Source organism: Ensifer sp. ENS03, assembly GCF_014852035.1.
GTDB classification, from domain to species: Bacteria; Pseudomonadota; Alphaproteobacteria; order Rhizobiales; family Rhizobiaceae; genus Ensifer; species Ensifer adhaerens.
In genome coordinates this window covers 1-115343 of sequence record NZ_JACVAV010000012.1, presented here as the reverse complement: position 1 = coordinate 115343, position 115343 = coordinate 1, and the positions used below count along the sequence as shown (strand labels likewise).

Sequence of the window (115343 nt, the reverse complement as noted above, 5' to 3'; positions counted from 1 at the left end):
CCGAGGTGACGTCAACACCTATGCCCTTTTCGCCGAACTGTTCTCGCGCCTTGCGAAACGTAGCGGGCGTGCTGGCGTGATCGTACCGACAGGTATCGCAACTGATTCCTCAACGTCGCTTTTCTTTGGTGGTCTTGTCGCTGAGCGACGTCTGGCCCAACTCATAGACTTTGAGAACCGCGAGGCCATTTTCCCAAGCGTCCACCGCAGCTACAAATTCTGCGTCCTCAGCTTGGGGCAGGCGGAGGCCGCCATGTTCGCTTCCTTTCTTACCAATACGGCCCAGCTTGCCCAGAACGAGCGCCGCTTCACGCTGACGCCGGAAGAGATTGGCCGCATAAATCCGAACACCAAGACCGCGCCCATTTTCCGCTCCCGTGCCGATGCGGAACTGACAGCAAAGCTTTATGGCCGCGCACCCATATTGATAGAAGACGTTTCCCAAGAGACGAAGCAGGCAAAGAGTCCGTGGGGTTTCACCTATCAAACAAAGATGTTTGATATGGCGGATGCTAGTCATTTGTTTCTGAAAACACCAAACATCAGCCTTGCCGAAGGCGGGGACGATGTCAGTTCGGTACTTTTCCCGCTCTATGAAGCCAAGATGATCCACCAATTCGATCATCGCTGGGCTACTTACGGCGTAGGAGCGAGTGGCGATGAGGAGGGCGCTCGCGATTGCACGCTTTCCGAAAAGCAAAATCCAGATTTCGAGCCGTCACCTCGTTATTGGGTGCCCGAACACGAGGTTATCTTGCGCGCTGCTCGCGTACCATCCGCACTCAAGAGCGCTGTGCGGAAGGGTGATGCTAATGCTGCGCTCAAAGCGATCGTCACCTGGATCGCCGGAGCTGTTCCCGCCCTTGAAGGTCGACCAGCGCGTGAAGCCGACATTTTCCGGCTTCTCGGTCGGGCACAGGACTGGCGCGTCGCGCTAAAGGCGTCGCCCGAACGCTCCCTCCTGGATCCCAAAACGTTCGCCGCCGGTGCGGAAATGCAACGCGAGACGCCGCTGACGGAAACAGATCTCGCTCTCATCGCCGAAGGGCCGAAGGATGTACTGTCTCTTGCCGAATTGCTGATTGCAGCAAAACAACCCCGTTGGCTCATGGGATGGCGGGACATCTGCCGAGCGACAGACGAGCGGACGGTAATCGCCAGCGTGTTTCCGAAAGTGGCCGTAGGACATACTATCCGCGTTATGTATTTGGATGTCTCCGCAAGTCTTGCTGCGGCGTTCATTGGGAATTTGTCTTCCTTAACTCTGGACTATATTGGCAGACAAACAGTTGGCGGAACTCATCTAACAGTCGAGACATTGAAGCAGCTTCCTATCCTTCCGCCCTCTATGTTCACAGATTCCGATCTCCGCTTCATACGTCCGCGTGTTCTAGAGTTAACTTACACAAGCCACGCCATGAAACCTTGGGCCGAGGACCTGGGGTATTCGGGCCGGCCTTTTACCTGGGATGATGATCGCCGCGCGCGATTGCGTGCTGAGTTGGATGTCTTCTTCGCTCGAAAGTATGGTCTGACTGAAGAAGATCTGCGATACGTCCTCGATCCTGCCATGGTCAAAGGCCGAGACTATCCGTCAGAAACCTTCCGCGTTCTGAAGGAGAAGGAAACTCGCCAGTTTCACGAATACCGCACCGAGCGTTTGGTGCTCGATGCGTGGGAGCGGGCCAACGCGCCGCTTGCCGGAGGACCTCCAGGCACAATCGTATTGCCGCCTCTCTCGGACCTCCCGGATGGCGCATGGACTTGGCCGGCAAGCGTCGACCCACGCAACCGTCTCCGTCACGCGGCGCAATATGTGCTTTGGCAGATGGACTCGCCGACGGACGGCTCACATCCGCGGTTCGTGATCGCCAGCCTTGCAGAACCTGCGCTGCTCACTCCACTGCTCGCGGCCGACGACCAGACCCAATGGATCAGGCTTGTCGGGCCCGACGCACAACCGACAAAAGACGCATTCAGGCTGAATCCGGCTGTCAATGCCGCGTGGCGGTCGATGTTCGAAACGCTGCTGACATCGGGCCAGTTGGAAGAACGCGCTGACGGAGCATGGATGCGGGGCCAGCATTTCAGCTCGGCGGGATTGCAGGCCACTTCTAGCGATGCCCAGCGCACCGCCTTTGTAATCCGCGCAGTACGAAGCATGGACATCGGCAGGCTCACCGCCACTGTCGCACCAGAAGACAACGTGATCTGGGCGAGGTTTGGTCATGGCTAATCAGACTGACCTTTTCGCCCCGGTGGTCCACTCACCGAAGGCGCCAGGAGGCCGATCCGGACCTCGGCTTTGGATTCGTCGTCTGGCGATATTCAAGGATAGCCAAACCATCATCCGCAATGTTCCGCTGAAGCCCGGTCTGAACATCATCTGGACGCCAGATATGTCGAGCAGCGGCCGCCGTGCATTGGCGCACGGAAGCGGCAAGACAAGTTTCTGCCGCCTGCTCCGGGCCTGTCTGGGCGAGCCAGGCTATGCAGCTGATACCCAGAGATCGCGTCTCATGTCGCGGCTTCCGAATGGCCTTTTCGCAGCCGAGATTATTGTCGACGGCGTGTGTTGGGTTGCTGTTCGTCCCTTGGGACTTCCAGGCGGTGACTTCGTCGTCCAATTGGATACCATCGAGGCTGCGATCGCTCAGGGACGTCGCGGCGCAGATCACACGGCTATCGATCCTGTGATCGCTGCAAGCTTTTTCTCAACGATCGCGGAAGCAACGCCACCGGAAGTCAGCGGCGAGCAGGTCTGGGACGTGCTTCGGGCCTGGCTGACGCGCGATCAGGAATGCCGTCTGGCCGATATCCTCGCGTGGCGCTCATCGCAGACGCACACCCGCTCACGTGCGCAAGTGTTGGGCGAAACGGCAAAGCTGACCATGGTGCGCCTCGCTTTACGTGCTCTCGATGCTGAAGAGCGCGCCGCATCGACACGTGAGCGAGAGCTCGTGGCTGCCGTCGAAGAAGAGCGTCGCCGCCATGTCTATCGGCAGCAGCGTTATGCCGATGGCCTCAAGGCCGCGAGGTTGGCATTGGGCGCCGGTGACGAAGTGGACTTCGACGACACGATCGACCAGAAGGGGTTGGTTTCAATGGCGGAAGCGGCTTTGGCCGACGCGATGCGAATTGCTTTGCCGAAGCCGCCAGATGTCGGCGCGATCTTCGCACGCCAAAAGGCACTTAGCGCTGACCATGAGGCGCTAACAGCGAGACGTCAGCAGTTGGAAAACGAAGCACGTTTCAAGCAGGGCGAAGCTCAGCGCTACCGATCAGAAGCAAGCCTGGGCGAGATCGATATTACCCAGGGACGGATCAGGGTATGCCCCGTGTGTCGGGTCAACATAGATGAAATCAAGGCAAACGGGTGCGGGATCTCGCTCGAACCTTGTGACCTGGCTGCATTGAGAGCCGCAATCGCAAACAAACAGAAGAAGGCCGCGGACCTGGATATTGAGGCGAATCGTGTAGAGCAGGAGGTCAAACGGGTCGCGGCGCAGATTGAGCAACTCGGATCGCAACGGCTGGTGCTCGACGTGGAGATCAGAGCTGCCGATGAAGCTACTCGTGCCGCGCAGGCGGTAACGAGAGAGGCCCAGGATCACGTCTATCGAGCGCGGCGCACGCTTGATGACGTGCGATCACTTCGCGAAAGTGGGGCAGCCAAACCTACGGCGTCGGCGACCACTGCGCTGGAGGCGGTTCGTGCACAGCTAGACGCGGGACGCTCACGGGCGCGGGCAGCCATTGGAATCCTGGAAGAAAGGTTTCAAGGAATCATGGCCGCTTGGCTTCCCGAGGGGGTGACGGGAACCATCAAATTAGACGGTCACGGTTTGAAGGTTGACGCTGAGCTCTCTGGGCGAGGTGAGGTTTCCACGGCTGCCTTGGACTCTCTAAAGATCGTCGCGTTCGACCTTGCCGCCTTGCATATGGCCATCGAAGAGAAGGCCGATCTGCCAGCCTTCCTTGTCCACGACAGCCCACGCGAAGCCGATCTGGATGGTCAACTCTACGCTGGCCTGTTCAAGCTCGTGCATAAGTGGGAGGAGGACGCAGGAACACCGTGCTTCCAATACATCGTAACTACCACAACAGCCCCGCCAACCGCATTGCAGGGGGAGCATTATGTAAGGCTCCAAATGAGCTCGACTCCCGCGGATCAGCGGCTTTTCGCTATGGATATCTGAGCCCGCAATGATGACGATCGAATCGCCCCAGTCCTTTGTAGTTCGCGAAGAATGCCAGAAGGCTGCGTCCCAGAATGGATTTAGACGCATCTTGGGAGAGGAAATAGGTTGGGCGGCCTTCGGTTCGACCACGGCGCATGGGGCGATATATCTCGCTGCTTGTGGACCGCAGGGGCCGTGGTTCCTCGCGCTCGACCATCCTGGCGTCGTCCAGGAATTGAACCTGCCCGCAACCGACGTTTCCGGCCCTGGCCGCGCTTGCTTCGCCTTCGACGTACTGGGCGCACTCTATCGGGTGCTGCATCGCGTCTACGAATTGGGCGTCAGCCTGCCCGACGCGCCGCTCAAAGAGTTCGAGCTTCGTGCTGCAAACCTACCGCGGACGACAGAAGCCGAACGGCTGGCCATACAGAGGATCGGGCAGGATATTTTTCGCGATCGCCTGATGGATTACTGGCAGGGGCGCTGTCCCCTAACCGGCATCTCCGACGCGGCCCTACTACGTGCCTCGCATATCATCCCTTGGGCGGAGTGTGAGAATGACGCCAACCGGCTCGATGTGCATAACGGCCTCCTCCTTTCGGCGCTGTGGGACGCCGCATTTGACCGCGCACTCGTGACCTTCGACGACCAAGGCAGACCGGAGTTCTCGCCTAATCTCAGCGAACAAGCGCGCGCCGAACTCCGCTGGAGTTCTCACATTCCGCTCACGGATGAGCATCGCCGGCGACTTGTCCACCATCGCGAAAGAGCAAGATCTCAATCTTAGCATGGTTGCAACCGCAGATGCCGACGTTCAATGCAAGCTGCTTTGTGAGAGGCGCAGATTGAGCGTTCCGTTCAAAAACAGCGGGGACACGCTTCGGCTGACGTGACGCGCGAATATCAGCGGCGGCGCATCCGCTTCCGCATCAACCCCGAAGACGTCTGGGCTTCAAACGCCCCTCCCCTTTTCCGAGCGTGAAATGGTCAGGTCAAGATTGCGGGCTGGGGTGTTCAGCCGAGCGCTTCAATTGAAATCGGGAAGAGAAAGCCACACCCAATCTGCCCTGGTGTGGGTTTTACTTTACCGTTTCAAACCGAAAATTGTCATATGTCCGTTGGGTTTAGACGCTAAACGGCGTACGATTTTCCGCTAACGATTTCAGCGAGCCACTTCTTGCCAGGCCATTGCAATATCGAACACCAACGGCAACTTAGGCACTTTGCGAGCAGCGATAATCGATGAGCGTTAATTCTGGAACTCGGGCGTGACAGTGCGATTCAAACCGCAACGTCGGCCGCCGCTTCCGGCGCAATTTACCCCAAGGTACCCGGACTTTAAAAGCTCCCTCCCCTTGCTCGGCCTGAAGTCGTTAGGTGAAAGTTCGGCGTCGTATTTACCGCTGAGCACTTCAATTGAAATCACAAAGCAAAAGCCACACATTTTGCCCCACGTACCCTCCCCTGCGACCGCCCTTGGCCATCTTAGGCAACGATTAACCATATGAATTAACGTCTTAAATTTTATAAACGGAAGTCAAATTGCCTCATGCTTCCGTCATCCGGACGTTGTTTTTCGCGGCACATCACTATCGATAGGTATCAGGTTTGGATAGTGATAGCTCCGAGGACGCAAAGACTCGGGTCCCCGGATCAGCACGGGGAGAATCACCTGCTAGATAGAATGGACTGACCGAAGGGGCGGGTCCAGTGTGAGCGCTATCCGCCTCGCATATTCTCAAGATTCTCCTTCCAAAGAGTTACGACGTCTTGCGACCTCGTTTGGAGCTGCCGGTTAGCACGATTTCGTCCACAGGAGCCCGCTGGAGCGCTTTCGATATCGTTTATGATGAGATGACCACACTCAATTCCATTTTGCGTCTGACGGCCTCCTATTTTTACCCTAAAACACGCTTGCAACTTACCTGTTTCTCACGCACTTTCTCATCCTCAATCAAGCGGCGGTTCGAAGGCGCGATGGCGAAGCAACAAACAGCTAATGTCCAACCTCAGCAGCGACTAATCGGTTACGCCCGCGTGTCGGCGGATGACCAGGCCAACGATACCCAGCTGGACGAGTTGCGGGGCGCCGGCTGCGATCGGATCTATCAAGAGCACGGGACCGGGGTTTCGCGTGCTCGGCCTGTCTTGACCAAATTGCTGGGCGAGCTCACCTCGGGAGACGTGCTCGTCGTCGTCCGTCTCGATCGGCTAGCCAGATCCATCAGCCATTTGCTGCAAGTAGTCCGGGATCTTGAACATCGCGGGGTGCACTTTCGGTCAATCCAAGATCCGATCGATACCTCAACTCCGCAAGGCATGTTTTCCCTTGCGGTCCTTGATGCCGTCGAAAAGCTCGAGCGTTCGCTGAACGCCGAGCGAACCAAAGCGGGCATCAGGGCCGCGAAGGCTCGGGGCAGGCTGCCTGGAAACCCGGGTCTTCGTGAACGGCGGCCGGAGGCGATTGCCGCGGTCTCAAAGGCGCGGGAGAAGCTCTATCTCGATGAGCTGATCGCGTCTTCACAGGCGTGGCTTCCGATGGTGCGGCAACTCCGGCCTCAGCACAGCTGGGATAATGTCGTTCGCGTTCTCAACCGACGTGGCCAGGACTGGACCGTCGAACGCCTTCGTCGCGCCGTGCATCGCATGGTCCGCGCAAAGCTCGCGGAAAATGATCTGCTGGCCCGATCCCCGCGTCGCGCGCCCGAAGATCATTTAATGCAACTGGTGGCGGCGATCGCGATCGCTGATCCCGATCTGTCGCTTCGCGAAATTGCCGCCGAACTGGACAAACTGGGAGAACGGCCGAAGGGAGGCGCAAGAAAATGGATCACCTCTTCCGTCCGAGACTTGCTAGACGAGGCGCATCGGTTCGGCCTCATCCGCCGCTGAGGCGCATTCTATCAGGCGCCATGGCCGACATTCTGCCGAAGGAATGTCAGCAACGCCAAGCTCCTTGGCTGACGTGACACACTCCCTGCGCCGAACTCACCTTGCTTCCGTGGCCGCCAGTGATCGAGGTGCCGGCCTGCGCGATGCCGAACTAGCAGACGAGCCCGAACCCCTTTCAAGGGTCCGTGCCGCGGCAGTTCCCTCCCCTCCGTTGCTCTCTCGATCCGCCCCGGCCACACAAGGACAACATCAGGTCTGCCCAGGGGCGGCGTGGCCGCCACGCAGGCCATAGCTACGACAATGCCTGAGAGCGCCGACAACCGAAGCAGCGCAGGTGCGCGTTCGTTATGCGGGCATACCCGCATTCTGATAAATGACTATCGGTCCACGAACAGGCCAAGCTCCGTTCAAGCACGCAAGCACGGGGTACGTACCATGCCGTTCCAGGCGGGCATCTGATCCGAAACTTAATCATAGTGCCCATCAGCTTCCCCCACCTTGCTTGTTACCCCAACCGTCTCAAAAGGTTGAAGTGGACGGACATATCCGTGAGGAGTTTGGCCTGAAGAGCAGCGATGATTTTATAGCAACTGAGACGATCGAGCGCCTAACCCAAACCTACCACTGGCAGGCCAACTCTCTTGGCTCAGGGAGCGTTGGCCAAACTTTCTAAGTGCCGCAATGGATATTCTGCTGCCGGCGCAGGCCCAGATCGTGCTGTTTTGGGGCGAAGAATTCGTCGCCCTTTACGACGAAGCCTACGCACCCACCATCGGTAACAAGCATCCACGGGCATTTGGACGTCCTGCCCGAAAAAAGCTGGAGTGACTCTGGAACGATCTGGCGCCCCTGCTTCGACGTGTCCTTAACGGCGGAGAGACGGTCGCTGCAAAGAACCGTCCCTTCTACATCGAGCGCTACGGCTACCCGGAAACAGTCCACTTCGGCATCTCCCATTCGCCCGTCCGCGACGAGGAGCGCGGCGTTCGCGGGGTTCTTTGCATATCAACGACGCAACGGACAGGGTGAAATTCGAGAGTGCATTTCACCCGAGCGACTGAGGGCGATTTTTTCGCAGTCCGCCCCAGGGATCGTTCAGGCAGACCTCACGGGCCGCTATCTCCTGGCCAACAACCGCTTCTGCGAGATCCTCGGCTATGGCGAAAGCGGGCTGCAAGCGATGCGAATGGGATATCTGAGTTTCCGGAGACATCGCAGAGGCAGACCGGCTCTTTAAAACAACGGCAGAACGCGGCCAGAGTTTTGAGATGGAGAGCCGTCTTCTGCGAAAAGACGGCACGTTGATCCGGGTGGCGAGCTCGGTTTCGGCGCTTCGCGATAAAGCTGACGAGGTCATGGACCGATCCCTCCCGGTCTTGGTTCCGGTGGACCGCCAGGGTGAGGAGCCTGCAATCTTGCGCCAACCCCTGCGCCGGCCTGAAGGTCGAGCCCTAAACGGCAAGGCTCCGCGAGGACGGTCGAAGCGTCGATACCCTCCTCTGCGTCTCATGTATCTATGACGCCAATGGCATGACCGTCGGTGAACTGAACCATCGGGTGAAGAACGTTTGCGACTGTCTTTGCCATCTCGCGCCAAACGCTTGGCCATGGCCAGATAGATGCAGCGGACGTGCGCTCATGCGAGGCTCGGCTATCCTCCATGGCAAGCGCTCATGGTCTTAGGACCCACGAGACGTGGCAGCAGGCGGAACTGCGGGCGATCGTCGAACAGTCGATTTCCCCCTATTCGCCCGACCGATTTGCGGTTACTGGCCCTTCAATCCAGGTCCCTCCAAGGGCAGTCGTGTCGATCTGCCTGGTGCTTCATGAACTCGCCACCAACGCAGCCAAGTACGGCGCACTTGCGGTCGACCAGGGCCGCGTCTCGATCGCTTGGACAGTACAGACTTGGTCCGGGTCTCCCGCGAGATGGGTCATGCGATGGGAGGAACCTGGAGGCCTCCCGATGACGCCACCGACCCGAGAGCCTGTTGGCCGCCGAACTCAATGGCACGGTCAAAATCACCTATGACCCAAGCGCGTCGTATGCGAGATCGATGCCAATCTTCTTAGCGAATGGGATAGCAGCCAAACTCTCATTGAGCTGGAAGCCTGGGGTGCGTTTCTTGCCATGAGCGTCGATTGGGTGCGCGGTCATAATCATGCCCGAGCGGACTTTTCGCTTTCCCTCACCGCCGGTGTCATCGCCACGGGGCAAATAGCCAGCGATAGTTTCAGTAGCCTTTCGAGAAGCTGCGCGGCGCCTTGATATAAGTCCTCATCACCTGCGCTTCCCAATGCCTTTGAACCCGCGCACGCAGGTGTTCCCCGGTCGCTCATGCCGAAAGAAATCCAAAAGCGGTCCCGAACCCAGCAGCGGGCTGCTGCTCGGCAAAAGTGGCAGACGATCGTTCCCATTTGCGCCGACGTGCAATGTTTTCCGGTTAGAGACTGCACAACGCGCCGAGTGGTTCGCCAGAGACGGTCACAGCTAGGCTCGAAGTGCCAGTTCAAATCATGGAACCGTAAAATCGAAAACCCTGACAGCTGTCAGGGTTTGATGGAAATCACGGGGCAAAGCGGGCAGGGAAGCGAAATAAGTCGATCGCCCCCGTGCTTGCTGTCTGAGGCACGATGCGGACGGCTCCTTCGTCATGTTTGGGAGGCTCGCTATCCAAAAACCCTGACAGCTGTCAGGGTTTCTCATCGGGAAGGCTGATCACCCGCCACTCAACCGAAACCGCTTCATCCAGGACATTCATCAATAGACGCCGCCGCCACTGAGTGCGTCGCGTCGCGCAAAGGAACAATCTGCAAGGCGAACGCGCCCATAAACGGCGGTCGGGTTTGCCCGCAACCCTCAACTCAGCTCCCGCCTCCGCCCTGCCGTCAACGTGGCGACAGATCCTTGTCCCCGTCGCTGCCCAGACGAAACCCGCCAATGGACCGAGCGGGACCGGGTTTCTGTTCAACGATGCTCGCGATTTTCGTACCGACATTCTGCACGCATGGGATCGATAGCCAGCTCAGTGAAAGGGAAGCCGGGGCGAATGATCAATGAAGCCGCGCTTTTCACCTTAGACACGAGCAGCCTCCCTGGGCCCCGAACCCCACAATGTCCAATGGTCGAACGAGCCAATTAAGTGATAGACCTGATCTCACCAGGCTGGAATTGCCTTCTTGAGATCGGACCCACCATACCGAGGGAGAAGCGTTTCTCGTCATCAGGTGCGTTACCATTTTGGAAGAGATCAGCTTCGTTTCCCGGACCGCTTTTGATCTACAGCGTGAGAGATGGTAGCCCGGGGTTTATCCAACGCGCCGCTCCGAGCCTCCATTTGCCCTCAACAAAGCCATCAGCATCGGCCCGAGGGAGAATTCGCCGCACCGTGCCTTTGTCGTCAGGTCGCGCAGGTATCCTCCGGCCGAATTGATGTGTCCTGCCCGCTCAAGGATGCAAGCAACCGCAACAGCTGCATTTTCAGGTCCCATCACATCGCAAGCGTCCTGGTAGGCGTTCGGGCTCACTCCCAACATCGAACGCACCACAATGGCAGCGGACATCAGGTCACGCCAGTTCGATATGGCTCCATCCTGGCCATACAGTGCGATCTCGGGGCAGGCTCGCATCACCATGCTAAGCGGAAAAGCCTTGATCGGCTCGTTCACCACGCGCTTTGCTGGTTCGGATTTTGCCTCCAGCTCCTCTCCAGAGCCAGGTTCAAGTTCATATAAGGATTCGGTATGTGAACTCTGTATGTGGCGCTCATTTTGAGCATCATTGCTGCTCAAACTTTCCGAATTATCCAAAATATCCAGCTGATTGACGATCTCCGAGCAAAGCAGTTCCATCTCGTCGAGGATCGGTGTCAGGTCGTGGATGGTTGGGGATCGCGGTATCCGGGCAACGAGAGCCTGATAAATACCTTCAATCTTTCTCCAATCGCCGCTCGCCCCTTCTTCAATTGCTGCAGAGATGAGCTTGCGGACGTCGCGTCTACGGATCGTGAGCGCTTCTTTGGTCTTCCGAAGCAAGGCGTGCTCGGCAGCCACCTGCTGCGCCATCTGCGCAAGTTCCTCCGATCGGACGAGAAGTGGGGAAAGATCGAAACCGAAAGCATCCTGAACGTCGCCAGCCCTGTCCTTGCGGGCGTAGCGCTTCCCGTTTGCACTGTCTTTGCGATTGATCAGTCCGGCTTCAACAAGCGCTGCCAGGTGCCGCCGCAGCGTCGCGCCGGCAATACCGTGCGCACGCACCGACAGTTGGGCATTCGAAGGAAAAACGATAAGAGAATCTCCCTGCCGGAGATAAGTCTCAGGGTAGAAGCTCAAAAGCGCGTCAAGGACGGCAAGAGCACGATCCTGTAGTCCAAGATGCGCCCTGGCTTCACAGGCATCCCGGAACACTTTCCATTTGTCGGCCGATTTGTTCGGCCTGATCTCGATCGACGCTTTTTGTCGCTTTAACAGCGCAAGCGTCATCGGCCGCCGCCCAAAAGGCGTCGTCACACTTCCACTTTGCATCTTCCTTCACCCTTCAGAAGGCAAAAGATGTCCGCTCACCCAATTCGGTGCCAAAAACTCTTGACTGGGATTCGTGGAAATGCGATTCTCAGATTGTCCAGATATGAGAGAGGCTTCCACGACGGCAACGTTAAGGGGGCCTTTTTCTTTTGCGGTATTCCTTTCCGTATTTTCCTTGTCGAATAGACCAGCGACAGCTTGTCTATAACGTCTAGCTTTGACGCTCACGCGAGAAGCGTTCGATGAGAGCCGGCAATTCGTCGCCGACGAACTTCACGAAGTCCTGACCGAGCGGGCCATCTGCAGAAATCCGAAGCTCCTTGGTCGAAATCTTCCAAGAGCCGAGCTTCGATCCTGCATGGTCCAAAAGTTCACTTCTGTCCTCCCGCGCAGGGCTCGAGGGCTTTATTGCCTCGAAAGCACGCTGGAAGCGTTGATCCGATAGGGAGCCGCCTTCACGTGCATGCGAGAGCACCTTCCGCACCACCTCAAGCGATCCAGGATCGCTTGCTATCGTTCTTGCAAACTCTATCCAGCGCGGCCGACCCACTTTGGGGGCACGTCCAATCGCTTCGATCACGTCTGCGGGGATCGTTCGATAAACGCCGCGCATTCGAGCAAGCTCTGCGTCCGCAATCGACAGTGCCGCATAGATGTTGCGGGCTTTGATGCCGGCGTCATCCATCCGCGATGCAAACAATGTGCGCTCAATCCAGGTCAGATCTTGCCGGCTCGCGTTCTCGATGCCTTGTGCGACGACGAGATCGAGATCGGAGATGTCGACCTCGAGCGCGCGAACGTTCCGCAGAAGTTCCTTGGCAGCACGCCAACGCCGGTGACCGTAGACAATCTGGTAGCGCCCTGCAGACGAGGGATGCTGCCGAACCTGGATAGGGACCTTTTGGCCCTCGGCCTCGATCGAGCGTTTGAACGTCTCGAAATCGCTGCCGTCATCATCCGACAATCGGTCCGGGTAGGGGGAAGGATCGATCAGCGCAGGATCGAGCTCAAGGACTGTTCCGCCGCCGGCTTCGACGATGGCCTTCAAACGGTCCCGCTCTGCCCTGATGTCATCGATCGCGCGGTGCGCCGCGCCGACAACGCCAGCCCCGACGCGCGGCGACGGGGCTGGTGGCGCAGGTTGCGGATCGTCCGCGAGCTTGTTCTCCAGTTCTTGCGACAGCAGACCGAAGCTCGCGACAATTGATTTGCGAGATGACTTGCTCATGTCCGCCCCCAGCTATCGTTGATAAGGCGGATAATGGCCTCGTTGACCGAATCGACGGCTTCACGGGCGCGCTTATGGGTGTCACGACCAATCTGGCCCATTTCGAGCTCGTAAATCGAGCGCTTGGCGAGGCCCGCGGCTTCGACGGCCGTGCTTTCGATGGCGGTCGGCAAGAGGACGTCTGTCCCGAACATATGTCGCAACATCGCAACCACCTGCGATTGCGGCGCATCGTTCGGGTCATGCCGCGTCACGAGATATCGGATGAAATCCTGGTCGAGCTGGGCGCCGCTTTCATTCAAGACGCTGATCAGATCGCCCATCATCAGCAAGAACTGGCTCATGGATGCCACGTCCAGCATCGCAGGATGGACCGTGATGACCATACTGGTTGCCGCATAGATCGCGCTTAAGGTCAAGAAGCCAAGGGAGGGCGGGGTGTCCAGGATGACGACGTCGTAGTCCTGTTCGACGTCTGCCAAGGCAAGCTTCAGGCGCTCGAAAAAGATCGCGCCAGAGCTCGACTTGTTTGCCAGAACACGAGGCGTTTCGTGCTCGTATTCCATGACTTCAAGGTTGCCCGGAACGAGATCGACGCCATCGAAATAGGTTTTGCGAATGATGTCCTTGATCGGTCGCCGCTCGGCGTCATCGTAGCGAAGCGCTGCGTAGATCGTTTCGTTCGCACCGACATCGATTTCCGGCTGCGCACCGAACATTGCAGACAGCGATGCCTGGGGGTCAAGATCGAGTGTGAGGACGCGATAACCATGGAGGGCAAGGTAATGCGCCAGATGAACACATGTCGTGGTCTTGGCACTACCGCCCTTGAAGTTCGCGATCGCCAGCACCTGGAGGTGCTCACCCGGTCGGCGGCGAGGCAGGAAGCGGAGTGCTTCGGCAGGCTTCTGCTTGGCAAACAGCTCTCGCAGTTCGTTGATTTGTGCGAGCGTGTAGACGCGATGGTTGTTCTCAAGGCGGCCCGGCGTCGGCCCGCGCCCTTCCGATGACATCAGCTTCAGGGTCGAATCCGGTATGGACGTCAGCTTCGAGACTTCGTTCGTCAGAAACGACCTCAAGGCCTTTTCCGACCTCGGCGGGTACATCCGTGTCCGCAGTTGCTGCAGCTGGTTCGACAAAAGACCGGCGTGCCGCAAGATCTTTGCGGCTGCGTCTTCCTTGAGTTGAACGTCATTTTCTGCGCGTTGAGCTATCGCCATTTTTCCCTCTTGGCGGTCAAAGACCGGTTTGACGGCCATTATCCGCCAAGAGATAGAACACGATTCTCCTGAACCGTCCAGAATTATAGGGTTAACAAAGCTTTAACGTCGATTGTGACGACTCGGTGACCAAACCCGCGCTAGTCGTTGGAATCGCGTGTGTTTTTCCCAAACGCAACGCTCCCGGCGGCTGAAATTGCGCACACATTTGTTAAGCTCGACGCCGTCAGTTGCAGGACAATCACCGTTGCGTTGTCCTCCTGTCACCCGAATCAGTGTCGGCAATGCGACAGGAATTATCAACGTAAGCTGCCTACAGCCTATGCCTGTGTCTGTGCATGTGATTGCCGGATCGGGAGAGACGATCTTCCCCGCCGAACCTCACCCCCTGGACTAAATGCAACGAAATCTCGGGAGCGTTTTCACCCTCGAACGGTTTCCAGTCCTAGCCTTCTCCGACGTTCGTCCGTGCTTGGTCGGACGCAGCTATTGTCCCCGAGTTTCAGCAACGCGCGTCAAAGGAAGCATTTTGCCCGCACGCGTGAATGCTCGAGAGTGCGCTGCCAACGCGAGGGCTTCACGTGCCTGATAGGTGGAACGCTACGGTCGGGGGCAGTCGGTCCCGCTTCCCCTTCGGGCCAATGTGTTAAAGCTCCTGCGGCGGCCCTTTTCCCGCCCTTCGCGTGACGCGAATTCCCGCTGTCCCGCTGAAGCGGCGCTATGCTGAAAGCTCCGATACGCTTCATTGTTGGTTGACCGATCGACCCCGATCGGTCGAGGGGGCCGAGGGTCTTTGCCCCTTCTCTCCCCTAAACAGTCTTTCGCCCACCTTCCTTCGCTTGCGCTTTCGTGCAGGCGGTTCCCCGCAAAGACTGTTTTCCCCTCCGTCCCCACCGCTCGCGCGGCCCCGGGAAGCAGGACACGGCCCTGCTTCGCGGTCCAAGGGAAAGGGAGAAATGACAATGAGCATCTACGCCAAAACTGCCCGATTTGACACCGGTCGAGCTCTCACCGAGGACGAGATGCGTGGCTTTGCACCTTCGATATTTGCCACCTCAGCGCACGAAAGCCGCTCCGAGCGCTTCAAGCCGATCCCGACAATCGAGATTTTGCGCGCTCTCGCAAAGGAGGGGTTCATGCCGGTCGGAGCGCGCCAATCGGTTAGCCGCACCGAAGGAAAGGCGAATTTTACAAAGCACCTCATCCGGCTTCGCCGTCTCGATGATGGCAATATCTATCACGTCGGCGATACCGTCTGCGAAATCCTGCTCAAGAATGCAAATGACGGAACGAGTGCATACGAATTGCTCGCAGGGCTTTTCCGCGTGTGCTGCCTCAACTCGCTCGTTGCGCAAACGGGAACGATCGATGCGATCAAAGTCCGACACTCCGGCGATGTTCAAGGCAAGGTGATCGAGGGCACCTATCGCGTCCTTGGGGAGGCGGAGCGCACTCTGGCGGCGCCGCAGGACTGGTCGGGCTTAAGAGTGGGCCGTGAGGCAAGGGAAGTCCTGGCCGAGGCTGCACATCTCGTTCGTTTTGGCGACGCGGAAGGGTCGGTAACGAACCCGATCAAACCGGAGCAATTGCTGCTGCCACGCCGCGTCGAGGACCGGGCAGAAGACCTTTGGACCGTGTGGAATGTCGTTCAGGAGAACAGCATTAAAGGCGGATTGCGTGGTGTGAAGCGTGATGAATTCGGCAGAGCGCGCCGATCGACGTCTCGACCGATTAACGGCATCGATCAGGACATCAAGCTCAACAAGGCTCTTTGGCTCATTGGTGAGAGAATGGCCGCATTGCTCCGCCGCTGACCTTCTCGGCCGATCGATTTCCTCGCGTCCGGTATCCATCTGGACGCGAGGCGATCGCGTGCCTTGAGGGGCGCCCCAAAGCCCCGCCCCTCAAACTCCCCTGCCCACCCGGAAGACGCCAGCGCGAAGGACGCTCGCGTCGACCTGGACAGTTTGCCTGGTCGGTCGAGCGTTGGATGTTCAGCAATTTTGGATTGGGACAGCGCCAGGGCATCCATCAGGCAACTGAAGGGCGCTCGCTCTGACGTTGAGCGACGACATCGGTCGCCGCGGACGGGCCCTGTTCTGCCGAGGTGGCTGCAATTGGTTCGTCGGGCACGCGCAGGTCCATTTTTTCCCAGATCGAAGCCTTTTGCGCGTTGTTCTGCGGCTTTCTGGACCGCTTGATTTCAACGATGAACGGTCTTGTCTGTTGGCGCATATCTCCTCCACTGGTCGGGTCGCGATCAAGCGAATTCGCGCGACGGGATTGGCAGCTGTGCCTTGATCGAGGATGGAGACAGCAACGGCCAAAGTCGGTTCCGGCGCCATTCGCAGGTTGTGGACGACCGCCGAACGTTCTGATCGGTGCTGGCCCGCTTGTTGCCATGGAGATGTTTCTTCCGCGCCTCGGGCCGCTCCCTGCGCGGGCTCGATGGGGCGTGTCTGACCGGAAAACGGCTGATGCCTCGATCGTCCGCCCGCAACGGCAGGCGCACTTTTCTTGCCCCTGGCGGCCCAGGCCGCCATTCCCCGCCAACCCAACAAAAGTGTGCCTTGCCGTCCTCCATTTCATTGCGGCCGCAATGGGTGCGGTCCGATCGTCCCCGGTCCTTTCGACAGCCATCGAGGCCGCGAAGGGCGCGGCCCGAAACCACAGAAAGGAACTTCGACATGGCAACCATCGGCACTTTCACCTCCACTGAAAATGGCTTCAACGGCTCGATCCGCACCCTGGCCCTCAACGTCAAGGCTCGCATCGCCCGGATCGAATCTCCCTCAAACAAGGGCCCCCACTTCCGCATCTATGCCGGCAACGTCGAGTTCGGGGCGGCCTGGCAGAAGAGCTCCGAGCAGACCGGTAAAGACTACCTCTCGGTCAAGCTCGATGATCCCAGCTTTCCTGCTCCGATCTACGCGACACTTGCGGGGGTCGAAGGTGAAGATGGCTACCAGCTGATCTGGTCGCGCTCTAACCGGGACTAAGCGCCACAGGCCCCGTCTCCGGGCGGGGCCCCTCTTCCAACGCCGGGAGCCGACAATGACCATTGAACCGTACATTGGGCAACGCGGGCCGAAATCAGGAATGCGCGCTGCTTCCTGGCGTCGTTGGTCCATTGATGAATCCTGCAATTTCGCGGTCGAAATTCGACCGCTATGATCCAGATTTCCGATCTGAAGCGCAGCACGAAATGACCGGCAGACGAAGAGATCCGGCCCTGAGCCAGGACGCCGTCGATCGGGAATTGGCCCGCTCCTGAGATGGAGCCTTCCATATGTCGCACGACCTTTCTCTTGCACAGGCCCACGCGTTCCAGCTTTCCCGCGACCTGATGGTCCCGGTCACCGTCTTCGAAGTCGACGGCGAATACGGCGTCCTTCCCTCTGACGAGATCGACGCTGGCGATGACCTTGAGGTCATCCACGAGCTCTATCCCTTTGCGGCTCATTGAGCCTCCCGACGAATTTCTGCCGAACATGGGTTCGGAGGAGTTCTTGTTATGCCTGTCGCGCCAGGCGCTGGAAGGCTCTTGCGCGGAGGCGTCCGTCCAGCCCCGGCCGAAGGTACGTGAAACCCGTGCGGCGCTCGTCGAGCAGTTCGCAAACGAGCACTTCGTCCATGCGTTGGGCCGCTTCGCGCCGCCAGCCGACGAGCTGCTGGGCTGGGTCCGCGCCGGCGCTGCGACCGATATCATTGGCGCGGGACCTCAGAATGTGGCGTTGGCGATGGGCACGATCCCGCCGAAGAGGATCACGACGACGCGGTCGATGGCGATCCACTGGATGCAGTTCTACCAGCCGACGAGAAGAATGATCATGACATCGATAAGAGGGCTGCAGCATGACCCTCCGCCATTCAATCGAACATCGCATCACCCACGGGGGTGGAGTTTTCCAGCAGCGCGGATGTTTTAGCCGTTGCCCGCATTGGTGATCTGGTGCTGGATATAGTCACGGCATCCAGCGCCTTTACCTGTCTCGTGAGTGCTGTCGCTGTCCGTCGGCCGCTTGCGACGATGACGCGCAGCGGCATCTCGATTGCCCTGACCCGGCAGATTGCGGCGCCTGCCGAAAGACAGGCGACGACGGTGAAGGTCCGGAGCCGGAAAGGCGCCGATCCAATCCCCGTCTCTCGCATCTGCCTGACCTTCGAATGATGGCGGGAACTCGACGCCGTTGCAAACAGGCAAGCAGGTTATCGGCGAGCTTGAGTATCGCGATCATGCGGCTGTGGGGTACAGGCGGGAATAGGCGAACCTGAGATGACGGCGCCAGTGCTACACTTGCCCGGTTTCGGTCGGCATGCCGGGCTTGGCCATGTCGTCTTCTCTCGGTCTGGAACTGATATCGGGCCCGAACCGGATTGCCAACACCAGGTCATCGCAACCTCGCCGCGGCACCACCCTCGCAATGGTCCGCCTTTCCTGCCCCCACGCCACCCAGGCATTGAAGATCGCCGAAAGCTTCGGACAGCAGTCGTCGACAGCGATGGCATCCGCAGCCTTCATGAACGGTTGATCATCCACACTTCCAAGTGCCTCTCCGAAGGCCTGGGCTAAAAGGCCATCCAGATCCATCTGCAGCGCATCGTCGGGACCTTTGTCGGATCGGCGCACGGCGCTGGACAGTTCTACTCCCGCGCCGTGACCGAGCCGCGCGACGCCACCGCCAAGGCGTCCAACGATGCCCTCGATGGCCCGGTTGGCTATGACAGCGCCGCCCAACGCAAGCGAGTTCGCGGCCGACATGGAGGTCCAGTCCCACGCGCTCAGAATGGCAGCGGAGGGCGCAGTGGCCAACGACAAACAGGCGATTTTCCAGGCGGCGGCTCACGCGCAGCGCGCCGTCAGCTTCCTGCATTCGTTGCAGCCAGAGGCGGAAGTGAAGGCAGCGGCATGATGTTCATGCTTGAGCGCAGCCGTCACCACCGGTGGCGGCCGCCTGATCCGTATCCAACGGCTCCTTGAGACCTTGTGCGATGATGTCAGCGTCCAGCCTTCCCCAGATCGATGGTCTCTCGGCATCGGGTTTGGGTTTGCGGGACGGTTTGCGTTCGACGATGAACGGCTTGGTCTGCTGACGCATTGATCCTCCAGGCTGCGACAAGCGAGAGCAACGATATCCCACCGGGTATGTCGGGCAAACGGGCACATTGAGGCGGAAGCGGATGCCCCGATTGATGCGGGTTGACAAAGGCCATGGTGGGTCAAGGCGACGGGTGCCGTTTGTGCACCGGCGAGCGCTGCGACACGCCTTTGCCATATCTCTTCACGTCAGAGTTTCCGGCAACCCATCTGCGGGCTCGATGAGGCATGTCTGACCGGAGACCGGCTTCGCCTCGATCGTCTTGCCGCAACGGCAGCCTCAGATTTCTTACCCCGGAGCCAACCTACCCCACTCGACAAGTCGAGCGAGGACCCCAGCTCGGTCCTCCTTTCCCACTAACAAATCTGCGACTTGCCGCCCTCCATTTTATTGCGGCCTAATCGCCACCCCAACGCGCGGGCGCGATGGGGACCCCGGCTGGGTGCGGTCCGATCGTCACCGGTCTTTGCGACAGCCATCGAGGCCGCGATGGGCGCGGCCCGATACACAAGAAAAGGAATACGACAATGGCAACCATCGGCACCTTCACCTCCACCGAAAACGGCTTCACCGGCTCCATTCGCACCCTCGCGCTCAACGTCAAGGCGCGCATCGCCCGGGTCGAGAACCCTTCCGACAAGGGCCCGCAGTTCCGCGTCTACGCCGGCAGCGTTGAACTCGGCGCCGCCTGGCAGAAGACCTCCGAGCAGGGCCGCGACTACCTGTCGGTCAAGCTTGACGATCCGAGCTTCCCTGCCCCGATCTACGCAACGCTCGCTGAAGTGGAAGGCGAAGACGGACTCCAGCTCATCTGGTCCCGCCCGAGCAGGGACTGAGGTTTCCAGGGGCCTCGCCGCCGGCGGGGCCCCCAGCAATGCAGGAAAACATGGCTCCGTCTTGGCGGTCTTGGTACCGGAAGCGGGATTGCATCAGTTGCAAATTTCTCGGGCCGGTTTTGTGCAGTCCGAATATCTGCAAAGGCGCGCCAACCGCCGTACCTACCCGATGTTGGGATTTGCTCTTGCGCAGTTTGTCAGATGTCTCAAACACGTCTTAATGCGTCTCGATGACCTACAATCGACATCGATTTGTTGTATCCCGGATCGAACGAATAGCCATGGCCACCCAGCTATCTCTTCCACCCAACCGAATTTCCGTGCTTCCAGGAATTTGGCGAAGCGCGTAAAGGATGTCGTCCGCGTATCAGGAAAAATCCCCTAAGCTTCAATGACGACATAGCCCGTATCGCCATGAATTTGAAGGAATTCGCCGACGATGTTCACTCCGCGCGACATCAATTTGGCGAACCTGGCCGGAACTTTGGCTCGAGCTCGGTTTGCCGCGGTCGGTGTAGGAGCAACAGGCGCGGGTGGCTTCGCGCGCCGGTGAGGCCTCTTCTTGTGTCGAGAAGACGAAGCCGGACCCGGCATCGAGCCCGGTCCGGCTTTCCTGGTGCCATACGGCTTGCGGAAAAGCTGCTCAGAATATCCGATTGTACCAAGCGGGCATGCAGGCCTCAAGGACGAGCGGTGCCCCCAATTTCCTCCCGCAGCCTGATTGCTGCCCCGGAAATCGGCTCCCCCACTCGCCGGCTCTGCCGGTCGCTTGTGCGATCCCTGACTCCGCCATCCCCTTCTCGGGACTGTCGGTCATCTTTCACAAACGTCAGGGAAACGAAGATGACCCATTCTCTCGAAATCCAGATCGAAGAACTGCGGGCTGAACTGACCGGGACCATCAGCGACAGTGAACGGCGCGAGATCAAAATTGAGCTGGAACTGGCGCAAGCCGAATTGGCAATCATCACGGCGCAGCAGGAAGACAGAGCTGTACCTGAGCCGCCCTTCTAAGCCGGCATTTCCCATTCAGTGTCTTGCCAGCGGCTATGGATCGAAGATGGAATCGAGTCCGCCGGACTCGGTCTCTTTGCATGCGAAGGCCGCCATGGCGGCCTGCGCATGCAAAGAGAGTTTTCGCGCCCGATCGCGCACGCGAACAAAGCTCATTGGTTCAAGGCATCTTTCAACGCCTTGGCGGGCGCGAAAGTGAGCTTTTTGGCTGCCGCGACCTTGATCGTCGCTCCCGTGGCCGGATTGCGTGCCTCGCGTTCAGGCGTATCCTTCACCTTGAACTTGCCGAAGCCCGGAATGGAAGTCTCGGCGATTCCGCGGCAGTCGTGATCGCAGAGAAGACTGCTTCGACGATCGCCTTGCTTTGCACTTTGGTGAGGCCATGGTTGGTTGCGATCTTGTCGGCGATTTCATTCGTTGTCGTCACCCGCTGTTGCCCGCGCGGGCCTATACGCCCCATGGCTCGAGCATCGCCGATCGGGCAGTTGCACCTCCAACGACTTATATGAATCGATCGCAGCCAATCGATTCACGAGGGTGATGTTTCGTAAAGGTGGCTTCAAATGGAGCCGCTTGCCGGGGATAGTCGGTCCCGGGTTCCGCCTGGCGGCGGCGCTATGCTAACCCTCCTGCGGCGACCCTTTTAACCGGTCAAGCGGCGCGCGAATTGGCGCCGGACGCAGGATGCGTCCTCTGCCTGATACGCTCATTGCCTCAAGAGTGGCGGGGCGAAAGCCGCGACAGGTCTCATCGCCTTTTGCTGCGTCAGTTGCACCAGCTCCGACGCTGTCCCTCCCAGCTGCGCGCCAGGCCCTCGGATATCATGATTTCGCCGAGCGATGATCCGTTGCGCAGCACTGTCCGCAGCTTCCGGCCGTTGCGATCTGCATCGCGCAAGCCGCTGGTGAGCGAAAATTCCCCGGCATTTAGGAGCACGAGCAGACGGTACTTTGCGGCTTCACCGAGCTCTGCTTCGCGCACGCAACGCGGCGGACTGAGCTCCGGTGTGTCGATGTCGGCGATGCGGATTTTTTGACCGCGAAACCAGAAGGTGTCCCCATCTACGACGCAATTGACGCGCGGGGCGTTGGAGCAGATCGAAAACTGTGCCGAAAGGCTCTCACGCGCCGCGGCATGCGAGACTGCCGGCCCAGCCATACAGAGCAGCGTGCCCGCGATGGCCAACGAGCCTTTGAGAAAATTCATGCTTGCTTCCTATTTCATTTTTTCGAATCTGTTTTCCGCTACGCAACTTTTCATGTCTGCACGGCGAAACCAAATCGCTCGGCCGCAGCGAAGCGGCGGATTGCCAGCAGTAAATACGATCTGCTCGTCGGCTCGCATTTGCAGCACTTCGTGCGGCTGGATCAATGGTCTTGCCGCGAGTTGCTTCGAACGTGTCCGCGAGGATCCCCGTGACTGGAAACTGCGGCTCACCTGATCGATCTCGACAGTCGTCATTCCGCATCGCCGGGAAATGTAGTCGGCGGTTTCAGGATCGTTGATGGCAGCGAAACTGATCCAGCTTACACTTTCGAACCACTTGCTTGCCGCGTCGCGCCCGCCATAAGCTTCTCGCATCTGACCAATCGACTGATAGATCATCGTGAGCGTGATACCGTACTTGCGACCGGCGTCCCTTGCCGTTTCAAGAACGCGCATGTAACCGAGCCGGGACACCTCGTCGAGAAGGAACAAGGTGCGACCGTTCATCTCCCCATTGCGATTGTAGATCGCGTTGAGCAACGCGCCGATGATGACACGGGCAAGACCGGAGTGGCCTTCCAATGTTTTCAGATCCACGTTGATGAAAACGTCCGCGTGTCCGGTGGCAATCTCTCCGGTTGAGAACGTCGAGCCGGATACAAGTGCGGCGTAGTTTGAGTAGGACAGCCAATGCGTTTCCCTAACCGCGTTTGCATAGACGCCCGAAAAAGTCTCCGGCGTCATGTTCACGAAGGCCGCAACGTTCTCCTTCACGAAGTCGGAATCCGAATTGTCATAGATTGTTTGCAACCGCTCGCGAAGCTTCGGCTCCGGTTCGGAGAGGTTCTTGCGTACCTGACGCAAAGTTTGGTCCGCTTTGTCAGTGCGTCCCGACAGGCACACATCGGCGATCAGAGCCGTCAACAACTGTAGCGCTGACGCGCGAAAGAAGTCATCGCGCACGCCACGTACACCACCGCTTTCGCTCATGATCCACGAAGCGACCGACGCAATATCCTCTTCCTTCGTTCCACCAAACCGACCGACCCAATCCAACGCGTTGAATCCCGTCTCCGGGGCCATTGGATCGAGGACGAAGACGTCCCGGTCGGCGTCTCGCCTATGCTTCGAGACCATTGGCGCTACTTCTTTCGACGGATCAAGGATGACTACCGAGCCACCCCATTTGAGTGCCGTCGGGATCGTCACTGACGTCGTCTTGAAGCCGCCGGATCCGGCGAATACGATCCCGTGTGAGGAGCCGAATGACCCGTCGAAGCAAAGGAGCGGCGATTTGCCACCGGCACCCCAGGTGTCGGGACTATCCGCGCGAAACGACTGTGCTGCAGTGCTATCCTTATCGACCCGGTAAAGCTCTCCGACAACGATTCCTCCGGATTCGGGAAAAAGCCTTGCGGCCGATGCGAGCTTCATCCAGTCCGCTTCTCCATGAAGTGCCCGTCTTCCGTTGACACGCTTCGGTTCTGGACGCGCAAAAGCGGCGTTGCCGATCAACACGACCCTCAAAGCGAAAGACGCCGCCATCAGCGCGATCGCAGCGCCGAGCACTGTTGCGGGGTCAAGAGAGGCCGCCAGGTTCTTGCCTGCCGGCATCTTCCCCGCAAACGCGGCAAGACGTACCGCTTCACGCAACGCGGCGATCAGGATTGTTGCACCGCTCCCGGCAACGACACCCCAGCCGGAAAAGCGGACACTTGCCGAACCAGCAGACGCGAATAGGAAGACGACACCCACCGCCGACGCTGCAATATACGGCGCAGAAATTCCAACGCGACCAAGAGCGACCTTTGCCGCTTCCGTGTTTCCGAAGCCTTGAAGCCAAGTCTCCATTCCGGTCGTGACAAAGATGGCGGTCACCATGAGTGCGACCGGTGCGACGACCAACAGGGTCCTAGTCGCCGTCATTGCTGAAGGCCTCCGCACCGATAGCGATCAGCCTGGTTCGCTCGCCTTCATCGTATTTGAGGCGGCGAGCGAGTTCGATGAGCGCGCCCAGGATAAGCGCGCGCTTCTCGTATCGCAGACCTGCTTTGACGATCAGGTCGCCAAGTTCGATCTTGTCGCGCGTGTCCTTTTTGCGCGCCTTTGAAGTCGTAGTGCGGCGCATGCGCTCAAGCCTCGTGACCGCTCCCCGAAGTCGCGCCAGCCGAGACCGTCGCACTTTCCGTCGTGGCCGCGACGCCAACCCCTGCCCGCCCCTTTCCGTTCGATCCGACTTTGCCTCCGCGAAAGTGTTTGGCCATATCCTCGAAGGCCTTCTGAAGATCCGCCTCCTCGATCTCGATTTCACCGAGTCCGGCCTTGAGTGCGATGCGACCGATCCGTTCGGCTTCACGCGTCTCGGCGTGCTTCAGCTGTTCCTGAAGCTTGGCGATTTCTTCGCGGATCCTGGAGGAGGGCTTCTTCATTTACGGTTGTCCCTGTCTGATGTTGTTTGGATTGAACAGCATCAGGTTCCTTCAGATCGGCGTGCCGATCCACTAACAGAAGTGCGAGTTGGCGCAGCCAACGCCTTTGATCATGATCCCCGCCGTTCCGAAGGAGCGGATCCGAAGGGCGCAATTATACGTCGCTGACGCGACGCTTTGCTTTTTGGCCCAGCGGGGCCGCCGCTCACGACGAATGTATTGAATTCGCTCGATCACAGGAACTTTCGTAGCGATGGCCGCTCCGCATTTTTCCGTCAGTATCGTCGCACGCGGCTCCGGCCGAAGTGCGGTGCTGTCGGCGGCCTACCGGCACTGCGCGAAGATGGACTACAAGCGTGAGGCCCGTACGATCGACTACACCCGCAAGCAGGGACTTCTGCATGAGGAGTTCGTCATCCCCGCTGATGCGCCCGAATGGCTGCAATCGATGATTGCCTATCATTCGGTGTCCGGCACCTCGGAAGCCTTCTGGAACAAGGTCGAGGATTTCGAGAAACGCTCGGACGCCCAGCTTGCCAAGGACGTGACCATCGCCCTGCCGATCGAACTTTCGGCCGCGCAGAACATCGAGCTCGTGCGGGATTTTGTTGAAAGACATATTACGGGTCAGGGCATGGTGGCGGACTGGGTCTTCCACGACGCGCCCGGCAATCCGCATATCCATCTTATGACGACATTGCGGCCCCTGACCGAAGATGGGTTCGGTTCGAAGAAGGTTGCTGTCACAGGTCCGGACGGCAAACCGCTTCGTAATGATGCTGGCAAGATCGTCTACCAGCTTTGGGCCGGAAGCCTCAACGACTTCATTGTGTTTCGAGATGGCTGGTTCGCCTGCCAGAACAGGCATCTTGCGCTCGCCGGCCTCGACTTGCGCGTCGATGGCCGCTCCTTCGAGAAGCAGGGTATTGCGCTCATGCCCGCAATCCATCTCGGCGTCGGTGCCAAGGCCATGGAGCGCAAAGCGACTGGTTGCGGAGAGGTGGCAGCGCTCGAACGGTTGGAGCTCCAGGCGGAACGTCGCGCCGAGAATGCGCGTCGGATCCAGAGAAATCCTGGTATCGTGCTCGACCTGCTCACCCGTGAGAAGAGCGTTTTCGACAGCCAAGACATCGCGAAGATCTTGCATCGCTATATCGACGACGCCGGCCACTTCCAGAACCTGATGGCGCGCATTCTGGAGAGCCCGGAGACGCTGCGGCTGAATCTCGAGAGGATCGACTTTGCGACGGGTTTGCGCGCCCCGGCGAAATACACCACCCGCGAGCTGATCCGGCTGGAAGCCGGGATGGCCAATCGCGCGATCTGGCTGTCGCAGCGGTCCTCGCATGAAGTTCGCCGGCCAGTGCTCGACGCGACATTTGCACGTCATGACCGGTTATCAGACGAACAGAAAACGGCGATCGAGCATGTCGTGGGTAAGGCACGCATCGCTCTTGTCATCGGCCGCGCCGGTGCGGGCAAGACGACTATGATGAAGGCGGCGCGGGAGGCGTGGGAAGCCGCCGGTTATCGTGTCGTCGGCGGCGCACTTGCCGGTAAGGCGACCGAAGGTCTGGAGAAGGAAGCGGGCATTGCCTCGCGCACGCTTGCGTCCTGGGAAATGTGCTGGGGCAAGGGTCGCGAGCAACTCGACGACCGTTGCGTTTTCGTTCTCGACGAGGCGGGCATGGTCTCATCGCGGCAGATGGCGCTGTTTGTCGAAGCCGTCACCAGTTCCGGTGCCAAGCTCGTTCTTGTCGGCGATCCGGAGCAATTGCAGCCGATCGAAGCGGGCGCCGCCTTCCGGGCCATCGCGGATCGGATCGGTTATGCCGAGCTCGAAATCATCTACCGCCAGCGCGAGCAGTGGATGCGCGATGCATCGCTCGATCTGGCGCGTAGCAATGTCGGCAAGGCGGTCGAAGCCTATCGCGCCAACGGCAGGATGATCGGCGCAGAACTGAAGTCGGAGGCAGTCGCAGCTCTCATTGCCGACTGGAACCGCGACTTCGATCCTGCGAAGTCTTCCCTGATCCTCGCTCATCTACGGCGCGACGTCCGGATGTTGAACGAATTGGCGCGGGCCAAGCTCATACAGCGCGGCATCATTGAGTCGGGTGCGACATTCAAGACAGCAGACGGCGATCGCAGTTTCGCAGCGGGCGACCAGATCGTCTTCCTGAAGAACGAGGGATCGCTGGGCGTCAAGAATGGCATGCTGGCCAAAGTCGCCAATGCGGCTCCCGGTCGCATCGTTGCGGAGATTGGCGACGGCAAGCATCGCCGCCAGATCTCGGTGGATCAGCGCTTCTACAGCAATGTCGATCACGGCTACGCGACCACCATTCACAAGAGCCAGGGTGCCACGGTCGACCGGGTGAAAGTACTCGCTTCCCTCTCGCTGGATCGTCATCTGACCTATGTGGCGATGACGCGCCATCGCGAGGATCTCGGCGTCTATTACGGCCGTCGTTCTTTTGCGAAGGCCGGCGGCCTGATCGCGATCCTGTCTCGCAAGAATTCGAAGGAAACCACGCTCGACTATGTGAACGGCAGCTTCTACCGCCAGGCCCTCCTTTTTGCCGAAGCTCGGGGATTCCATCTCGTCAATGTCGCGCGCACTTTAGCGCGAGACCGGCTCGTTTGGGTTGTCCGGCAGAAGCAGCGGCTCGTTGAGCTCGGCGCTCAACTGTCTGCCCTCGGCAAAGCTTTGGGCCTGTCCCCAATCAAGAAATCATCCGAAACAGCGAGCGCCATCAACGAGGCAAAGCCCATGGTGTCAGGAATTAAGGTATTTCCAAAATCGCTTGAACAGACGGTAGAGGATAGGCTTGCAGCCGATCCCGGTCTGAAGAAGCAGTGGGAGGAAGTCTCATCTCGCTTCCACGTTGTCTACGCGGAGCCGGAAGCCGCATTCAAAGCGATCAATGTCGACGCCATCCTTGCGGACGAAGCTGCCGCGAAGTCCGCGATCGCGAAAATCAACACGGAACCGGAAAGTTTTGGTGCGCTCAAGGGCAAGACAGGCATGTTCGTGAGCAGCGCCCACAAGCAAGATCGAGAAAAGGCGACTCTGAATGCCCCCGCTCTCGCGCGCAATCTGGAACGCTACCTGCGCCACCGCGCGGTGGCCGAGCGCAAGCACGAGACGGAGGAACGGTCGATCCGCGCAAAGTTCTCGATCGACATTCCCGCCCTCTCGCCGTCCGCCAAGCAGACACTCGAACGGGTTCGAGATGCGATCGATCGGAATGATCTTCCGGCGCGTCTGGAGTTTGCGCTTGCCGAGGGACAAGTGAAGGCGGAACTCGATGGTTTTGCCAGAGCGGTGTCCGAGCGGTTTGGCGAACGGACCTTCCTCACACTGGCTGCGAAAGAGCCGAACGGCGAGACGTTCCAGAGGCTGACGTCGGATATGAACCCATCGCAGAAGGGCGAGGTCCAATCTGCTTGGAACGCCATGCGGACCGCTCAGCAGCTCGCCGCGCATGAGCACACCATGACTGCCTTGAAACAGTCAGAGACATCTCGTCAAACGAAGAGCCAGGGGCTCTCACTGAAATGATCCTTGCTCTATTTGGACATTCGGGTCGGCCATCAAGCGCAAGCGTCCGGTCGAGGAGTTTTCTGGTCGTCACCCTGGCAATTCCGATCATTGTCGGCTTGGGCGGGCTCCTCGGTTATCGTGTGAACCTGACACCAAGCGAGCCGTTGGGCGTCTGGCGTATCAGGCCGCTCGAGCGGCCGGCAGCCCGCGGCGATCTCGTCTTCATCTGCCCTCCGCAGGCGAGGTCGATGGAGATCGCGCGCCAGCGCGGTTATCTGAGGGCGGGACTTTGCCCAGGCGGTTACGCTCCGCTTATCAAGACGATCGTGGCCTTGCCAGGCCAATACGTTCAGATCGGTCACAACGTCACCATCGACGGTATTCCCGTGTTGAGCTCCACGCTTTCATCGAAGGACGGGGGAGGCCGACGATTGACAGCTTTCAGTGGCGGCAGCGTGCCGTCGGGCACCGTGTTCCTGCACTCTGGTTTCCGGGGCTCCTTCGATTCTCGCTACTTCGGCCCGGTGCCGGCGTCGGGCATCCTCGGTTTGGCAGAGGAGGTTATCACTTATGCCCCATAATTGGTTCCGACCTCTCCTGCAGGTCATCAGTGCTGCGGCCGTCGGATGGGTTGGCTGGAGCGGTGAAGTGCTGCTGCTGCCGGTCTCGGCATTATTTCCCGCACTCTGGTCCACGGCGGAAAACAGAGCGCAGGCCGCGCTGGTTTCCACCGCTTACTTTCTGTCGGCGTCGCGTGGCTTGCCGCAAGGCGTCGCAACGTTTTACGCGTCCGACCTCTGGCCCGGATTGATACTGTGGTTGATCGCCTCGAGCGCCTTCGTCGTCGTCCATACGTCCTGTTGGACCGGAAGAAGTGGTTGGCGGCGCGGGATTTTCTATCTCGGCGCATCCGTCCTCATGGCGGTCCCACCATTTGGAATTCTTGGCTGGGCGCACCCGATCACCGCCGCAGGCGTCGTGTTCCCGGGATGGGGTTGGTCGGGACTGGCGCTGATGGCAGCCGGCCTCGCCGTCATGACGACTTGGCTTCGGCCGGCTGCAGCCATAGCCTTGATGAGCTTCTGGCTCTGGTCCGCCGCTGAGTGGACGACGCAGAGTTTACTTTCGGGTTGGCATGGTGTCGATCTTGATTTCGGCGCCTCCCTCGGTCGCGTGAGCAATCTTGACCGCCACCGTGCTCTTGCAGCAACGGTCCGGGCAGCAAACCAAGGCCAAGGTTCGGTTGTCGTTCTTCCCGAGAGCGCGCTCGGTTTCTGGACGCCGACGGTCGAACGCCTCTGGAACCATGAGCTGAATGGAACCGGTCTCATCGTGCTCGCTGGCGCAGCGGTCTTGAATGACGATGGATACGACAACGTCTTGGTGTCGATTTCCGAAAAGGGTGGTGAAGTCGCTTATCGTGAGCGAATGCCGGTTCCCGGTTCCATGTGGCAGCCGTGGCGGGCCTGGACAGGGGGAGACGGTGGCGCCAAAGCACATTTCTTTGGCGATTCCGCCGCCTTCGTTGGCAATACCCGCATCGCTCCCCTGATTTGCTACGAATTGCTTGTCGCCTGGCCGGTCCTGCAATCGATGCTCCGTGATCCCGACGCCATCGTCGCCGTCGGCAATGGGTGGTGGACGGCTGGAACCTCAATCGTCGACATTCAACGCGCCAGCGCTCAGGCCTGGGCACGGCTCTTCGACAAACCTCTCGTCATTTCCTTCAATACCTGAACCGGGAGATCGCATGATGGACATTGCGTTGATCAAAGAATGTGCCGACCCCTCACTCAGGCCGGCGATCGTAGAGAAGTTCGTTGAGGCAGCCGGCTCGCCCGATCCGCTTACCATTACCGTGAATTCGGGCGGGCGATTGATCCTTGTGCCGAAGGCGACAACAGCGGACAGCGCAATGGAGATCATACGGCAGAATGTAGGGCGCGCAGTCGTTCGCGTGGGCCTAACGCAGTTTCCGGCAGGAGTAGTCTTGAAAGAGGCGTACGAACTGAAATCCGACCTCGTCGAACCATGTGCGAACCTGCGAATGGGCACGCTGATGTTTGCGAAGATCCTGCGGATCGTTGCCAAATGGTACGGCAATCCGAGGAGCGATGACGTCTTTCCGCAGATTTTCGAGGATGCGGTCTATGCCTGGAAGACGGGAGAGTTCGAAGGCGTAAGCGTGTTCGAGGCGGAGGACCCGGGAGGTTCAATCGAAATGGCGAAGCAAAGCAAAGTGCATTCTATCGATGATGAGGAAGCAGCAATGACTATACCCGCGAACGGGACGAATGAGGATCTTGGACGCGCTGGAATTCGCATTGACCTGTCCCGCATCGGCGGAAATTGACATTCATCCCGTTCCCTGTGTCGTCAGAATGGCATTGTGATATCTTCGCCGATCTGGAGGGCGCCGTGCGTGAGACAGTCCCTAAGGCGGTCCAATCCCTCTTCCCTCATCATGCCAGCTCCGGCGCGAATGGCTTCCTGCCATTGTGGACCGCGTTCCCACGCCTCGTTGTATACGAGGGCTAGGTCCGATGCCCTCCTCGTCTGCTGCAGGGCCTCGAACAGAAGTTCGGCCTGTCGGATATCCTTGTCCCGCTTCGCAGCCCCCTGCACGTCGTTGTGTCGGCGGCTGGCGACGATGAGCTTATGGACGGCATACCGCTCGGGGGCTGGGACAGTCACAGGGACACCGGACTTGTGAAGCAGCATTGTCCGCACCGGATCGCGGATCAGCAAATCGAGAAAACGCAGCGGATCGGCACGAGCTCCACCCAGAGCTGGCATCTTAGCGGGCGGGTCGAGGTAATCGTCTGAGCCGCGGTTCGATGTCAGAAACTCGACTCTGTAGCCGTTGGCGGTTCGGAAAGCGGACGAGGACGCGGCGCCCGATCGATGGGGCACTGGGATGAAGGTGGGATCCACTGACTGCAGCAGTTCGAGCATCGGCGGCAGGGTGTCTTCAACCTCACGAGAGATGGCGTAGTCCTGTGCGATGTCCGCATCGCCTGTGAGGAGCGCGGCCATCGGCAGGCGAACACCGAGGATTCCGGCGTAAGTCTGAAAAGCTACCGTGCCGATGAGAACGCCCCGCAGCCGAAATAGGCCTGCAGCTGACAGCGCCTCGACGATATCGCCCGTCATTGAATCCGGAGCGATCATGCCTCCTTCGCGGGTCAGCGACGCCACCATGCGCCTGCGGGCGCGAAGGTCGTCTTTCTCTCGCTTGTGGGTTTCGACGCGCTTTGCGATGTCCGGATCGTCCGCAGGACCAACGTAGCGGCGTGTCCTGCCCCCAGTTCCGTCAGGGATATCGAAGTACCAGTAGCGGCGATCTTTCACTGTGACCGGCGTGAACCTGCCCTCAGGGGGGAAGTCGGCCGTCCATGCGGCGTCGAGCGAGCGTTGGCCGAGTTCGGCCAGCATGGTCTGGTACATGAGGTCGATTTGCTTCATTGGCGGGCTTTTTTCCTCGGATTTCTGCATCTCGATTGCGTAGCAGGATAGGCAAGCCGCTTGTCGCCGAGCGGATAGACCGCCACTGGCTCTCTCTTCGGGAGGATCTCGGCTTATTTTTCACCGGACTCAGCTGCCCGTGTCGCATTCCTCGACGTTATACCGTTTATCAAAAAAGGTATAACTGGATCGGAATCGAGGGTCAAGGATAGGACTGATGTTTGTCGAAAAAATCAACGTTATACCTTTCCACAAAAAAGGCATAACCCTTCGTCCAAACACCCAAGACCGTTGGCGCACTGTGGCGTTTGAGTCCAAAGCTCAAAATTAGTGCGATTCAGATACTTGATATTAGTGTTTGTCGAAGGCGCCAAATAAAAGCGCAACAATGCACGGAAATAGCGAGCCGCTAACCGTGCGCCGTCGCTCAACCTGCGGAAATCGATCAACAACCGACGAGGTTCGTCTAATGGCCGTGCTCAGCTAGCCCTTGTAATGGGATGGGAAGATAATGTCCTGGTCAACGAGAACGTTGAACCTGTAGCCCGGCCTGATCCGGATTGTCGGCTGCACGTTGAGATTCTTGGAGATCGTCTGCTCGGCGACGCGTCCGAAGGTTTCTGCGAAATTCCTGCGCGCTGCGTCCGAGGCGCTATCCTGTGTCGCAAGGGTCGAGCTTTCCGGCATTGAAGCATCGATCCCGGTGCCGATGAGCGCAATAAGCGCCGCCGATCCGAATGTTCGCAAGAGGTGCCGGTCGACCCGGTCTCTAAAGCCGCCATAGCCCTCGGCATCTGTGCCGGCCATGCCGCCGATCTGTAGTGTTGAGCCATTCGGAAGAATGAGATCGGTCCACACAACGAGCACGCGCTGCTGGCCGAACGACACCTTTGAATCGTAGCGCCCGAACAGTCTTGCACCTTGCGGGATCAACAGGCGGTGCCCGGTTGCGCTGTCATAGACGTTTTGGCTGACCTGCGCTGTGATCCTTCCAGGTAGGTCGGAGTTCAAGCCCGTAAGCAAGATCGCAGGAATGACTGAGCCGCGTTTCAGCTCATAGGGAGAAAGCGCCGGCACGACCTGGTTGGGAAGGTACCCGAGATCCTTGATGTCCTGATTGAAAAAGTCTTCCTTCGATGTTTGTCCATTTGGATCGGCATTCTGGCCCATCGCACTGGACTTCATCGCGGCTGCATAGAGGTCAGAAGCGCTATTGGGGGCGCGACTTGAGCTCTGGCTGCCGCTGACACGATCAGCCGTAGACGTCCGAGCGTTGGAGACGTCAACAGTCAGAGGTGAATCCATTGCGGTAGCACGCGCCTGCAGGCGGGCCATTCGTTGGCGCTGGGCTTCCCGGATATATTGTTCGTCGTGCTCGCGCTTCAGTCGAGCTTTCCAGTCTTCCTCGGACTCCACCCGTTGCCGCTTGCTATCGCGGACCTCTGCTTGCCGCTCGATGTCCGGCTCCCTCGCCTGCTCTTTCTCGACAACGGCTGGCGTCGGCTGGACGCTTTCTTTGCCTTCAGGCTCCCCGATAATCCCGTCCGGCACACCGCGCTTCAACTGGTCTCCGAAATTCGTAGCGCTGCCGTTTGCCGCGCTTTCAAGCTCATTGGCTCGATTGAACGATAGTCCGCGCCATGAAAGTCCAATCACGACAACGCCGAGGAACAGCGCAACGATCATGACTGTGACGATGATTGGCAGCCGGTTGAGGCGGCGCATCCCATGCTGATCGTCGCCATTAGGGGATGCACCGAGCTGTAGCGATTGAACCAAAGTCACCTCCTGTCATCCGCGCTGCATGATCGAAAGCGGGCTCGTCGGCGTCGCGCCTGTCGCAGTGGGCGTGTAGGCGCGGCCAAGCGAGATCGAGGACGTGGTCAGCCGCGCGAAAACCTGGCCGTCGATGCTATCGACTGAATAGGCGAGTTCGATCGGGTTCTGATCCTTGGCAGCTTTTCCATCGGCAACGATCGTGTGCCCCCACCCCTTCAAGGCGGCCTCGAGCGCCGCCGCATATTCGGACGGCTCTCCCTGCAACTTGATGGTGGCCGCGCCGGCGGACCTGATTTGCTCGGCAAACCTGCTCGCCATGTCGCCTGCTATCGCGCTTGCAGCCGGCCCGGTGATGGCGATCGGCGCTCCTATCACCGAGTGCTGTGGATCGGCGGTCTGGCAGCTTGCAAGAAGGGGTGCCGCAACGAGAGCGGCGAAAAATCTTGGCACGGTTCAACCTCCTCGCCTGATCGTGATTTTCTGCTGACGCCAGCCAACACCAGAGACAAGGATTGCCCGATCGATGGTGTAGTCGACGATCATCATGTCGTTCTTCATGCGGTAATTGACCACGCGGTTCTGGCCGCCGCTGACGACAAAGAGAACCGGTGCATCCTGCCCGGCGATGGAACGTGGAAAGTGAATGTAGGTCTTGCGGCCATCGGAATAGACGCGCTTCGGCTTCCAAGGCGCGCGTCCGCTTACCGTATATGAAAAAGTCAGCACCTCGGGCGCCGCCGACCCGAAGCTTCCGGCCTCCAGTCGTGAGTTGATATCGGCGAGCTTGTGCGCGACATCCTCCGGATACTCAAACCCCACCCTGGCCATATATTGGTTCGGATGAGACTTCAGCTGGATGTGATAGGTTCGCCGCGACGTCGTGACGACCATTGAGGTCACGATGCCAGGTTCGGATGGCTTGACGATGAGATGGATTGCCTGCCCGCCGGCAGCACCTGATGTCGCCGGCTCGACCTTCCATCGGACCGTATCGCCAACAAGCACGTCGCGAACGATCTCGCCGCCTTGCAGTTCGATATCGCAGACTTGGAGCGGCGAGCAAACCACCGAGGGCTGGATTTGCCCAAAGAGGAAGATGACCTTGCCGTCGGGCCCCTTTGTAACGAGCCCCGGCGCGCCACGCCATTTGGCGGATAAACTCGTGCCCTTTGCCTCGCTCGTCGTCATATCTTGCGCGAACGTGCCGCCGACAAACGCGAGCCCGGCCATGCAGCCTGCCGCCGCCATCAATACTGATTTGTGCATTTGAATGTCCCTGCCCTTAAAGCTGCGCGGTCCAGTCGAAGTCCTGGACGTAGAGGCCAATGGGATTGATGCGGATGATCGCCTCGTCCTGCGGCGTCGTCAGCGTGACAGTTGCGATCCCGCGGAACCGGCGCGTGCCGGATTCCTTGCCCTTGCGGTCGCGCTCGTATTCCGTCCAGTCGATTTGGTAGGTCTGGTTCGAAAGCGCGACAACGTTGTTGACCTCGATGGCCACGGTCGACGACTTGGCCTTCTCAAACGGCGAGTTGCCGCGAAACCATGAGTTGATCTTTTGGGTAGATGGATCCGATGTGCGAAGGAGGGCGTAAGTGCGGTCTATGTACTGCTTCTGGACCACTGCATCCGGGGAGATGCTCCGGAAGCTCGCCACAAAATTTGCAAGCGTCGCACGCACCACGCGCGCATCGGCATACTCTATCTGCTCCGGGAAACCCGCGGCGATCGGTGTGCCTAGCTTGTCGACCTCGACGATGTAGGGCACCAGCCTGACCTGGGTGCTCAAATACATTGCGTAGCTGAATCCGATAACAGCCATGGCAAGCCCGAGAATGCCAACGATGCGCCACGCGGCGGCCGCCTTGACATAGGAGCCGTATCGCTCGGACCATTCCTGACGCGCAGCAAGGTACGGGTTTTCGGAGGCGTGGTTTGCGGCCATAGATAAATTCCTTCGTGACACTATTCATCGTTTCGCTCAGGCATCGCCTTGCTCCGGCCGGCGCGCCCGCGTGCCTTGTCGAGTTTCGCGTTGGCAAGTCCGAGCAGTGACCCGGCATAGGCACCAGGCGATCCGATCGCTTTCTCTTTGGCGGCAGACCCCATTGCCTTTCCACCGGAGCCGAGAGCGGCTCCCATCCCGCGAAGCGCTGAGGCGGCGGTCGTTGAGCCGCCTGCGCGAGCGGACTGGGCCGCTGCGGTGCCGGCGCCGACCGCACCGGCTGCCAGTGACGCCGCACCGGCGGCGAAAGAGGCAGCTTGGCCACCATGACGAATTGTCTCCATTCCACCAGTCACAGAGGCCCCCTGGACCAGCCCTTGTAAGATGTTGGGCACATACATGGCGATGATGAAGACGACGACGGAGATGCCGGCTATGGCAAGTGTCGTGATGAATTGGTCGGACGTTGCGGTTGGCGCTCGCGCCAGTCCGAGCAGCACGTTTGATCCGATATTTGCGATCATCACGAGGGACATTAGTTTCATGCCGACGCCGAAGGCATAAACGAGGTAGCGTACCGCGAAATCCTTGGTGAAGGACGAGCCACCAAGACCGAGCATGATCATGCCGGCGAGCAGACCGACATACATCTCGACCATCACTGCGACGAAGATCGCGGCAACGAGCGAGAAGCAAATAACCACGACCCCCATGGCGAGAACCGCGGCGACCGCCAGTGCGTTATCCTCGAAAACGCCGAATTTGGCCTGCTGCGACATCTGAGAGGCAACGCGAATGCCTGCATCGAAGACTTCGGCCGGCGACGCCGATCCCCCGCCTGCCCCAATCTGAAAAAGACTATCGACCACTGCTCTGGCGAAGGTCGGTCCCTGATCAAGAACGAAGGCGAAAAAGCCGACGAACATAATCCGCCGCGCGAGTTCGGCGAACCAACCGTCGAGCGATGCCGCCTGAAGGGCCAGCCAAACGGCGCATATCCCGATCTCGATAGCCGCGAGGATCCAGAACAGGGATCGCGCCGCGTCTATGATGGTGGTCTCCCACCCTTTGGCGGCGACGACGACCTGGTTTTCAAGCTCCGTCAGCACCTGGCCCGCTTGGGCATAGACAGGCGCCGCGGCCACAAGGGCAATCACGCACCCTAGGATGAGTGTCCGGTCCGATGAGCGTGTCACCATCTCGGTTTCATCTCCTGCCCCTTTTTGATCGGAGGCAACTCTGTGCTGGAGCCGAAAAAACTCTCGCGCGCCTCTCTCTGTTCCTCGGACATGACGCGCTGACCAGAGGCGAACGTGTTGAAGACGACGGCTGTAACGGCTGATAGGACCACAGCGGCGACGACTAGCCCCACAATTGCAATTGTGCGGTTCACCAGCGGGGCTCCATCTCTTGACCTTCAGGAATCTCCTTCACAGGTGCGTCGAAGAACCTTTCCCGTCGCGCCTGTGCCAGATCCTTGTCGGTCTGTTCCGACTGAAGCCACGTGCCCATCATCGTCATCTGCTGCGAGACGAGACCGCGCAGTTTCTGCATCTGGCTTACCTGTTGTGCAGCGATCTGATGACCGACTTGCAGCGCCTTCATCTGTCCGTCCGCGGACTGTGACATCGACCGGATCTCGTCCATGGTGCCCTCCTCCGTATCGAACTGGTCGGCGGTGAGGCTTGCTGCCCTCAGAGTGCCGGCGATTGTGTCGCGGTTTGTCTCTGACCAGGCCCGGTAGGTCGACGAGAAACTCTCACCGCTAGGCAGGTTCTTCTTCAAGTCTGCGTAGCTCTTGAAGCGCTGCTGAAGAACGTCGTCCGCGTTACCCATCGAGAAGGCGATGCTTTGCCCATTCTCCACGATGCCGCGCAACTGGCTCAGGTCGCGCTCGACCTCGCCCCAGATATGATCAGGTAATCGCGCCGTGTTCTGGAGCATGTTGTCGTAAATCTTCAGCTGGTTCTGGATTTGCTCCGCCAGCTGGCTGATCTGGGTCAGTTGGTTGTCGACCTGCAGGCCACTGCTCTTGAGGAGATCGACGAGCTGAGCGTTGTTGGCAAGCTGCGTCCATTCGGTGGCAACGCCCGTTGCCGAGCCGGAGCGTGCCGGCAGCGGGGACAAGGATGCCATGGCAATGGCGGCTAATACCGGAACCACCCTATTCGATATTGAGCAGTGACGCAGCATCCTGAACTCCTCTCGTTTTCAGCCATTGGGTCGGCCAGTCCCGGCCATGTTCCGATCTGAGCGCGCGAATGCGTTTGAGGTCCTCCTTGCCGGACGCGCCAACGAAGCTGAGCGCAAAAGGACCCAGCGCCATATCGAAAAGCCGGCGGCCCTCGGGCGTAACCACGTAGTATTCGCGCTTTGGAGTGGCCATCGAAACAATCTCGATCTGCCGCTCGTTGAAGCCAATCCGCTCGTAGAACGCTCGAGTGCCGGGTTCCCGCGCAGCACCGTTTGGAAGGCAGATCTTGGTTAGGCAGGATTCTTTCAACACGTCGATGATGCCAGAGCGCTCAGCATCCGAGATCGACTGGGTCGCGAGCACAACGGCGCAGTTTGCCTTCCGCAAAACCTTGAGCCACTCACGGATCTTGTCGCGGAAAACCGGGTGGCCAAGCATCAGCCAAGCTTCGTCGAGCAGTATCAAGCTTGGGGATCCGTCGAGACGCTTTTCGATCCTTCGAAACAGGTAGGTGAGCACTGGAACGAGGTTGCGCTCTCCCATGTTCATGAGCTGTTCGATCTCGAAGCATTGGAGCGATCTTAAACTGAGCCCGTCATGCTCCGCGTCGAGCAGGTGGCCCATCGGACCGTCAACCGTGTAATGATGCAGAGCATCCTTGATCTCACGAAGCTGAACGCCTGAGACAAAGTCAGACAGCGAACGTCCGGGCGCACTGGCCATGAGCCTGATTTGCCTGGCGATCGCGTTGCGAAGGTCCGGGGTGATCGTGACGCCTTGAAGCGCCACAAGCATCTCGATCCACTCGGTCGCCCAAGCGCGATCTTCGTCGGTGGAGAGCTCCGAAAGCGGGCAGAACGCCAGTGCCCTCCCCTTCTCGTCGCTGCCGATCTCATAATGGTCGCCGCCTGCGGCAAGTGTCAGCGGCAGAAGTGAGTTTCCTTTGTCGAAGGCAAAGATCTGGGCATGTTCATAGCGTCGGAATTGCGCAGCGATCAGCGCCAGCAAGGTCGACTTGCCGGAGCCGGTGGGGCCGAAAATCAAAGTATGACCGACGTCATCGACATGCAGGTTCAACCGAAAGGGTGTCGAACTGCTGGCGACCTGCATGAGAGGCGGCGAGTTCTGCGGATAAAACGGGCTCGGGGCTACCGGATCACCCGACCAGACCGAGTTCAACGGGATGAGGTCAGCGAGATTGTTCGTGTTGATCAGAGGCTCACGGATGTTACAGTACCAGTTGCCCGGCAGGCTTCCGAGGTAGGCGTCCGTCGCGTTTAGTGTTTCGATCCTGGCGCCGAAACCCTCGGCCTGAACCAGCCGGCGGACCGCCTCCGCCTTTTCTTGTAAGGCTTCTTTGTTGCCATCGAACAACACGACGACAGTCGTGTAGTAACCGTAGGCGACCAGTTGCGACGATGCCTGGGCGATGGCGTCCTCAGTCTCCGCCACCATGGTGAGAGCATCCTGATCGACTGATCGGCTCTGCGTCTGGAAGAGCTGATCGAAGAACGGCCGCACCTTCTGCTGCCATTTCTTCCTCGTCCGCTCGAGTTTCTGTCGAGCTTCCTCCGCATCGAGGAACACGAAACGCGACGACCAACGATAGGCCAGCGGCATCAGGTCAAGACTGTTCAGGATTCCCGGCCAGCTCTCAGCAGGAAAGCCATCAATCGCGACGACGCCGAGGAAGCGGTTTTCAACCATCGGTGTCAGCCCGTGCTGAAGCTCGGCCGTCGCGATCCAGTCCAAATACATGGGGACGTCTGGGAGGCGGATTGGATGGTTTTCGCCGGTAATGCAAAACCGGGCGAACTGAAGGAGTTCGTCATAGTGGGCTGTTCGTGCGCCGCCTCGATCGGCGATGGCGCGGGTTCGCATTCTGTGCAGGGATAGGGTGTTTGCGAAGTATTGCTCGACCTCGCGAACAGCGTTCTTGAACGCGATGAGAACCGTGTCGGCGTAGGACTTCTTGCGGCTCTTTTCGTCGGAGTAGATATATTTGCTCAGCACCGCTTTCCTGGACTCCGGCGGCCTATACGTGAGCACCAGGGCGTGCTTGCTCTCGAAATGCCCGTTGTCGCGCGCGAAATGCATGCGGCGTTCCGCATCGATTGCCCGCGTAACCGGGTCCGGAAAATGGCAACGTTCTTGCGACGGGTAGTCGACGGTTGGAATCCGGATTGCTTCGACCTGGATCATCCAACCGCTGCCCAGCCGCGACAGGACGGCGTTGATCTGGCGAGAGAGCTCGTTCCTCTCCTGATCTGTCGCGCTTTCCAGGTCTGGCCCGGCAAAGTACCAGGCGGACATGAGGCTTCCGTCTTTCAAGAGAAGGACGCCGTTATCCACCATACCGGCATAGGGTACGAGGTCAGAAAACGAAGGGCCTTTGGCCCTGAATTGCTTGAGCGCGACCATGCTCGCCTCCTCAATACTTGCGCCACGGCGAGGCGGTTGGTCTGTAAGAGGGTCTATAGGAAATGTGGCGGAGGTAGACCTTCCGCATCAGCGGATCCGACTTGGCCATGATGCGTAGCGCGCCAACGACCATGATCCAGACAGCGATCCCGAAGAGCGCCGAATAGACCGTTAACACCACGAAGATAAGGATGACGGCGGCAAGGCCCGTAATCAGCACCAGTTCGCGATCTGCACCAAGCAGAAGGTTTGGTCGGGAGAGGGCCCGATGTATACGGTTGCGTTGAAGACCGGTTTCAGCCACGCGCCGCCTCCCAACTTCCATCCGAACACACCGATTCTGCCTGCGACTCCGACAGTGCGATGGTGGCTCCGGTGGCGCCGAAAAGGGCGACGATCTGTGTGGCACCGAGCAGGACTCCGGCGACCAGGACCACATACACCAGCCGTCGTGCGAAGTCGTTTAGCTCGCCACCAAAGATCAGCATGCCGCCGGCGATGGCGACTGCCGCGAGCGCGATATAGCCGGCGACTGGACCAGTGATTGACTCCTGAATCTGCTCAAGCGGCCCTTCCCATGGAAGTCCTCCGCCCGAGCCCGCGACCGCGGGGCCAGCAACAGCGATTGCAGATAGTGCAACAATGCTGAATCGAAGAAATCTGCGGTTAGGCTGCATTGCGTGCTTCCTCGGCGTAGGGCTCGATCTGGTACTGGCCGCCGGCAAATCGCTCGACGTGAAGGATTTCCAGGACGCGACGTCCCTTCGGTGTCCGCTCGATCGAGATGATCAGATCGACAGCGTCCCCAATCACCGCCTGCATCGGTTGCTGGCTGACCTCGGCCGTAAGCTGCTCGAAACGCCGAAGTGCAGAGCGCGCCGTGTTCGAGTGTATCGTCGCAACACCACCTGGATGGCCGGTGTTCCAGGCCTTCAGCAGCGTTAGGGCTGCTCCGTCGCGGACTTCACCGACAATGATGCGGTCGGGCCGAAGTCGCATCGTGCTTTTGAGGAGACGGGACATGTCAATGGCATCGCTCGTGTGGAGGCAAACGGCATTTTCCGCTGCACATTGGATTTCGGCCGTGTCTTCAAGAATGATCAGGCGATCCTCTGGTGCCTGGGCGACGATTTCGGCAACGATCGCGTTGGCAAGCGTCGTCTTGCCTGATCCCGTGCCGCCGGAGATGACGATATTCAGCTTGGCGGCCACCGCACTCCGAATGACTTCGCCCTGTGTGGTCGTCATGACTTTGCTGGCGACAAACTCGTCCAGGGGGATGAGGCGTGCGGCACGGCGCCGGATCGTGAAGGATGGTCCCGACACAACCGGCGGAAGAAGACCCTCGAAGCGGTGGCCGCCAATTGGAAGCTCGCCCGTAACGATCGGGCGTTCGTCGTCCACCTCGCAGTTCAGTACATGAGCGACGGTGCCGATTACGGTTTCGGCCGCGGATCGAGACAGCTCGCCGGCCGTTGTGATGCCGTGCCCCAGGCGTTCGATGAACAGTTTTCCGTCGGGATTCAGCATGATTTCGACTACGCTTGGATCATCGAGAGCGACGCAAAGATGATCGCCGAGAGCGTTCTGAAGTTTGCTGATGAGGCGAGGAAGTGAGCGATTGAGGGATGTCATCACGATGCAGCTTTCTGCTGAAGAGGAAACAAGACGATCGGACGACCGGAAGCGAATGAAAAGGGAACATCGGGAAGTTCGGTGTCGAAGCTGCACGTCCCGGTAGTTGCTCCCGGTCTGGGGGTGTCACGGCACGCAATCGGACTGGTTTCGCAACGAGTCATCGGGATGACAGGCATCAAGTAAATCTCCTGTTCGTTTCGTCGGGGAGATTTGCAGCGTCGCGCGGATCAATCTACTCGCAGAAGTGTTAGTCGCCCCTCGCCGGGAGGATTGGCCCGTCGGGCAAAGCCTCGGCAGCAGCAGCATCTAACGCTTGGGTTGCGGCGAGTCGGAGAGTGTTTAATATTGTTTCGATCGACTGCCTATTGAACCGCGAAGCTAGAGCCCCCTCCGACCATGATGAAATCCAGCCTGGATCACCTTCCCGAAGCCAAGCGGCGCCAGCTCGCTCGGGTATTGGAGATCCTGCGCGAGGAGTTCGACGATGCGCTGGCCGAGGGCGCTGCGGAGTTCAAGAAGAAGGGGCGCATACTCAAGGTCATCCTGTTTGGCTCCTATGCCCGGGGAGATTGGGTGGATGAGGCGCACACCGGCAAAGGATATCGTTCCGACTACGACCTGTTAGTCATCGTCAACAATCGCAAGCTGACGGATTTTGTCACCTACTGGAACAACGCCGCTGATCGCTTGCTGAACGATAAGATGCTGAAGGGCATGCAGGTGTCGTTCATCGTGCATTCACGCCGGGAGGTGAATGAGGAGCTCAAGCGGGGTAACGGGTTCTTCAGCGATATCCGTCGGCAAGGCATCGCACTATATGAGCTCGACAACGAGCCATTGGCCGAGCCGCGGCCGATGTCGGCGGTGGAACAGCTAACGGTGGCACGCGGGCACTATGAAAGCCGCCTTTCGCACGCTGTAATTTTCATGAAGGGTGCTGATTTCTATTGGAAGGAAGGCCACACCAACCACGCGGCCTTTGAGCTGCACCAAGCAATTGAGCACGCCTATTCGACCGTGCTTCTCGTGTTGAAAAATTACGGCCCGCCGACACACAATCTGCGTTCTCTGCGCGGCTTTGCGGAAGAACTCGACCTGAGGCTGGCGGAGGCCTGGCCATGTGATCAGCAGCGCTACGTTGCCTGGTTCAACACGATAAACGAAGCCTATGTGAAGGCGCGGTACTCGAAGCACTACCAGATAACCGACGAGGCGCTCGCTTTCCTTGTCGAGCGCACGCAAGTCCTCCACGCGTTGGTCAAGAAAGTCTGCGAAGACCATCTCAATGCGCTCGAAGCTCTGGCTACGAAACTCGAAGGCTAGGTGGGGAGGATATGTTGGGTGAGCCGTTTCCCGGCAAGACCGTCAGGCAAAACGTATCCGTTGCAAATTCGGTCCGGCAGAAGATCGGATAGAACCATACGCGTTGCTGTATTCGCCTCATGTCTCAAGGAGTCGAAGAAGCAAAAACGATCCGGCGCGTCTATCCAGAGCCGAGCGTGAGTATCCGATGAGCCCGTGGGGCGAAGTCGATGGCGCTTGGCACGATCATGTTTGGTGACATCACCATTGTCGGCCTTCATTCGAGCGCAGGAGCGCTGAGAGCCTATATAGAGTGGCGGACCGGCGCGTCAGACTTCACATCGTACCGTTTCCCGGAGTTGAACCCGTTGGACTTCTTGTTTGACTATCCGCCTCTGGAAAAATTGTAAGCTTCGTGCTACATATTCGGCCAAATTGTAGTGCGAAGGTAGCAAATGCCGACACCTCATAATCCTCCGGCCGCGGTGCGGCGCGCGCTGCGCAAACTGGGCGCAGACATACATGACGCACGTCGGCGCCGGCGGCTGCCGATGGCTGTGGTGGCCGAACGTGCCTTCACGTCGCGCTCGACACTTCAGAAGATCGAGGCAGGCGACACCAACGTCAGTATCGGCATTTATGCCGGCGTCCTGCACGCGCTTGGCCTCTTGGATGGGCTGAGCCAGATCGCCGACATCAGTAACGACAGTGTCGGTCAGTCGCTGGCCAGCGCCCAACTACCTAAGCACGCTCACCCGAGGCGATTGCCGGGATCATCGCGAGATGGCTGATTTCGAAGTTCACATCGACCTTCACGGCCGCACGCGCCCGATCGGCCTGGCGCGGAGCAATCGCGTCCGTGGCGCTGAGACTATCATGTTCGAGTATGACCGCGCCTGGCTAGAGGACCCCGACCGCTTCTCGCTGGAGCCGGCTCTGGCCCTCACTCGAGGAGCTTTCGCGCCGCCCGCCGGCTTCACGACCTTCGGCTCCATCGGCGATTCGGCACCTGACACCTGGGGCCGCCGCCTCATGCAACGCTCGGAACGACGGATTGCGGAGCGGGACGGCCGTGCCGTGCGCACGCTAGCTGAAAGTGACTATCTGCTTGGCGTCGCCGACGAGACCCGGTTGGGTGCACTACGCTTTCGCTGGGCCGGCGAAGAGCCGTTCCAGGCTCCGGTCCGCGCCGGTGTCCCCGCCTTTATCGAGCTCGGTCGCCTGCTGCAGATCACCGAGCGCATCCTGCGCGATGAGGAAACCGACGAAGACCTCCAACTTATCTTTGCGCCTGGCTCGTCGCTTGGTGGGGCTCGGCCGAAGGCCTCCGTCATCGATCAACATGGCCACCTCTCGATTGCCAAGTTTCCCAAGGAGACCGACGAATATAGCATGGAGACATGGGAGGAGATTGCTCTGCGACTGGCTGATCAGGCCGGCATTGCGACGCCCCTCCACGAACTCATAGACGTGGCCGGTAAGAAGGTCATGTTGTCCCGTCGCTTCGACCGCGATGGTACCGTCCGAATTCCCTTCCTGTCGGCAATGGCGATGATGGGCGCCAGGGACGGTGAGCGCGGTAGCTACCCAGAGATCGTGGACGCGTTGGCTGAACACGGAGCGCAAGGAAGAACCGATGCCCACGCCCTTTATCGCCGCGTGGCCTTCAATGTGCTGATTTCCAACGTCGACGATCACCTGCGAAATCACGGCTTTCTCTGGCTCGGTAAGGTCGGGTGGTCGTTGTCTCCTGCCTATGACCTTAATCCGGTGCCGACCGACGTCAAGGCACGGGTGCTGACGACCAATATCGATCTCGATGAGGGTACCTGCTCGCTCGATCTGCTGGAAGAAGCCGCCGGGTTCTTCGCCCTCACGCTCGCCCAAGCTCGCACTATCATCAAAGAAGTGGCGACCGCCACCGCGACTTGGCGGGAGACCGCAAAGGTGGTCGGTGCGCGGTCGGCCGAGATCAACCGCATGGCCAGCGCGTTTGAGCACGACGATCTGCAGCGGGCGCTAGCCCTGTGACGAGGACCTTCCACCACAGCTTCGATCCGTCCTCCTGTTACAGGGTTATCTGGGCGCGACGCATCGCCTCTCGGGGCAACCTCCTCGCCACGCTGCACGAGCGCTAGATTGCCCGCGTCGGCGGCGAGCTGAGACCATACCGCCGCCGCCAACGGAGAGACCTCGCTTGCAAGGTCATAGGGACAGTCCTGTTATCGAGCGGCGAGTTCGAGCTGCTCGAAAAGAGCCACAAGTTCGCTATGGTCTCGCATCCCATCATGGACCGCCCTTAGCTCCGAGGTTGGCGGTATCGTTCGAGGAGGATCGGCGTCGCCGACTGCGAACGTTCACCTGGCACTAAATCAATCGTTGACGGGTTGCCTGATAAACGGCGTTGGTGAGGTTGTACGCTCCAAGCTTCATTCGCGCCCGATCGAGGTGGAACTTCACGGTGCCTGGCCGCATGCCCACCAGTTCCGCTGTCATTGCCATCGATTTCCCGAGCGATGCCCAGGCGAGGCATTCGACTTCGCGCGCCGAAAGATTGACATCGGGCGCCTTGAGCGTGGTGGGCCGGCACGCAACGATGCGTGCATGGACGAAGGCGACCGCGGCGATCGCCTTGAATTCGTCGAGCGGTGACTTGATATGTGGCCAGTCTCTTGCGGCGAAAGTCAGTGCCGCGAAGTTGCCGAAGGGGCAACGGATAGGGATGGATACCCCTCCCCCGATACCGTGGCGGCGGGCGCCATCCCAGAATTGTCTGACGTTGCGATCGGCACCCGGCGTGGGTGCGTTTAGCCAGGCGAACGGGCGCATCAAGCGCTGGGCCTGGGCCATGACGGGGTCGATCTGCAAGTAGCCGCAGGCGGAATACTCGTCCTGCCACGCCTCGGGGAAGTTCGTGAACGCTGCACCGAAAGGGAAGGTCATATCGACATAGGCAAACCAGTCGAATGCGCATCGCTTCGTGAACGCGCAAAGTGCCTCGCGAATGTCTTCTTCATTCATTGCAACATTGCTTGCGTCAATCAGTTGGTCCAGTGCCGAATTCATCTGGCATCATCTCCGGTTGCGACTGCCAAGCGTGCAATGCTCGCAAAAAGGGTGCAACGAAGCCTGGGTGAAGAATTCACAATGGTTTTGTGAAGGTTTGTGGGTGCAATCAGTTCTGATTGAGCGCGTATCCTATCGATCGCACTGTCCTGATTGGGTCGCGTCGTAAAGACCTGCGCAATGTGCGCCGCAATCGCCCGACGTGGACGTCTACGGTTCGTGGTTCGACGAACACAGTCGCTGGCCATGCTGCCTCGATCAGTTCGTCACGTGAACAGACCTGTCCCTGCTTGCTCAACAGAAGAACCAGAAGTTTGAACTCGAGAGGCGGAAGATAGATCTCCTCGTCAGCGCAGATGACACGATGCGACGCGAGATCGATCTGGATTTCAGCGAATCGTAGCGATTTCGGCCCTGGAGACCTTTGCTCCGGGTTCATTGTCTGTGTCGGCGAAAGGCGCAGCAAGTAGTCTACCAGCCGCCGTGGCGAGATTGGTCGATGGAACCGTTCGGCGCCCGCCTTGATCAGATCGAGATGGAGTTTGCGATCATCGCCCTCGACAAGGGCGATAAGAGGAACGGACAGAGCTGCAAGTTGGTCCATAGAGGCGCAGCACTGTTCAGATGGGTCGCCCGTGAGGCGGCAGTCAATTACGACAGCCAGGACCTCGCTATCGATCTGGCGATCGATCCCGTCACTCAGTTCCACCTGAAACCCCTCTGTGGCAAGGATGTATTCCAGCCAAAGGTAAAGTTCCGCATCGGTTGAATTGATGAGTATTCGAGGCACCATCCAGTCATCCTTTCGGCATCGTCATTTTGATGTCACAAAAAGATTGCGATAGGAAGGATTATTCTCGCTTTTCGATTGCAATACGGTAACGAATAGGCGATTATGCAAGTCTTCTATCAGAATAAAATTCAATATGCTTTAATACTTAAATGAAAAATGAGGTAACATAAGGCATTAATTTGTATTTCGACTGTCTTGCATACGCCAAGGGCTCAGTGCGAATTTCGCACTACCTGTGATCAGGTCCAATAGGCCGGCGCAACGCAAGTCAATCCACGCCGGCTCAGTGGAGCCTGTTATGTCGACGCAAACGACCGCTTCTATGATTACTTCGCAAGCCGCTTTGCGAGCGAACGAGAATGAAAGGCATCTCAGAAACGCCGTCACCAAGGTTTTTGGCGACGATGCACGTCTGGTCGCTGCCTGGAGCGCTTTGGAGGCCAAATTCGATGGTCGCGAAGAGGATTGCCGCCTTTGGGCCGCAGTCTTTCATCAGCTGGGCGCGCGTACCGTGTAATGGTCTAATTGTCTGGCGGCGCAACCAACTTGTACCCGGAGCTTCTGATCGTTTCGATGAAGGTCTCGCCGAACGGCGCCAACGTCCGCCGCAGCCGGCAAACATGGACGTCGACGCAGCGGACCGTTAGTCCGGGCTGAGACCAGCCGGCGGCAAGCAGGTCTGTGCGCAGCCTTACCCGACCGTAGTGCCGATGCAGGTCCGCAAACAGACCGAATTCAATTGGCGAGAGCCGGATCGTCCGATCTTTCCAAGTGACCGTTCGCTCGAGACGATCAAGCCGGAGGCGAGATGGTGGGTGTTGTCGCTCGCCGAGGGAACCGGCGGCCCGTCGCAGAATATCGAGGAGGCGCGGGAGACCGAACGGTCTGATCACGCATATCGTCACTCCCGCTGGCAGCAATCGGGCGACAAGTTCGCAAGAGGTGGATCGAATGAGAGCGATGGTGGCAGCCGGCTGTTTGTTGCTCGACACTATCGATCGGCATGTTTCTAGCGTGTTTTCGCTGGTATCGAGGATGATGACCGCGGGATCGACGTGTTCATCGATCGCTATGTCGCCCGGCCCAATTGCTCGAGAAACCAGAAAGCCCTCAGCCTGGAGGACATACCCGAGCAGGCTGAAGAAATCCGGATCATCCGTAATCACAAGCACGCGCGCCATGTACCACCCTGACAGCTCCTAATTGGGAACGAATTCTCCGCCGTTGACGTCAATCGTAGCGCCGTTGACGAAGCCTGCCTCCGATGAGACCAAGAACGCGATTACGCTAGCAACGTCGTCCGGAGTTCCGAGCCGTCCGAGTGGAATGCGCTGACGCGCCTCCACATTGACCGGCAGCTCTGCGGGGCCCGTCATGTTGGTGATGATCCTTCCTGGTGCCACGAGGTTGACCGTTACTCCCTTCGGACTGAGGCAACCGACAAGGCCCTTCATCAATCCCGACAACCCGGCCTTGGAACTGACGTAGCCCAATCCTGCGATCCTCGGGCGAGTTCGTGCCGCGATCGATCCGACCAGCACTATCCGGCCGAAGCCCTGAATGATCATCTTTTCTGCGACCGCCTGGCAGCAGAGCATAGCGCCCGTTAAGTTCACCGCGAACACGCGGTTCCATTCATCGAGGGTGAGATCCGGAAGCGCTGTTGGGCCATTTTCGCCTTTCGGCGAAATCCCGGCGCAGCAAACGAGAATATCCGGGGATCTCCAGCTCTTTTCCACTTCAGCAAAAAAAACTCTGATCGACGGCGGGTTCGTAAGATCGGCCTCCCCGCTGATCACCCACTCGTCGCTCGCGAACGCTGTAAGCGCCTGCTTGGCGAGCACTGCCTGATCGTGTCGCTGTCCGAAGACAGCGACACGATAGCCATCCTTCAGCAGGCGCTGTGCCGTCGCGAGCCCGATGCCGGATGTGCCGCCCGTCACGACGGCCACCTTTTCGTGTTCGGCAATCATGCGCATTCGTCCATCTGCGCAAAGAGTGAAAGAGCCGGATGCGCACCGGGATCCGCTATCACCTCAATCAAGGTCGCGGTCTCGGTGCTCAAGGCACGCCCAAGCGCGCCGGCAAGATCCTCTGGCTTTTCGACCCGCTCGGATGCGCAACCGCAAGCGCGCGCGATCAAGCTGTGGTCAACGTTGCTGAAGTCGATCGCCGTCGTATGTCTGCCGAACTTTGCGATCTCGGCATCCTTCTGGAAGCCAAGAATGCCGTTGTTCAGCACGACGATGACTATGGGGAGGTCACTTCTGACGATCGTTTCGAGTTCGGCCCAGCTGTGGGCAAAGCCGCCGTCTCCGACGATTGCGACGACCTTCTTGGCCGGTTGGGCGCACTTGGAACCGATCGCCAACGGCACGCCCCATCCCAGTCCCGCCAAGCCCCGCGGTGTTATGAAACGAGCGCCAGCGCTTGCGCAGCGCAACTGGCCGACCACCCACATGGAGGAGTAGCTGGCGTCAGCAGCTACGATCACGTTCTCATCCAACCGTGCCTGGAGCTCACGAAGCACGCGCTCTGGACGGATAGGCATCTTGTTCGAGGACGCAACATCTTGCCGATCGACCTCAAACCGGGCCCAGCATTGGGCGATCTGCTTTTCTATCCTGGTCCGCGCCGCCCTGCGCCTGGACAGGTCTCGGTCCTTCAATGCGTTGGTGAGTGCCATAAGCGTCGCCCTGACGTCGCCAACCAAGCGGAGTGCTTCGTAATTGCGTCCGATCTCCAGCGGATCGACGTCGATATGGATGATCTTCGCGTTGGGAGGAAGCTGGCGCCAACTGTCGGTCCCGTTCTGATTGGTACGCGAGCCGACCAAGAGGATCAGGTCTGCGCCTTCGACCAGCGGCAGAGTGTGTCTGCCGAGCGAGCGCGGTCCGACGAGCGAGCCAAGAACGCCGGCTGAGAGTGGATGATGCTCGTCGACTGATCCTTTTCCCATGTTCGTCGTAAGCACCGGCAATCCAGCAGCTTCCTGGAGAGTTGCAAGTGCTTGCGACGCATCGCTTGCGTGGACCCCTCCCCCCGCGATGGCAATCGGTGCTTGCGCTTCGGCGATCAGCTTAGCTGCGAGCGCGATGACGTCATCGCAAGGGCGCCCGCGATCGAGCGGATAATGTCCGAGGTGGCTGCGCCTTGTTGCCGGCCGCTCGGGTCCTTGTTCTCTAAGGAGGTCCGCCGGCAGCAAAAGCACTGCAGGTCCTGGTCTTCCGGAGGCGGATGCAACGAAGGCCTGGTCGAGGTAGTCTTCAATGCGGTCCGCCTCAGTGACGCGGCGCACCCACTTTGCGCAAGGTTGGAACAACTGGATATGGTCCAGTTCCTGGAAGGCGTTCTTGTCGGTTTGTCTGCGTTCGACGTCCTGGACAAGTGCAATGAGCGGGACGCTGGCTTTCAAGGCTTCGGCGAGGGGTGGAACCAGGAGCGTTGCTGCCGGCCCGTTTTGAGCGGCGACCACCGCAACCTTGCCGGAAACGCGCGCGTAGCCATCTGCCATTGCACCGCCCATGTTCTCCTGCCGGTAGGCGATCTGGCGTATGCCAATTGCTTCGGCTGCCAGGATGAGCGCGGATGGAAGGCTTTGTGCAAATATGTGCTCGACGCCATGACGCTGAAGCGCAAGCGCCATGCGTTCCGCGACGGTGACCATTTTCGTATTGATCGTCATTGTGCTTCTCGTCGTTTAGTAGGTCTGGGAAATAAAGTCATCGAAGACTTCGATGACATGTTCGATGTCAGCCGCCGTCATGGCGGTGGAGAGGCATGCCGAAGCGCCTATCGGGAGGGAGATGCCGTGGGAAATGCAATGGCGGGTCAATCGGCGCATCGTTTCCTCCTGCTCGGCCGACATGAAGGCTTCGCGGTAGGTGCGTGGAAGCTCTGAGCGTGGGTGGATCCGAAACAAGGACGCAGTGCCGGTCACGCAGAATGGCGCGCCGCTTCTTGCGATGGCTGTTCGAAGCCCGAGGCGGACTTGATCGCCAAAATGCTCGAGACGGCTGAATGCATCTTCATTCATGGCCTGCATAGTTGCTAGGCCGGCGACCATGGAGACTGGATTTGCAGAGAAGGTGCCGCCTTGCGGAACCGCCGGCCGGCCATGCTCCGCGCTAAAAACGCGCATCACCTCGCTGGAGCCCCCGATCGCACCGATGGGGAACCCCCCGCCAATGATTTTGCCCGCGGTGATGAGGTCCGGGGTAAGGCCGTGCCGCTCGGATGCGCCTTGGTATCCCTGCCTGAGGTTGAGAACTTCGTCGGACACGATCAAAATGGAATGACGGCGCGCCAGTTCCATGATCGCCTGGATGAACTCTGGCTCCGGTTCGATCAAGCCGGCCCTGCTCGGCATGACGTCGATCAAAATGCAGGCGGTTCGGCCGCCGACGGAACCGATCGCGTGTTCAAGGGCGTCAACGTCGTTGAATGGCAGGACCGTCACGTCGTCTGCGACGCTGGCCGGGGCGCCGTGGTAACCTGGAACGCTGCTCGGTCGCTGGACTGGTCCCCAATTTGCCGGGCTGTTTGACTGCCCGACTTCGGCCCAGTCGCTGGCACCGTGATAGGCGCCCTCGAAGCGAACCACATTTGTCTTGCCCGTGACGGCACGCGCCGTTTTGATTGCGAACATGACGGCTTCCGTGCCGCTGTTTACGAAGCGAATATTTTCGATCGCCGGAATGCGCTCGACGAGCAAGGCGGCGAGTGCAATTTCATGTTCGGTTGGGTTTGCGAAGCAGGTTCCGTCCCTTACCGTTCGAGACACTGCTTCGACGACCGGCGGGAACGCGTGGCCGTGTATCAGGGTAGTGAAGTTGTTGTTGAGGTCGAGAAATCTGCTGCCGTCGAGATCGACGAGGTGGGCCCCCTCCCCCCGCGTCACGTAGATCGGGCCACCATCGCGCTCAACCGTGGCTCTTGAGGTGCCATCCGGAAAGTACCGGCGCGCCTCCCTGAATGCGGCGTTGGACCGGGCTCTGGATTGAGCCCGAGCGGCCACTATGCTGTCCATCATCAAACTTCCCTTTGCAACGAGCAGTGGTTCATGTTTTCGTCGCAATTATGTTGCAACAAAAATGACGCTCTGGGAAGTCACGCAACAAAAAACTTTTCTCAGGTCGTCGACTGTCGCCGAATTCTGTCCGCATCGACCCGGCGGAGGCGACGGTATCCGTCCCGAATGTCGCTCTCGATTGCCGCCCGCACGCCCTCGGCATCGCCAATTACAAGGCTCTCGATTGCTGCCAGGTGGTTGTGCACGCCAAACCTGTTTTCTGCGAACTCCGGGTACAGATCATGGAAAGCCGCCCCTGTGCGCAGCCAAAGTGTCTCAATGGTTGCGACGAGGTTGGGCATTTCGCTGAGCTGGTAGAGCGCGAAATGGAATTCGCGGTTTGAGGCGAGGACGCCAACGTAGTCTCGTTTGTCGAGGCGCTCGTTGATCGTCTGTTGCAGTGTCTGCAACTGGGTGATCGTCTCTTGTGTGGCGTTGGATGCCCCCTTGAACGCCGCAAGGCCTTCCAGGGCCAATCGCATCGCGGTCACCTCGTCGAGTGCTTCTCGCGTCAGGCTTGGAACGATCACCGTCTTCGGGCCTGCAAACACAAGCGCGCCTTCCTGTGTCAGCCGGTTGATGGCCTCACGAGCAGGTGTCGAACTCACTCCGAGTTCGTCGGCGACGCCCCGCACGGTCAATTTGGTGCCCGGCGCAAATGCCCCTCGGATCAAGCGTTCCTTCAGATCGTCGTATGCGACATCGCGTAGTCGCGTCGGATTCTTTCCATCTGTGGTTTCGATTCCATCCGCTGCGTCGCTCAATCTACGTCTCCCGGTTGACTTGTTCGCAATTATGTTGCAACAAAAATGAAATATGTCGTTTACGCGAACTTTATGTGACCTCGCAGAGCTACCACTATTCGCTGCACGGGTAACGCAATCATGACTTGCATGTTTATTCGCAGCTTTGCAGCCTGCGGTAATTGATTGATCAATGGGAGGTTTATTTGATCGGAGAGAGAGTTACCTTACGGGGTCTTCGAAAGAGCTATGCGGGCGCCTTGGCGGTGGAGCGACTGTCGCTCGACATAGCCGCAGGGGAGTTCTTGTCCATCCTCGGCCCCTCCGGCTCGGGAAAGACCACCCTCCTTACCATGATCGCGGGGTTCGAGTACCCGGACGAAGGAACGATCTCAGTCGGAGTCAGGGACATCACACGAGTTGTGCCGAACCGGCGCGGGATCGGCATGGTGTTTCAGAAGTATGCGCTGTTCCCGCATCTGACCGTGGCTGAAAACATTGCTTTTCCCCTGAAGATGCGGCGCCAGCCGAGTGGTGACATCAAGGCGGATGTGGCAGCCGCTCTCCACTTGGTTCAGCTTTCGGATTTTGCCGGGAGATATCCGCATGAACTGTCAGGTGGGCAGCAACAGCGCGTGGCCGTGGCGCGCGCATTGGTGTTCCGCCCACCCGTGCTTCTCATGGACGAGCCGCTGGGAGCATTGGACAAGAAGCTTCGGGAAAGCATGCAGTTCGAGATCAAGGCATTGCAGCAGAACCTGGGCGTAACCGTGGTTTATGTGACCCATGATCAGGAAGAAGCCCTGACAATGTCGGATCGGGTTGCGGTTATGGCCGGCGGCAACCTTGTTCAGGTCGGATCGCCGCAAGATCTCTATGAGAGGCCGCGCGACAGTTTTGTAGCTGACTTCATAGGCAAGATGAACTTCGTTGCAGGCCATGTTGTCGGCGTCGAGGCTGACGAGACGATAGTCCGAACCGCGCCAGGAGGTCTCTTCCGTGTCAAAGGTCGGACGGCAGGGGCCAGACAAGCTCAATCCGTCCAACTGGCGTTCCGTCCCGAACGCGCCCGATTGATGGCGAAGAAAGAGGGCCGGCCGGATGCAATCGGCGGAACGGTGGCCGCGAGCGTATTCGTTGGAACTCACCACATGTATGTGATCGATATCGCCGCCGGAGATGCCCGCCAGCTGCACGTCCAGGCCGAGACAAGTGCAACGATGCGCTTTTCGACCGGCGACAAAGTCGATGTCATACCCGACCTCTCTCGTCTCGTGGCGTTTCCTCTGGCGGAGGCTCGCTAGATGGAGCAAGTTTCTCTGGAAATACCTGGAGGTTCGATTGCTCGCGGCGGATCGGCAAAGATCCTGTCGCGGAGCGCGACAATCCTGTTGCTGATGCCGCTGGCCCTGCTTTTGGCAATCGGGTTCGTCTACCCGCTTCTGCAACTGGTCAAGATCAGCCTCTTCACGCCCGAATTTGGAATAGAAAGCTATCGGCGCATCCTCAACGAACCTTTGTATCTGCTGGTCCTGCTGCGGACTTTTATGGTGGCGTTTTGTGTCATGGTTTTATGCCTCATCGGTGGCTACCCGGTTGCATTCGCCATGTCGCGTCTGAAAGGCAGATCCGCGGCGCTCGTTGCTGCATGTGTGCTGATCCCCTTGTGGACATCCGTTCTGATCCGCTCCTATGCGTGGATCGTCCTGCTCCAGCGCAACGGGATCATCAATTCCGCTCTGCTCGACGCAGGTCTCGTCAGCGAGCCGCTGAAGCTCATCTATACGGAGACCGCCGTGATCGTGGCGATGGCGCATGTGCTCATGCCGTTCATGATCCTGCCGTTGTTTTCCACCTTGCGCTCCATCCCGAAAGACCTGTCGCATGCAGCTCTCAACCTTGGTGCCGGACCGCTCGTAGCGTTCCTGCGAGTCACCTTGCCATTGAGCACGCCAGGTGTCTTCGCCGGCTGCGTCATGACCTTCATTCTCGCGATCGGCTTCTACATCACGCCCACCTTGGTTGGTGGGCCAGGTTCGATGATGATCGCAACCCTGATTGGCCAACAGACCACCGTTGTCTTGGATTGGTCGTTCGCAGCAGCACTGTCGACCGTGCTTCTGGTGATCACCCTCATCCTTGTCGTGGCCTTTCGAAAAACCATCTCGCTGAACAAGGGGTTCAACGGTGTCAACTGATCAAACCACTTCTCAAACTCCATTGCAGTTCACTCAAATGACCCTCGCAGGATCAGGACGCCTGTCGAGATCCGTCACGGGCGGTCTCGCCCGGATCGTTGTTGCCGCCGTCCTGCTTTTCCTGATGCTGCCCACGATCGTGGTCATCCCGATGTCGTTGAGCGCCGGCGAGTTCATCGAGTTCCCGCCGCGTGGTCTGAGTTTACGCTGGTATGGGGAGTTCTTCGCCGATCCAGAGTGGCTCTCTGCCACGCTCTTCAGCCTGAGAATTGCCCTTTCAACGACAGTTGCCGCAACGGTCGTCGGGACCCTGGCCTCTATCGCCCTCGTGCGGGGTCAGATTGCGGGGAAGCCGATTATTCAGGCGCTTTCGATCGGGCCGATGATCGTTCCGCATATCGTTCTCGGCGTTGCGCTCTATCTCGTGTTTGCACCGCTTCAGTTGACGGGCAACTTTCTCGGCTTTCTGATCGCTCACACCGTGCTTTCGATACCTTATGTGGTCATCACCGTGAGTGCGGCCCTTCAACGTCTCGATCCGGTCCTCGAACTTGCTGCACTTAGCTGCGGCGCCAGCAGACCGCGTGCTTTCTTTTCCGTCGTTCTGCCGAATATTGCCCCGGCGATCGCCGCTTCTTCCGTCTTCGCGTTCCTTGCTTCTTTCGACGAGGCAACGGTGGCGTTCTTCATCTCCGACACGGGCGGCAAGACGATCAGCCGCAAGATGTTCGAGGACATCGATTTCAATCTCACGCCCGTCATCGCAGCCGCATCAACGCTGCTCGTCGGTGTTTCGCTTTTGCTGATGGCATCCGTCCAGACCTTCGCAAAGAAACGCTGAAACAAACGCCAACATTTTTATTCCCGGGAGGAAAATCCAATGACAGCAGCCAAGTATCTCATACAGCGGCCGTGCACCTTCATTGTTGCAGCTTTCGCACTTGTGTTGGGCGCGAGCGGCCATGCAAGCGCCAACGAAGAGGTCATCATTGCCTCAACCGGCGGGGCCTACGACAAGGCCTTGCGCGAAGCGTGGTTCGACCCTTTCACAAAGGAAACGGGCATCACCGTGAAAACCGTCGCGGCAACCAATGCGGAAATGCGGGCCAAGGCCACTGCGATGGTCAAGACCGGCAACGTGTCCTGGGATCTCTTCATGCAGGGCGAAATACAGGCGATGTCCCCGCAACACCTCGAGACTGCTGCGGATATCAGTGACTTCTGCAGAAACCTCGACGGGCGTGAAGACCTGGTTGCGGACGCCTGCAGACCGGGCGGAATCCGGCTCCAGTCCACCGCAACGCTGCTCGTCTATGACCGCAGCAACGCGTCCGCGCCGGTTCCCGAGACGTGGGCGGACATGTGGGACACGAAGCGGTTCCCCGGCGGCAGAGCCTTTCCCAACTTTGATGACCCCTGGCGCGTGATGGCAGCGGCACTGCTTGCCGATGGGGTGCCGCGCGACAAGCTCTTTCCTCTCGACGTTGATCGGGCGTTTGCGAAGCTTGATGAAATCCGCCCGTCCGTATCGGTGTGGTGGAAGACGGGCGACCAAAGCGTGCAGGGTTTCAGAAACAAGGACTACAGTCTCGGTCAAATCTGGTTGACCAGAGCAACGGCGCTGAAAGCCGAGGGCCACCCGATCGGCTGGTCCTACAAGGCCGCCTTTCTTGTCGGAGACCGCGTCGCCCTGCTCAAGGATGCTCCCAATCGAGAAAACGCTCTCAAGCTCATGGCCTATTGGCTCAACAATCCGAAGGCCCAGGCGCGAGCCTGTGAGCTGCTTTCATGCACACCGCCTAGCAACCTTGCGATCGAAATGATGTCGGCTGAAGTGCGGGCCAGCATGCCCTCGCCTGTCGACATTGAAGAGCACATCATCGTGCCCGATGCCGAGTGGATCAACGCGAACGCCCCGCGGCTGCTCGAACGCTGGAATGCGTGGATCAGGTAAGGATCAAGATGAGCACTGACTTCAACTCACCAAGAAAAACCGTCCTTGTCGCTCGAATCTGGCACGAGTCGAACGGTTTTAATCCTCGGGTCACTGGGCGGGACGCCTTCGAGATCATGGCAGGCAAGGATTTCCTCGAGAAAGCTCGGAAGAGTGGTTCGACGATCGGCGGTATCATTTGCCGGCTAACCGAAGCCGATGTCGAAATCGTCGGAAGTTTGTCTGCCTCCGCCCCTCCGAGCGGACTTGTCGAGCATGAGTTCTATGTGGAACTGCGGGACCAATTGCTCGGTGATGTTGCGGCTCATCGGCCGGATGCCATCGCGTTGGAACTGCATGGGGCCATGGCGACGACCAGATGCCCCGATGCCGAAGGGGAGCTCCTTACGGGACTCAGAACGCTCGTCGGTCCTGACGTACCAATCGCCATCGGCCTCGACCTCCACGCCAACGTCACTGTGGATATGATCGAAGCGGTCGACATCTGCATCGCTTGCAAGGAGAACCCTCATTCCGATGTCGTCGAATGTGGCCACAAGGTTGCCGACTGCATACTGGCGATGCTGGATGGTCGATTGAAACCTGTCACGACAATGGCAAAGGTTCCAATGATCCTGCCTGGAGCTGGAGAGACTGCGACGGGCCCCCTTTATGACCTGCACGAGATGGCGCGCGATTACGTCAGTTCTGATCCGGGTATATGGGACATATCGCTGTTCAACGTGTTTCGTTACTCGGATGATCACGATATCGGACAAGCAGTTGTGGTTACCACAAATGGCAAAGCCGACCCGATAACCATAGCAAGGAATCTTGCTGAGGCGTTCTGGATCCGGAGAGACGAGTTTATCGATGACCTTTTGTCCATCGACGAGGCGCTGACGAAGTGTGCCGCTAGCCACGGCGAGCGCTACATCTTCGCGGACATGGGTGACCGCATTCTTGCAGGGGCGCCCGGCGACAGTACAGCCATCCTGCAGGCCGCTCTGGAAAGGTATCCCGGCCTGCGGGGTGCTATGTCACTGACCGATCCCCAAGCAGTGATCGCAGCGCACACCGCCGGACAAGGAGCGTCACTCGAAATTCTGATCGGCGGGCGCGTGACCCCGGGTTTTCTACCGTATCCTGTGAAGGCCGTCGTCAGACATCTTGGCGACGGACACTGCGTTCTTGCCGGCCCGTTTCAAGGGGGACAGGCGTGCACGATGGGCGATACGGCTGTGTTCGAAATTGACGGGCGACTTTCGGTGTTGCTGACCACTCATCCAGCCTTCAGCCATGACCCGGCTGTCTTTACCAGCCAAGGTGTCGGGCTAAGCAGCAAGGACTTTATCGTTGTGAAGTCCGGCTACCATTTCAAGCTCAATTTTGCTGACTACGGAGAACCTCTGCTCGTGCGTAGCCCGGGCGTCGGCTACTATGAAAAGGGTGTCTTCAACTACAAACGCGCCCGCTTTTGGCCAGAGCACGCGCAGGCCTCCTCCCCGGTCACGACCATGGTACGGGGGCCGATCGCTGGTTCAAGCCATGCCGAACGGATCGATTGAGTATGAACCGGTTGTGGGCTCTTCCCTGCTCTACGAAGCCCAGGTCTTGAAACCCGAGTTTTGTGAGAACGCGCATGGACTGATGGTTTTCCGGCCGAACGAAGGCGACGATCTGATTGATCGACATTGTCTGGAACGCGCGGTCAACGACGGCCGCCGCCGCCTCTGTCGCCACACCACGGCCGGTGGCTGCGGCTAAGAAACAGTAGCCGAGCTCGGCTTCTTTGTCGGGGGTGATCCGAAGACCACATCTGCCAATTGGAGGGCTCGCTGCCTCTTTTCTATCAAAGACGAGATAAAACCCGCAGCCGAAGGATCGCCAGTGTTGAACATAGCCTTGAAGCAGATGATCCGAGCAACTCCTGCTCATTTGATCCACATTGGCCAGAAGCAGCGACACGGCGACATCCCGGTGGACATGATAGAGGCCGTCACCATCGGCGTTCGTGGTGGGACGCATGTAAAGGCGCGACGTTTCCAGGCACGCCTCTCTTGCCCCTCGATACGACATCTGAGAGCCCTCGGTTGCTCAGCGCATTAACTTGGCGACAGCGTTTGCGAGGCCGTTGACCTCATCTATGGTATGGCCGGCGGTTGGGCACACACGGATCCCGGCCTTCCCTCGCGCTACGGTCGGGAAAAAGATCACCGAGGTGTAAAATCCCATGTCCAGCAGGGAGCGCGCAGTCGCGATGGCTTCGACGTGGTCGCCGATCGTTAAAGTCCTTATAGGTAACGTGGTGCCACGATGTTCGGTTGGCGTCAGGAGGTCGAACAAAGCGAGTTTCTCACCCAGGTCCCGTTGCCTGATCGCCAGTTCGGGGCTCTCATGAATCGCTACGGAGGCGATCGCTGCTCCAAGAGCGGCAACGTTGGGAGAGGCGGAGAACGCGTGAGCGATCGCGTATCTGCGAAAAAGCTCCTCTTGCCGCTCCGTTCCGAGCATCAGCAAACCGCCGGATGCGCCGAACCCCTTTCCGAGCGAAGCCGCGATAATTGTGCTGTCCCCAAGCGGGCCCTCAAGCTGGGAGCGGGCAAAGCCTTGTCCTTTATCGCCAAAGATCGAAATGCCATGCGCGTCATCGATGTAGAGGAACATGCCATATCGGCTCTGCAGCTCTTGGAGGTTTCGGATTGGCGCTGCGCCGCCCATGGAATAGACGCCATCGCAGACATAGGCGACCTTTTTGCCCGTTCGACACACGCGCTCGAGTGCTTCGATGTCGTTGTGCGCTATCGTCAGGACTTCTGTCTCAAGAGCGACCGTCGCCTTATGAAACGCCAGAGTCGCGTGCGCGAATTTGTCGAACACGACAACGGGTTTCTCTCCGTTGGTCAGATGGCCGGAGGCAAGAAGCGGCAAGGCGCCCATGTTTGCAGCGAGGACAGTCGTATAAACGATAACCCGAGCGGAAAATAGCTTTGACAGAGCGTCTTCAAGATCGAATGCGATCTTGAAATTGAGGCGTGTTCTCGCGCATGACCAGTGCAGGTTTCCATATTGTTCGAGCGCTTCGATTGCTCCGGCGACTATCCGCGGGTGGTTGTCCAGCCCGAGATACGAGCATCGAACAAAATCCACGATGTTACGGCCTGCATCGTTTGCTGATTGGAGTTCAACGCCCCGCCCCCGATTTGGGTATGCGGAGACCCCGATCAGGCCGGCCGCCTGTGCCGCCCGGAAACACTCATCGGACGACTGAATAAGCGCGGCAGTGTTCCTTCGGACAGTCTGATCGGTTCCGGCCACGAAATCCGTGAGCATCCTTGCCTCCATCAAGAGCGGTTGTTGCGCCCTAAAGGTGGCATAGATCACTTTTCACTCAACGAACGGCGGCAAAAGAACGGAACAAGTTTCTGCAAATTTTCGTATGCCATGGGTGGCATTGTGCAATGATTTTACGAACAAGTTTGACGGCCCTTCTCAGTGGTAGTGCTGGACGGTTAACGGTCAGCGCAGAATCGAACATAGCGGCGTCTAAGGGCGGCGATTCGGTCGGGCGGTGTGCGTCGGAGACGAAATAGTGCCTGTGCACACGTCGAGCCCCGAAAGCCGGAAGGGCATAAGAGACTCTCCGGTGCAAAACTTGCGGCGCCCCTAATGCGGAGAGTATGCAGGTAAGCTATTGAAAAACAGTGGGAAAATGCGCTCTATTGACTTCATGTGCTGCTGTCGATCCGCTCTGAGTTAACCCTTTGTTAACTCTATATTCCTTGTCAGACGAAAGGAACCGCACATAATAACGGTTAGGATGAGTTCCTGCCTGAAAAACCGTTATTTGAGAGCTTCCTTGCAATGAACGCTAATTCGCTGTCCATGGCTCCCGCACAGCCGATGCACTTTGAGGATTTGATCCTCGAACAGGGCGATTTGATTTCAAAGAAGCTGCACCTGTTGAGCATGCAGCAGTACCCGCCGAATGCCAAGAAACTGCTGCGCCAATTCTCGCTCTCGGAGGTCGCTGATTTCCTCGGGGTGTCCCAAAGCACGTTGAAGAAGCTCCACCTTGAGAGCAAAGGCCCCCTCCCCCAGACGTCTTCGTCGGGCCGCCGTTCCTACAGCGCCGAGCAGATGGAGGAACTGCGCCAGTACCTCGACCAGCATGGTCGCTCCGAAGCGCGCAAGTACGTGCCACGCCGGCGCGCTGGCGAGAAGCTCCAGATCATTGCGGTCGTCAACTTCAAGGGTGGATCGGGCAAGACTACCACTGCCGCTCACCTGGCGCAGTACATGGCACTGACAGGTCACAGAGTGCTCGCCGTCGACCTCGACCCGCAGGCCTCGCTGTCTTCGCTTCACGGCTTCCAGCCCGAGCTCGACATGACGCCTTCCCTTTACGAAGCGATCCGCTACGACGAGCAACGGCGATCGATCACCGATATCATCCTGCCGACCACCTTCCCCGGCCTCGACATCGTACCCGCCAACCTTGAGCTGCAGGAATTCGAGTACGATACGCCCCTCGCGATGACGAACAAGCGCTCGAACGATGGCAAGACCTTCTTCACGCGCATTTCGCGCGCGCTTGTCGAGGTCGAAGATCGCTACGACGTGGTTGTCATCGACTGCCCACCTCAACTCGGCTACCTGACGATCACCGCCCTGACCGCGGCGACAAGCGTACTTGTCACTATCCACCCCCAGATGCTTGATGTCATGTCGATGGGACAGTTCTTGCTAATGCTGGGCGGCATCTTGAAGCCGATCCGCGAAGCTGGTGCCGCCGTCAATCTCGAATGGTACCGCTACGTCATCACGCGCTACGAGCCAACGGACGGGCCACAGGCGCAGATGGTAGGGTTCATGCAGACGCTGTTTCACCAGTTCGTTTTGAAGAACCAGATGCTGAAGTCGACAGCGATCTCTGACGCTGGAATTACAAAGCAGACACTTTATGAGGTCGACAAGGCCCAGATGACGCGCTCGACCTACGAACGAGCGATTGGATCCTTGAATGCGGTCAATGCCGAAATCGCTGAACTCGTGCATGCGTCCTGGGGACGTAAGGCTGCACGCTGATCACATCAACCTTCACACTCAGTCGGTTAGGTAGAACGGAGCAGGCACATGGCGAGAAAAAATCTGCTGGCGGGACTGGTAGACGCAGCGGAGATCCCGCAGGCGGATACCGCGCCAGCCTATCCCATGCGTGGTGCGTCAAAGAGCATGGTGCGTTCTCTCGACGAACTCTCTAAGCAGGCCGACAAGTTCCTCGAAGGTGAAGCCGTCGTCGAGCTCGATCCGGATACGGTGGATGGGTCTTTTGTGCTTGATCGTTTGACGGACGATAGCGAGCAGTTTGAAGAATTGAAGGCGGCAATTGCCGAACGCGGCCAGGACACGCCGATCCTCGTGCGCCCTCACCCGTCTGCATCCGGACGCTATCAGATCGTCTTTGGACATCGCCGTGTGCGTGTAGCGCGCGAACTCGGCCGTAAGGTCAAGGCAGTTGTCAAAGCAATCGATGACCGGACACACGTTATCGCTCAGGGCCAGGAAAACTCAGCCCGCGCCAACCTCTCGTTCATCGAACGTGCCAGCTTTGCTTCACGCTTGGAGGCGCTTGGTTACGACCGTGGAGTGATCGCATCAGCTCTTGCTGCGGACAAGACGGCGGTTTCGAAGATGATGAGCGTGACTGAACGGGTGCCGTTGGTAGTCATCGAGCAAATCGGTGCGGCGCCCTCGACTGGGCGCGACCGCTGGCTCGAGCTTTCGCTTCTGGTAGGCAAGGCCGCCAATGCGGAAAAGGTGAACGACATCGCCGGCGATCCGAGCTTCCAATCGCTTTCAAGCGACGAGCGGTTCAACACGCTATTCAAGGCACTGGATACGTCGGGGCGACCCGTCAAAAAGATGTCACTGAAATCCAAGGAAAGCTGGCAGACAAGCGACAAGGCAGTCTCGGCTCAGTATTCGAACTCCGGCAAGGCCTTCGAACTTTCAATGAAATCGAAGAACGCCGGTCGCTTCGGGCAGTATCTCGCTGAAAACCTGGATCGGCTCTATTCCGAATTCCTGGCGGCGAATGACGGGAAGGAAGACTGAACGCTCAAAAGAAAAAGGCCCCCAGACGGTAACCATCGTGGAAGCTCGCTTTAGCGCCTGATGAGCAAGATGGCCCCGCTGTCGTCGTGCCGACGTTATCTACGTAATTGAAAAAAAATAATAAAACTGGAAAATTGTCGGCCGGCAACTTTCTCGACCCCCGGCAACGCTGATTTGCGCCCAGCGCATAGAGTGACCGTCAGCGCTAACCCGGTGTTAGGGTCAGCACCTCGCTGTTGGTTTTGCGCGAATCGCCGCTACGCCGATGCCGACAACCTGGAACGCCTCATTCAGTTTCGCCACGGTTCTGCTCACCTTGATCCCGGCGTCGCCGCCGGTGACCACCCACGAGCCGGGACAACGATTGTCCAGCACATGCTCGGCAATCAGGGCAGCATCGTCCAAATGCCCATCGTCGTCTGAAAAGCCGGTGAAGCTTTCGAGTATTTCGACCGCTGGGGGTTGGTCATTGTTTCTATGGTCCAAGCGGCGTTTCCGGCGCCGAAGGTGATACGGCGGCCAATCAAAAATTCTGGCACCAAAGTGCCAACCTTCTTAAACACCGTGGCCGGATCGGCATGGAGGGGAGGGGGAGCCGGTGCCAAAAGAACCCACCGCGGCGGATGAGGATGCAGGCGCTTGGCTGAAACTGCGAGACGGCGGCAATTACCGTCGGCCGGCGGCGCAGATCGTCAATAGCTTAGAAGACCCTGTCGGCAGAGGAAGCACGCGATCGGTCGCCTGATGAGCCGGGCCTTCAATGGCGGATGAGGCCATATCGGTGGGCTTCGTGCAGCAGGTCGCGGACGGAGGAAGGCTGCCATTTCTTGCCGCCGCGCACAGGCCGTTCTCCCATCTGATCCAAATTGGGCGGCAATGTCGCGGAGCGACAGATTGGGATCGGCAATGGCGATCGCCGCTACCAGCTTCATCAGATGGTCTTCGGGCGCACGGCGAGGGGACCGGGCCAGGAGGTCTTTTTCCGCGAGCTTGTCCCGCACCAAGCGCGCTCGACGGTCCAGTCGTGACCGCGGCGATTAAGCACCCGCACGACGTTGTCCCAACTGTGGTGAGGCCGCAGCCGCACCATCGGCAGCCAAGTTTGCGCGGATGCAATGAGCTCGTCGAGATAACGCTTTGCGCGTGCTTTTGAGACTGATTTGATGGCCTCCGGTGGCCGTTCTCGCAAGCCCGGGTTTCCCGGGAGCTTGGCACGCGCCTTCGCCGCCTTGATGCCGGCTTTGGTGCGTTCGGCAATCAGCGCCCGCTCGAGTTGGGCGACCGCGCCGAGAACTTGGAGGGAGAACATGCCCTGAGGCGTCGATGTATCGATCGGATCGCGGATCGAGCGGAAATGCACACCGCGCTCTTCAAGATCCTCGATCACTGCCAATAAATGGCTCACGGCTGGCCAGCCGATCGCGAACGACGACGAGGATATCTCCCGCGGTGAGCTCGCCAAGCAATTTGATCAAAACTGGGCGCGCGCGCGATGCCCCAGAACCGTGCTCCTGATAGATGCGGTCGCAGCCGGCAGCTCGCAGCTCATCGATCTGGGCATCGTGGATCTGGCCGTCTGTCGAGACGCGGGCGTAGCCGATCAGCCGTCTTTGAGGCTGTTGGACGCTAACTGTTAGTCGCTTTGCCATCGCGCTTTCACCGGCCTCATCTCAAGCTGGTTTGTACAGATAAGAAATGCGTGAGGAATTGCTCAGTTGCAAACGTGTTTTATGTACTGAATAGCGGCCCGCCAGACTCAAATCGGTGCCCGGGGCGAGCAACGACGCATCCATATAGGCAAACGCGCGTCAACGGGCTTCTGCGGCTGAAATGCAGTTGTCATTATCGCCCAAACTCTGGAATGGGCGGGCAATTCGGCCCGGCGGCTCTCTGCGGGATTTGAGCGCGAGCCTGGGTCGACGCTGATGGCGCTGATGCGGCACTCGCCAAGTCTCAAGGCCTCTTGAATGCGGAATTGAGCGTTCGCATTTGGGGTGGTGGCGTAGTGTCAATAATTGCGCAATTCATGTTATTGTGCGATGCTTGTGAGCAAACGGAGGTGTGACATGAACGTTTCCATTGGTGACCGTTGGGAAGCCTTTTTATCCAACATCGTGAAGGACGGCCGTTACGGTTCGGCCAGCGAAGTCGTGCGTGAAGGATTGCGGCTGGTCGAGGAGCGCGAGCAGAAGTTGAGGGCTCTGACCAGCCTGCTCAACAAGTCGATCGCCGATGGCGGCGAAGCATCCGACGCAGATATTGACGCGGCGCTGGAAGCCAAGGCCGCTCAACTGACCAAGGAAGGCTTCTAAGGGTGCCGCAGCTTCGTATGCTGCCTTCGGCACTCACAGACCTGGTCAATATTCTCGAATACATCACTCGACAGAGCGGTAGTTTGATGGCGGGACGTCGGTTTGTGGGAGAACTTCGGCAAAAATGCCGGACACTGGCCGATCGGCACCCTCGGCCGAGCAAGGCCGGAATTGCGCCTCGATATACGCAGCGCGGCGTTCAAAGGATACGTCATCTTTTTCCGGTACGCCGACGAACGTTTTGAGGTCGTCAATATCATCGAGGGGCATCGCGATATCGATGAGTTGTTTTCCGCGGTCGACGCGAACGAATAGCACCCCACGCCCCCGCTAGCCTGACTGCCGATTGCCGCTACCAAGGATGAGCGAGCGGGGGGCGCTAGGTAACCAACCGCGCCGCTCGTCCCAGCTTGCGCTCGGCGTCGTTGTAGTAGCGGGCGGCCTGCGTCACGGATTTGTGCAACGACTGCTGCATCGCTCCCGGAAGGGGAATGCCACGATTGGCGGCTTCAGTCAGATAACCTGATCGCAGTCCATGCGCCGAGAACAGGGTCGGGTCGAGACTGACCTGCTTACACCGGTTTTTGAGGATCGGATTGACCGACTGCGGCGTCAGCGCACGGCGATCAATGTTCCCCCACTGGTCAATCCGGCGAAACACCGTACCCTCTTTGATATTGGCTTCCTCGAGCCACCGTTTTAAATGCGGTCACCGGTCGGCCGATCAGCAGTACATGTTCGTCGTCATCGCTGGTGGTCGTCTTCGTCCGACCCAGCCGGATGGCGAGGCAGGGAAGGGGAGGGGAGTCCGGGATCGATGGATCCGCCAGCACGGGGTCCTCGTCGGTAATTTCATCCAATCGCAATCCAGCCACTTCCGACCGGCGACGGCCGCCGGAGGCGAAAGCGGTCAGAAGCAAGGCGCGGTCGCGAAGATCGACCAGGCGTCCACCCGCGCAGGCGTCAAGCAGCTTCGTCAGGATGTCGCCGGTCACCGCCTTTTTGCTCGTGCGTTGCCGCGGGCGGGCGCTGGCACGGACGGCAAGCCGCAGCGCCGATTTAAGCGAGGGACCGTCGAAGGCGCCTGTCAGGCCGCGCCAACGGGTCAGGATCGACCAACTCGTCAGTCGGCGGCGAACGGTCTCCGGCGCATTGTCGGCGCGCAACAGACGTTGGGAACGCAGGCCGCTTTCCACCTCAACAGGCATGCCGTGGTTCGCATCCTCGGCGCGCTTAGTCGGATCCCAGAGGTGATGGGCAACGAATTTCAAAAGCAGGCTCTCCGGCGCCCGCCAGGGGAGGGGCTGCCCGTGGCGATCTGGCACCAGGCCTCGAGATAACCGAGATCCGAGGCAAGCGCCCTGAGCGTGTTGTCGCCCATTCCTTCGCCGGCGAGATACTTGAGCGTTGCGACGTCGTCGTCCGTGAGAAGGGTGGCGAGCTGATCGCGGCGATCGAACGGCAGGATGGCGTCGAGCGCATCCAGTTCTTCGGCACGCCGGTGGACGGCATCGGAAGGTGAGTTTTTAGCCAATTCTGAGGCTCCGCATGTCTGTAGCTCTTGCGGAATTTTGGGCGATTTGCGACTCGAAAACCATCACTATCGATACCTTGTCCCTATCGATAGTGATAAGCTGGGGAAATTGGCGTCCGGATGACGGAAGCATGAGTCGAGTTGACTTCTGTTTGTGGAATTTACGATGTTAACTCAGATGGTTAATGATCGCCTAAGGCGGTCGAGCACTGCCATTCGATAGTAACCGGGGCAGATTTTCTGGCGGTGCTGATGAGATAGGCAAAAGCTCTATATGCACACCCTAGCACCGACGGGTTGAGCGGAGCACGGCGGTATTGGTTCATTGAGATGGAAGCATTTTTGCGGCGTCGTGCACACATGTCCGTGGCATCGACGCTGAACCAAGGCAGTTCTTCGCCAGGTCTGTTTGCAAAGTGGAAAGCCGTGTTCAAGCATTTGCCGCGACCAGAGTGGCGAGCGGCGGGATGGGCTCGCCTGTGATCCCGAGGCGATCGCCGAGATAGTGCCAGAACGACAGCCCGAGCTTGCGGCAGGTTTTCATCAGCCCGAGCATGGTTCGCGCGCGACACGGCCATCCCGGCACATCGTGGAGCGCGCATGCCGGGCGCCGGTATCGTTGACGGGGATATAGGGTGCCGAAAGCAACCCGGCATGCAGCACCGCCGCATCCTCGACGACAAAGCTGGCCAGCCCTTGGGTCATCAGCCGCACGACCTAGCGCTTGGAGACGTCGGCGCCGACATCGTTGAGACGTCAGCCGCTCCATCGTCACCTGTCCTTGCGCGTGCAACATCAGGCAAAACCGTCGCAGGTTGGCGCCGTACTCGAACACTGCATCCATTGCCCGCGCAAGTGAAAAAGGCTCGGCGGCTCATTCCGCCGGGCCCGTTCCATGGGCGGAGGCTGGGTCTTCCCCGTCCACGTACCGCCCCGTCAACCTCGTTGAGCTTTGCAAACGAGATAAGGTGAACCGCGATCCGTGACAGGATACGCTTCGAGAAGTTTGAACTTCTTCTTCCCGCCGAACGCCCGATTGAGCTCCTGATCGCAGACATTGTGCGCGTTGGCGACACCGTCTGGATTGTGCCAGCCATCGCGGAAAAACGTCACGACCTTGTTAGCGGTGCAGAAAGCATTGCTGCCTTTACGTTCACATTTCACGCCATTCGTAGCTTCGAAGGCATCAATAGTGCCCTTTATACGGGACGTAGCCACGGCCATTGCGTCGAATGCGGCCTTATCGAGGTAGATTGTTACGAGGTAGGAGCAGTCAGGCGCTTCGCCGCCCGTCGAGCCAGAGATTTCGAATCCGTGACGCTCGATTGCGTCGCCATCCTCACGAATAGCCTCATGCATCGTCGCGATGACGCGGCGCCGCTTGTCGGCGGGAACTCCCATAAGATCGGCGACCTCGCCAAGCGGCGCGTCAGCCGCCTTACAGGCATCGACAGCGACAGAAGCGGTCAGCGTCGGCCCATAGAGGGCGCATTTGATCGACAGCTCCGCTACAGGCGCGTCCATCGTCTTCGGATCAAGGAACACGGTAGAGGATGTCTGACGCTGGACACGATAGCCGAGCGCGTTGATGCGATCGACAAGAGCCGTCATGCAAGGTGCTAACTCTTTCGGCGCCTCACCCTTGAGGGCGTAGGGGCCGCTCGTCTGGATCAGATCGCGGGCTTCGTATTCACACGTCAGCTTGCCCTCAGCAAACGCGCTGACGGGCATGCGCGAGCCTTTGAGCCGTGCAAGTATTGCAGGATCGGTGTCGCGGAAGAAACTCGCCTTCTGCGCAGCAGGATTGTCAGCATAAAGGCGGCATCCCATCTGTGCGGTCTTCGGAAGTCCAAATTTCTCAAGAACAGGGAGAACATCGTCGGCAGTGGAAACAAGCTTGAACGTCGTAAAGTTGGCTAAGCCTGCCGCCTTGACGTTGTAGCAAAGCGATCCCTGCGGATCGCTTTTGCAAGACTCCTGGGCAGCAACATTGCCACAGGATAGGGCGAGAAGGCCTACTGCAGTGGCGAGAGAAGCTGTGCGGCTCATCGTCATGACGTCGGCTCGGTAGGAAGGTGCTCGGCCAAAAGAAGTGAGCCTTTTGATCGAGCGTGCTTGGCAAAGAGTTTTCTCCACTCATTGTTCGATCCTGTGCCCTTCACCTGCCTGAACAACTCCAGTTCTTCATCAGTCGGCCCGCGCCCTGCAGCAATCATGGCATCAAATAAATCAGGCAAGGCGGCATCCAGGGTGTCAGCAGTTTCGGCAAGCCGCTTCTCGTAGTCCTCTTTCGTCTTCATTTGCTCTCCCATGATTTAGATTCTTTGAATCTTCACCGGCATGTCGATTTCCTCTCGTCCTCGGACTACCGTTTCGTGTCCGCAAGCCATTCCCGGTCTTCGACAACCTTCGCCTTCCCCCATGCGCCGGCACAAATCACGACCGTCTTTTCCCTATCACGACTCCGCCCCACCACTGCGAGTGCCACGCCTTTAGAATCCTACAATTTTGCCCCGCCGATGCGCAACTACAACTGGCGCTTTGTTTCGGGAAACGACATGGGATGGAAATCACGCTTTGGGCCTATCAGGTCACGCCGGGGTCCGACGATGTTCCGTGCTTCTCCCAGCATGAGGCCGATTGCCGCTGCGCTTGAGAAACGAGCCGACGGAAGGACTGTGAAATCCTCGGCGGAGCTTGTTCAAGTCGCTCCTGGTACAAGTGTGATGCTTGCGCACGAGCACCACCCTCGCGTTTTAGTCTCTAGTTGGGCCGCTAGCGCGCATGTCGGGCGCCGGAATCGCCTCGGTGATCCCTTGGATCTCAACAGCACGACCTGGTGTGGAGACGTCGACGCCGACAATCGCGGCTGCGAAGCGGCTCGCGGGCAGGATATGTTAGAAGGAACTGAAGAGCGTAACCGCCAGCGTAATGAAACCGCTTAGAGCACCCACTATTTCGATGGTTTTGAAGCCCGTACTGTTCTTAAGCTTGTCTACAATCGCGGGTGTTTTCTTCATCGCTAGAAAGATTCTCGACGCGCGGCCGATTAGCCTCACCGCTTCATCGGGACCTAGACCGTCAGCGCGGGTCAGCGCTCCGATGTGGGAAACGTCGACACTCAAGTCCTGAATGTCTTCCTGCATTTGTCTTTGGAGGTCGCCTTCAGTGATTGCTTCTAGTAGAGGCGCAATCTCAACAACCCGCTGCAGATCTTGCTCGGAAAGCTCCCGCATGGCCTGGCCCTGCAAAATCCGGCGGTTCTCAGCAACCATTTCATCGGTAGCCCTTATGCCGTTCGCCGCTTGCTGTAAGGCTGAGAGCAAGGCCGAGATCTCATCCGAGAGGGGAAGTTCATCGGCAGCAACTTTCGCCGCAAGACTAGCGTGTGTCGATGTAGTGTCCATCTCCACGCGTTGAGGGTCATTCGAATACTTTTGGAGCATCCGGCGGAGCTTGCGGATTTCGTACGCACTCTCGGCCAAACCGTTGGAAGGGGAGGAAACGCAGTCTTCGACTGCGACTTCGATCTGGCTCAGCGTTGCATCAAGGAGATCCGGTTTAGTGACGAGCTTCGCAACAACGTTAAACGTGCCGCTTTGAGGGTCCGACACCAGGTCCTCGGCTAAAGGTAGGTGGCTGCTGAGACGCTCGGCGTTACTTTCCGTTCGGGCTTGGTTAGTTTCGGAGTCTGCATCCGCGCGTGGAGACCATTCAAGGACTCCGCCTTCGTCAACAAGTTCCTTTGCGACTTTTTTGATGGCGTCGAGCGGGTATAAAGTGCCGAATTCTCGCTGCAGTGCGTCCGATGCCGAGTAAGGACCGCCGTTAAGCCACTGATAGCCGCCGTCATCAGAGGAATAAGGAAGGAATTGCGCGGGATCTACAAAGTTTTCATGAAACCAGCTCTTCATTTCCTCGGAGGCGAGCGGATCGACTTCGAAAGTTGAATCTTCAACGGGAGCTTCTTGAACATTTTTCTTTATTGCATCGATCAGATTTTGTGCCGAAGACTTGCTTCGAAGGCCCTCTGACGCAAACTGGACTTCAGAATTGTACTTAAATCTTACTCTATAATCGCCAGCTTTATCTCGGTATATTTCGTACTTGTGGGCCACACTTGCACCCTTGGTCATGAAAGTTCGAATAGGGGTTCGAATCTTGCCTACGTGTCTACGAGACTCGCGGCAGGAGAAGACCCACGTCTGTGGTGCCGAGCTATGCCTAGATTGCTAGGAAAAGGTTCGAGAAAGGTCACGCAGCCGGCTCACACTTAAATCAGGTTCACAACCTTAAATAACTACGTCGACTTTGCAAGCCTGCGCTCGTGCTTGCAGAGAACTCTAGCCGAAATGTCCCGAGCCCATGTGTTTCAGCGCGTCGCTTAGGCGGAGGGGCAGCGCCCCAGGCGCCGTAGGGGGAATTCCGACGGCTGGCAGGCAATGCTGCTCACACCGGCTGATCTGGCGTGGTCTGGAACGTCTCGGCCGCCTTGCAAAGCCTTCATCGCTCCCTCCTTTAAGGTTTTGTGGTTAGTACGGCTGCCACCTGGCTCTGACTGTCAACCCATTGCGCCGTAGTCGGCGAAATGTATCGGATCAAATCGAGGATGGATGCGTAGTCGGCTGCAATGTTGCGATTCAGGATCGGCTCGTGATGGGCTATCCGGTTGCGCAGCCGGCGGAGGTCATCAAGCGGCTGGAATATCTGCGCCCGGGTGAGGGGGCCGGTCGACTGGAACACCTTTCGAAGGTCGGAACGCCAAAGCGGTTCATAGCGCTTAGCGAGGATACCGGTCCAGAAGCCCCAGTTCAGTTCCGCGACCACACGGCCGTGGTCCGGCAAGATGCCGCGCTTTCCGAGTTCCGTCCGTGCCGACAGCAGCATGTCGGGCAGCGGGTAGTGCAAGGCGGGACCCGGGTTGAGCTCGAACCAGGTCAGTCCATAGTTCACTTTGAGCCTCGCGCTGATGCCGTTGCGGAGCGTTACTTCCAAGCCCTGCAATGGCGTGTAGAGCGCCTGTGACAGCGCGCTGTTCCACGCATAGAGCCGCAAGCCCAGCTCCTTGTCGCCGCCGGCGAGCGCATAGTAAGGTGCCAGCCGTTCGGAGGAGTGGGATGACTCTAGGTTCGCGATAATTTCGGGTGAGTAGGCAAACGTCACTTGAAAATTCCTTCGGTATGATCCATGTTGTCCCCGTGAGCCCCGGTAGCGCCTCTGCATGCAAGCGCCCGGGGCATTGTATTTTCTGAGCCTGCGACAAGTCCTGCCGACTGTCCGTGCCCCAAAGGCAGGTCAGAAAGCCGTGGCTTGTCGGTACCGCCTACTTTTTAGCGTCGTTGTTCACGACCAGCTTCGGCTTCTTGCGCTTGACGCGTTCCTTCTCCTCCTCGGCTTTCTTCTTGGCCGCAGCAATCTTTTCCTCGGCATGCGGCTTACAGGCTGCGATTAGGCCGTCGAAGCGGTAGAGGTTGGTCTGACTGCCGAACTTGCTGTGCCGGCGCTCTTCGCGGGTGATCAGCTTGGCCGCCTGCATGGCGGTGATCCGCTTCTGGATCGTGCGAGGGGTCACCCCGAGCGCTTCTGCGATCGTGCCGACGGATGGGTGCGGCACGTTCTCTTCCAGCCACCAATACTGGATCAGGTGCAGCAGGATGTTGATGTCCAGGGCGTCCAGCCCAAGCGCACGCTGTTTCTCGATGATGATGTTCGGGATCGCGCTCCATCCGGCCTTCATCAGCGTCGGCGTCCACTTCTTTTCGTTCTGCTTCAGCGCCTGGACATCCGGCGTCTTTGCCTTTACTGCGTCTTCCATTCGGGATCTCCCTCGTTCGTGTATGCCTTGAATATTGGGGGTTTATGCACGAATGGCAAGGGAGACGCGGGTGAACGCTCGTTCGGGGAGTGCCCGAACCTACATACCCCCCGCCCTCGTCCCGCAATTCGGGGACTGGGCGAAGCGACGGACATCCAAAGAAGGATACTCTGTTAATCAGGATTCATCTGAATACGATAACCCGATAGCAGAGCAATAGGATATAGGAGGGGTCGGTCTCGCGGTTCACCCGGGTCGACCCAAAATCGTCCCGAAACGCCCGATCGCTACGGGAACAGGTCTGCACCGGCATATAGACCTGCCGGGTTTCCACGCCCGCCGCGCCTGGCATGGCGACCATCGACGCGATGTGCTTCGCACCCGGTGGCGGATAGCGACGCAGCAGCGCGACACTCACGTCGTCAAACCCGCCCAAGGAGATCTTCTCACGGTCGAGCCTGGGGCGCTGGTCAGCGCGGTCGCAGCACGCTAGGGGCTTTACGGAAGGCGACGCGGAGGATTGTCTTGCCCTGGTTCAGGAGAACCACCGGGAGCGGCTTCGGAAGGGGGGCGCGCCATGAACTGCAGGGCGGCGAGTGGAGGAAGGCATGAGTGTCTATTTTGTGACCGAGTTGGACAACAGCCTAGCTGGAAAGCTCTATGTGAAGATTGGCCGATCACAAAAGCTAACGCGGCGACTTGCGAATCTTCAGACAGGGAATCGACGTACAATAGCGTTGATGGGTGAGATAAGAACGGCCTCGGTGGAAGAGGACAAGGCGATAGAGCAAGCGCTCCATCTTCACTTCGAATACAAGTCAGATGCTCGAGAATGGTACTTCCTTACCATCGAAGATGTTATCGAGGGTCTGAAGCTCTATTCTAGCCAGGCCTACATCGCGGTCGGACAGAACGCGTTCGAGATTGTTTCGTACGATAAGGATGCTGTTCCGGAGTTTGCCAGTCCATGGTTATGGGGTGACGTAGACTGCTATCAGTTTTGCCCACATTGCGGTTGGGCCTGCGGGTGGACTTACAGCGAAAACTATGGCGGCGACGTATGTCTCGAATGCGGCGCATCGGAACATGACTACGATGCACGTGACGCCGAGTAGGACCTGACCGTATAATCTGAGTTTGCATTGGAGCAATCTCACAAAGGATGGAGTTGTGTTTGCGCGTCAACTCAACTCCACTCTTTAGCTTCTAAAGCCCCGCAACGCTGGGGCGCCCTTTTTTGTCTCACGCCTTTCGTCGGCGCGTCGCCGATCATGGGCCCGAGTGCTGTCGGGGCGTATCACGTAGTCAAGGTCTTCGAGGCACGACTTTGACATGTTGAAGGTCACGTTCAGCGAGTGGTAGCCTAGCTCGTCATGATGGGATTTTGTTTTGAAACCGGCATGCAGTGCCGCAGCTATCAGAACGCCGTTTGGCACGTAGTGGGGGCCCAGCTTCTCGCCTTCCGGATAGCTGCACTCAAAGCTCTCAGCGATATGCTTTACCCAGTAGCTACCCGTCCCATCGCGGATCGTCTTGGTGCGCGCGACCCTGTGCAAAAACGCAAGCGATAGAAGAAACGGTGTGACGGCGTAGTCGGTGAGTAACTCAGCGCGGTCCTCCTTGAAACGCGCATACCGTTCGCGGGCATTCTCCCAATTTCCATCTGGTTTGCGTTGGGACCTACCAAAGCCACCCCCCCACACGCTTAGGTGTTCGTTAGCCGCGACAACATCAGCGAGGGCAACTTTTGCAACGGCGCGATGCAAAATGCTTGGAGAAACTCGAAATCCTTGGTGCTTCAGATACTCCTGAAATGCAGCGCCGTTAACAAGAACAGGCTCAGTCGGGGATATTATTCAGCAACTCGCGTTTCACAGCTTCGAGTGCAGCAGAACATGGATTGATTTTGAGTTCGAACATCAGCATCTCCAGCCTTGGCATGCCGTTCGCCGATTACGCAGCAAGCCGCTGTTGGATGCGGTCGCAGAAAGCAAAAGAAGATAATCGAAGACGTTTGACTCGGCGACAAGTCACGGGTGTCTAACCACGGGGCATAACGTGCAACGAGTCGTTGGAAGATACAAGGTTTTTTCCGCGGGCGAGTTCGAGTTTACGGGATCCGCCTGGATATGAGGCTTTCGAGAACATGCGCAATCGGCTGCTTCCGGTTTCGTTTTCTCAAGTCAGTCAGCATCTCCAAATGCCTGAACTTAACCTCGACAGCCCGTTTGGACGCTTCGAAATAGGTCGACAAATTTGAGAGCAACTGCTCATAGTCCGCAATATTTGACGGCTGATCGTCGACGAATATGTAGCCATGTCCCCTATCCCGGATGCCGAGATTTCGGCGATATTCAGCGGTCATGCGCTTAAAGATATCGTCGGGCAGAATGAGATTGGACGAAAATGCATTCGCCTGATACTCGAGCCGCTCGATATTGAAGGTTGCTTCAGTCTCCTTCGTGATCATCAGATCGCGTTCTATAATGTTTTCGGAGCTGAGGTATACCTGATGCTGCAAGGCGAAGTGGCCGATCTCATGTCCTAGCGTGAATCGCTCGCGGTAGCGATATCCGTTGGCATTGATGAGAATTTGCTTTCGTTTGAAGTGAGCGGTACCAAGAATGAGAGTTCCGTCGATGTCTCGGACATCCCGATTGGAGAGCTCCAAGCGAAGCGAAAGAGCCGAGCAAATCCTTTCAAGGTCCACCGGTCCACCATCGTAGTCGATCAACAGCAGGGCGTCCCGAGCTGCCTTCTTGATCGTATCGGCGGGTATAAAGGGAATCGCCTTTGGGCTTTCGTCTGCATTACCGGACAGTTCCGGATGCAATCCTCCTAGTAATTGGTCGATACTGCCGAAGAACTTTCCATCGTAGTAAGCGGAAAATTTGAGCGACTTAGATGGGGCATCACTTTGGAATATCTGCGACTGGAAAAAACCATGCTCGATGTATGGCCGTCCCTTCCGATCTGCGATGATATCAAGCCCGAGTTCGTCGTATTTTACGATCCCCAATCCCTTGTTTCTGGCGACCTTTTCGGCGCCGGATTGCAGGCGTGAAGATACAACCACCACGCCTTTTGCTGAATGAGGGAAAATGCGGCCAATTTTCGATGAAAAGTCGTTGACGTACAGTTCTGGAACGCTGCCAGCGTAGTTCTTGCACTCGAATATAACATAAAGCTGTGGCGACGCCCGGCCTTTTGCGCGAACTTCAATAACGATGTCGAACTCGACGTTGTCTTCACGCTCCTTGCAATAGTATTTTTTCTTTTGAAAAATTTCACAAACCTCCGGAGAGTGTGCTCCAAAGATTAGCTCTCCGCTCGCTTTCTGATCGAGGAGATAGCGATAGAACGCATCTTCAAGACTGTCGCCCTTGTCGGAAGAATTCACGGCTTCTCCTTGCAGATAGACCCAACCATAGAATACCGAACGCATTTTTATATTGAATTCACACGTCGTAAAAGGAAAATGGCGCCCTTCGGCGTCGAGGATCATTGACGTCGGCATTCTTGAGGGTGGCATGAACCACCACCGTAGCGGGCCGGCCGCGATCATGAGACGCCGAAAAATTGCGCCGCGGCGGGGGTGTAACTCCGGTAGGGCTACGCCCTCCCTTCGTCACACCCCGCCGCCGAGTCTCATCCTGATTGACGCTGAGTCTCACCTTGTTTGTCGCCGCGCAATGGACAGCGCTATCGAGCCGGGCTTCGTGTTGCCACCACCCTCGCTGAGTCAGCGGTGAACTCGTGGTCGGCAAGCGGATGATCAAGAAGCAACAGATGCGCTGGACGCTCCATGGCGCTCACATGCTCATGCAGGTTCGAACGGCCGGATCAGTGGTGAGCTTCGCGATCGATTGCGGGCACCGTTCCGAGAGTCAGGGCCGAAAGTGCCATCCCTGTTCAACCCCAAACCACCGTGCGCGCCGCCTAGCCCCAGGCAAGTTACCGGTCTCCGATTGCTCTTAGTGGTGCGATCACGCGCTAACGCAGACCATGCGTGCGACGGGGAGGCGGTAGTCAGACCACTCTAGCGTTCGATACGGTTCGCTACAGTCAGAAGAGGTCGTCCGGTTACCGTCTGAATGAAGCTGCTGGTCGCCGCGAGAAGGGCGAGGTGTTCATTGGGAATATTCTCCCCATTCAGCCCCGGCTGAACGATGCCGATGCGATATTCGACGAACTTACGCCGCGAAGCTTTGCGAAGGGTGGTCAGTTCGTTGGGAGTACCTCGAAGGAAACGGGTGTCCCTGCCTTTGAGGTGCGACGTTTCTCTTACGGTGAGGTGGTTGATAAGGTTTTTCAGGCTCCACGTCCACTTCACGCTCTTCTGGGCTTGGCCGCACACCACGTAGAGATCGCTGGCCCTTCGCCCAATTTCCCCCTCGGCGTACTTCAGATGCCAAAATGAAACGACGATGGTGTCATCGGTCTCTTCGATCGCCACCACGTCGGCACTCTCACCCGTATCATCGTCGTCAATGATGAAGGTCGACGGGCCTTCCAGCAGACGCTCAACGAACCGCTGCTGGATCGAATCCGCGCGATAGACGCCGTCTTTCCAACGGCTTTCCTTCCGCAGATCAACGCCGTTCCAGTCCAAGAACGATATGTTCGCGAGGTCATAGAGTTCGGGAAGGTCCTCCTGTGGCTTGAGAAGGATGTTGCCCGACAGCTGCGAACCGTCTGCCAGTCGCACCAGCGGAGGGTTGGACTGAAAAAAGTCCTGAACGGGCTTACGGTCTCCCGCTGCGTCAATTTCGGCGTCGGGTCCATCCAGTTTCTCAACCAGATACCCGTCTAGGTCGGGGGTTTCCGCCCGCAGAGTCAGCCTTAGCGTAATGGATATTTCCTCGCCGGCCTTTAGGACGAAAACAAAGCTGTTTCCAGGCACCCACTCGACCAGGTCGAGCTCGCAGTCGTGAAATCCAAACTTGGTGACGCCGATGAGGACTTCAAACCGGAACGTCGAACTCTCGAAGAGCTGATCGGGCCAGTCCACCAACAGTGCTTCGCTATCCGGTAGTTCAATGATCGCTCGGGGAATTAGGGTGTGCCGAAGGAAGTCATCATGGCGAGCGTTCGGATCGACCAGCTTCCTGCCAATCCCCTCGCACCAATCGATCCAGTCCGTGAGCGTGCCAGATGTCAGCGACCATATTTTGCCCTTACGAGAGCAACCCACGCTGACCCGGGCTCCATCCTCGTAGCCAACGCCAGTAATGTTGGACTTCCGCTTGGATTGCTGTTGGAGCGGGTCGACTGCGTTCCGAACGTCTAATCCGGCAAACATCTGGTACCGGACATTCCGACTAAGGCTGGAGAGACCAACGTTGTGCAGGACCAAGCGCTGAAGGCCGCTGAAGGCCTTGAACACCTCCTCCTCCTTAATGAGCACGGGATTTGTGGAGATCGCCTTCGCTAGAGAACCACCGGCGTCTCCTTTCCTCGAACTGTGGATGTAGAGCAGTTGCAGTTCGGGATCGTACTTCGCGATGAAAAGGTCCCAACTGTCGATCGAGATGTCCTTCGAGTCGGTCCAGTCGATGCCATCCTTTTGATTGACCACTAGGACGAGGAAGTTGTCACGCAGGCTGATGAGCGGCTGGTGAACCTTTTGCGCGGCCCGGAAAGCCTTGGCGTATCTCCCGGGCTCGAATTGCTCTGTCCGATACACTTGGGTGCTGAGCTTGGGTCGCAGCGCCAGTGTCGAGATATCCAAATCCTCATCAGGGGCTGCGGGTGGAATCTCCAGCCGATCGACTAGATCGGAAAGCTTGGCCATTGGGTCTATCGCATTGAAACTCATGTCCGACAGGAGCGAATTCCAGTCGGCATCCTCCAGATAAAGGCTTTCGAGGGCTTCCGGCACGCCGTCTTCGGCGGTGTTTGCAATGAACGTCGCCTGCCCGACGTTTGCAGTCGTCCGCGCGAAGCGCCCTATGAACTGCAAGGTTATGCCCAAGCTCTTATGCGGACTATGTAGCGCAGCAATCTTCAGCTGCGGGAGATCGAAACCCTCGCCAAACATGTCGACACATACGACAATTCGGTGCCTTCTAGCCTTGATATCCGACAATACAGCTTGGCGATTAGGAGTCCGACTATGGATCACGATGGGCTGCAGGTCGTCATAACCCGCGTAGACTTGGCGATACAGATCTTCGGCCGCGTCGATTGTGTTCGCCCGGGCCATCAAGATATGGTCGAAACCAGCATCTAGATCCTCTCGCAATACCTCTACCGCGGCTTCAGCGATCGACGCATCGGAACGAAGACCGTTGGGCTGGAATACCTCCTTGAACCGGATTGATTGAAAGAACCCGCGTTCTTGCGCCAACGACAGGGGGAACTCATAGATCAGCTTACCGTCGAGGGCTTTGCCGTCTTCCCGGAAGGGCGTCGCGGTAAACAACAGCACATTGGCGCGACCGATGACCTTTTGAAACCGCTTCCATGTCGCTGCCTCGATATGATGGGCCTCATCGAAGAAGATGTGGGAGAACAGCGCGGCGAATTGCTTCTGCGTTTCCTCACCCGCCAATCCGATGGCGCTCATCGTGGCGACCACGACGTTGCATGCCCCAACCGCTGCGAACTGCTCCGGCGTCGGTCTGGACGAGAGGATTCCAACCACGGGGTTGGGAACCCCTACTACGGTTCCGAGCTTCTCCAGCACGCTGTAGGAAGCAAAGCGATCAGCGGTCTGCAAGCGAAGGGCGTCGCTCGGGACTATGATCAGCACGCGGTCACACGCGGCTTCTACCGCTGCCGCGATCATTACCTCGGTCTTGCCGGTTCCGGTCGGCATGACCACAAGCGCGCGGTCCGTTCCGGTTGTCCAATGAGCAGCTATTGCATGCAAAGCGCCGGACTGCGGCAGCCGCAGACCAGGCGCTAGCACTTCGCCATCGCCAGCGAGTCTCTCACTCCGATAGCTAATGCCAGAAGATCTCCAGGCCGCGCGACATTCTTCCATCCGGGCAACTGCAGCGGGGAGATCTCCTCCACCTCGTTGGAAAGCTACCCGCTCCCAGTTCAGACGATCCCCCTCGACGAGGGGCGTCCCCCGCAAAATGGTCGCCGGTGCAATATCTGCATAGTCGTCACCAAAGGAGGCAAACTCGAGCACAAACCTGCTACCATCTTCCAACGTGGCTAGTGCTCGACGGCATGTGGCTCCACGAAATCTCAAGGGCTCGAATGAGGCGGCTACGACCTTTCTGCGAGACCTCAGACGACGAATGACCACACCTCGGTGTTCGAGTTCGATCTCAAAATCGTCGGGTAGCAAAAGTTCCCGTAGCCGACCAAGCGTCGCATTATCCATTGGCGCCCCCACCACTGCATTATCAATAGATAATCCAAAACGGCGGCTGTGCAACTACGACTTGCGCCCGACCAGTGGATGGGAATGAAATGGTGGTTGCGGGCCTTGGCCGATATTATCGCGCACCGCCCTCTTTTTTTGTGAAAAGGGGACGCTCGAAGGACTATCCTTTCGTCCGATCGAGGATCGAGTCTCCGAGCCACACAGTCGACTAGGCGCAGCGTGCGGAGTCGTGGGCGGATGGGGTCATCGGCAGCTATCTGCACTAATTGCCTACTAGCAGCCGGTCCGCTGTCGGTCCCAAGTCAGTCGTTCGCGTGTAAGGTGAGCAGACGGCCCCCAATGACGAATTTCAGTGCGTTAGCTCTATTCCAATAACGGGTCGTCGGTTCCGATCTTTTCAAGGCGAGGGATTGAAAGGCGGCTCTGGGGCCGGTTGCAGACTGTCCGCTTTTCGACAGGTCTAGCTAAGAGCGGACCCACACGGGTTAGAACGAACGTGACGTCCGAATGCACGTGCCTCTCATCGTGGCTTTAGTGGCGCCGGCCGTGATCGACTTTTGAGCCAAACGTAGGCGCGGGCATAAAGACTGCGCCTCGCCAACCGGTTCGGGCCAGGTTCGAGAAGACGATAACGTCGCCATGTTAGAACTGACGTTCTACGCCCGACGAGATTTCGATACCAGCGGCGTTGCAAGCTTGCGCAGCCGGACAGCGTTTCATCGGCGTACCTCACTGCCTATAAACTGCGGCGCTAGCCTTCCCGTTAGATCGCCTCGTCGAGCACAAGATCCCGCCGTTCGATCAGCTCGAAATCTCCATACTTCTCGCGCTTCCAGACGCGGGTCTGAATAAACCAAGCCAATTTCAGGTCTGCATCAACACTTCCAGGGAGCGCGCAAAAGAGCTTTCGACTCAATTGGGCAACAGCGCCGCAGCGAGTGGAACCGCCCTTAGGATGGTTTGGCGTCCAAACGTCGTTCCATAAGAGAGTCGAGGCCAAAGTCGCTTCTCGATCAACTAGTCGAAGCGTTCCGTCCGCGGCCCGAATGCGAGCCGGCCCGGGAAGGCAATACGGTGCGACGACTGGCATGCCGATTGAGAAAAGATCAGCTGTCCAATAGCCGTACGGCTTAGAAAGTAGCGATGAACACACTGGTGCCGCCCATCCGACTTTCCCGTTCTCCTTGAGCTCTGCGAGCTCGATGTCTTGGATGAAGCCGTCGACAGATAATCGAGTGCCGAGCTGTGTTAGCGTCATGGGCTCGAAGAGACCGCGGTCGTCGCGGAGCTCAAAATCCGGCGTGACTAGAAACGCTCCGAGATAAACATCTCCGTAGCGTGCTTCTTCGGCAGGTAGCGGGCTGACCAATGAGACGCAGGGCATGTCCTTGAGCCTATTTTCTCGAACCCATTCAGCGACGATGCCCTTTAAATCGGAGTGTTCTTTGACACATAGTGCCGGAATATTGCCGAGGCAGTCCGGCTTTCGGTTCAGCTCGAGATCGAACAGTCCCCCAACTGCCGGTACATGGTCGATGAGATATCCTACGGCGCTCTCGAGCGGCATTCCCCAAGTCGTGACCGCATAGGCGAAGGTTCGAATGAAGGCTGAACGAAACACTTCGGTTTGCCGCTGATGATACTGACCCACAATGCCTGCGCGGGCTTCAGAGACGTCTCCGAAGTAGTTTGCGTATCGAGTAAACTTCGTGCCGAGAGCCGCGCACAGACTCTGCCACTCCCACGCCCACTGATCCACGAATGGGAGGCCTGTGTTTCGTTCGAGCCTTATCAACCGGTTGTAAAAATTCGGGGGGAGATGTGCCCCCTTTTGCTCCATGAAGTAGGCGTCCGGTTGAAACCCCAGGGGCGGATCGCCTGAGTGCGCGGTTTCCCAACCTCCCAGCGCAGCTCCCTCGCCATAAAGGCTGTCGAGAAGCACATCGGCAAGTATCGAGGGGCAGCCGATCCTGCCGACAACGTCGTCGATGTCCGGTCTATGTTTCTCGTTTGTGACCGTTAGGACGCTTAAAATGGAGCACACCTCGGACTCCGTTCTGCGACCCTTCAGGAAAGACAAGAGCGCCTGGGTTGCAGGTGTCCGTGTGGGCTCGTTGGCTAGCAACTCTCTGATTGCTCGCGCAGCCCGCCATCGAACCATGCCGATGGGCCAGCTTAGTCTCTGAAACAGGAGGGCGAGTGGGATATCCGATGCAAACGTCATTGCAACCACGTGGCCTCCCCGAGCGGAACGTCGTCGGTTTCGGCGATCAACGTTGCGATGAATTCGTCCGTAACGCTCTTTGCAATTTCGGCCTGTCCCACGGCGAGCAAAAAGATGACCAGGTGATGGAAGCCGATGGAAAAGCTGTAGCCCCGCCTTGCGAAAAACTCCAGAGGTGCCGAGGTGTCGCGGACGAAGTCTAGCCAGCGCTCCGGATATACGGCCGCCAGTTTCCCGATCCGCCTCTCCACTTCAGCCTGCGATGTAAAGTGGCTGTCCCAGCCATGGCGCCGGATTTGCGCCATAACGAGCCACGGATAGGCGGCGTCCTTGCCTTCCACTGCGAGGCTTACGTCGAACACGTGATCGAGGATATCCTCAGTGTTGTAGGTGCTTGTATCGCTGTCGAAGTATGCCTTGGTCGAGGCGATTGCCTTTCGGGCCTTGCCTTTGGCATGCCAGTGCTCAAGCCACCTACGTAGGAAGTCGGGTCGCTTGGAATAGTGGAAGTCTCGCGCACCCACCGCAGCGGCGATTCCGGCGAAGTCGTCTGAAGCGAAAACCGTGGGATCGGCTTCGACTGCGGCCTTCTCGGCATCGGTGAGATCGCGATCCGGGGTAGAGTAATCTCGCTCTGTCGGTGGCGGCGTGCCGCCCAAGAATTCGGTCTGCACCTCCAGCAGTTCCCGAGCTGCCGGATCGGTCTTGGCACGCTCTTCCAGCTTCCCGAGGGTCCCGGCGTCGAGGAGCGTACCCACTAATGCAGCAGCTTCGGGCGTGCTCAGGTCGCCAAACTCGATGAACGCTTCGATGCACTTGTCTGCATAATACCATTCGTCCGCCTCGATATGGTGCTCGTAGAGTTTGGGTAACAGATTTGGTGCGGTCTTTGCTGAAAGGCTTATGAGCTGCGAGCGGGAATGTCGCGTTCCGTCGCTGTCCGTGAAGTCGGTAATTCGGTCGACAATCGGCGCAATTCGTTGGATGCGCTCGAGCGTCCTCTTGGGATCGATTTTATGCACGTCTTTGATGCTATCGAGCACCTCGAACACGAAGGGATCTTTTCTGTAGCCGTAACCGAGCAAGCAGGACGCAGCGCGTCGCAGCAGGGCTTGAGGATTGTCGACATCGTACAGGTGCGCGAGAGCCGCGTACTTTGTCCATTTGTCAGCGCGTTCATTGAATTCCGTCACCTCTGCTGAAAGCGCTTCGACCAGCTCTTTCAGGAGCGTGCTGGCGGCTTCCTTAGAGAGATAGCGGGCACGGTCTTCCGCATTGAAGTCCACCCAGAGCTCGTCGACCCAATGAGCTGAACCGCGCGCGATCTCGAATTCGTCCTCGGGTACCCCGGTTTCGTATTTGTTCGGCAGACCGAACAGATGAACGTCTAAGGCGATCTTGTTCAGCGACTTGCGGAACCCCGCGTACCTTGCTTGCTCTGTCTCATTTCTGCCCGAGAAGGGGATCGGCGCGATGTCGGCAGCCGCCAGAAACGGCGTGGAGAAAGTCCAGGCCGCAGTTCCGCCCGCCAATTCCTCAGCGCACGTTTCCAAGCACTCCAAGGCCCGATCCACGAAGTCCGACTTTTCCCGATCTAAGCCAGGGTAGATCGGTGAGAATTCCCCGACCGCGATGAGGTTCGCTCTAAGTGCGATCCAAAACGCGTCGTGGAAGAAACGCTCCAGATCGACGCTTTCGCCGGGGGAGTTTCGCTCCGACAGAAGGTCGTCGGGAATCGCGGTAACCTCTGTAGGACAATATTGCACGGGATCGGATCGACATATCCACGCAGCAGCGACAGGGTCGTGCTTGAATGTACCTTTCTTTAAGCGCTCTGCGGGATCGGCTCCGATCAAAAGGCAGCATCGAAGAATATGTACCTGGATGGCGCGGCGGTAGGAACTCCACTTAGCTGCCGATAAGTGCTTGCTGAGCGTATCCAGACTGTCGATATCTTTCGAGCGCGCAAGGCACTTGATGTAGTTCGACATATGGACGCTAGGGTCTTTAAACCCCTTTAAGAATCGAACGGTCCTCTCGACGTGTTGCGTACCGGCGAGTGCGGCGACCTCGAGAGCGGCGGTCGAGAGTTTTCCGAAGTCATCGAAAGAGCGATGCCTTAGGACGACCCAAGTATTGATGCGGCGACGAAGTTCCCCCAAGCAAGCGTCTACCAGCTCGGCGCGAAGTACCGCGGGCCCATATCGCGCTAATGAAGATATCTCGTCGACTGTGAAGTTTTGAAGATCGTCGAGCAGGTTTCGGGCTTGCTGCAGATTATCGAATACCGACAGCGCTGCGCTTCGGAAGGAGCCGAAGTCCCAGGCCTGATACTCTCTAACGTTACTCACTCGCGTTTTGAGCGCCCTTAACCGAACTGTTGTCGGAAGGTCGGCTGCGGCGAAAGTAAGGTTTTCTGCAGCGGAAAGAATGTTCGTTATCTGCGTCTCAGGCCAGCCGTTCGCGAGGGACGCAACCGCCCACTCTCTTGTGGTGCCTGTAAGTAGGTGAGCGGTTTCCCCGACCTTTGCCTTGGTCAGCCATAACCAACCCCACCGCCAGTATTCGGGAGCGTCCTCGCCGAGCCATTTGACGATTGTGGGTAGGAGAGCGTTGTAGCTCTCCTCGTGATCGTCGCGTTCTCTCAACCATGCGAAAATGCTGCCGTGAAAGGGCATCATCCCGGAGCGGTGAGGCTCAAGTAAGAAGGCAACCTCGCCGAAATCGCCCATGCACTTGCGAATACCTCCGCTGGGCCAAAAGAATTCTGACCCGGCCAGCATGTGTAAGATGCTTCGAGACGGTGCCGAGATCCGCTGCCAGAGGCCCCGATAGTAGCTGCGAATATCTCCGTCGGGGCACCCAGGCAAAGCTAAAACGGCGTCCTCGTCGATAAGCACTCCTGACAGCACTAATCCTTCGAAAGCGAAAATCAGGTGCAATGGATGACCTTGGCTAATTCGGAAGAACGCAGCTCCGACTTTCTCGATCTCTTCCTCTCTCCGACCCTCCCACTGCAGTCTAAGAGGGCGGGCGGCATCTTGGTTGGCGACCCAGCGACGAACCGCCGCTTCATCCATCCTTGGAATTTCCACCCAATCTTGCTCTTCGGCGCCGGTAACGAGTTTGGCCGGCAGTTGTGCGTCAGCAACACGCTGCGTTCCGACAACGAGGGACAGGTTGTCGGGCAACGGAAACAGCGAATTGAAGAGATGGTCTAGCTGATCTGTGCGCGCTGTATCCCGATAGACATGATCCAACCCGTCGACGATCAGATAAAGACGTTTTCCTTCCTTCGCCAAATTCTCTGCTACGATTTTAAGGGCGAGATGAAGGTGGTCGGGGTCGTCCGTCATACCTGCGGTATATTCCGGATAGTTTCCCCGAAGCTGGTCGTAAAGCGACGTGGCGATATCGACGTACGATGCCCTGTTGGAGCTCGTATCTTCTGTAGACAGAAAGTAGTGATGACGAATGACGACTTGGTCTTCCGTCTGCAACTGACTGGCCAGAAAACTTAGATAGGTGCTTTTCCCGCGTCCGGGAGTCGCCCAAACCACCGTCAACGGCGTAGCCGGATCGACGATCCTTTCTCGCAATGCGGCGTGGAAGGACTCGCTCGGCGGAGCGTATCCTGGAGGCACCAAGAAATCTTGGAGGAGGGGCCGCGGCCGCTTCTCTGAAATAAGACGCACGACGTGCTCGCGAAGAATTCTCCCGTCGGGCGGCGGTTCCCTTTGAAGCATCGCCCACCGCGTAACCTCATTGCGGAGGAGATGCCATCCTGCGGTCGTCGTATCCGTCGGGACGAGTTGATCTTTGAGCGACACCTCAAAGCGATCGAGGTCGGGAAGGCGAGCAGTAAATTCGAATGTCTGGAAGAACTCTCTTGCCGCAGCTTGGCCGCCGCATTCCGCCTCGATGAGCGCGAGTGTGGCCGGATCGACTTTCGCCAGGTCGACGAGCTTTCCATCTAGGCACGCTTCGAAATCCGCCGAGGGAACGCGATTCGTCTTGAGCTGCGCGCTGTGGATTGGGCCGCTCGCTTTTGCGCGCCGAAGCGATCCCGCCCATTTGGCGAGCATGCTCGATCCTTTTTCAGTCTTGGAAAGTAAGTAGTCCCAATTGAGCTCATATTTCGCCGGATCCACGGTGAACTTGACCTGCACGTACTCGACCGAGCCGTCCTTGCGTCTGGCAACGACGTCGTCGAGCGCCTTAATGCTCGAATCGTCGGACTCGAGCTGCACCCACTCGAACAAGTTTTGATCGCGGTAGTGCCTGATAAGGATCTCTATCCCGACGAGATCTTGATACTCGTATCCTGCCCGTGTAATCGCGCTGTGCTTTATGATCTTGTTGCCGGCCATTCTCTTCCTCATATGCCCTCATACCGTAGGCGGCTCTTTCGGAAATGGAAATGGCCCGGAATATCGCAACCTAGGAGGGCTGTGAAGATTTCGCTCTACTCCCTCGATGCAGATCAACATGGTTGCATGCGTCTGCTAAAGTGCCCCTACTGTATGAGACTTCTATCTCGCTGGTCGCCGGGTAGCAGGTTTGAGGGGACGAGAAAGCTCTGGCAGGAAAGCTTCGCCGAAACCTCCTGTTTTCAACGAGGCATGTCCATGTGATGCACTCGCCCTCGTTATCTGCGCCGCTATTGCCAATGATGCAGACGCGGCTCCATTCCGCTTCACTGCTCCCCTCGTGTGGTACCCCGTTATCAAACTGTGAGCCAGGATGGACGGGTACCCGCCGCAGTGGAACTCTGCCGGCAATGGCAGATATTGGGATTTATACCGATGCCGCTGAACGTCCGGAATGGGGGCGCTATGTTGCCGTTCGAAGGCTTTTGCGTGGACCTCGCCTTAGGGTGCGGACAGAATCCTGCTCCCACGAACCCTGCACTGCATGTTGCTGTGATGTTCACTTTTTGGGCCAAGAAGATCGCATAATGTATCGAGTGGAATGGCCGGCCCGATGTAAGTTTAACCGGTCGATAAGTTTAAGCAGCGGTTGTTCCAACCTTGGTTGTTGCCGCAAAAGCCGCAGCTGATGTGGCGCTACAGGTTTGCTATGTGGTTGTTCAGTCGTCATTGACTGAAACGGTTTGCTGGCAGCCCGTAGGTGCCCGGCCGCAGCGCGAAGACCGCACCCTCATGTGGGTTGCGAGCAAGATGCTCGTCGCTCATCGTGAAGCGCGCCGACGTGACAAACAGGGTTTCAAATTGGGGGCCGCCAAACGCGCAGCTCGTCGGCCATGAACATGGCAGGTCGACAACGCGATCTATCCTACCATCGGGCGAAAATCGGACCACACAGCCGCCGCCTGCGACGCGGCAGTTCCAAATGAAGCCTTCAGCATCCATACAGGAGCCGTCCGGAAGACCCCGATCGAAGCCCGAAAGGATCGATCGCCTGTCGTGAAGCGCCCAGGAATTGGCATCGAGCGCATAGCTGTAGATCACATTGTCTTCCGTGTCTGCCGTGATGAGCCGGCCATTGTCGGTCCATATTAGCGTGTTTGTAATTCCGAACCGATCATCCGAAACCGAATGCAATGCCCCGTGCGAATACCGGTAGAGTCTCCCGGCTTTTGCAGTTGTCGCCTGGGGCGTGTCATCGGCTGCGATATTGTCCTGCATCGTGCCAATCCAGAAAGCCCCGTCTGGTCCGACGATGCCTTCATTCAGTCGATTGCCCGGAAACTCTGGTTCGATCTCGGTCACGACATGAAGCCCACCTCCAAATTCCCATAACGCGATTGATTTCCGCAATCCGACGATCGCGCCGCCGTCGTTGCGAAGACCGATTGAGGTGATCAGGTCGGGGAAACTCCACTTTTCATGCTTGCCCGACCTGGGGCAGAGCCGATGGATCGATTTTCCGACGATGTCGACCCAGCAAAGCTTGTTTTGCCGCTCATCCCATACGGCACTCTCTCCAACGACGTTTTCCGCCGCGAATGCCACGTCGACTTCGATTTTCATAAGCCCTCCGAACTGTTCTCAAATTGGTTCTTGACACACAGCTTGTCCATAAACTATGACTCGGTTCAATTCAACCTGTCCGACAGGTTTTATAAAACTGGGAGACGAAAATGAGTTTAACTCCAGTCGACGAAGAACAGTTTGCAGGAGGCAATCTCGTCAGCACCGCGATCGGCGCTATCACCCAGCACATTCGGGAGAACGAACTTGGTCCGGGCGATCGACTGCCGAGCGAGGCCACCCTGTCTAAGGAACTCAGCGTGTCCCGCTCGGTGGTGCGTGAGGCTTTCAGGTCGCTTGCGACCATGCGGCTGATTGATCTCAATGTCGGGAAGCGTGCCACGGTGGCTCAACTCGACCACGGCGCAATGTCCTTGATGATCGAGCATGGCGTGCATACGGCCCAGATCAACATCAACCAGGTCTATGATGTACGCCGAACCATAGAAATGCGGACATCGACGCTGGCTGCGCTTCGTCGAAGCGACGCAGAAGCCCACACCATCCTTGCCCATGCAAGAGCGATGGAGACAAATTTCGCGGATGCGGACAAGGTTATGGAGAGTGATCTCGCCTTTCACCTGGAGATTGCTCGCGCCTCCAAGAACCCGATCTTCTCGATCATTGTCGGCGCATTCCAGGGGGTCTCCCGCCAGACCTGGCCGATCGGGTGGCGCAGCCGCGCGTCCGACGCCGACCGGCACGCCATGAACCAGATACATATCGACTTGGCCGGAGCAATTCTGGCTGGCGACCCCCAAGCCGCCAGCCAGCTCATGGCCCGCCATTTCGACGAAAGCGCAAAAGCACTGCTCGCGGCTGGAATCGCATAGGGGAAAACCTGATGAAAATTACGAGACTTGAGACGGTCCGCATCGCGGAACGGCCGAACCTGCTTTGGCTGCTGGTCCATACCGACGAGGGGTTGACGGGGCTCGGAGAAACCTTCTTCGGCGCAGAAACCGTCGAGACCTACATCCACGAGTACGTCGCCCCTCGTGTCATCGGGCGAAACCCGCTGCAGATCGATCTTCTCGCATCTGATCTGGTCGGTTATCTCGGGTTTCGCTCTTCCGGCGCCGAGGTGCGTGGAAATTCGGCATTCGACATTGCGCTCTGGGATATCTTCGGAAAGGCGACGGGCCAGCCGATAGCACAGTTGCTCGGCGGCTTCAGCCGCAATGAAATCCGCACCTACAACACCTGTGCGGGCACGGAGTACATCAAGAAGGCAACCGGTCAGACGACCGCAAACTACGATCTGTCGTCCGCCGGCGCCCGCAACTACGACGACCTCAACGGCTTCCTGCATCGCGCCGACGAACTGGCACTGTCCCTCTTGGAAGAGGGCATTACGGCGATGAAGATTTGGCCGTTTGATATCGCGGCGGAAAAGTCGCGTGGTCAGTATATTTCGATGCCCGACCTGAAATCGGCGCTGGTGCCGTTCCAGAAGATCCGCGACGCCGTTGGCGATCGCATGGACATCATGGTCGAGTTCCACTCGATGTGGCAGCTCTTGCCGGCAATGCAGATTGCCAAGGCGCTCGCACCGTACCAGACGTTCTGGCACGAGGATCCCATCAAGATGGACAGCCTCTCCAGCCTCAAGCGTTATGCAGCCGTCTCGCCTGCGCCGATCTCTGCATCGGAAACATTGGGTTCGAGGTGGGCTTTCCGAGACCTCCTGGAGACCGACGCTGCTGGCGTGGTCATGCTGGATATCAGCTGGTGTGGCGGCTTGTCGGAGGCGCGCAAGATCGCGGCGATGGCGGAAGCGTGGCATCTCCCCGTGGCACCGCATGACTGCACCGGGCCGGTCGTTCTTTGCGCATCGACGCATCTGTCGCTCAACGCACCCAACGCGTTGGTCCAGGAGAGCGTGCGGGCCTTCTACAAGACTTGGTATCGCGACCTCGTTACGGCGCTTCCGGAAGTTCGAAACGGGATGATCACGGTTCCGCCAGGGGCCGGTCTCGGCATGGAGCTTAATCCCGAGCTCGAAAAGGCATTTACGGTGTCCCGTCGAACTTCGAGCGGGGGCTAAGACCGGGTTCTTTCGCAATTTTGCAGCTTAAGGAGGAGCAAGCATGCGAACAGTATTGATTGGGAGTGCATTGGGGTTGGCGCTTTTTGGTTCGACCGCGCTCGGCGCGTCGGCAGAACCGTTGAAGATCGTCTTCACGCATCACTCGTCGGCTTCAAACACATTCTGGCAAGCGGTCAAAAAAGGTTACGATGATGCATGCGAGAAGATCGGCGCAAATTGCCAGATGGTGTTTACCCAGACCGAGGGTTCGGTTGAGCAGCAACTCTCCAATATGGAAGCTGCGTTGGCGAGCAAGCCTGACGCCCTTCTGACCTCCATCGTCGATGACAAGGCGTTTGACGACGTCATCGCTCGGGCCGCCAAGGACGGCGTGGAGGTCATCGGCGTCAACGTCGACGACAGCGAGGGGGCGAAAGGAAACGCGCGGGTTGCTTTCGTCGGACAGGGTTTCCGGCGCGCCGGATACTCCCTTGGGAAGGCCATGTCCGAGAATTTTCCGAAGGAGGGACCGATCAAAGTGTTGGTCGGAATTTCCGCGCCCGGCCAGAACTGGTCGGAGGCACGCGGGCAGGGCGTCATGGATTTCCTTACGGAACTCAAGGCCGCGAACCCCGGTCGAGAAGTGTCCTGGGAACGGATCGACAGTGGCACGGACCTTGCCGTGACATCAGATCGTGTCGGCGCCTATCTCAATGCGCACCCCGACACCACCGCCTATTTCGATACCGGATTCTGGCATGCCGCAGTGGCAAGAGTTCTGAAGGATCGTGGGGTCGCGCCGGGTCAGGTGCTTCTGGGTGGCTTCGATCTGGTGCCCGAAGTCGTCCAGCAAATGCAGACGGGCTATGTTCAGGTCCAGGTCGATCAGCAGCCATACATGCAAGGCTTCATGCCTGTAATGCAGGTCTATCTCGCCAAGAATTTTGGCCTCGCCCCGGCTGACATCGATACGGGGCAAGGGATCGTCCGCCCGGCTGATGCCGACAACATCATGGACCTTTCAGCACAGGGCCTGCGGTAGACGCGTTTCTGCGAAAATCGGAGGGTTTTCGCAGAAAGAGCCTGTTGATGGAAGCATGTGCTTTGCGCGTCGAACACGGCGCGCAAAGCAATGAATTTGGCCGGCAGGCCCGCGAGATGCGCTGCCCTGCCGCACGGGAGCATGCGATGAAAAGAATGCTGAAAATCTACATGGAGAAGCCGGAACTCGCGGCGCTCCTTCTCCTCTTTCTGCTCGTAGTTCTCTTCCAGATCCGGTCTGGAGGCGTCTTCTTGAGCTTTGAAAACCTGCGAGGCTTCTTTGGGATCCTCCCGGAGATGGCGCTGGTTGCCATCGGTGTCACTATTTTGATGATCTGCGGAGAATTCGATCTTTCTGTCGGCGCCGTTTTCGCGCTGATGCCGATGACGATGGCTGTCTTGATGGCCAGTGGGATCTCGTTCCCGATGGCACTAGTCGCGGGCCTTCTCGTTTGTGTAGCGATAGGACTGCTCAACGGCTATTTGACCATCCGGTTTGCGATCCCAAGCTTTATTACCACGCTTGGCATGATGTTTGTGGCCAGATCGCTTACGGTCGTCATCTCGGGGGGCTTTCCGCCGCTCTTGCCGGCCGATCTTCCCACGTGGCTCTTCACCAGTTTTGTTGGGCCGGGCCAATTGTTTCGTATGTCGTTCATCTGGTTCCTGGTCATTGCCGTTCTGGTGTCGCTGCTCCTTAGCCGGACAAATTTCGGCAACTGGATCAGAGCGACCGGCGGTTTCCTACCGGCAGCCGATGCCCTTGGGATCCCGACTGCGCGCGTCAAAATAGCTTGCTTCATTCTTTGCTCGGTGCTGAGCGGCTTTGCCGGGCTCATTCAGGTGCTTCGCCTCGGGTCGCCACTGCCTTCGATCGGCGAGGGCATGGAACTCCAAGCGGTTGCCGCGGCTGTCATTGGTGGTACCGCGCTCAATGGTGGTGTTGGGGCCGTCTTCGGCGGCATCATTGGCGTCATTCTCATTCGCGTGATCGACAACGGTCTCATCCTCAGTCAGGTCGACGCCAATTGGTTCAAATTTGCGATCGGCTCGCTGACGATCTTCGCGGTCGTCGCCAACTCCTGGCTTCGCAAGCGGGCAAAATCGATCAAGGTGGAGGTCTGAGCCATGAACGGTCCTATCGTATCCGTCCGGAACCTGCACAAATGGTACTCAGGCGTTCATGCTCTGAGAGGCGTCTCAGTCGAATTCGCACGCAATGAGGCCGTTGGACTGATCGGCGACAACGGCGCCGGCAAGTCCACACTCATCAACATCCTTTCCGGCGTCCAGAAACAGGACGAGGGCAGTATCTTCGTCGAGGGAAAAGAGGCTGCGATATCGAGCCCGCGCGACTCCATGCGGCTCGGGATCGAGACCATCTATCAGTACAACTCCATGGTCCCGACCATGTCTATCGCGCGCAACCTGTTTATTGGTCGCGAGCCGGTGAAATATTCGCTCTTCGGCCTTGGGGTTCTGGATTTGCGCAAGATGCGCGAGGAAAGCGTCCAGGCCATCGCAGACGTCGATCTTCATCTGCGCTCACCTGACGCCTTGGTCGGCGAACTCTCAGGCGGGCAACGACAGGGGGTCGCGATCGCCCGTGCCATGCATTTCAAGTCGAAGGTGATGATCCTCGACGAACCGACGAACCACTTGTCGGTCAAGGAAACGAACAAGGTCATCGGTTTCGTTCGTTCGTTGAAGGAACAGAATGTTACCGGCATCTTCATCAGTCATAACATGCATCACGTCTTCGAATCCTGTGACCGGGTGGTCGCCATGGCGCGTGGGCAGATTGTGCTCGACAAGCGTGTCAGCGAGACGTCGATCGACGAAGTCCAGTCCGTACTTTGAGGGGAACGCAGATGAAACCACTTCAGGGAAAAGTGGCGCTTGTCACGGGCGGCCTTGGCACACTCGGTCGAGCGCAGGTCCGCAAGCTCACAGCGGAAGGCGCCACTGTCATCGTGCTCGACCGTCCTGGCCTCCAGGTAGATCTGACGGAAAATCTCGGCGAAAACGCGCGCTTTCTCGGATGCGATCTGAACGACCTCGCGAAAACCGAGGATCTCATCCGGTTGGAGGCCGAAGCCTCAGGCGGCATCGACATTCTGATCAACAATGCCGCCCTCATAATCAATAAGCCGTTCCAGGAGTTCAGCTTGGCGGAGTACGAGGACCAGATCCGCGTCAACTCGTCGGCTGCGTTTGCAGCCGTTCGAGCCTGTGCCGACCTAATGAAACGCAAAGGCCGCGGCAAGATCCTCAACTTTGCTTCCATTACGCTCAATGGCCAATGGGACGGCTATGTGCCCTATGTCGCATCGAAGGGCGCAATGATCGGGCTGACGAAATCGTTGGCCCGCGAACTTGGACCGTTCGGGATCAACGTCAACGCGATTTCACCGGGAGCGGTGGTTTCTGAAGCAGAGAACCGGGTATTTGCCAACCGGCTTCAGGAATACAACGACTGGGTCCTCGAGCGGCAATGCCTCAAAACACGTGTTAAGCCTGAGGACGTCGCGGAGCTCGTCTATTTCCTTGTCTCACCGGCTTCGGACATGATTACCGGACAGAACTTCGCCATCGACGGCGGTTGGTAGATGATTGTCGAGCGGATCAATGTCGAAAACAGCAAGGCGCACTTGCAGCTAATCCCGACACTTGGCGGTGGTATCGCACATCTTGATGTACGGCATCCGTCCGGCGCATGGCTTCCTGTGTTCAGGCCGTGGAATGGCCGAATGGAAGATGGTCCGTTCGAACTAGGGTGTAATGTGCTTGTTCCATTCTCGAACCGCATCTCAAGAGGCGGTTTCGAATATGAAGGTGTGTTTCATCCCATTCCAGCCAACCTTGTCGGCGAGCCATTCCCCATCCACGGGGACGGCTTCCAGCGGCGCTGGCGATTGCTTGCTCGCAGCTGCGAAACCGTCGAACTCGAATGCGATGGGGAGATCGGTCCATTTCGCTATCGGGCAAGGCAAGTCTTCACTCTTGGGCCCGAAAAGCTGGAAATAAAGCTCACGGTTCAAAACTTGTCAGGCCAACCACTACCCTTCGGCATCGGGTTCCATCCCTGGTTTCCGCGAAATGCGGGCACTCGGCTGCAATTTCGCGCCACGGAGGTATGGCTGGAAGACAGGGAACACTTGCCGACAGGTCGGCGAAAGCTTTGCGAAGTCCCAGATTGGAATTTCGACCAAGGGCGGGCGTTACCTGACCAGTGGATCAACAACGCCTTCGGCGGGTGGGCTGGAGAGGCGGTCATCATGCAAGGAGAGGGAGCGGTCTCCGTTAGGATCTCGGCCTCCGACAATCTTGCTTATGCGCTGATCTATTCGCCGGACGCCAAGGCGGACTTCTTTTGTTTTGAGCCGGTTTCCCACCCAGTAGACGCACATAACCTCGTGGGCCGGCCAGGCCTGAAGATACTTGAAGACGGCCAGGAGCTGACTGGTTCAATGAGTTTGGAATGGGAAGAGACAAATGGAACTCGATAGGAGCGGCGCCTTCGTCGGTCGTGTGTGGTTGTCGGAGGAGAAGGGGCCGGTCCTGGTGACAGTCAGGGCCGGCGTGGTGTTCGACATCACGACAAAAGAAGCGCCAACGATGCGTGATCTCTTGGAGATGGATGATCCTGTCGGGTTCGCCCGGGCACGAGAGGGAAGGGCGATCTGCGAGCTGGCCGAGGTTCTCGGGGCAGCTCCGAGGGTCTCCGAGGCGCCCCGGCTACTCGCGCCATGCGATCTTCAGGCAATCAAAGCCTGCGGCGTGACATTCGCCCGCTCGATGCTCGAACGGATGATCGAGGAGCGGGCCGCAGGAAACCCCGACCTCGCCTCCAAAATCCGCGAACGCGTGACGGTGCTTGTCGGGGACAGTCTGCGCAACCTCAAGGCTGGTTCGCCGGAAGCGGCCAAGGTCAAGGAAGCCTTGATCGAGGAGGGCGTCTGGTCGCAGTACCTCGAAGTCGGAATCGGTCCTGACGCCGAAGTCTTCACCAAAGGGCAGATTATGTCGGCAGTTGGGTATGGTGATGAGGTAGGGCTACACCCGATATCGAGGTGGAACAACCCGGAACCTGAGGTCGTCCTCGCCGTGGATAGCAAGGGCTGGGTAAAGGGAGCGACGCTCGGCAACGATGTGAACTTGCGCGACGTTGAAGGACGTTCGGCGCTTTTGCTTGGTAAAGCCAAGGACAATAATGCCTCCTGCGCGCTCGGGCCGTTCATTCGGCTGTTTGATGAGAGCTATTCGATCGACGATGTGCGCAATGCCGACCTCGATCTGCGGATAGAAGGCGAGGATGGCTATGTGCTGATGGGCAGGAGCTCGATGAAAGAGATCAGTCGCGATCCACTCGATCTGGTACGTCAGACCATCGGCGCCCATCACCAATACCCCGATGGCTTCATGTTGTTCATGGGCACGCTGTTTGCTCCCGTCGAAGATCGGGACGTCCCGGGCCAGGGCTTTACTCACAAGCTCGGTGATGTCGTGACAATCTCAAATGCCCAGCTGGGATCACTGGTCAACACGGTGCGATTGTCGACCGAGTGCAGTCCCTGGACTTTTGGTGCATCGCACTTGATGCGCAATCTTGCGGCGCGTCAGTTGATCTGAATGGAACCGACCATGACATTGCACCAGAACCTGATTGCCGGCGAATGGATCGGTGGCGACGGGGTCGCCAACATCAACCCCTCGAACACCAATGACGTGGTGGGCGAATATGCCCGTGCGTCTGCCGATGATGCCCGCGCCGCGATCGCCGCTGCCAAGGCGGCGTTTCCCGCCTGGTCGCGCTCCGGCATTCTCGAGCGCCACGCGATCCTGAGGAAGACCGCCGACGAGATCCTCGCCCGCAAGGACGAGCTCGGAAAGTTGTTGTCGCGCGAGGAAGGCAAGACGCTCGCCGAAGGCATCGGCGAGACCGTGCGTGCCGGCCAGATCTTCGACTTCTTCGCCGGTGAATGCCTGCGTTTGGCGGGCGAAGTCCTGCCGTCGGCCCGGCCCAACATCGGCGTCGAGATCACCCGCGAGCCGGTCGGTGTCGTCGGCATCATCACGCCCTGGAACTTCCCGATCGCCATTCCCGCCTGGAAGATCGCGCCGGCGCTCTGTTACGGCAACACCGTCGTCTTCAAGCCGGCCGAGCTGGTGCCCGGCAGTTCATGGGCGATCGTCGACATCCTCCACCGTGCCGGCCTGCCGAAGGGTGTGTTGAACCTCGTGATGGGCAAGGGCTCGGTCGTCGGCCAGGCGATGCTCGACAGCCCCGATGTGCACGCCATCACCTTCACCGGCTCGACCGGCACCGGCAAACGCGTGGCGCTCGCCTCCGTCGAACACAATCGCAAATACCAGCTGGAAATGGGCGGCAAGAACCCGTTCGTCGTGCTTGACGACGCCGATCTTGCGGTCGCGGTCGAGGCGGCGGTCAACTCCGCCTTCTTCTCGACCGGCCAGCGTTGCACCGCATCTTCGCGCCTCATCGTCACCGAGGGCATTCATGATCGCTTCGTGGCGGCCATGGGCGAACGGATGAAGGGGCTGACGATCGACGACGCGCTGAAGGCCGGCACCCAGATCGGCCCAGTGGTCGATGAGAGCCAGCTCAACCAGGACACCGACTATATCGCCATCGGCCGCCAGGAAGGCGCCAAGCTTGCCTTCGGCGGCGAGCTTCTGAAGCGCGACACGCCCGGCTTCTACCTGCAGCCGGCGCTGTTTACCGAAGCGACGAACGCGATGCGCATCAGCCGGGAAGAGATCTTCGGGCCGGTCGCATCCGTCATCCGGGTCAAGGACTACGACGAGGCGCTCACGGTCGCCAACGACACGCCCTTCGGTCTGTCCTCGGGCATTGCCACCACCAGCCTCAAGCACGCGACCCATTTCAAGCGCAATGCCGAAGCCGGCATGGTGATGGTCAACCTGCCGACGGCGGGCGTCGATTTCCACGTGCCGTTCGGCGGCCGCAAGGGCTCGTCCCACGGCGCGCGCGAGCAGGGGCGCTACGCCGCCGAGTTCTACACCACCGTCAAGACGGCCTACACGCTCGCCTAAGGGGTGATGTTTCGGGGAATTGAACCATTTGGACTTCCGCTTTCATTTTCCAGTCAAGGAAATGCGGGACCTACGGTTCGATTCCCTTCAAGGCGACAGAATTTATGGCGCTGTCTTGGCTGAAATCAGCCTCATGGGTTAGTCGGCAAATACTTTGCCGATGTGATCGAACGCGCGGGCGACGGTTGCACGTGGTGGTGCGTGTGCAGGATCCTGTTCGGCTTCGACGACCAGCCATCCTCGATAGCCACTGTTCCGAACGAAGCGAGCGATCGGAGTGAAGTCGACGATACCGTCGCCTGGCACCGTGAACATTCCGCTGCGCACGCCGGCATTGAAGCTCAGGTCGCCGGTCCGAACCTCCCGCATCACCGATTTGCGGACGTCCTTTAGGTGGACGTGCACGATGCGATCGGAGAAACGCTCGATGAGCTGCGTATAGTCGAAACCAGCTGCGACCGCGTGGCCCGTGTCGAGCAGCAAGCCAACTTCCGTGCCGGTCTTGTCGAAGATGTTGGAAATTTCATCGAAAGTCTCTGCGACCATCATCAGGTGGTGGTGATAGGCCAGCGCAAGCCCGTACTCGCCCGCAAGACGGCTGGAGAACTCCGTCAATCGCGCTGCATAGGCTGCCACGTCCGCCTTGGGCAATACTAACCGCTGCGCCATCGGTGCGTCCAGCGGGGATCCTGGTGTCATCATTGCAACCTCGCCGTAGACCATGACCTTGCAGTCCATGGCCCGGAGGAGGTCGGCGTGACGGGCAACAGCTCGCATCTCTTCGTCGACGCCGCGTTCGGCCAGTTCCCCTGAATGCCATCCGGACGCCAGGTCGAGACCGTGGCTTGCGAGAAGCGGGCGCAAGGCCGCTGCGTCCCTTGGGAATTTCCGGCCGAGCTCGACCCCCTGATAGCCAACCTCAGCCGCATCGGTGAGGCAAGTATCGAGTGGAATGTCTGCCCCAAGATCCTCAAGCACATCGTTCGCCCACGAAAGGGGACTTACCGCAAGGCGCACGCCGTCGGGCAAAGTAATGGCTTTCTGAGACATGATGAGTTCTCCACATTGGGATAGGTTCTCGGTTGCGAGTGTTCGACGTCCTTGAGAGGCGAAGACCTCGAGGATGAAGGTCCGTCAGGTGGAATTGCGGACCACAAGCTTGCCTGGCAGCGTCACCGTCTCCGGCTCCAGACGTCCTGCAATCATCCCAACGATGACCTGGATCATCTCCTGCCGCGGCTGCTCATATGTGGTCAGGCTGTAGGCGGGCGACCCGCAGAACTCGTAGTTGTCGAAACCGACAACGGCGATGTCTTCGGGGATCCGCAGACCGAACCGGCTGCGGATTTCATCCATCGCCCCAAGAGCCAGAATGTCATTTTCGCACATGAGAACGTCGACCCTGTCGGCGGGGGCGGTCTGTTCGAGATAGCTGCGCACCGCTTCGGCTCCCGCTCCGGCACTGTACTTTTCAGCCGAAAGCAAAGCGATCTCGTCCACACCCTTCTGCTTCCAGAAGTCGGTGAAATGATGCCGACGCCTCAGGGCGGTGGATAGCGCAGGGGCACCCGTCATGAAGCCAGGCCGGCGATATCCTCTTTCATGAAGATGATCGACGATCTCCCGTAATGCCAGTTCGGCATCACACACGACCGCCGGAACGCCTTCGATCTGGCTGTCTCTCGCAAGCACAAACATCGGTGGCGTTCCGCGACCAAGCTGCAGATCGCTCAGCGTCTCACTGCGAAACGCTGTACCGAAGAGGATAACGGCATCGACCTGGCGCTGATCTGCGTGAAGCAGCGCGTGCACGTGATCGAAGTGAGTGTTGATGTTGATCAGGACCGCGACGAGCCCCTCGGCCTGCAGTCTCTCGGTCAAGGTCTCAAGGAAGGGCAGTTTCTGAGGATTGGCGAAGTCATCGACAAACACAGCCACCTGATGGGTGGAATTCGTCGCAAGACTGCGTGCTAGCAAGTTCGGCGAGTAGTTGAGCGCTGCGGCCGCTTCCAGAACCTTGCGCTTGCTTTCCTCGGCGATCGACGCGCCCGGGGTGAACGCACGGATGACCGTCCACTTCGAAACACCTGCAGCATCCGCCACTTCTTTCGCCGTCGCTCGTTTGCGCATGAAGACTCCCTTGAAATGGAACGCATATTCCATTTCGAATTCAAGATGAAATGAATGCTTGCTTTTAATTCATCCCAGCGTAATATGCACCTGTTTGCACCCGGTAGCAACGAAAATGCACCCGGTAGCAATCGTTTTTCTCGCCATCCCGTGGAGGGTGTGGCGATTGGAGGAGGAGCAGATGAAATCCATTCTGAAGAAGCTCGCATTCGGCGCGGTCGTGCTCGGCGTCGCCACCACGGCCGCCATCAGCGCGAAAGCTCAGGAGCCCACCATCATCGCGGTGACGCACGGGCAGGCGTCCGACCCGTTCTGGTCGATCGTGAAGAACGGCATCATGCAGGCCGGCCAGGACAGCAACGTCCAGGTCGATTACCGCGCGCCGGAAACCTTCGACATGGTGGCGATGGCGCAACTGATCGAAGCTGCCGTGAACCAGAATCCGGCGGGCATCGTTATTTCGAACCCTGACCCGGACGCGCTCGGCCCGGCGATCGAGAAAGCGGTTGCCGCGGGCATTCCGGTAATCTCGATGAACTCTGGCATCTCTGCAGCTGAAAAACTGGGTATCAAGCTGCATGTCGGACAAGACGAGCTTCCGGCCGGCGTCAAGGTGGGCGCTAAGCTCAAGTCGCTCGGCCTTAAGCACGTGCTCTGCGTCAATCAGGAAGTTGGCAACGCGGCTCTTGACCAGCGCTGCGCCGGCACGGAGCAGGGGTTTGAAGGCGGCAAGGTAACGATCCTGCCGACGACGGCAGACCCCGCCGAGATTGAGGCGAAAATCCAGGCGGCATTGACCTCCGACCCGTCGATCGATCTGGTGCTCGGGCTGTCCGCCCCGCTGGTCGGCGAGCGCGCCGTCGCCGTCGTTGAGAAGATGGGCGTTGGCGATAAGGTGAAGGTCGCTTCCTATGATCTCTCAGCCGGCTTCCTCCAGTCCGTCGCTGACGGCAAGGCGCTGTTTGCGGTTGATCAGCAGCCCTATCTGCAGGGTTATCTGCCGGTGACGTTCCTGGCACTCAATGCGCGCTACGGCACCATTCCTGCCGGCAACGTGGCATCCGGTCCGAGCTTCGTCGAGAAGGACGCGGCCGCATCCGTTATCGAAAAATCCTCCCAGGGCATCCGCTAGGCGGATCCGCGGCAGCTCCCGCGCCAGTGGGAGCTGCTCTCATCGCCCGACCGCTCCGCGCCACCGCGTGAACGGGACGGATGGCGCACGGATAACAATTACACTGCTGAGGTACGACCATGACCCTCGCCAACGAACAGAACGGGTCTGCTGCCAGATCCGACGAGCGGCTGAAGAAGGTATCGACGTTAACTGGCATACTACGCCGTCCTGAACTCGGCGCCGTCGCCGGTCTGGTGCTCGTGACCGTCTTCTTTCTTCTGACCGCGAACCCCGCGATGTTTACATTGGCGGGTGTCGTAAACTTCATGGCGCCGGCCGCCCAGCTCGGCATTCTCGCCGTCGGCGCGGCGCTCCTAATGATCGGCGGCGAGTTCGATCTGTCGATCGGATCGATGGTCGCTTTTGCCGGCCTCGTTTTCGGTGCGGCTCTTGTCGTCTGGCAGGTTCCGCTTAGCGTGGCGATCCTTGTCGCGATCGCATTCGCAGTCTTCATCGGAGTGACGAACGCGCAGCTCACCATGCGCACGGGTCTCCCGTCGTTCATCGTGACGCTCGCATTTCTCTTCATCCTGCGCGGTCTGACGCTCGTCGGTCTCAAATGGGCAAGCGGCGGCGCAACGCAGCTTCGCGGCATGAAGGAAGCCGTGGCCGGCAGCCCGCTCGCGCCGCTCTTCTCCGGCGATGCCTTTCCCGGACTGTTCACGTGGCTTGCGGAGGCTGGCATCATAGACACGTTCCCGAATGGCACACCGAAAGTCCCAGGCATTCCGATCGAGATCCTGTGGTTTGTCGGGATCGCACTTCTTGCTACATGGATTCTCCTGCGCACGCGCTTTGGCAACTGGATCTTTGCATCCGGTGGCGATCCGCGCGCCGCACGCAAGTCGGGCGTACCGGTCGCTCGGGTCAAGACGACGCTTTTCGTCGTCACCGCTCTTTGCGCCACGCTGGTCGCCATACTGACCGTGCTCGACGCCGGCTCGACCGACGCTCGCCGCGGTTTCCAGAAGGAGTTCGAGGCGATCATTGCGGCCGTCATCGGCGGCTGCCTGCTGACCGGTGGCTACGGCTCGGCTATAGGGGCATTCTTCGGATCGATCGTCTTCGGCATGGTGCTGATTGGCCTGACTTACACGTCGATCGACCAGGATTGGTATCTCGTCTTCCTCGGCGGCATGCTGCTGACCGCTGTCGTCTTCAACAACGTCATCCGCAAACGCGTCACGGGAGAACGCTGATGAGCACATCTCAGACGCCCCTCGTCGAGGTGAGGAACCTCGTCAAGCATTTCGGCTCGGTCATCGCGCTCAACGGCGTTTCCATGAACGTATATCCGAACGAGGTGCTCTGCCTGCTCGGCGACAATGGTGCCGGCAAATCTACCCTGATCAACACGCTTGCCGGTGTGCACAAGCCGACGTCGGGCGACTTCCTGGTCGACGGTCAGCCCCGGTTGTTTTCCGGGCCTCGCGACGCGCTCGATGCCGGCATCGCCACGGTCTACCAGGACCTTGCGATGATCCCGCTGATGTCGGTGACCCGGAACTTCTTTATGGGACGCGAACCCCTCGTCGGATTTGGTCCGTTCAAGCGCATGAACATGGACGAGGCCGACAACATCACACGCGACGAGATGCATAGGATCGGCATCGACGTTCGTGACCCGCAGCAGGCGGTGGGCACGCTTTCCGGAGGCGAGAGGCAATGCGTGGCGATCGCCCGTGCCGTGTACTTCGGCGCCAAGGTGCTGATCCTTGACGAACCGACGTCGGCACTCGGCGTGGCCCAGACCTCGATGGTGCTGAAGTACATCAACCAGGTTCGCGCCAAAGGCCTGGGCGTGATCTTCATCACCCACAACGTCCGCCACGCCTACGCGGTCGGCAACCGCTTCACCGTGCTCAATCGTGGCAAGACGCTTGGCACCTATACAAAGGACGCCATCGGCATTGATGAGCTTCAGAACCTGATGGCAGGCGGCAAGGAGTTGCAATCCCTGTCCGAAGAGCTCGGCGGAACGATCTGATCGAATTCACATCCCAGCCTGTCGGTGCGGCGCCCTTTGCGCCGCTCCACCCATCGTCATGTCCAAAAAATATGGAATCCACCATGAGTGCGTCCACGATTTCTTCTTTCCCACTTGCCGCCTGCGCAGAGATGCTCTGGCGCGACAAACCGATCGAATGGCGTGCTTCGCGCCTCAAGGAAATGGGTTTCGGCGTCGGTCTTTGGAACTGGCCGGATCACGATCTCAACAAGCTGGAAGCGACCGGCGCCGCCTTCACGATCATGAACGGCTACCTCACCGGCCGCCTGACGGACGACGAGGGTGCAACAGAACTCCTGAGGACTGCGCGCGAAACCGCTCAGATCGGAAAGCGGCTCGGAGTCCAACGGCTCAATCTGCACGGCACGGGCCTTGGAGACAGGGGCCTGCCCGTCCAGCCCATCGAAGTCGTTACAGGCGCCATGTGGCTGAAGGCGCGTGACACGCTTTGCCGCATCGTGGACATGGCCGAGGAGGAAGGCGTCACGTTTACGCTCGAAAACCTCAACCTCCCGGTCGACCACCCAGGCGTACCCTTCGGCCGCGCTGAGGACACACTGGCGCTGGTCTCCAGCGTCGATCATCCGCGTCTCCGTCTCAATCTCGATCTCTACCATGCCCAGATTGGCGAGGGGAACCTGATCGAACTCTGCCGCAAATGCTTGCCGTGGATTGGCGAAATTCAGGTGGCCGATGTGCCGGGCCGCTTTGAGCCCGGTACCGGCGAGGTCAACTGGAACGGGATTGCCAGGGCATTGAATGCCATGGGTTATTCCGGCCCGATCGGCATGGAGGCCTGGGCCGCAGGCGACCCCGAAGTGGCGCTCGAAGCCTTCCGCGCCGCATTCACCCTCTGACATTTTTCAACCTCTACAGGATCAATCCCATGCCCAAGAACAAACCCGTCAATGTCGGCCTCATCGGCGCCGGACGCATCGGTTCCTTCCACGGTGAGACCGTCGCACGCCGCCTCGTCGATGCCGAACTCGTCGGCATCGCTGACCCCGCGCCAGGGGCTGCCGCCGCGCTCGCCGGCAAGCTCGACGTTGAGAGCTCGTACACCGAAGTCGCGGACCTTCTTGCCCACCCGGATCTCGATGCCGTGATCATTGCCACACCGGCGCGGTTCCACACGAACGTCCTCGTGCAGGCTGCCGAAGCCGGCAAGGCGATCTTTTGCGAGAAGCCCATGGCGCTAACGCTTGAGGATGCCGATCGGGCGATCGCTGCGGCGCGCGCAGTCAGCGTTCCCCTCCAGGTAGGCTTCAATCGGCGTTGGGACCAGGCTTTCTCGGAAGGACGCGCGGCGATCGATGCCGGCAAGGTCGGTGCGCCGCAGCTTCTGCGCTCGCTGACTCGCGATCCCGGCCCCTTTGACGCCGATCCCGCCAAGATTCCGCAATGGACGATCTTTTACGAAACGCTGATCCACGATTTCGACACGCTGCTTTGGCTGAACCCGAATGCAAAGCCGGTCGAGGTCATGGCCGTTGCCGACGCGCTCGTGCGGCCGGATTTCCGCGACAAGGGCTTCCACGACACAGCGGTCGTCACGATCCGCTTCGACAATGGCTCGATCGCGGTCGCAGAAGCGAATTTCTGCGCAATGTATGGCTACGACATCCGCGGAGAGGTCTTCGGCTCCGGTGGCATGGTGACGATGGGGGATGTCCGGCGTTCCAGCATGACGCTGTTCGACAAGGACGGCACCACCAATGATACCTGGCGTCGTGACACCGAGCACTTCGTTCACGGCTACACCGCTCAGCTTGCTTCCTTCGTGAGAGCTGTTCGCCGCGGCGAAATGACTGAAGGGCCGGGCGGTGCTGATGCGCGCAACGCGCTTGCGATCGCCCTTGCCTGCATTGAGTCCGTTTCGAAGAAGGCACCCGTGTCGTTGCGATAGCGGCCCGACTGGGTTGGTGAAGCATCGGCGAGCAAGGGAGAAGCGGTGATGAAGGTCAGCGAGGCAACCCGGCGTCCTGGTGATGTGGCGGAGCTTAGGGGCATGTTTGCATCCAGAACCCTAAGGCTGACGAAACAACTGGAACAAGTCGCTCGAAAGGCACTGGCAAGACCGGATCTTATCGCATTCGGAAGTGCCCGCTCGGTCGCGAGCGCGTGCTCTGTTTCACCAACCACGGTCACACGGCTTGCGACAGTCCTTGGCTTTGAAAGTTTCCGGGATTTCAAGACGTTTTTCCAGCAACATCTGAGGAAGATGTCTCACTCATAGATCGCGCATTATTCTAGCCAATGGCCGTGGATCTCCACGGCCATTGTCGTTGAAAGGGCCCTCGCGCAAGGTTCCCCGATGTTGCCCTGCGGCCGAAGTAGTTCCAAAACCGCCTTCCGAATTCAGTATATGTTCTCGATTTGTGCGTCCAAAGTCGCATAATGTATCGTTGGGAACATAGTGGTCGACGGTCTCGATCCCTAACCAGTCCACCGTGACCGAAGCAATTGACCATCTACTGTGTAAGCGCCGGTGCAATCGTCCGTTCCGCCGGAACTGTTCGTACAGGGGAAGCAGGGGTGCGATCGCGCAGGCTGGCTATCGTTCAGTCAACGATCCGACAACGCGAGCGTCAGCCCAAAGCCGACGAAGATTGTCCCCGCAACACTGTCGATCCTGCGGCTCGTGCGCCGATATGCGCGGCCAACTGCCGGATGGCCTAACGCCATTACGAGGCCGCCATACCAGATCGTCGATATCGCCGTCATCGCCGCGACTGCGGCGGCTCCATGCAGCCAAGGGGTGCCGGGCGTCATGGCAGACGCAAATAGGCTGGCTACGAAAAGGGCGGACTTTGGGTTGGCGAGATTAGTGAGAAAGCCACGTCGCCAAGCTGCGAATGGGGACAATTCCGACGCTGGCGCAATGTCGATTGTTTGTTCAGGTGCTCGCATCTGCCTGAATAGTTTCAGACCTAACCATACGAGATAGAGGCCCCCGGCAACTTTGAGCGTCATGTATGCGACCGGTGCGGCCGCAAACAGTGCTCCGATGCCGAGCCAACCGGCCAAGCCCCAGCATAAGGTGCCAGCGATCGTTCCCGCCGCTGCGAATGCCGCAGTGTCTCTCGGTCCGGACAGCCCGATTTTTAAGAGTAGGAAGAAATTCGGACCCGGCGTGACGACGGCAACGATCCAAATTCCTACAACAGTTAGAATGAACATTTGTGCCTCGCAACAATGAGATTTGTCAAAACTGAAGGCGGAGTGCTACGCCAACCCCTCGCTCAATGGTCACCGACGAGGCGCGGCTTGTGTGTCTCACCAAGTCAGAACGACCTTTCCAGCAGTTCTTCGTTGAGAGACGAACTCGTGCGCGATACGGAAATCAACCATGGGGAAGATTCGGTCTACATGGACGGAGACACGCCTTTGTTTCACCAGGCAAGCGAGCTGTTCAAGTCCCGCCCCGTCCGGTTCAACCAGGAACCAAGTGGCCTCAACTCCGAGCTGGGCGGCTTCCTCGCGCAGCGATGGAGCCCAAGCAGCTTGCGCGCTGATGAGGATCCCGCCTTTTCGCAAACATTTGAGTAGACGAACACAAACGTCGCCACCCACGAGTTCGATTGCGATATCCGCGCCGTGAACGTGGTTGGCGGGGTCGACCTTTGTATAGTCAATCACGTCTTCGGCACCCAGTGCACGCAGGAAGTCATGCTTTGCGCGCTGCGCAGTTGCGATGACATGAGCACCTTTCAGTCGAGCAATCTGTATTGCAAGATGCCCCACACCCCCCGCGCCCGCGTTGATGAGCACGCGATCGCCAGGCTTCACCTTCGCTACATCGTTTAACATCTGCCATGCCGTTAGCCCCGCAAGCGGCAGCGCCGCAGCCGAGACGTGGGAAACGGATGAGGGTTTTCGTGCAAAATGCCTCGCTGGCGCTGACACGTACTCAGCATACGCTCCGGCCTGCCTCGGAAACCAGGGCATGCCGAACACTTCGTCACCGACTTTGAAACGCGTTACGCCGTAGCCGACCGCTTCCACCACGCCCGAGACATCCCATCCGGGAATGTAGGGAAGTTGGAGTGCGTCCATGTACGCCTTGCCTTCTCGGGTATAGAGATCCACGGGATTTACGCCAGCGGCTTTGACCCTGACGAGGATCTCGGTCGGGAGGGGTGTCGGACGTGGCACTTCCACCATGTGCAGCTTGTCCAAACCACCCCATTGCGTCTGCTGTATGGCCAACATCATCACACTCATTTCCATTGTCATTCGGGATCATTCATGTGCATCGTTTGGGGAACCGCTATGGCCCGCATAGGCCATAAATCACCTGGGGTTCAGAGAGACCCTTCAACCTGAAAGTGCCCAACTCGAGCACCGGAAGTTCAAGTTGGCCGACAAAATCCTCGGACATTACGATCGTTTGTCGAAGCGTTCTGGTGAGAGGTTCTATCCGGCTCACAAGGTTCACCGCCGGTCCGATCGCCGTGAAATCGAGCCGGCCTGCGGACCCGACATTACCGTAGGCAACTTTGCCGATGTGAAGAGCGAGACCGAACCCGACGGTATGACCCAACTTGCTTTGCCATTTCGTATTGAGCTCGTTGACGGCCGCTGCGGCATCATGGGCGGCGTTCGTGGCGTCACGACATACCGCAGCATGATCCGACGTCAAAGTAAGATCAAAAATCGCAAGGACCGCGTCGCCCATAAACTTGAGTACCTCGCCACCGGCCGATTCGATGGGGGAAACGACGGCGTCAAAGTAGTCGTCGAGCAGTTCAATGAGGTCTTCAGAGGAAAGAGTCTCTGCCATGTGGGTAAAGTTCTCAAGATCGCAGAGCCACAAGACGGAATTGACCGTGTCGCATTCTCCGCGCTGTATCGAGCCGGCGAGGATTTTCCTGCCAGCCCGTTCGCCAACATAAGTCGCAAGGAGGCGTTGAGCGTCGTCTCGCTCGTTGAAAAGCTCGATCACGGCTGCAAGAGCAGGAACAATGCCTTCGAGAACTGCAGCCTCGTTTTGGCTGAATCCGTTTAGGGCGCTCGACGTATAGGCGATAGCCTGGTAGCTGTTCGCCTGGAAGTCCAATGGCAGTGCGATGTAGTCGGTGCCCCCCTCGCGCCTGAGCTTGTGCAACACAGGATAGTCGGTGTCGCGCAGTTCCTCGTTGAGGCGACGCCGTATCTTTGCGCCGACCGCAAAAATATCCGCAATCGGATTGTCGAGGTAGTAGGACGTGGCCTCGATGCCGTGCGGCCTCAGTTTTACCGTGGTCGAACCTCGATCTTCCCGCCACGCAAAGGCGCGCCCCCGAATGGCTGTATGCAGCCTCCTTACGCCAAGATAGATGCGCGAGACGGAAACATGATGGTCGAGCAAACACTCGGCGAATGCCGTCACAAAAGTAGCGATGTCTTTGCAGTGGCGGCCATCGTTCAGTATCCAGAGGATGATCTCGCCCACGGCGGAGGTGTCATTCGGACATGGTGGGTTGCGAAATAGTGCCATTTTCAACCCACGGATGTCTTATCGGCGTGAGGCATGAGTTTCCCCAGTCCGACCTTCACAAGGATCAGGAAAGGTGCTGCGAACACAAACAGCAAGGAGACGGAGAGGAAACACTCGTTAAAGGATAGTGTGGCCACTTGGCCCTGAAGGGCTTCCTGGATCACTGCGGTTGCTGCGACTGTTGCTTGCTCCGTCTCGTAGCCGCGATCGGTAAGAAGGGACGCGATTGCCTGCTGGCGCTCGACTAGCAGTTGGTTACCTGCAGCGATGTTTCCGGAAAGGATCGTGCGATTGAGTGCCACCTGATGATCGAGGTAGGTGGTGAGGAAGGCGATGCCGATCTGCCCCCCTAGTTGCCGACCGAAATTGAAAAGCGCAACGCCATGAGGGACCGTCGACCCGCGCAGGTCGCCAAGCGTGACAAGCGTCAGTGAAACAAACAGCAGACCAAGGCCAAAGCCCCTCAGCAGCAGAGCCGGCATCATGTCAGGCAACCCACTTGCCGAGGTCGATCCCGATAGCAACCACATCGCCGTCATGAAACATAGGATTCCAAATGGGATGGGCTTAACCGGCGCAAGGCCTTTTAGTTGGATCAAGACTCCTGCGACAAGGAGACCAATACCGACGGTCGCCCCACTCGGCATCAGCAGCATCCCGGCGTATGTGGGGGACAAGTGAAGGACGCTCATCGAAAAGGCGGGAATGATAAAGGCGCTTCCAAAAAGTGCGAATCCTGCGACGAGGCTGACCAAGAAGCCGAAGCCGAAATGCTGATCCTTGAATGTCGCCAGATCCACTAGTGCACCGTTATTCTGCCTAAAAAGTTGCCATGCGGCGAAGGCTAGGAAAGAGAGCAGACCCACTACCGTAAGCTCCAAGATTTCAAGGTCGTCGAACCAATTGTGACGGCTGCCTTCCTGCAGGACGAATACGATTGCCGTCATTGCGACTGCCAAAAAAATCACGCCGACCCAATCAAATCTCTTGGAGGGGTTGCGGGTGGCGGGAAGAGGGGGCAACGCGAGCACTGCGATGTACCCGACGAGGCACAATGGGATGTTCGACAGAAAGACCCAGCTCCACGAGTAGTTGTCGACGGCCCATCCCTGCAAGATCGGAGAGAGGGTTGTCGGCGCCATGACGGTGCTGAAGGCAAAAATGGCCTGAACAGTTCCCTGTTCAGAAGGTGGGAAGACCTCGAACAGGACGGTTTGGCCGACTACGAGCAACAATGCACCCGAAAACCCTTGGACAACGCGCCACAATATCAGTTGTCCAAGATCGTTCGTCCCGGCGCAGGCAAGCGACCCCGCCAGCAATCCGGAAACCGCAATTGGGAGGAGCGTTGCGGCTCGCAAACGCGTAGTCAGCCAGGCAGCGACGGGGAAAGCAGTAAGCTTCGCGGCGAGGTAGGACATGTTCACCCAAGCGATTTCGTCAGGCGTAGAGTGAGTTGAGCCCATTAGATGCTCTCGGGCGACTACAAGAATGGTGCTGTTGACGGCATCTGTGAGGGCCGCCACCGTAATCAGTATGACGAATAGCCATTGGCGAAAACGCGAAGCCGCGATCGCAAAGGAGGTTTCTTGAGTGAGTTGCGACAAATCAGCCCCCCCGCTTGAAGATGGGGGAGATTTGCGATGCTGACGTTGAGAAAGAAGATTTTGCGGGCCGACGTATGAGGACCTTCACTTCGGCGGAGAGCCCAGGCACGAGACGCCCGACCAGGGGATGCCCCGGCGACAAGGTAATTTTCACAGGCACACGCTGCACGATCTTGACGAAATTTCCGGTCGCGTTGTCCGGAGGCAATAGGCTGAACGATGCTCCGCTGCCCGGTGACAGGCTGTCGACACTGCCCTCCACCGTAAAGTGGGGATACCCATCGAGCTTGACTTCGACCTTCTGGCCGACGGTGATGTTTTCCAGTTGCGTTTCTTTGAAATTCGCAATCACCCAGACGTCTCTTACGGGGACGACTGACATCAGAACCGCGCCTGGCCGCACGTATTCGCCCAACCGAACGTGTCTATTCCCGACTATGCCGGAGACTGGCGCTCGAATGATGGTCTCCGAGAGGGAAATCTCCGCCAACCTAAGGTTCGCTTGCGCTTCGTGCCGCCGGGCTATGATTTGTGCCATTTCAGATTCGATGACTGCGAGTTGAAGGCGTGCCGCCATGGCATTCGCCTTTGCACTTGCCAACGCGGCGTCGGCGCGTGCAGCAGCAGCTTGCGCGCTATCTTTGCTACTTTTGGACACCCATCCGTTTGATGCTAGACGGTCGCTGCGGTCGAGATCGCGGGTGGTTAGATCAAAGTCAGCCTGAGCTGATCGTACGTTGGCGTCTGCAGTCGTGATCAGAGCAAGTTGGTGAGATTTTCGCTGAACGAGATTCTTCTCTGCCGCCGAAGTCATAGCGACCGCAGCCTTAGCTCGATCCACATGAGCGCGGAAATCGGCGTCATCTATGCGAGCGAGGATGTCTCCAACCTGCACGACCTGGTTGTCATCCACTGCCAACGTGGTGACGTATCCGGCGACCTTGGGACCTATCGAAGTAATGTCGCCGCTGACATACGCGTTGTCCGTTTCCTCGCTGCCGGCCCGGTTTGTCCACCAGTAATAGACGTAGCTCGCTGTTATAACAGTGATCGCCGAAACGACGGCGACTATTGTGGTCTTGGCGCGCGACATGCTCATCATGGGATCTCTAAACGGTACGGTACCGTACCACAATGCAGCTTTGACGGTCTTTCGTCAAGCCCGGGTTTCAGTGCGACGCGTCAGGCGCTCGCAGTCTTGCCGTCTTTTGCGAGAAACGGTAAGGTACCGTACAAAAAATGGTGAAAGGTTAGTTGAAATCTCGATGCACGCTTCCAAAAAAAATGGCCACAGGCCTGGAGGACGCCAAGAGGAAAGGCGCCAAGAATTTCTTCGCGCTGCCTCTCAAATGTTCTTCAAAGACGGGTTCGCAGGCGCGAACGTTGACGATGTGATTGCGATGGTCGGCGGCTCCAAGCGTACCCTATACAGTTACTTCGGCAACAAGGAAGAGCTGTTCACTGCCGTTATCCGCGACATTTCCATTCGGGCTATGGCGGGACTCGTTGACGAAAGCACCTGCAAGTCGACCCTGGAGGAGACTCTTTCCGAGATCGGAACACGCTATTTGACGGTGATTATGCAACCGGACACCTTGCATCTCTATCGTACCATCGTTGCGGAAGGAATTCGGTTTCCACACCTACCTCAGGTGTTTTTCGAAAACGGGCCTGGCCGCGCGAGCAGAAGTCTAGCGCGAACACTTGAGAAACACCGAGATGCTTGGGCACTGGAAGGCCTCGACTACGAACGTAGCGCGGAGCACTTTTTCGGGATGCTCCGGGGCGATGTCCATCTCAGAGTCGTTTTGGGTTTGCAGTCGCCGCTACAGCAAGACGAGATTCAATCCATGGTTGCCAGTATTGTGAAGCTTTTTGCGGATGGCTGCCGCAGCGTCCGGCATGTCTGAAAGTACTGCATCGCACCCGACGCCGCGAGATCGGACTGCCTAACGCTCACTGATTATTTCGGCCTCAAGACACCGTCAGGAGGATGGGAATTGGCAAACACTTCCCCTTCGAGTGGCGCTGGCTGGTGACGCGGAATGAAGGGCCAGTGCTGCGCAGAATCTTCCACGAGAAGGGCGCAGCGCAGCCACGCATGGGCTCGAACTGGGGGTGGTTCGGTTACACGGCCGTCAATACCAGCTTTGGCACTCTGTGTTCGGTGTGAGCAGCCCGTTCGACGCGAAGTCTGGTGAGGCAAGATATTCCGAGTTCCATCGTCGGCGGTTCGAATCCGGTCAAGGCGAAGGATAGGAGACATCCGGAGTGGGCGGCTGTTGCCGGCTTCCAGCAAATGTGTCTCTCTGTTTTTGATCAATTGGGAGGGGAGAAATGGGGAATCCAAGTCAATTCAGCCGGGAGATCCCTCGTCGAGCGCACCGGCTCTTAGACGAGCTCTACAACGATCTCCCGGAAAGCTCCCCAGACCGCGCACTGAAGCTGAAGGCCACTTTCCTCCTCGCCATTGCGACACCCATCATCTCGGTGCCAATCGAAAGGTTGGCGCGGCAGAAGGAGCATCTCGGCGAAGAAGAAGCCGCCGATGGCATCAAAGACGCGATCACTGCCAAGACACCCGTGGGAGAGGCGCCCTTCTACACCGGCTGCTGGCGGTATTATAAACAGGCAAAGGGGGAAGCGTTTCCGCGCTTGGCAATTGACGGCTTCCCGCCGGACATTATTGGTGGCTTAGCAGCGGAAGATGCGCTCACGGCGGCCAGACAACTCAGTTCCAACGAATTTTGCTCCAACCTCCGAAATGCCCTGAGTCACGGAAGCGTCTTCTATCTTGATTCAGAAGGACCCTCGAGTGAGAACATTCGAGTCAGTCGGTTCGCGTTTGTCAGCACAGATCGGCAGCGGGATCCTCGTGCACTCCACATCCAATCCGTGACCATGGCGGACTTCCGTGCGTTCTTGGGCAAATGGGTAGATTGGTTGCAAGTCCCAGCCGCCGCTAACTCGGGAAGCTGAGGGCCATGGCCGGCATAGCGGCGCAATGCTGCCGTTCACAGACTTAAGCGTGCACGTCGCCTTAGGCGTGGACGGAATCGTGCTCCCACGAGCACTGCACGCTTGTTGCTGTGATGTTCACCTTTTGGGCCAAGGAGATCGCATAATGTATCGTCTGGAAGCGCCGGGTAGTAAGGCGGGGTGCGGACGTTTAAAAACTCTTCACTCCGGAATCATCTCAGACTTGAATGTGCCGCCGGCACCCTTCAGCGAGCACTATTCACTTATCATGCGTAGCTTTGTCAGGCTCAACACCTCGACAGCGCGTGCGCTTTTGAGTCGAATAACCCCCATCGAGCGCAGCTTAGAGAAGCTGCGTGAGACCGTCTCGATCGTCAGGCCAAGATAGTCGCCGATATCTGTTCGGGTCATTGGCAAATCGATCGTGCCCTCGGCGCCTTGGCGTTCATAAAGGTCAACGAGGAAGACGGCCACTTTTTCAAGAGCGTTCTGTTTTCCGACGACCAGAAGATGTTCCTGCGCCCGCACCATGCTCTCCAGCGCCAGCGCCATCAATTCGGGAGTACCATGGCCTGTTTCTTCGATGGCGACGGTGGTCAAACCCGTGGGCACGATGCTTTCAGCAAAGAAGCTATGCATGGCCCTCGCTTCGAAGCCGAAGGTTTCTCCGGCAACGTGAAACGCCACGACCTGCCGGCGTCCGTCGGCGAGGAGACGGAAAATCCGAACCGCGCCGTACTCGATCCGATAGAGCGCACCCGCCAGTTCGCCTTGGGCATAGATTTCGGTTTCTGCGTCGTAGAATGCGACCGGGCGCGGCCGAGCAAACGACCGACCAACAAGGCTGGCAGCGGCATTAAAGCCGAAGGAGGAGGCGATGGAAGCGGTAGAAGCGTGCATGGGACCGACCCTTTGTTGATGGTCAGATCATGACGAAGCATGGCCGCGTGCGAAATTCGTTCGTTCCACTACGCATTACTACGTAGTGCGGCCAAGGCCGCGATGACATCGGGGCCGGAAAGAGGTTTGTGAAGGACAAGAATGTTCTGAGGCCTCGCCCGGTCGATGTCTTCATCTGCAAGCAACAGGACTCTCTTGCCGGCCGCCAGCGCCAAGCATGCTTCGATGTCCGTCACCGGAAGAGATCCGTCAAGCACCAGGATCTCGGCCGCAGAGCTTCGCTCTTTTGCTGCAAGCCATGACTGGAACTGCTCGACCTGGTATCCATGCGCCTGCATTGCGAAGACCAATGAGCGGAGCAAGGCTTCGTCTTTCGCAATGGTGACGACAGGTGGCGGGCTGGACACTGCAGTTCCGTGGGTTCGAGCGATAATTCCTCAAACTTCGCACAGACTGAAAGTCCAGGCTTTGTCCCAGATCAAGATGATGGCGCGATTAGTCTGCGGTTTCCGCTGCGAGAGACATTCTGACAAGTTCCGGGAGACTGCGGGCCTGCATCTTCGCCATGACGTTCGCCCGGTGAACTTCAACGGTGCGCGGGCTGATGTCGAGCGTAAAGGCGATCGCCTTGTTCGGTTGTCCAGCAACGACCGCGGTTAGAACCTGACGCTCGCGGTCGCTGAGGGTGCTGATGCGCGCCCGAATGTCTTCAGCACTCTCGATTGGCGACGATGCATCGCTCAAACGCTCAGAGGCGCGTCGGATCGCTTCAACAATGGTGTGGTCGTCAAAGGGCTTTTCAATGAAGTCTACGGCTCCCGCTTTCATCGCTTCGACCGCCATCGGCACATCCCCATGGCCAGTTATCATGATCGACGGGATGGTTGTCTTGAGGGCGACCAGTCGGCGAATGAGGTCCAATCCGCTAAGGTCCGGCATGCGCATGTCGGTAATGAGCACGGCTTGCCGCAGATTTGGAGCAACGGAGAGGAACGCAGTGGCGGACTCGTGCACTCGAACACCCAGTCCGTTCATCGTCAACAAAAATGCGAGCGATTTCCTGACCGCCTCTTCGTCATCGACAATATGCACGGTGAAATCGTCAATCGGCATTTTCTTCCTCGTTGTATTGCGGCAAGGTAAAGCTGAAGCGGGCGCCGCCCAAACTCCCGCTGAAGACGGTTAGATCGCCACCATGCGCCTCGACGATGCGCTTGGAGATCGACAACCCAATGCCCATGCCACCAGCCTTGGTCGTTGTGAACGGCTTAAACAAGTTGGCGGCAATTTCCTCAGGTATGCCAGCGCCGGAGTCTTCGACCGCAATCATGACCTCTGCAGTGCCCAAGCGCCGAATGGTGACCAAAAGTTCCTTCTTGGGCGTATTTTTCATCGCCTCTACGGCGTTGCGCATAAGGTTTGTCAGCACCTGCTGTATCTGGATTCGGTCGACCAGGACCTGGTCTGCGCCTGATTCGAAATCGAAGACCGTTCGCACGCCTTTCTCACGCGACCCGACCAAAGCAAGCGCGCCGGCTTCTTCGACCAGTTGCCGCAGGTTGTGGGGAGACTTATCCGTCTCTCCCTTGGTGACGAATTCCCGCAAGTGTTTGATGATTTGTCCCGCACGCAGGCTCTGTTCGCCGGCTTCCTTCAGCGCATCCCGTATCTGGATGTCGCGCGGACTTTCGGCTTGCTGAAGCAGCCGCCCGCAACCGTGGACATAATTAGCTATAGCGGAGAGTGGCTGGTTCAATTCGTGGGCGAGCGTCGAGGCCATTTCGCCCATTTCGTTGAGACGGGCGAGGCGAGCCAACTCCGTCTGAACCTCTTGCAGACGAGCGGCCGATTCTTCGC

102 protein-coding genes and 8 pseudogenes (1 of these 110 running past the window's edge) are annotated in these 115343 nt (G+C 58.5%); 53 read left to right on the top strand and 57 right to left on the bottom strand.

The annotated features are described in order from the left end of the window. The 7 genes and pseudogenes from IB263_RS29980 to IB263_RS34320 all read left to right on the top strand — a co-directional run. On the top strand, positions 1-2236 hold the final stretch of the coding sequence (locus IB263_RS29980; protein ID WP_192439399.1) for an Eco57I restriction-modification methylase domain-containing protein. It extends 2528 nt beyond the left edge of the window; the window shows 2236 of its 4764 coding nt (coding positions 2529-4764); its start codon lies off the left edge, out of view; it ends in the stop codon at positions 2234-2236. Further along, the gene (locus tag IB263_RS29975) at positions 2229-4199 is read left to right on the top strand and encodes a DUF2326 domain-containing protein (RefSeq protein ID WP_192439398.1); all 1971 of its coding nucleotides are present in this window, start codon (positions 2229-2231) and stop codon (positions 4197-4199) included. Before IB263_RS29980 ends, IB263_RS29975 begins: the two co-directional genes overlap by 8 nt. 7 nt (positions 4200-4206) lie before the next feature. Further along, the gene (locus IB263_RS29970; protein WP_246811113.1) at positions 4207-4968 is read left to right on the top strand and encodes an HNH endonuclease; all 762 of its coding nucleotides are present in this window, start codon (positions 4207-4209) and stop codon (positions 4966-4968) included. A gap of 1190 nt (positions 4969-6158) precedes the next feature. After that, a complete protein-coding gene (locus IB263_RS29965; protein WP_192439416.1) occupies positions 6159-7073 on the top strand; it encodes a recombinase family protein in 915 nt (304 codons plus the stop codon). Between the two features lie 681 nt (positions 7074-7754). After that, positions 7755-7901: a hypothetical protein gene (locus IB263_RS29960; RefSeq protein WP_192439397.1), complete on the top strand. Its 147-nt coding sequence runs from the start codon at positions 7755-7757 to the stop codon at positions 7899-7901. A gap of 31 nt (positions 7902-7932) precedes the next feature. Beyond that, on the top strand, positions 7933-8310 hold the full coding sequence (locus IB263_RS29955; RefSeq protein ID WP_371814278.1) for a PAS domain S-box protein: 378 nt from the start codon (positions 7933-7935) through the stop codon (positions 8308-8310). Between the two features lie 339 nt (positions 8311-8649). Further along, positions 8650-9105 (top strand): annotated as a pseudogene (locus IB263_RS34320) (HWE histidine kinase domain-containing protein); the annotation flags it as partial. 1277 nt (positions 9106-10382) lie between these two features. On the opposite strand, the gene repC reads toward IB263_RS34320, so the two are convergent. The 3 genes from repC to repA (IB263_RS29935) form a co-directional block, all read right to left on the bottom strand. Then, positions 10383-11597 carry a plasmid replication protein RepC gene (gene repC, locus IB263_RS29945; RefSeq protein ID WP_192439395.1) on the bottom strand — a complete coding sequence of 405 codons (1215 nt, stop codon included), beginning with the start codon at positions 11595-11597 and terminating at the stop codon, positions 10383-10385. A 211-nt stretch (positions 11598-11808) separates the two neighbouring features. After that, the gene (gene repB, locus IB263_RS29940; protein WP_192439394.1) at positions 11809-12825 is read right to left on the bottom strand and encodes a plasmid partitioning protein RepB; all 1017 of its coding nucleotides are present in this window, start codon (positions 12823-12825) and stop codon (positions 11809-11811) included. Continuing rightward, positions 12822-14084, bottom strand: a complete 1263-nt coding sequence (gene repA, locus IB263_RS29935) for a plasmid partitioning protein RepA (protein ID WP_089045425.1) — start codon at positions 14082-14084, stop codon at positions 12822-12824. The genes repB (IB263_RS29940) and repA (IB263_RS29935) overlap by 4 nt, the downstream gene beginning before the upstream one ends. 923 nt (positions 14085-15007) lie before the next feature. Here repA (IB263_RS29935) and IB263_RS29930 point away from each other — a divergent pair. Next, a complete protein-coding gene (locus tag IB263_RS29930; RefSeq protein ID WP_192439393.1) occupies positions 15008-15859 on the top strand; it encodes a DUF932 domain-containing protein in 852 nt (283 codons plus the stop codon). 217 nt (positions 15860-16076) lie between these two features. Here the strand turns inward: IB263_RS29930 and IB263_RS29925 are convergent, their stop codons facing one another. Continuing rightward, positions 16077-16280, bottom strand: coding sequence for a hypothetical protein (locus IB263_RS29925; protein WP_192439392.1), 204 nt, complete (start codon positions 16278-16280; stop codon positions 16077-16079). Between the two features lie 452 nt (positions 16281-16732). Between IB263_RS29925 and IB263_RS29920 the strand changes: the two genes are divergently transcribed. The 6 genes and pseudogenes from IB263_RS29920 to IB263_RS29895 form a co-directional block, all read left to right on the top strand. Beyond that, a complete protein-coding gene (locus IB263_RS29920) occupies positions 16733-17044 on the top strand; it encodes a DUF736 domain-containing protein (protein ID WP_192439391.1) in 312 nt (103 codons plus the stop codon). A 290-nt stretch (positions 17045-17334) separates the two neighbouring features. Then, the gene (locus IB263_RS29915) at positions 17335-17511 is read left to right on the top strand and encodes a hypothetical protein (RefSeq protein ID WP_029742947.1); all 177 of its coding nucleotides are present in this window, start codon (positions 17335-17337) and stop codon (positions 17509-17511) included. Beyond that, a complete protein-coding gene (locus IB263_RS29910) occupies positions 17498-17974 on the top strand; it encodes a hypothetical protein (protein WP_371814276.1) in 477 nt (158 codons plus the stop codon). The genes IB263_RS29915 and IB263_RS29910 overlap by 14 nt, the downstream gene beginning before the upstream one ends. 23 nt (positions 17975-17997) lie before the next feature. After that, positions 17998-18216: a hypothetical protein gene (locus IB263_RS29905; protein ID WP_156623722.1), complete on the top strand. Its 219-nt coding sequence runs from the start codon at positions 17998-18000 to the stop codon at positions 18214-18216. Between the two features lie 253 nt (positions 18217-18469). Next, positions 18470-18874: pseudogene (locus IB263_RS29900) on the top strand (hypothetical protein); the annotation flags it as partial. Next, positions 18851-18958: pseudogene (locus IB263_RS29895) on the top strand (antirestriction protein ArdC); the annotation flags it as partial. The pseudogenes IB263_RS29900 and IB263_RS29895, both read left to right, overlap by 24 nt. Before the next feature lie 3 nt (positions 18959-18961). Here the strand turns inward: IB263_RS29895 and IB263_RS29890 are convergent. Continuing rightward, positions 18962-19144: a hypothetical protein gene (locus tag IB263_RS29890; RefSeq protein ID WP_192439390.1), complete on the bottom strand. Its 183-nt coding sequence runs from the start codon at positions 19142-19144 to the stop codon at positions 18962-18964. A 527-nt stretch (positions 19145-19671) separates the two neighbouring features. On the opposite strand from IB263_RS29890, the gene IB263_RS29885 reads away from it, so the two are divergent. Further along, complete coding sequence (locus IB263_RS29885; protein WP_029742943.1) at positions 19672-19980, top strand: DUF736 domain-containing protein; 309 nt, start codon at positions 19672-19674, stop codon at positions 19978-19980. A gap of 843 nt (positions 19981-20823) precedes the next feature. Then, the gene (locus IB263_RS29880; RefSeq protein WP_192439389.1) at positions 20824-20994 is read left to right on the top strand and encodes a hypothetical protein; all 171 of its coding nucleotides are present in this window, start codon (positions 20824-20826) and stop codon (positions 20992-20994) included. Positions 20995-21146: 152 nt separating this feature from the next. On the opposite strand, the pseudogene IB263_RS29875 reads toward IB263_RS29880, so the two are convergent. From IB263_RS29875 to traC, 5 genes and pseudogenes are all read right to left on the bottom strand, one after another. Then, a pseudogene (locus IB263_RS29875) lies at positions 21147-21421 on the bottom strand (HU family DNA-binding protein). A gap of 338 nt (positions 21422-21759) precedes the next feature. Beyond that, positions 21760-22152 (bottom strand): thermonuclease family protein, encoded by a 393-nt coding sequence (locus tag IB263_RS29870; RefSeq protein WP_246802024.1) that lies wholly within the window; start codon positions 22150-22152, stop codon positions 21760-21762. Positions 22153-22209: 57 nt separating this feature from the next. Further along, positions 22210-24126 carry a Ti-type conjugative transfer system protein TraG gene (traG, locus tag IB263_RS29865; RefSeq protein ID WP_029742455.1) on the bottom strand — a complete coding sequence of 639 codons (1917 nt, stop codon included), beginning with the start codon at positions 24124-24126 and terminating at the stop codon, positions 22210-22212. After that, on the bottom strand, positions 24113-24328 hold the full coding sequence (gene traD / locus IB263_RS29860; protein WP_058328780.1) for a type IV conjugative transfer system coupling protein TraD: 216 nt from the start codon (positions 24326-24328) through the stop codon (positions 24113-24115). The genes traG and traD overlap by 14 nt, the downstream gene beginning before the upstream one ends. Positions 24329-24332: 4 nt before the next feature. After that, complete coding sequence (gene traC, locus IB263_RS29855; RefSeq protein WP_060520078.1) at positions 24333-24629, bottom strand: conjugal transfer protein TraC; 297 nt, start codon at positions 24627-24629, stop codon at positions 24333-24335. Between the two features lie 253 nt (positions 24630-24882). Here traC and traA point away from each other — a divergent pair, with 253 nt between their 5' ends. The 4 genes from traA to IB263_RS29835 all read left to right on the top strand — a co-directional run bounded on the left by traA (position 24883) and on the right by IB263_RS29835 (position 30529). Next, positions 24883-28194 (top strand): Ti-type conjugative transfer relaxase TraA, encoded by a 3312-nt coding sequence (gene traA, locus IB263_RS29850; RefSeq protein WP_192439388.1) that lies wholly within the window; start codon positions 24883-24885, stop codon positions 28192-28194. A gap of 62 nt (positions 28195-28256) precedes the next feature. After that, positions 28257-28757, top strand: coding sequence for a conjugative transfer signal peptidase TraF (gene traF, locus IB263_RS29845; RefSeq protein ID WP_060520161.1), 501 nt, complete (start codon positions 28257-28259; stop codon positions 28755-28757). Further along, positions 28747-29913: a conjugal transfer protein TraB gene (locus IB263_RS29840; protein ID WP_192439386.1), complete on the top strand. Its 1167-nt coding sequence runs from the start codon at positions 28747-28749 to the stop codon at positions 29911-29913. Before traF ends, IB263_RS29840 begins: the two co-directional genes overlap by 11 nt. A 13-nt stretch (positions 29914-29926) precedes the next feature. Further along, complete coding sequence (locus IB263_RS29835) at positions 29927-30529, top strand: TraH family protein (RefSeq protein ID WP_060520081.1); 603 nt, start codon at positions 29927-29929, stop codon at positions 30527-30529. Between the two features lie 23 nt (positions 30530-30552). Here IB263_RS29835 and IB263_RS29830 read toward each other — a convergent pair whose 3' ends face one another. The 12 genes from IB263_RS29830 to trbB form a co-directional block, all read right to left on the bottom strand. Next, entirely contained in the window at positions 30553-31641 is a 1089-nt protein-coding gene (locus tag IB263_RS29830) for a GSU2403 family nucleotidyltransferase fold protein (protein WP_192439385.1), read from the bottom strand. Between the two features lie 483 nt (positions 31642-32124). Further along, positions 32125-33420 carry an IncP-type conjugal transfer protein TrbI gene (gene trbI, locus IB263_RS29825; protein WP_192439384.1) on the bottom strand — a complete coding sequence of 432 codons (1296 nt, stop codon included), beginning with the start codon at positions 33418-33420 and terminating at the stop codon, positions 32125-32127. A 12-nt stretch (positions 33421-33432) separates the two neighbouring features. Further along, the gene (gene trbH / locus IB263_RS29820; RefSeq protein WP_029742465.1) at positions 33433-33870 is read right to left on the bottom strand and encodes a conjugal transfer protein TrbH; all 438 of its coding nucleotides are present in this window, start codon (positions 33868-33870) and stop codon (positions 33433-33435) included. 3 nt (positions 33871-33873) lie between these two features. Continuing rightward, the gene (gene trbG, locus IB263_RS29815; RefSeq protein ID WP_029742466.1) at positions 33874-34686 is read right to left on the bottom strand and encodes a P-type conjugative transfer protein TrbG; all 813 of its coding nucleotides are present in this window, start codon (positions 34684-34686) and stop codon (positions 33874-33876) included. A gap of 16 nt (positions 34687-34702) precedes the next feature. After that, on the bottom strand, positions 34703-35365 hold the full coding sequence (locus tag IB263_RS29810; RefSeq protein WP_029742467.1) for a conjugal transfer protein TrbF: 663 nt from the start codon (positions 35363-35365) through the stop codon (positions 34703-34705). Between the two features lie 20 nt (positions 35366-35385). Continuing rightward, a complete protein-coding gene (gene trbL, locus IB263_RS29805; RefSeq protein ID WP_029742468.1) occupies positions 35386-36564 on the bottom strand; it encodes a P-type conjugative transfer protein TrbL in 1179 nt (392 codons plus the stop codon). Then, positions 36558-36716, bottom strand: coding sequence for an entry exclusion protein TrbK (trbK, locus tag IB263_RS29800; protein ID WP_318267773.1), 159 nt, complete (start codon positions 36714-36716; stop codon positions 36558-36560). The genes trbL and trbK overlap by 7 nt, the downstream gene beginning before the upstream one ends. A 38-nt stretch (positions 36717-36754) precedes the next feature. Then, on the bottom strand, positions 36755-37558 hold the full coding sequence (gene trbJ / locus IB263_RS29795; RefSeq protein ID WP_029742470.1) for a P-type conjugative transfer protein TrbJ: 804 nt from the start codon (positions 37556-37558) through the stop codon (positions 36755-36757). Then, positions 37530-39980 (bottom strand): conjugal transfer protein TrbE, encoded by a 2451-nt coding sequence (locus IB263_RS29790; protein ID WP_089045408.1) that lies wholly within the window; start codon positions 39978-39980, stop codon positions 37530-37532. The genes trbJ and IB263_RS29790 overlap by 29 nt, the downstream gene beginning before the upstream one ends. Before the next feature lie 10 nt (positions 39981-39990). After that, on the bottom strand, positions 39991-40305 hold the full coding sequence (locus tag IB263_RS29785) for a conjugal transfer protein TrbD (RefSeq protein ID WP_089045407.1): 315 nt from the start codon (positions 40303-40305) through the stop codon (positions 39991-39993). Beyond that, on the bottom strand, positions 40277-40657 hold the full coding sequence (locus tag IB263_RS29780; protein WP_029742474.1) for a TrbC/VirB2 family protein: 381 nt from the start codon (positions 40655-40657) through the stop codon (positions 40277-40279). The genes IB263_RS29785 and IB263_RS29780 overlap by 29 nt, the downstream gene beginning before the upstream one ends. Next, on the bottom strand, positions 40647-41615 hold the full coding sequence (gene trbB, locus IB263_RS29775) for a P-type conjugative transfer ATPase TrbB (RefSeq protein ID WP_089045406.1): 969 nt from the start codon (positions 41613-41615) through the stop codon (positions 40647-40649). Before trbB ends, IB263_RS29780 begins: the two co-directional genes overlap by 11 nt. A gap of 399 nt (positions 41616-42014) precedes the next feature. Between trbB and IB263_RS29770 the strand changes: the two genes are divergently transcribed. The 3 genes from IB263_RS29770 (at position 42015) to IB263_RS29760 (ending at position 44951) form a co-directional block, all read left to right on the top strand. After that, positions 42015-42941 carry a nucleotidyltransferase and HEPN domain-containing protein gene (locus IB263_RS29770; protein ID WP_029742476.1) on the top strand — a complete coding sequence of 309 codons (927 nt, stop codon included), beginning with the start codon at positions 42015-42017 and terminating at the stop codon, positions 42939-42941. A gap of 434 nt (positions 42942-43375) precedes the next feature. Then, positions 43376-43711, top strand: a complete 336-nt coding sequence (locus IB263_RS29765) for a helix-turn-helix domain-containing protein (RefSeq protein ID WP_029742477.1) — start codon at positions 43376-43378, stop codon at positions 43709-43711. Next, a complete protein-coding gene (locus tag IB263_RS29760) occupies positions 43704-44951 on the top strand; it encodes a type II toxin-antitoxin system HipA family toxin (RefSeq protein WP_192439383.1) in 1248 nt (415 codons plus the stop codon). Before IB263_RS29765 ends, IB263_RS29760 begins: the two co-directional genes overlap by 8 nt. A 336-nt stretch (positions 44952-45287) precedes the next feature. Here the strand turns inward: IB263_RS29760 and IB263_RS29755 are convergent, their stop codons facing one another. Together IB263_RS29755 and IB263_RS34795 are read right to left on the bottom strand one after the other, a co-directional pair. Next, entirely contained in the window at positions 45288-45986 is a 699-nt protein-coding gene (locus tag IB263_RS29755) for a LuxR family transcriptional regulator (protein ID WP_089045403.1), read from the bottom strand. A gap of 109 nt (positions 45987-46095) precedes the next feature. Continuing rightward, positions 46096-46425 carry a winged helix-turn-helix domain-containing protein gene (locus IB263_RS34795; protein ID WP_371814277.1) on the bottom strand — a complete coding sequence of 110 codons (330 nt, stop codon included), beginning with the start codon at positions 46423-46425 and terminating at the stop codon, positions 46096-46098. A gap of 60 nt (positions 46426-46485) precedes the next feature. Here IB263_RS34795 and IB263_RS34315 point away from each other — a divergent pair, with 60 nt between their 5' ends. Next, positions 46486-46755 carry a hypothetical protein gene (locus tag IB263_RS34315; RefSeq protein ID WP_060644946.1) on the top strand — a complete coding sequence of 90 codons (270 nt, stop codon included), beginning with the start codon at positions 46486-46488 and terminating at the stop codon, positions 46753-46755. Positions 46756-47077: 322 nt separating this feature from the next. After that, positions 47078-47296 (top strand): hypothetical protein, encoded by a 219-nt coding sequence (locus IB263_RS29745; protein ID WP_029742481.1) that lies wholly within the window; start codon positions 47078-47080, stop codon positions 47294-47296. 4 nt (positions 47297-47300) lie between these two features. On the opposite strand, the gene IB263_RS29740 is transcribed toward IB263_RS29745, so the two are convergent. From IB263_RS29740 to IB263_RS29720, 5 genes are all read right to left on the bottom strand, one after another. Further along, positions 47301-47960, bottom strand: a complete 660-nt coding sequence (locus tag IB263_RS29740) for a response regulator transcription factor (RefSeq protein ID WP_192439382.1) — start codon at positions 47958-47960, stop codon at positions 47301-47303. A gap of 18 nt (positions 47961-47978) precedes the next feature. After that, a complete protein-coding gene (locus IB263_RS29735; protein WP_192439381.1) occupies positions 47979-48752 on the bottom strand; it encodes an SDR family NAD(P)-dependent oxidoreductase in 774 nt (257 codons plus the stop codon). After that, a complete protein-coding gene (locus IB263_RS29730; RefSeq protein ID WP_192439380.1) occupies positions 48749-50464 on the bottom strand; it encodes an acetolactate synthase catalytic subunit in 1716 nt (571 codons plus the stop codon). Before IB263_RS29730 ends, IB263_RS29735 begins: the two co-directional genes overlap by 4 nt. Before the next feature lie 15 nt (positions 50465-50479). After that, the gene (locus IB263_RS29725) at positions 50480-51811 is read right to left on the bottom strand and encodes an aspartate aminotransferase family protein (protein WP_192439379.1); all 1332 of its coding nucleotides are present in this window, start codon (positions 51809-51811) and stop codon (positions 50480-50482) included. Positions 51812-51909: 98 nt separating this feature from the next. Continuing rightward, positions 51910-52614, bottom strand: coding sequence for a GntR family transcriptional regulator (locus IB263_RS29720; protein ID WP_090299585.1), 705 nt, complete (start codon positions 52612-52614; stop codon positions 51910-51912). A gap of 185 nt (positions 52615-52799) precedes the next feature. Between IB263_RS29720 and IB263_RS29715 the strand changes: the two genes are divergently transcribed. From IB263_RS29715 to IB263_RS29695, 5 genes are all read left to right on the top strand, one after another. Next, on the top strand, positions 52800-53897 hold the full coding sequence (locus tag IB263_RS29715; protein WP_113189252.1) for an ABC transporter ATP-binding protein: 1098 nt from the start codon (positions 52800-52802) through the stop codon (positions 53895-53897). Continuing rightward, complete coding sequence (locus tag IB263_RS29710; RefSeq protein WP_113189243.1) at positions 53898-54791, top strand: ABC transporter permease; 894 nt, start codon at positions 53898-53900, stop codon at positions 54789-54791. A 124-nt stretch (positions 54792-54915) separates the two neighbouring features. Continuing rightward, complete coding sequence (locus IB263_RS29705) at positions 54916-55632, top strand: ABC transporter permease (protein ID WP_244546829.1); 717 nt, start codon at positions 54916-54918, stop codon at positions 55630-55632. A gap of 39 nt (positions 55633-55671) precedes the next feature. Then, the gene (locus IB263_RS29700) at positions 55672-56745 is read left to right on the top strand and encodes an ABC transporter substrate-binding protein (protein ID WP_029742490.1); all 1074 of its coding nucleotides are present in this window, start codon (positions 55672-55674) and stop codon (positions 56743-56745) included. Between the two features lie 8 nt (positions 56746-56753). Beyond that, positions 56754-58292: a M81 family metallopeptidase gene (locus IB263_RS29695; protein WP_192439378.1), complete on the top strand. Its 1539-nt coding sequence runs from the start codon at positions 56754-56756 to the stop codon at positions 58290-58292. Here the strand turns inward: IB263_RS29695 and IB263_RS29690 are convergent. Then, positions 58234-58752: a GNAT family N-acetyltransferase gene (locus tag IB263_RS29690; RefSeq protein WP_162251856.1), complete on the bottom strand. Its 519-nt coding sequence runs from the start codon at positions 58750-58752 to the stop codon at positions 58234-58236. The genes IB263_RS29695 and IB263_RS29690 overlap by 59 nt on opposite strands. 69 nt (positions 58753-58821) lie before the next feature. Continuing rightward, on the bottom strand, positions 58822-60057 hold the full coding sequence (locus IB263_RS29685; RefSeq protein WP_049810940.1) for an aminotransferase class I/II-fold pyridoxal phosphate-dependent enzyme: 1236 nt from the start codon (positions 60055-60057) through the stop codon (positions 58822-58824). A gap of 531 nt (positions 60058-60588) precedes the next feature. Between IB263_RS29685 and repA (IB263_RS29680) the strand changes: the two genes are divergently transcribed. Both repA (IB263_RS29680) and repB (IB263_RS29675) read left to right on the top strand, forming a co-directional pair. Next, on the top strand, positions 60589-61812 hold the full coding sequence (gene repA, locus IB263_RS29680) for a plasmid partitioning protein RepA (protein WP_192439377.1): 1224 nt from the start codon (positions 60589-60591) through the stop codon (positions 61810-61812). A 48-nt stretch (positions 61813-61860) separates the two neighbouring features. Beyond that, complete coding sequence (gene repB, locus IB263_RS29675; protein WP_029742495.1) at positions 61861-62841, top strand: plasmid partitioning protein RepB; 981 nt, start codon at positions 61861-61863, stop codon at positions 62839-62841. 222 nt (positions 62842-63063) lie between these two features. On the opposite strand, the gene IB263_RS29670 is transcribed toward repB (IB263_RS29675), so the two are convergent. Beyond that, positions 63064-63327 carry a hypothetical protein gene (locus IB263_RS29670; RefSeq protein ID WP_029742496.1) on the bottom strand — a complete coding sequence of 88 codons (264 nt, stop codon included), beginning with the start codon at positions 63325-63327 and terminating at the stop codon, positions 63064-63066. A 271-nt stretch (positions 63328-63598) separates the two neighbouring features. Then, positions 63599-64490 (bottom strand): annotated as a pseudogene (locus tag IB263_RS29665) (recombinase family protein). A 417-nt stretch (positions 64491-64907) separates the two neighbouring features. Here IB263_RS29665 and IB263_RS29660 point away from each other — a divergent pair. Together IB263_RS29660 and IB263_RS29655 are read left to right on the top strand one after the other, a co-directional pair. Continuing rightward, complete coding sequence (locus tag IB263_RS29660; protein ID WP_029742497.1) at positions 64908-65153, top strand: type II toxin-antitoxin system ParD family antitoxin; 246 nt, start codon at positions 64908-64910, stop codon at positions 65151-65153. A gap of 17 nt (positions 65154-65170) precedes the next feature. After that, entirely contained in the window at positions 65171-65398 is a 228-nt protein-coding gene (locus IB263_RS29655) for a type II toxin-antitoxin system RelE/ParE family toxin (protein WP_246811120.1), read from the top strand. Positions 65399-65532: 134 nt separating this feature from the next. Here IB263_RS29655 and IB263_RS29650 read toward each other — a convergent pair. The 8 genes and pseudogenes from IB263_RS29650 to IB263_RS29615 form a co-directional block, all read right to left on the bottom strand. Continuing rightward, a pseudogene (locus IB263_RS29650) lies at positions 65533-66687 on the bottom strand (tyrosine-type recombinase/integrase). Between the two features lie 543 nt (positions 66688-67230). After that, complete coding sequence (locus IB263_RS34310) at positions 67231-67392, bottom strand: hypothetical protein (RefSeq protein ID WP_246811112.1); 162 nt, start codon at positions 67390-67392, stop codon at positions 67231-67233. 231 nt (positions 67393-67623) lie between these two features. Further along, positions 67624-68742, bottom strand: coding sequence for a hypothetical protein (locus tag IB263_RS29640; protein WP_143556381.1), 1119 nt, complete (start codon positions 68740-68742; stop codon positions 67624-67626). Next, complete coding sequence (locus IB263_RS29635; protein ID WP_089045392.1) at positions 68739-68987, bottom strand: hypothetical protein; 249 nt, start codon at positions 68985-68987, stop codon at positions 68739-68741. The genes IB263_RS29640 and IB263_RS29635 overlap by 4 nt, the downstream gene beginning before the upstream one ends. Positions 68988-70631: 1644 nt before the next feature. Continuing rightward, a pseudogene (locus IB263_RS34305) lies at positions 70632-70805 on the bottom strand (YegP family protein); the annotation flags it as partial. Between the two features lie 400 nt (positions 70806-71205). Continuing rightward, complete coding sequence (locus IB263_RS29625; RefSeq protein ID WP_110819653.1) at positions 71206-71850, bottom strand: hypothetical protein; 645 nt, start codon at positions 71848-71850, stop codon at positions 71206-71208. Positions 71851-72010: 160 nt separating this feature from the next. Continuing rightward, positions 72011-72502 carry a helix-turn-helix domain-containing protein gene (locus IB263_RS29620; protein WP_089045390.1) on the bottom strand — a complete coding sequence of 164 codons (492 nt, stop codon included), beginning with the start codon at positions 72500-72502 and terminating at the stop codon, positions 72011-72013. Positions 72503-72686: 184 nt separating this feature from the next. Continuing rightward, a complete protein-coding gene (locus IB263_RS29615; protein WP_089045389.1) occupies positions 72687-72938 on the bottom strand; it encodes a hypothetical protein in 252 nt (83 codons plus the stop codon). Between the two features lie 172 nt (positions 72939-73110). Between IB263_RS29615 and IB263_RS29610 the strand changes: the two genes are divergently transcribed. Then, a complete protein-coding gene (locus IB263_RS29610; RefSeq protein WP_089045388.1) occupies positions 73111-73617 on the top strand; it encodes a GIY-YIG nuclease family protein in 507 nt (168 codons plus the stop codon). A 995-nt stretch (positions 73618-74612) separates the two neighbouring features. Here the strand turns inward: IB263_RS29610 and IB263_RS29605 are convergent. Next, a complete protein-coding gene (locus tag IB263_RS29605; protein ID WP_089045442.1) occupies positions 74613-75902 on the bottom strand; it encodes an ImmA/IrrE family metallo-endopeptidase in 1290 nt (429 codons plus the stop codon). Positions 75903-76196: 294 nt separating this feature from the next. On the opposite strand from IB263_RS29605, the pseudogene IB263_RS34300 reads away from it, so the two are divergent. Next, positions 76197-76339: pseudogene (locus IB263_RS34300) on the top strand (ISKra4 family transposase); the annotation flags it as partial. A gap of 202 nt (positions 76340-76541) precedes the next feature. Here the strand turns inward: IB263_RS34300 and IB263_RS29600 are convergent. From IB263_RS29600 to IB263_RS29585, 4 genes are all read right to left on the bottom strand, one after another. Then, the gene (locus tag IB263_RS29600) at positions 76542-79643 is read right to left on the bottom strand and encodes a DEAD/DEAH box helicase family protein (RefSeq protein ID WP_192439376.1); all 3102 of its coding nucleotides are present in this window, start codon (positions 79641-79643) and stop codon (positions 76542-76544) included. 964 nt (positions 79644-80607) lie between these two features. After that, positions 80608-82077: a hypothetical protein gene (locus IB263_RS29595; RefSeq protein WP_192439375.1), complete on the bottom strand. Its 1470-nt coding sequence runs from the start codon at positions 82075-82077 to the stop codon at positions 80608-80610. Continuing rightward, entirely contained in the window at positions 82065-86438 is a 4374-nt protein-coding gene (locus IB263_RS29590) for an NACHT domain-containing protein (protein WP_192439374.1), read from the bottom strand. The genes IB263_RS29595 and IB263_RS29590 overlap by 13 nt, the downstream gene beginning before the upstream one ends. Positions 86439-87164: 726 nt before the next feature. After that, positions 87165-88061 carry an SMP-30/gluconolactonase/LRE family protein gene (locus IB263_RS29585; RefSeq protein ID WP_089045383.1) on the bottom strand — a complete coding sequence of 299 codons (897 nt, stop codon included), beginning with the start codon at positions 88059-88061 and terminating at the stop codon, positions 87165-87167. Between the two features lie 110 nt (positions 88062-88171). On the opposite strand from IB263_RS29585, the gene IB263_RS29580 reads away from it, so the two are divergent. The 9 genes from IB263_RS29580 (at position 88172) to IB263_RS29540 (ending at position 97209) form a co-directional block, all read left to right on the top strand. Then, positions 88172-88894 carry a FadR/GntR family transcriptional regulator gene (locus IB263_RS29580; RefSeq protein WP_058330197.1) on the top strand — a complete coding sequence of 241 codons (723 nt, stop codon included), beginning with the start codon at positions 88172-88174 and terminating at the stop codon, positions 88892-88894. Positions 88895-88905: 11 nt separating this feature from the next. Then, a complete protein-coding gene (locus IB263_RS29575; RefSeq protein ID WP_058330198.1) occupies positions 88906-90108 on the top strand; it encodes a mandelate racemase/muconate lactonizing enzyme family protein in 1203 nt (400 codons plus the stop codon). A gap of 43 nt (positions 90109-90151) precedes the next feature. After that, complete coding sequence (locus tag IB263_RS29570) at positions 90152-91132, top strand: sugar ABC transporter substrate-binding protein (protein WP_060520099.1); 981 nt, start codon at positions 90152-90154, stop codon at positions 91130-91132. A 146-nt stretch (positions 91133-91278) separates the two neighbouring features. Beyond that, positions 91279-92256 carry an ABC transporter permease gene (locus IB263_RS29565; protein WP_058330200.1) on the top strand — a complete coding sequence of 326 codons (978 nt, stop codon included), beginning with the start codon at positions 91279-91281 and terminating at the stop codon, positions 92254-92256. Between the two features lie 3 nt (positions 92257-92259). Continuing rightward, entirely contained in the window at positions 92260-92991 is a 732-nt protein-coding gene (locus IB263_RS29560) for an ATP-binding cassette domain-containing protein (protein ID WP_060520100.1), read from the top strand. 11 nt (positions 92992-93002) lie between these two features. Next, the gene (locus IB263_RS29555; RefSeq protein WP_060520101.1) at positions 93003-93740 is read left to right on the top strand and encodes an SDR family oxidoreductase; all 738 of its coding nucleotides are present in this window, start codon (positions 93003-93005) and stop codon (positions 93738-93740) included. After that, positions 93741-94640, top strand: a complete 900-nt coding sequence (locus IB263_RS29550; RefSeq protein WP_110819657.1) for an aldose 1-epimerase — start codon at positions 93741-93743, stop codon at positions 94638-94640. After that, positions 94627-95763, top strand: coding sequence for a fumarylacetoacetate hydrolase family protein (locus IB263_RS29545; RefSeq protein WP_089045380.1), 1137 nt, complete (start codon positions 94627-94629; stop codon positions 95761-95763). Before IB263_RS29550 ends, IB263_RS29545 begins: the two co-directional genes overlap by 14 nt. A gap of 12 nt (positions 95764-95775) precedes the next feature. Next, entirely contained in the window at positions 95776-97209 is a 1434-nt protein-coding gene (locus tag IB263_RS29540; protein WP_110819661.1) for an aldehyde dehydrogenase family protein, read from the top strand. A 138-nt stretch (positions 97210-97347) separates the two neighbouring features. On the opposite strand, the gene iolE is transcribed toward IB263_RS29540, so the two are convergent. Both iolE and IB263_RS29530 read right to left on the bottom strand, forming a co-directional pair. Continuing rightward, positions 97348-98259, bottom strand: coding sequence for a myo-inosose-2 dehydratase (gene iolE, locus IB263_RS29535; RefSeq protein ID WP_060520104.1), 912 nt, complete (start codon positions 98257-98259; stop codon positions 97348-97350). An 84-nt stretch (positions 98260-98343) separates the two neighbouring features. After that, positions 98344-99339: a LacI family DNA-binding transcriptional regulator gene (locus IB263_RS29530; RefSeq protein WP_060520165.1), complete on the bottom strand. Its 996-nt coding sequence runs from the start codon at positions 99337-99339 to the stop codon at positions 98344-98346. A gap of 181 nt (positions 99340-99520) precedes the next feature. Between IB263_RS29530 and IB263_RS29525 the strand changes: the two genes are divergently transcribed. From IB263_RS29525 to IB263_RS29500, 6 genes are all read left to right on the top strand, one after another. Then, the gene (locus IB263_RS29525) at positions 99521-100471 is read left to right on the top strand and encodes a sugar ABC transporter substrate-binding protein (RefSeq protein ID WP_060520105.1); all 951 of its coding nucleotides are present in this window, start codon (positions 99521-99523) and stop codon (positions 100469-100471) included. A gap of 119 nt (positions 100472-100590) precedes the next feature. After that, a complete protein-coding gene (locus IB263_RS29520; RefSeq protein WP_060520106.1) occupies positions 100591-101712 on the top strand; it encodes an ABC transporter permease in 1122 nt (373 codons plus the stop codon). Continuing rightward, on the top strand, positions 101712-102500 hold the full coding sequence (locus IB263_RS29515) for an ATP-binding cassette domain-containing protein (protein ID WP_060520107.1): 789 nt from the start codon (positions 101712-101714) through the stop codon (positions 102498-102500). The genes IB263_RS29520 and IB263_RS29515 overlap by 1 nt, the downstream gene beginning before the upstream one ends. Before the next feature lie 83 nt (positions 102501-102583). Continuing rightward, the gene (locus IB263_RS29510; protein ID WP_060520166.1) at positions 102584-103378 is read left to right on the top strand and encodes a TIM barrel protein; all 795 of its coding nucleotides are present in this window, start codon (positions 102584-102586) and stop codon (positions 103376-103378) included. 29 nt (positions 103379-103407) lie between these two features. Continuing rightward, positions 103408-104427, top strand: a complete 1020-nt coding sequence (locus IB263_RS29505; protein WP_060520108.1) for a Gfo/Idh/MocA family oxidoreductase — start codon at positions 103408-103410, stop codon at positions 104425-104427. Between the two features lie 48 nt (positions 104428-104475). Then, entirely contained in the window at positions 104476-104757 is a 282-nt protein-coding gene (locus IB263_RS29500; RefSeq protein ID WP_089045379.1) for a MurR/RpiR family transcriptional regulator, read from the top strand. A 329-nt stretch (positions 104758-105086) separates the two neighbouring features. Here the strand turns inward: IB263_RS29500 and IB263_RS29495 are convergent, their stop codons facing one another. The 5 genes from IB263_RS29495 to IB263_RS29475 form a co-directional block, all read right to left on the bottom strand. After that, positions 105087-105701 carry a LysE family transporter gene (locus tag IB263_RS29495; protein ID WP_060520109.1) on the bottom strand — a complete coding sequence of 205 codons (615 nt, stop codon included), beginning with the start codon at positions 105699-105701 and terminating at the stop codon, positions 105087-105089. Between the two features lie 96 nt (positions 105702-105797). Next, positions 105798-106745 carry an NADP-dependent oxidoreductase gene (locus tag IB263_RS29490; protein ID WP_244496889.1) on the bottom strand — a complete coding sequence of 316 codons (948 nt, stop codon included), beginning with the start codon at positions 106743-106745 and terminating at the stop codon, positions 105798-105800. A 46-nt stretch (positions 106746-106791) separates the two neighbouring features. Beyond that, a complete protein-coding gene (locus IB263_RS34525; RefSeq protein WP_060520110.1) occupies positions 106792-107955 on the bottom strand; it encodes an adenylate/guanylate cyclase domain-containing protein in 1164 nt (387 codons plus the stop codon). Positions 107956-108002: 47 nt separating this feature from the next. Next, positions 108003-109607, bottom strand: a complete 1605-nt coding sequence (locus IB263_RS29480; RefSeq protein ID WP_210338345.1) for a DHA2 family efflux MFS transporter permease subunit — start codon at positions 109605-109607, stop codon at positions 108003-108005. A gap of 1 nt (position 109608) precedes the next feature. Beyond that, on the bottom strand, positions 109609-110709 hold the full coding sequence (locus IB263_RS29475) for an HlyD family secretion protein (protein WP_244496890.1): 1101 nt from the start codon (positions 110707-110709) through the stop codon (positions 109609-109611). Positions 110710-110872: 163 nt separating this feature from the next. Here IB263_RS29475 and IB263_RS29470 point away from each other — a divergent pair, with 163 nt between their 5' ends. Continuing rightward, complete coding sequence (locus IB263_RS29470; protein ID WP_063891193.1) at positions 110873-111517, top strand: TetR/AcrR family transcriptional regulator; 645 nt, start codon at positions 110873-110875, stop codon at positions 111515-111517. 427 nt (positions 111518-111944) lie between these two features. Next, entirely contained in the window at positions 111945-112586 is a 642-nt protein-coding gene (locus tag IB263_RS29465; RefSeq protein ID WP_060520113.1) for a hypothetical protein, read from the top strand. A gap of 255 nt (positions 112587-112841) precedes the next feature. Here IB263_RS29465 and IB263_RS29460 read toward each other — a convergent pair whose 3' ends face one another. The 4 genes from IB263_RS29460 to IB263_RS29445 form a co-directional block, all read right to left on the bottom strand. Next, positions 112842-113486 (bottom strand): helix-turn-helix domain-containing protein, encoded by a 645-nt coding sequence (locus tag IB263_RS29460; RefSeq protein ID WP_029742521.1) that lies wholly within the window; start codon positions 113484-113486, stop codon positions 112842-112844. A 68-nt stretch (positions 113487-113554) separates the two neighbouring features. Further along, positions 113555-113893, bottom strand: a complete 339-nt coding sequence (locus IB263_RS29455; RefSeq protein WP_029742522.1) for a hypothetical protein — start codon at positions 113891-113893, stop codon at positions 113555-113557. A gap of 88 nt (positions 113894-113981) precedes the next feature. Continuing rightward, on the bottom strand, positions 113982-114593 hold the full coding sequence (gene fixJ / locus IB263_RS29450; RefSeq protein ID WP_029742523.1) for a response regulator FixJ: 612 nt from the start codon (positions 114591-114593) through the stop codon (positions 113982-113984). Continuing rightward, positions 114589-115343, bottom strand: a 755-nt coding sequence (locus IB263_RS29445) for a sensor histidine kinase (RefSeq protein ID WP_192439373.1), incomplete at its 5' end; no start/stop codon positions are given. The genes IB263_RS29445 and fixJ, both read right to left, overlap by 5 nt.

Excerpts from the sequence above, each read along its gene's own strand:
- IB263_RS29975 (WP_192439398.1), top strand. The coding sequence starts at position 2,229 with ATGGCTAATCAGACTGACCTTTTCGCCCCGGTGGTCCACTCACCGAAG.
- IB263_RS29970 (WP_246811113.1), top strand. The coding sequence starts at position 4,207 with ATGATGACGATCGAATCGCCCCAGTCCTTTGTAGTTCGCGAAGAATGC.
- IB263_RS29965 (WP_192439416.1), top strand. The coding sequence starts at position 6,159 with ATGGCGAAGCAACAAACAGCTAATGTCCAACCTCAGCAGCGACTAATC.
- IB263_RS29960 (WP_192439397.1), top strand. The coding sequence starts at position 7,755 with ATGGATATTCTGCTGCCGGCGCAGGCCCAGATCGTGCTGTTTTGGGGC.
- repC (WP_192439395.1), bottom strand. The coding sequence starts at position 11,597 with ATGCAAAGTGGAAGTGTGACGACGCCTTTTGGGCGGCGGCCGATGACG.
- repB (WP_192439394.1), bottom strand. The coding sequence starts at position 12,825 with ATGAGCAAGTCATCTCGCAAATCAATTGTCGCGAGCTTCGGTCTGCTG.
- repA (WP_089045425.1), bottom strand. The coding sequence starts at position 14,084 with ATGGCCGTCAAACCGGTCTTTGACCGCCAAGAGGGAAAAATGGCGATA.
- IB263_RS29930 (WP_192439393.1), top strand. The coding sequence starts at position 15,008 with ATGAGCATCTACGCCAAAACTGCCCGATTTGACACCGGTCGAGCTCTC.
- IB263_RS29925 (WP_192439392.1), bottom strand. The coding sequence starts at position 16,280 with ATGCGCCAACAGACAAGACCGTTCATCGTTGAAATCAAGCGGTCCAGA.
- IB263_RS29920 (WP_192439391.1), top strand. The coding sequence starts at position 16,733 with ATGGCAACCATCGGCACTTTCACCTCCACTGAAAATGGCTTCAACGGC.
- IB263_RS29915 (WP_029742947.1), top strand. The coding sequence starts at position 17,335 with ATGTCGCACGACCTTTCTCTTGCACAGGCCCACGCGTTCCAGCTTTCC.
- IB263_RS29890 (WP_192439390.1), bottom strand. The coding sequence starts at position 19,144 with ATGCGTCAGCAGACCAAGCCGTTCATCGTCGAACGCAAACCGTCCCGC.
- IB263_RS29885 (WP_029742943.1), top strand. The coding sequence starts at position 19,672 with ATGGCAACCATCGGCACCTTCACCTCCACCGAAAACGGCTTCACCGGC.
- IB263_RS29880 (WP_192439389.1), top strand. The coding sequence starts at position 20,824 with ATGACCCATTCTCTCGAAATCCAGATCGAAGAACTGCGGGCTGAACTG.
- IB263_RS29870 (WP_246802024.1), bottom strand. The coding sequence starts at position 22,152 with ATGGCTGGGCCGGCAGTCTCGCATGCCGCGGCGCGTGAGAGCCTTTCG.
- traG (WP_029742455.1), bottom strand. The coding sequence starts at position 24,126 with ATGACGGCGACTAGGACCCTGTTGGTCGTCGCACCGGTCGCACTCATG.
- traD (WP_058328780.1), bottom strand. The coding sequence starts at position 24,328 with ATGCGCCGCACTACGACTTCAAAGGCGCGCAAAAAGGACACGCGCGAC.
- traC (WP_060520078.1), bottom strand. The coding sequence starts at position 24,629 with ATGAAGAAGCCCTCCTCCAGGATCCGCGAAGAAATCGCCAAGCTTCAG.
- traA (WP_192439388.1), top strand. The coding sequence starts at position 24,883 with ATGGCCGCTCCGCATTTTTCCGTCAGTATCGTCGCACGCGGCTCCGGC.
- IB263_RS29840 (WP_192439386.1), top strand. The coding sequence starts at position 28,747 with ATGCCCCATAATTGGTTCCGACCTCTCCTGCAGGTCATCAGTGCTGCG.
- IB263_RS29835 (WP_060520081.1), top strand. The coding sequence starts at position 29,927 with ATGATGGACATTGCGTTGATCAAAGAATGTGCCGACCCCTCACTCAGG.
- IB263_RS29830 (WP_192439385.1), bottom strand. The coding sequence starts at position 31,641 with ATGAAGCAAATCGACCTCATGTACCAGACCATGCTGGCCGAACTCGGC.
- trbG (WP_029742466.1), bottom strand. The coding sequence starts at position 34,686 with ATGCACAAATCAGTATTGATGGCGGCGGCAGGCTGCATGGCCGGGCTC.
- IB263_RS29810 (WP_029742467.1), bottom strand. The coding sequence starts at position 35,365 with ATGGCCGCAAACCACGCCTCCGAAAACCCGTACCTTGCTGCGCGTCAG.
- trbL (WP_029742468.1), bottom strand. The coding sequence starts at position 36,564 with ATGGTGACACGCTCATCGGACCGGACACTCATCCTAGGGTGCGTGATT.
- trbJ (WP_029742470.1), bottom strand. The coding sequence starts at position 37,558 with ATGCTGCGTCACTGCTCAATATCGAATAGGGTGGTTCCGGTATTAGCC.
- IB263_RS29790 (WP_089045408.1), bottom strand. The coding sequence starts at position 39,980 with ATGGTCGCGCTCAAGCAATTCAGGGCCAAAGGCCCTTCGTTTTCTGAC.
- IB263_RS29785 (WP_089045407.1), bottom strand. The coding sequence starts at position 40,305 with ATGGAAGTTGGGAGGCGGCGCGTGGCTGAAACCGGTCTTCAACGCAAC.
- IB263_RS29780 (WP_029742474.1), bottom strand. The coding sequence starts at position 40,657 with ATGCAGCCTAACCGCAGATTTCTTCGATTCAGCATTGTTGCACTATCT.
- trbB (WP_089045406.1), bottom strand. The coding sequence starts at position 41,615 with ATGACATCCCTCAATCGCTCACTTCCTCGCCTCATCAGCAAACTTCAG.
- IB263_RS29770 (WP_029742476.1), top strand. The coding sequence starts at position 42,015 with ATGATGAAATCCAGCCTGGATCACCTTCCCGAAGCCAAGCGGCGCCAG.
- IB263_RS29765 (WP_029742477.1), top strand. The coding sequence starts at position 43,376 with ATGCCGACACCTCATAATCCTCCGGCCGCGGTGCGGCGCGCGCTGCGC.
- IB263_RS29760 (WP_192439383.1), top strand. The coding sequence starts at position 43,704 with ATGGCTGATTTCGAAGTTCACATCGACCTTCACGGCCGCACGCGCCCG.
- IB263_RS29755 (WP_089045403.1), bottom strand. The coding sequence starts at position 45,986 with ATGAATTCGGCACTGGACCAACTGATTGACGCAAGCAATGTTGCAATG.
- IB263_RS34795 (WP_371814277.1), bottom strand. The coding sequence starts at position 46,425 with ATGAACCCGGAGCAAAGGTCTCCAGGGCCGAAATCGCTACGATTCGCT.
- IB263_RS34315 (WP_060644946.1), top strand. The coding sequence starts at position 46,486 with ATGGAACCGTTCGGCGCCCGCCTTGATCAGATCGAGATGGAGTTTGCG.
- IB263_RS29745 (WP_029742481.1), top strand. The coding sequence starts at position 47,078 with ATGTCGACGCAAACGACCGCTTCTATGATTACTTCGCAAGCCGCTTTG.
- IB263_RS29740 (WP_192439382.1), bottom strand. The coding sequence starts at position 47,960 with ATGGCGCGCGTGCTTGTGATTACGGATGATCCGGATTTCTTCAGCCTG.
- IB263_RS29735 (WP_192439381.1), bottom strand. The coding sequence starts at position 48,752 with ATGATTGCCGAACACGAAAAGGTGGCCGTCGTGACGGGCGGCACATCC.
- IB263_RS29730 (WP_192439380.1), bottom strand. The coding sequence starts at position 50,464 with ATGACGATCAATACGAAAATGGTCACCGTCGCGGAACGCATGGCGCTT.
- IB263_RS29725 (WP_192439379.1), bottom strand. The coding sequence starts at position 51,811 with ATGATGGACAGCATAGTGGCCGCTCGGGCTCAATCCAGAGCCCGGTCC.
- IB263_RS29710 (WP_113189243.1), top strand. The coding sequence starts at position 53,898 with ATGGAGCAAGTTTCTCTGGAAATACCTGGAGGTTCGATTGCTCGCGGC.
- IB263_RS29705 (WP_244546829.1), top strand. The coding sequence starts at position 54,916 with ATGCTGCCCACGATCGTGGTCATCCCGATGTCGTTGAGCGCCGGCGAG.
- IB263_RS29700 (WP_029742490.1), top strand. The coding sequence starts at position 55,672 with ATGACAGCAGCCAAGTATCTCATACAGCGGCCGTGCACCTTCATTGTT.
- IB263_RS29695 (WP_192439378.1), top strand. The coding sequence starts at position 56,754 with ATGAGCACTGACTTCAACTCACCAAGAAAAACCGTCCTTGTCGCTCGA.
- IB263_RS29690 (WP_162251856.1), bottom strand. The coding sequence starts at position 58,752 with ATGCGTCCCACCACGAACGCCGATGGTGACGGCCTCTATCATGTCCAC.
- IB263_RS29685 (WP_049810940.1), bottom strand. The coding sequence starts at position 60,057 with ATGCTCACGGATTTCGTGGCCGGAACCGATCAGACTGTCCGAAGGAAC.
- repA (WP_192439377.1), top strand. The coding sequence starts at position 60,589 with ATGAACGCTAATTCGCTGTCCATGGCTCCCGCACAGCCGATGCACTTT.
- repB (WP_029742495.1), top strand. The coding sequence starts at position 61,861 with ATGGCGAGAAAAAATCTGCTGGCGGGACTGGTAGACGCAGCGGAGATC.
- IB263_RS29660 (WP_029742497.1), top strand. The coding sequence starts at position 64,908 with ATGAACGTTTCCATTGGTGACCGTTGGGAAGCCTTTTTATCCAACATC.
- IB263_RS29655 (WP_246811120.1), top strand. The coding sequence starts at position 65,171 with ATGCTGCCTTCGGCACTCACAGACCTGGTCAATATTCTCGAATACATC.
- IB263_RS34310 (WP_246811112.1), bottom strand. The coding sequence starts at position 67,392 with ATGACCCAAGGGCTGGCCAGCTTTGTCGTCGAGGATGCGGCGGTGCTG.
- IB263_RS29640 (WP_143556381.1), bottom strand. The coding sequence starts at position 68,742 with ATGACGATGAGCCGCACAGCTTCTCTCGCCACTGCAGTAGGCCTTCTC.
- IB263_RS29635 (WP_089045392.1), bottom strand. The coding sequence starts at position 68,987 with ATGAAGACGAAAGAGGACTACGAGAAGCGGCTTGCCGAAACTGCTGAC.
- IB263_RS29620 (WP_089045390.1), bottom strand. The coding sequence starts at position 72,502 with ATGGAAGACGCAGTAAAGGCAAAGACGCCGGATGTCCAGGCGCTGAAG.
- IB263_RS29610 (WP_089045388.1), top strand. The coding sequence starts at position 73,111 with ATGAGTGTCTATTTTGTGACCGAGTTGGACAACAGCCTAGCTGGAAAG.
- IB263_RS29590 (WP_192439374.1), bottom strand. The coding sequence starts at position 86,438 with ATGGCCGGCAACAAGATCATAAAGCACAGCGCGATTACACGGGCAGGA.
- IB263_RS29585 (WP_089045383.1), bottom strand. The coding sequence starts at position 88,061 with ATGAAAATCGAAGTCGACGTGGCATTCGCGGCGGAAAACGTCGTTGGA.
- IB263_RS29580 (WP_058330197.1), top strand. The coding sequence starts at position 88,172 with ATGAGTTTAACTCCAGTCGACGAAGAACAGTTTGCAGGAGGCAATCTC.
- IB263_RS29575 (WP_058330198.1), top strand. The coding sequence starts at position 88,906 with ATGAAAATTACGAGACTTGAGACGGTCCGCATCGCGGAACGGCCGAAC.
- IB263_RS29570 (WP_060520099.1), top strand. The coding sequence starts at position 90,152 with ATGCGAACAGTATTGATTGGGAGTGCATTGGGGTTGGCGCTTTTTGGT.
- IB263_RS29565 (WP_058330200.1), top strand. The coding sequence starts at position 91,279 with ATGAAAAGAATGCTGAAAATCTACATGGAGAAGCCGGAACTCGCGGCG.
- IB263_RS29560 (WP_060520100.1), top strand. The coding sequence starts at position 92,260 with ATGAACGGTCCTATCGTATCCGTCCGGAACCTGCACAAATGGTACTCA.
- IB263_RS29555 (WP_060520101.1), top strand. The coding sequence starts at position 93,003 with ATGAAACCACTTCAGGGAAAAGTGGCGCTTGTCACGGGCGGCCTTGGC.
- IB263_RS29550 (WP_110819657.1), top strand. The coding sequence starts at position 93,741 with ATGATTGTCGAGCGGATCAATGTCGAAAACAGCAAGGCGCACTTGCAG.
- IB263_RS29545 (WP_089045380.1), top strand. The coding sequence starts at position 94,627 with ATGGAACTCGATAGGAGCGGCGCCTTCGTCGGTCGTGTGTGGTTGTCG.
- IB263_RS29540 (WP_110819661.1), top strand. The coding sequence starts at position 95,776 with ATGACATTGCACCAGAACCTGATTGCCGGCGAATGGATCGGTGGCGAC.
- iolE (WP_060520104.1), bottom strand. The coding sequence starts at position 98,259 with ATGTCTCAGAAAGCCATTACTTTGCCCGACGGCGTGCGCCTTGCGGTA.
- IB263_RS29530 (WP_060520165.1), bottom strand. The coding sequence starts at position 99,339 with ATGCGCAAACGAGCGACGGCGAAAGAAGTGGCGGATGCTGCAGGTGTT.
- IB263_RS29525 (WP_060520105.1), top strand. The coding sequence starts at position 99,521 with ATGAAATCCATTCTGAAGAAGCTCGCATTCGGCGCGGTCGTGCTCGGC.
- IB263_RS29520 (WP_060520106.1), top strand. The coding sequence starts at position 100,591 with ATGACCCTCGCCAACGAACAGAACGGGTCTGCTGCCAGATCCGACGAG.
- IB263_RS29515 (WP_060520107.1), top strand. The coding sequence starts at position 101,712 with ATGAGCACATCTCAGACGCCCCTCGTCGAGGTGAGGAACCTCGTCAAG.
- IB263_RS29510 (WP_060520166.1), top strand. The coding sequence starts at position 102,584 with ATGAGTGCGTCCACGATTTCTTCTTTCCCACTTGCCGCCTGCGCAGAG.
- IB263_RS29505 (WP_060520108.1), top strand. The coding sequence starts at position 103,408 with ATGCCCAAGAACAAACCCGTCAATGTCGGCCTCATCGGCGCCGGACGC.
- IB263_RS29500 (WP_089045379.1), top strand. The coding sequence starts at position 104,476 with ATGAAGGTCAGCGAGGCAACCCGGCGTCCTGGTGATGTGGCGGAGCTT.
- IB263_RS29495 (WP_060520109.1), bottom strand. The coding sequence starts at position 105,701 with ATGTTCATTCTAACTGTTGTAGGAATTTGGATCGTTGCCGTCGTCACG.
- IB263_RS29490 (WP_244496889.1), bottom strand. The coding sequence starts at position 106,745 with ATGAGTGTGATGATGTTGGCCATACAGCAGACGCAATGGGGTGGTTTG.
- IB263_RS29475 (WP_244496890.1), bottom strand. The coding sequence starts at position 110,709 with ATGATGAGCATGTCGCGCGCCAAGACCACAATAGTCGCCGTCGTTTCG.
- IB263_RS29470 (WP_063891193.1), top strand. The coding sequence starts at position 110,873 with ATGCACGCTTCCAAAAAAAATGGCCACAGGCCTGGAGGACGCCAAGAG.
- IB263_RS29465 (WP_060520113.1), top strand. The coding sequence starts at position 111,945 with ATGGGGAATCCAAGTCAATTCAGCCGGGAGATCCCTCGTCGAGCGCAC.
- IB263_RS29460 (WP_029742521.1), bottom strand. The coding sequence starts at position 113,486 with ATGCACGCTTCTACCGCTTCCATCGCCTCCTCCTTCGGCTTTAATGCC.